This is a genomic window from Chitinophaga filiformis (assembly GCF_023100805.1).
Lineage (GTDB): Bacteria > Bacteroidota > Bacteroidia > Chitinophagales > Chitinophagaceae > Chitinophaga > Chitinophaga filiformis_B.
Map to the genome: position 1 here is coordinate 5,463,647 of NZ_CP095855.1, position 115,343 is coordinate 5,578,989.

Sequence of the window (115,343 nt, forward strand, 5' to 3'; positions counted from 1 at the left end):
ATAGGTAAGACTGTCCATACCCAGTGGCTTATTCGCAAAAGTCTGATTACCATTACGGTTGTACTTAAGAATGTTACCATTAGGATCATAGCTGACAGACTCTTTGAAGTCTTCCAACGCTACAGGTGTCCAGGCATTTGTCGCCGTGTTCAGGCCCTTGTAAGCCTGCATTCCTTTTATACGGTTCAGAGCGTCATATCTGTAATTATACAGGAGTGGATCACCCAAACCTGCTATTGACTGACTAATAGCACCAATATTACCATTATACAGGGGTTTAAAGTCGCCTGCCGTGGCTGCAAAAGGCACTTTATTGCCATTAATTGGCTTATAATCAGTACTGTAATAATTCAATGCGAAACCAAATGCATCTCCGGGTACCACAGAACCCGCCTTTCCATCAGCTCCCTGGTCACTTTCTGAAGTCAGCGCAGTACTGTTTACACCCTTCAACCAACCCTGCAAAGTATACGCGTAATCAATGCCCTGGACCTGTTGCTGACCGATCACCGTACGGGCCAGCGGACCATGCTTATAATACTGGTAGAAGGCATCTTTCTCCCAATACACCCTATCCTGGCTGGTTTCCACACTTGTCAGCCTGTTCTCCGCATCATAATTATACCGGTGATAAAACGCATCAGGTGCGCCCGGCTGATAAGCTACCTCATTTACCTTACCGCTAATTAAATCATAGTTATATGCCGTCCGCTTGAAACGGTGACCAGCGATCTCCATTTTCCCTTCTTTATAGTCCTGCAGGAGGGTATCGACATTTCCGAGAACGTCATATGTATAGAAGGTAGCAGTGCTATGATCACCACCATTTACTGCAGCCGCATCTTTATATAACGCCGACCAGGATACCCGGTTACGAAGGTTACGCGCCGCAAAATCATTCGCAGTAAAGAACGGATACGCGAGGTCATAAGTCGTCTTTGTGATCTCGCTGCGGCTGTTCGACACGCTATTGAACCAGTTGGCGAAGTTCGCCTGGTCACGGCTGATGACATCCGTCATTACAGTACCGGAAGACAATTCCCCGACTTCTGTTATTCTTCCGAGATCATCATAACTGGTATAACTGTAGTTATTGAATGGTTGCTGTTTTGAGTTCTGTGATACTACCAATCTGCCCAGCCTGTCATACCAGAACGCCGACTTGCCTGCGTCCGGTGTCTTTTGGGCTACAACGCCATTCAAAGTGTTATACCGGTACTCCGTTGCCATTGTATGAGCAGGAACCAGTCTCACACCTGCAGCCTTCGCCACTTCCACACTGTCTACCCAGGACTGTCTGCGGTTCTTCACTACCCCCGCCGGCGGAATGGTCTTCACAAGATTTCCGGCCTGATCATAATAATACAAGGTGTAATGATATTCGCTAAGCGAGTATCTCACGGCAAACTTCTCCAGTGATGCCGCTCTAAGCATTGTACGCATGTAGTCGGCATCAAAATCAGTTTTTATGGAGTCCGCATAGGTATTATATATTACCCTTGCAGCACTTTCCGCAAAGAAGGTGCTGTCTGAACAAGCGGTAGTCTCGTCGATCTTCACCGTCGGGAATACCCCCAGGTTGCCACACAATAAGGGCAGCCCATTTACCACATAACAGCTGTCAAGCCCCGGACATCCAGCCTGGCTTCTCACGGGTGTGCATGACTTTTCTGCCAGCGCAACAGCACTGATCCAGCTTTCGTTAAGATCAGTCATATTCGGCGTGCTGATTGCCTTACGAACAACAGATGCATAGATATCGTTGGTCCTGATATCCTCAATAGTGTCTTTACAACCTGTCTTACCTCCGGCAGTAGCAATCATTAACAAAGCCCGGTTATTCAGGATTCCGGCTCCGGCAATAGTGCCGTCGGGGTTCTCCGTAATGTTGCGGATGTAATCAGCTCCATCCATCCGTACATGGCTTGACCACAGGATACCATTATTCGCATTGATCTTGTGCAGGTATACATCCCTGGATGAACCGGCAGGGACAGTTTGTGCCGCCAGGAAGCCTCCGTCTGCAGCGGCGATGCCACTAAACACATCAACTTCTCCGCTCCCGGGAAGATCGATCTTCCGTGCAGACAGCACTGACCCGTCCCCTGTAATGTCTAAGAGCACACCTGAACGATCTCCCAATAGTTTATAACCTGAAGATGTCTTAACGATGCCACCCGCAACATTGTCGCTACCATTGATACCGTAGCCGCTTATATTCAATATTTCACCGGCAGACTTACCTTGTTTCATAACAACCGCATCATAATTAGCCCCTGCTGCACTCATTGAGGTCGCTATGACTAATGTATCTCCGTTCTCCAGCAGTGTGATCGCTTCTTTTTTCTCCGGAGAGGCAATGATCTTTGACCATTTCAGTGTACCATCATTGCTCAGCACCCCGGTCACCCATTCAAGCGGATTACCCTGTGATACACTCAATCCGGCAAATGCATAATCTCCTTCACTCGTCTGGATGATATCATAACCTTTACCTTCATAATTACTACGGCCCATTGTCATGGCCTTGTTCCACTCCACACCCCCCAGGCTGTCCAGTTTAGCCACCATCAAGGCACCTGCATCATAGCAATATGAATTGGTAGACCCTATAGCTATATATCCGCCATCTGCGGTCTGTCTTATACGTCTAAACTCCTCATGATTTTCTGCGCCGTAAGTCTTAGCCCACAGGAAAGTACCTGTTGCATCTGTTTTGATCAGATAAGCATCTTCCTGGCCGGCGCTACATCCTTTGGTCGATCCCGCCAGCAGGTACCCACCATCTCTACTGCGGACAATGTCCTTAATGTCATCATCACCACCATTAGAATACGTACTGGCCTGAGCATTTGTACCTGCCCTGGCAGGTTTGCATACAGTATAGCTATCGCCCGTCCCTTTTGTACAACTGTCCTGCAGGAAAGACAGGTATTCCCATGCCTGCTTATCAAATCCAAGACGGTTATTCATATAGGCGGCAAAGAATTCATTCTTCCTGTCCTGCAGGCTATCGTCTGTTACTATCTCAGGCTGAATGCCATATGTTGCTACAAACGAGGTGAATAAACGATTCACGTCCTCACAGGTAGCACAGGCCGGGGCCACATTACATTGCAGCAACGCCGGAATACTAATCTGCTCAGGCAACCAGCTGCAACTACTGTTGGCAGGACTGCTGCAGGCCGATTCCAGCATATCCAGGTCTGCCTGGCTGATGGTTACACCTCGCTTGCGGCTCAGGTAAGCCGAAAAGGTTTCGGAAGGCTGTTTCAGTGATGTATATTCCCGCCGCAGTTCTGCTAACTTGTCACATTGACAATCAGTAGGTCGGGAATAAGCTGGCTGATCGCCATAACTTACCTGACGATCATATGGTTTGGGCATCGTAATGACATCCGCATTACAGCTCATGTTCTTTGCAATACCATGCTGAAGGTTATATTCGTTTATTACTTCTTCAAAACTGTGATACTGATAGATACTGCCTGGCCTTATAGTACTGGAACCATTAGGGTGATCGCGGTCTGCCCCCTCCTTACAAACCTCCAGCAATTTCGGGACGATCTCGTTGTCGATCGCAGACTGGCTGTAACAGCCTGACAACTGCTCTGCCCAATAGGAAACATAGGCACGGCAGTTTTCATCGTAGGTACGGCTCTCCATTGCAGTAGCAGAATCTCTCATCGCTTTCTCCTCCGGAGCCCCCACCATATTACCGAAACCGGCATTTGCAAGCTGTTCACTGCTGGATGTAAAACGGAGCTGTTTTCCGGCACTCAAAAGATCATTTACCTTTGCACCGCAATTGATCGAGTTCAGGTAATCGTCCAACACGGTACGTTTAGCGGCCAGGTACATACTGCGGAAACTACGCCATGCCATATTCAGGTCCCCCTCGCACATTTTACTTTCGTCAAAGGCCAGGACTGGTGAATTGTATTGATTTACACAGTTCTTATCGATCGTTGTGCATTTGATAGAGGTGGCCGCGACGCTCCACATCGTGTAACCCGAACCATTACAGTTCTTCAAACGGGATTCCAGCGCTGATTTGAATTTAGCGGACAAGGGATCTGTATTGGTTCCAGGAAACGGGATCCCGTCCATATTCGTCGGATTCAGATAACCTTTGCTCCTGGCCTCTGCATAAGAATCAACAGACTCAAAATCACTGCTCCATTCCTCGCTGCTACGGTATTTACTCTTTTCCAACAGCTTACAATACTCCGGATGCAGATGCAGCAAAGCCGGCGCCCAGGAGGTTTTGAATGCTGCTGCAAAATCGGCGGGTCGCAGCTCCTGCGGATCTACAAACCGCCCACTGCCTTCATCGTATACTTTATCCGGTCTTCCGGCTTCATCAAGATAATGGATGGCAGTATCCATATAAGCATACGTCGTATCGCTGAGGTCCAGGTAGAATACTGAATATTTGTAGGCGGTATCGCTGGGAATCGCATACTGACCTGAAGGCGCTATCATATCCATCAGCATAGCATCTCTCATGGCGTCTGTTTCGGTACCGGAACCGCAAAGAATAGTACAGGCATTCAGGGCGTTGTTGTATGCAGCCAGTGCCTCGCTACGATAGGAAGCCGTGTCCGCTACAGGATAAGCATTTTCCGACATATACCTGTCGCGGTAAGGTTCCCAGTCGCCAAGGCTTGCCAGACATCCGGCACAATCCGGCACACACTGGACACTACGCATGCGGGTCAGTTGCTGCTGCAGGACGGTATCGTAACTCTTGCACACACTGCTCTTCAGTAAAACACTGTCCCTGTAGTAATCCATTGCCGCTTTGTTAATTGTCAGCGTTTTCGTGAAATCATAACTTCCTTTTTTCAGATAAACATCAAAGGTGACATCTATTGGTTTAGGTATCTGATTACAGTCCACACTGATACTATCCAACCTGGCCTTTACAATTTTTTCAAATGGCTTCTTATCATCAAAGCGCTGATTGAACGCATCGTCAGTGATGCGGATCTCCAGATCGTACAGTCCTGTGTAGCAGATATTATTGCCATTACAATCTTTCTTCTGCAATACAGGAGGAGTCAACTGATAGGTAAATGCGAAATAGCCACTTTCCGATACAAACTGGGAATGCCGGCTGCTGATCCTCATATCCGTAATCGTATTCTGTCCAGGGCCGGAAAGTGAATCAGTAACAGACAGGCTGTCCCTGGATGGCAGGTCTTCCAGTCCCCTGTTTTCAGGAGCTCCAGCCAGGGCTGTGGCGATAGTACGACCATGCATATCAACATATGATACAGAGGTCTGTCCATTCCCGTCAGTCACTGTGTTTTTGAAGTAATGTGTATTGTCACCCACCTCTGTACCAAACAGCGCATAAAGGTCTTCTTTAGCAGCAGTATTATATGTGTACTTTGTCTCGTGGCCACTGCCCAATTTAAAAGCCTGTCCTACGCCGCCCTGACGCAGTATCCTTCCTGTATTATCGGCCGTATATTCAGTTTCAGTATAAGCATAACCTTCTCCGTCAGGGATGAACTGGTTGAAGCCAATATTTTTCTCAGGGTTAGCAGGCGAGTAATACTGGTTAGTACCAGAAGATGTGCTCATCGGCGCCGCGGCAGCTGTCAGGTAGTTTTCCGGAGCAGCCAGTGAGTCATAATAGCTTTTGTCGTATTCTGCCCCATTTATAGCAGCGTTCAGATTATGTGCGTATTGCAGCACCGTATTCAGCGTAGGAGCCGGCAACACCTGTATGGCAGGGCGTCCCTGATAATCATAGAATGTTTCAGCAGCTACCACTGTATTCGTGGTATTGTCTTTCGTTACCGTCTGACGCCCCCTCAGGCTTCCGTCGTAGTACTGCACCACTACTTTCCGCTTTCCATCTTCAGCAAAAGAAATAGTAGATTGCCAGTTCAGTGTTGGCTCATGTCCGCCAAACTGATAAGCGCCCAGACCTGTTGTGGTGTCAGAACTCCAGGCTGTTTCTATCCGCTGATAACCTACCTTCTCCTGTACACCTCTTACCCGGCAATAAAGCGTACCGGCGTCATCATACAAAAGCGGGATACTATAAGTATTACCACCGATAGTTACACGGGTGGTGTTATTTTCAAATATAAGGGCGGGGTCGGGGCTGGAAGGGTTACCGTAACGCCCCAAGGAAAGGGCACTCTGGTCAATATATGCCCACTCAAGGTCATAGACATCCGCCCCAGTCATCACAGGCCAGTTTACCTCCAGTTCATTGGTAGTATCTGCTTTAGCGGGATTGCCATAAATATATTTCACAGCATTTGCCTTACAGGATAATTTATATACCGGATAAACTTCCATCTCATTCAATACCAGCAATGCGGGAATAATATTCGCCTGTACCGTGGAGATTATACCCAATACTTTTACCTTCACCCTGTGAGATCCATTGAACACGAAACTACTGCGCATGGTATAAGTACCCGCGGTATCATAGTTAACAGAAAGCTGTTGATCAACAGAATCTATTGAAAGATCAGCAAGAGTATAATAAATACGCAGGGTCGCGGTTGCACGGAAAGAATCCGGCAAGGGCAATGTTGCGTATTCATTTATACTGAATGTAATAATGTTCTTTACCTGGTAAGGCGTATCAAGCCTGCCTGCCAGTGCAGTATTAAAATAAACTGAATCTGACACAGTAGTTGCCGAGTCAACTGTCAGCTGTCCTTTTGCGCCGTCCAATATGCGTTTAAGGGTAAGGTGGCCACCGGCCTGCGCACGGGCTAACTGTGGCAAAGCTGCCAGTAACAGGAACAATATTGCTTTCAGAATGGTTGTAATTCGCCTCTTATAATTCATAGTTCCGGGATACGCTAATTCTTTTTCTTCTGCAGTCAGATACGCGGTGAATGGGATACCAGAGAGCAGCTGCAACTGTTTCATTATTCGCCCCATACATCTGCTTCAAAGAAATTCGTCTGATTATTTTTGCTTGCCAGCAGCCTTTTCGTTTTTCAGTCGCTGCACTTCTTTTTCCAATGCCTCGACCCTCGCATTCATCTCCTGCAATGCCTTTACCAGCAGCGCTACCGTATTGGCTTCATCAACACCTTTATGTTCGGGTGCAGCCATCTCTTCCGGGAGTTCATCTGCAATAAAACCAATATGCCTGATGTTTGCCGTGTCTGCCTTGAAGATGAAAGTGCGTACCTGTGCATTATTGAGAATGCCGGTCGCATTGGTTGTGAAAGGCTGAATGTCTTTTTTAAGACTTCTCAGTGAGGACTGAACAAATCCTGTGGCTGTGACCTGACCGGTTACTATAGCATTACCGCTGGCATCTGTCTTCAGTCGCCAGTTGGTACCGGAACCGCCTGTAAATCCGATGGTGTTGTCGTTTGCAGCATATACACTACCCCGGCTTACAGCGTCTGAAGTTTTAAAATCGAGGTATGTGACGGTTGTTCCTGTTGTACTTTTGAGTACCCAGCAGGAAGGACCGTTATGATAAAGTGCTGTGCCATCAGGGGTAGTCAATCCGGTTAAATTTCCGACCCTGATCCAGGTTTCCAGGCCCAATCTGCCATCTGCTTCCGTTTTCAATGCCACCCCTGCTCCTTTGGTGCCGAAGGTAACATTGCCGGAATGCCAGAATTCTTTCCAACTGGTCCATGTCCCATTACTCTGATTACGGAAATATACCCTCCCGAGATAAGTACCGCTCATTCCGCTCGCAATCTGCATCCCGTATTTATTACCGTCTGTAAGGCCGTTTCTGTGCCTTGTGGATATCAGATTCCACCAGGCACCATCAGTCGTTGGCGCATTTGTCCCCATACTCACCGATCCAATGAAACTGCTGCCCACCAGTGTATTCCAATCCGGGGGAGTTTCGTACACACCTCCTGTTACGTAATAAGATGGATTACCTGTATGGAGCACATCAAATCCTTTATACTGCAAACGATCCCTTCCAAGGGACAAAATATCTGTTTTCACGCCGCCGGTATTAGTAGCGTCATGCCTGAAGATCCAGCCTTCATTGTCATTGTCCCTTGCTTCGAAAATCATATTACCCGGCGGAGTATCCTGTGCAGACTCCACGAAAATCCTCCATGCATCGCTGTTATATACCCACGTTAAACCATTTGATGGATTGCCTGACGTCTTGTTAAATGTAATGTCATTAACAGTGGTACTTCCTCTTGCAGTGACTGTTGCCAACGTCTCCGGCGTTAACTGCAGTGTATCCTGACCTGTTATCGCGATGGCATTGCTACCCACAGTCTTTAACTCAAGTTTACGGAACTCCGTACGGCCATTCCCCTTATTGTACAGAAACCCGAGGGTGTCTTTTGTCTTATTCTCTATGATCAGTTCAGCAGTATCACAACCGCTGTATATTCGTACGCTGTCAGCCCGTATCTGGTATACATGCTTCTGCGCCATCACCTGACTTGTCACAAATGAAATGCTTAAAAATAGTAGCAATCGTTTCATTCTTCTGTTCATAGGTTTATGTAAAAAAATTTCAATTATGAGTTTATAAATCCGGAGCTCATGAGTGTGATTACTCAGTTTACTCCTTAATTAAAGCGCTTCTTGTTTCCTTAATTGTTTTAACACCTCTTTCAGTTTCCTTCTTTACACGGGTCAATGTCGCGTCGTCATCATATTCAAAGAAAGTGGCGTAATTATTCTCGTCCAGCTCCGCCATCATACGCAGATTCCTCGCATCATATATAAATGATTTCATGTTGGCATTATAGGGATGAATCCGGATATCATCATAGAAGACAGTTGTTGACCCCGTTGCAAGTAACACAACAGAGAACTTTGAGCTACCTGCCGGTACATCGATCACCTGTTCATATCGCTGCCAGCCGTCAATAATTGCCCCGGCAGGCTTAATTTTAAGCACCACACTGTTTCCGTCGCCAAGTGTTACAGCAAGTGATACCTGGTTACTTTCATAGGAACTGCATTGACAATCCTGTACCTCTTTCACCCATGCGCTGAACAGTACCTTTTTGCCTGAGAGCAAGGCGAAAGAAGGCAACAATACTTCGCTATCTGCACGCACACTCTTCAGCACAGTGGTGGGAATATTATTACAGGTGAAAGTTGTCTCATTGAAAGAAGGTGTCCCAAGCGTATCGGCAGTATCCATAACAGTACTGATAACTCCAACGGTATCCCCTGGCGCGACTCTGATACTGTACCTGCCGGTATGTCTCTGTGTAGAGTCTATTCTGCTCATGTAGGGAGTGAAGTCAAAGCGACGACCGGCAGGACATGCGTCCTGACACCCCGCATCAGCAAAAAAGTAATCTTCAAACCCTTCAAAGGCGGCTTCCTGGTAGTGGCTATTTTGTACTACAGCCACCGGTATGGCATCACCGTATCCATATAATCCCGAATTGTAACGGCCAAGCGGGTCTTTATTCTCAAGTTCAAAACCTTTTGCATTAAAAATTGTGCTCTCAGCATTCCAGACCCATGCCTGCTGCTTTTGGGCAGCCCACTTCCCATCTTTCACCTGCCAGAATGCGTCGAAGCTGGCAAATGCGCCGTCATTCCTGATATCTGTCGGTTTATCCGGATCAGACTCCGCCCGCGATCCATAATAGGTGTAAGAACGCATCGGGCGCCAGCTGCCTAAGAGCCCATAAACATATGGGTTAACGCTTGTATCAGTTATTGCGCTGTAACATACAGCCAGGTATGGTGCAGCACCAATTGTAACAGTTCCTATAATAGAATCACTGCACATATCCGAAGTAATGGCTACCCTGTATACCCCTGCCATCTCAGCTTTAAAATCAGGGATCAGCAATTCATTTACAGCGCTCTGCGCATGGAAATTATCAGGCCCTGTCCAGTATGCCCGTTTGGCGGTGGTAGGAAGATTAATAGTGCGAAGGCGGACGGTTTCCCCAAGACAATACTGAGGCTTATCGCTGGACACAACCTGCGCTGTAGCAAAATCTGTTATTTTAAGTGATTGCACCGCTGATGCGCCACAATCATCCTCCACTCTGATGTCATAAAGCTGGTTGGCAATCAGGCTATAAGCATTACCAGATGCAGCTGAACTGAAATAACCAGTGTTATTTACTGCCAGATAGGGTCCCGTGGCTCCTTTACCCGCCTCAGCCAGTTTAAATGTATAAGCACCCGATTGGGCAGTGCTACCGTTCCGGGCAAATGCCTTGATCGTCCCGGAATTATCCGGCTGCCTGGGGCAAACCCATCCAAGAGAATTCTCGACATCCACAGCCAGTGGCGGATTATCAAAACGTACATCCTTCCCATTCGGGCCAAAGTCTACGGCCGCACCCTCGTAAGCCGAAACGGCAACCCTGTATGCACCAGGAATAGACAACAACAAATTACTCCCCGCCGGTACAATCGGGTTACCTGATCCTGCAGGACCACCTACAATCTGATAATAGGTCGGCAGGTCCTGCCCTTTATAATAAGCATGTCCCGTCGGTATAACTGACAGTCCGGTACATGTCTGCATACTTGTATAGCTCCACGAATACCTGAATACGTCATTTTCCTCAATTGTTATAGGAATTTCATACGCACCGCAGTTATCTGTTACCCTTATCAGATAATTGCCCACACCAAATGTCTCTAACTCACCATTTTTCAGGGGATATGCTATGGGACTATTATTGTAATCTACTATGTACGTGAATGCCTTGTCAGCAGGACTAATCACCTCAATCCTGGTCCCTGCTGAAAAAAGCGAGGTTTTATGTACTGCGATCAAGGCGATACCTTCTTTTCCCAGGCTTGCAGAAGGCCCTTCTTCTGCCGTAAGAAAGTATGGCGACTCCCCCGCCGGCGCATTGGCCGAAAAATAATACTGGGAAACGAGCTTTCCATCCGCACCGGTAATTATAACCTCATAATCTCCAAATACAAGATGATTAATGGTATCACTTAAAGTTGATTCCTTATTGAAGGCGACGGTATCGTAACGGTATGAACTATTATTACTGTTCTTCAGACTAAGGTAAAGCGGATAACACACCATATTTGCGCCATTGAGGCTATACCTCAGATTAAAATCAGTGCTGCAATTATTTTCAATCTCCGGGGTTATACGGGTGGACGGCAGCGGTAGCGTGGCAGTTATTATTTCGTTGCACGGCGACTTGAAATTAATCTGCAACGGCGCCCCACGGAAGTCACTTATTGTGGTCCCCGCAGGCAAAGTCAGGTATCCGGGATCTGACATCAACGGTAAATATTCAGTAGACACTCCTCCTACAGTACAGCTCATCTGCAAAGGTGTACCTTCATAAAAGTACTTATGAAAGGCGGGGAGGTAGGTCCCTATATCTTTTATGCGCAGTTTCCGGCAATCCGACGGAACAGGCTCGATGGTCAATCCAACATCTGTTGTGGCTAAAGATGTAATCGCACTAACTGTAAGTGACTGTGTCGGAGCGGTAGCGGCACACGCGTCGGATACTGTCAAAGTATACGCTCCTGGCTTCAGGCTGTCCAGTACGAAAGTAGCAGCTGATGTTACAAAGGCCGTACGGCCGGTATACTCCGCAGGCTTTCTGGTTATCGTTATTGTATAAGGCGCATTTCCGCCAGAAAAAGTAATGCGTCCCTGCCCGGTATTACAAGTACCAAATGCCATCCTTTCCTCCTCAGTTGAAACATTCATCGGAACATACGTAGAGGAAACAGTAATCTCTGTACTGGCAGATACCGACACGCCGTTACATACCGCCTGCACTACTACCCGATATGATCCGCCCGGCACATTTCCGAATACCGGCGATAAACTTTGCGGCACACCATATCCACCTGTTGCCAACGGTTCAAGGCTGTATAGAATGTTGGTCAGGGAAGCCGCCCCATTACCGGTCAATGTTGCAGTTATCCCACCGTTTGCCGCACACGTAGACGTTTGTGCAGTTGCACTTACTCCCCACTGACTGCATTGGGCATCTGCACTTTCGTTGCGCAGTAATAAAAAACAGAATATCATCCAACACAAGATGACCTTCCACGTATACCGATCTTTAAATATCATCGAATCCCAAGTAATGTATTATTCAATAATTCCGGCACCTGTTCAGGGTGCGCTAATCTCTCCTGTACCCACATTGGTATATCACTTTCACCGCTTTGCCCCTTGTGGCATCCTGGTAATAAACTGAGGGCGGTGTCAATGTGAGCGATCCGGGGGCAACTGTATATTGATATGTTTTCATAATTGCCGGAAGCCCCGGGTTGATCATCTGCCTGATCCTAAGCAATCCGCCCCGGACAATATCATAGCTGCCGGAAAAAGCTTCCCGCCCACGCAGAAAACAGGAGTCTTTGGTAATGCGGATACCGTCAGGAATGCCCATCTTTAACTGGCCGACTTCCGCCCTTGGATCAACAGACATTTTCTCAATTAATACGCCATCCTTTTGTGAGTAGATCTCTGCCTCTATACTATATATATTCCAATCACCAAGTATTGCGACGGAATCAGATGCTGACTGCTGAGCAATTGCTATACCTGTAATACCAGTCATTGCTATCAGTAACGCTAATATTCTTTTCATCAACATATTTTTACTTCAGCCGGGTGTTTTAATATGCACAGTTTATCTTCTGTTTCTTCCTGTCCTGCACCTGCCAGTTCTGTTTGTATTCAACTGCACTGGCATTTATGATCTTCTTGCTTTTATCAATATTCAGAGAGTATTTCCCATTAATAAAGTCCAGGGGTGTTCTCATCATGGTGACCGTTCCTACGCTGGCATTTATGTTCCTCCTGCCGGAACGGAGCACTTTCATACTCACATCATTACCGGTATAAGGCATGCCCTTCTCATCCATGAAGTAAATATTCTTAGCACCTCCGTTCAGGTTGTTAACATCAACTGCCCATATCTTATCGGAATTACCGAAGGTAGCAACCAGCGGATCACAGTCATCGTCATTCACCTTGTTCTTGCCTGAAATGAGGATCTCATCGCCGGAGAAAAAGCAGTCATTGATTGTTTGCGGAGTTGCTCCCCCAATGATCTTTCCTTCCCTGATGAATATATGATCCAATGTGGCATTTACATTCTTGTATGCACCCGCCATACCTTCATACATCCATCCGGCGGGGTAATTAAACTGATATATCGAATCTCCGAACTCGTTCTGTGTTGCAGTCAGGAGCACATCACCGGTTTCACCATCATAAAGCAGGTTGCTGGTAACAACTTTACTTCCCTTATCCATCGCTTCAACCCTCTCAAGAATACCATGCCTGTTGATCACCTTCATAGCCGCTGCAGAACGGAACAGGTTATGTTCACTCTCAGGGATGGCCATGACTGTGGGGATACCTGCCACCGGCGGCAGAACGATCACATCAACGTTCCCCTGAACAGTAACACTATAAGTCTTCATCTCTACCTGTCTCATATCCATCATTAGTTCCACGTCCTTACCAATGGTCAGATCGGTACTGATGTTTCCTTTAGCATCCATAGAAAGAACAGTGCTATTCAACTTCTTAATATCCGAAGAATCATTCTCGACATGATAGTAATAGCGGGTATAGGAAGCCGGGCGACCAGCCGAATCCGTAGCTGCATAGATATTTTCAGCTTTCGGCTTTCCATGCATGTCGTTAAGTTCCACTTTAAAGCCCTGACTCATTACAAGGTGATGCTGCGCATCTATTTTCAGGAGATTTTTCAAAGCCGGTTTAAATGTTTTCTTGGTATCAGGATTCAACAGCGAATAGTCAGAAAACGTCGGAAAATCATACGCAGTATAAAACAGGTTCTCTTTATATCCGGTCTGTGATTTTATTCTGGAACTGCTATTATGAATAGATCTCGATATCACAGCACTATAACCTACCATCGGACCGGGATAAAAAGATTCGCACATGGGCGTTTCCACATATCCCATATTGGTGGGCGCCCACAATGCAGCCCGTTGTCCGTATTCTATAGGCACACGCAGCGGGTTTTCTTCCGCCCCCAGCATTGGCTCATAAGTGGCTACGCCACTGCTGATCTTCCGGTCCTTTCCATCTATATTCCTGATAATAGTATATTCATATTCAGTACCATACCGGGACTCCTTACGACCAGTCATAGCATTCCAGTTGTCATATATTACTATGCGCTTAACACGGTGCCCGCCACCATACTTCTTATAATCGGGTACGTTCAAACGCACCCAGGAACGGCTTAGGTCAATATCTCTTACCCATCCCTTGCTCCTTACCATATTGTCAAATGACCTTAGCGTATTAATAACATTACCGGCCATAGAAGTCAACATTCTCACACCATCTGTAAAGTCGAGGTTATCTCCCACATCTGATCCCGGATATGCCTTTGATGGAAGATTAAGGCGAAGGAACTGCGCGGCAGTTTTGGCAACGGTAGTATAGTCGCCACCATCTTCTCCTTTCTTATTAACAGTTTTGATCTTAAACCAGATTGTATTACCATTATTCAGGAAACCGTACTCCCCTGATACCAGATCTGCATAGGCAGGTACGAATTCATATCCTTTACCCCATTTATCAGATGGCATTTTTACACTAACCCTGAAAGCAATATTCTCATCCAGGCCGGACAGATATTTCCGATATACCTCTTCTTTTGAACCTACCGTCTCAGGAACATCTACTACCACATATGAATAATCTCCTTCCGGACCGTATAACTGCGGCATTACACGGCTCATATCAACAGGTATGATGGGAGAAAAGCCGGCTATATTGAACATCTTTGCTGCTCTTTTATGCTGTACAAATCCGTAGTCATCGCTTTCATAAGTAATTTTCATACGTCCCCCCGAAGGAAGTATGATCGAGTCCAGGGCCCATGCGGCTGCATTCGCTGCAGCTTTCACGCTATCCTGCACAGCATAGGGGCGGTCGGCATTAGTGACTTTATTATTCTCAGTATAACCGGGATTATCTGTAATGCTTTTGTAATTACCCCAACGATCGAATGATTTGTGGTCATAATCCGGGTTCTTTCCTGTATAATGGAATACATAGGCATTCTTACGGCCTTTTTTGTTGCCATTGTAAGTAAACCATACACGCTTTAATGTCAGCTTACCGGTGGAATCTGTTGTAGTCACATCTCCTCCCACACTACTGTATCCTTTGCACAATTCATACGTGTACTCGAAATGTACCGTCTTAACAGGTGTTGCCGCTGTATTATATTTCATGAAGTCTGCCTTGGTATACAGGTTGATCTCCTCCAACCGCTTAACCATTTTACTATCAGGGATCTTTTGTCCGTTTTCCTGAATTGGCTGCAGATCTTTCCTGTCTCCCAACACAAAGGTGGCGACCATATTTTTCGACTCAATGGAATTCAGGTACCACAGTTCTTTCTCACCGTATACGTAACTACCTTTATCATCCCTGTTGTCGGTTTTCATGGATTCATTATAAGTTGCACCCGTGGAATAAGGCGTTCGCCATTTATAGGGATTATCGGCACCTGCGGTACGGGTGTAATTGAATTTCACCGCGTTACCCGGATCATCATCAGAGATACCATTTCCGGTCAGGTCCACATAATCGGGTGAAACAATGCCGGTCAACAGGAATGAATGCGGATAAGCGGGTGTTTCTTCACTTGTAAAATACCAGTCAACACCATTTGTGTTGTCAGTTGTATTGTCCGTTCCATCTGTGTAACCAACTATACCTTCAACCGGATTGCCTTTATCATGATCTACTGCGAAGGTTACTTCCTTTTGCCTGATGTTATAAACAGGTAGCCCATAGATATTCCTCTTCCCGTCAGGGCTAAGCACTTCTACCTGTGAAATATGATTCCCTTTACGCAGGTCCGTTACCCGCTTTTCGTTAATCAGTGTATCAGGTATGGCTACAAATGACTCATGTACGGCGGCAGGAGCAAACAGGTCTTTCCCCTTTATGGTATCTTTACCGTTGTGGATATAGAGTTGTATGTACGCGTAACTTTCATAATTGACATATTCCACCCGTAGGTCATAGAAAACACCCGCTTCGAAGTTAACAGAGTCCTGGCCGATGCCGTAATGGTTCCACTTATCTATAAAGATCTTATCATTAATGAATACCCGTACACCATCATCGCAGACCGTCTCTATCTTATATTTTCCTGATACCGGCGCCTTTATCCGTCCTGTCCACTTCGCGCTGAAGGCTTTTCCCCCCTTTTCAGCATTCGGGGCCCCTGTGAGATCATTATATTTAAAAGCGTTAATATCCGGGAAATAAATGTTGGTATCTCTCCTTTCATACATTTTCACTTTCGTTTTCCAGTTCGATCCCCTGTAATACTCTCCGCGAAGTCCCAGGGTATCCAGATCGCCTTCACTGCCATTATGTGAAACCACATCACAATCGCTCTGCAGCTTATATTTATTCAGAAGGTGATTTTCTATATAAGTTGACTGTCCTGCGAAGCTGGCTTCCTTGGCCGTCAGGTAAGTGATCACCTGGGTTCGCTTATCACGCTCTTTTTTTACAACAGACTGATTATCTAATTGTACATCCCCCCGTTGTATGCCGCCGGCATATCGGGTAAGCGCGTTTGTAGTCCTGATGTCAGGTCCTGAACCGCCCTGCAGCAGTTTAGGGAAAACAACATCGTCGCCTCCCACTGCATTATAAAAAGAAGCCGTATTTACCGTCATCTCCCCAGGGTTACGGAAATAAGCAGGCTCAAACAATCCATTACCCTTTCTAAATGCAACCAACTGCGCAAGTCGATTTGACTTTGCGAGCCATTGACCAGCCTCAGTATAAGAACGCGTATATGTGATATCCATGCCTACATGCACTATCGAACCAAAACCAACATCCGTTCCCACATTAGCGGATCTGTCCTTTGTCTTTATCTTATGATCGTAAACATATCCTATATCGCTTCTATATCCACGGAAGCTACCTCCTACCCCTTCCCCTGAAATCGTAAAAATATCATAGGTATAACTTGGCACTCCGATGTTAGGCAATGTTGGCTTCTCCCGGTAAACAATATCTTTCTCCCTGTTGAAATCAAGAACAGCAAGGGGATTAGCCTCTGCATTCTGGTAGTTGAGGTAACCATACGCAGGCAGGCTTAGCCGCTGGTCTTCTTTTTCAATAGACTGCTTAGTTACATATCCTTTTAAAAAAAGGCTCGGGTGTACAACAGACGTTTCCCAACCTACTTTCATCGTAATGGTGGCCATCTTGTTCGTGTAGGGAACAGACATCGAGGGATTGTATGAAGGATAGGCGAAAGAAATGCTGCTGGATAAAAGCCCACCGTAACTGCCACGGGAAAACTGTAAAGGCCCAACCCTCAAGTTAGGAATTCTTGCCTGGATGGCATCTTTTCGCATCTTCGTAACCCCCGCGCTATACTGGATCGATTTCATGCCCTCCCTGCTGTTATAGGCGGAACCAATAGACAAGCTTCCCGCGTAGCCTCCTTTTGTATTTGCCTCCTTTTGCGAAATGTTGGCCGAAAGACTCGGAGAGATCGTCAACCCCTCCTGTGAATTACTGTTAAACCCCAGTCCGGCGGCAGCGTCATACGCACCACTTTTCGCCGCACGTATACTCACCCCCATACCTATTTCCGTTCCCCATCCACGGTAGGTGTTATGAAAAATGCCTATGCTCCCGGTAAGCTCCGGCGTTATTGACGTTGATTTCTTAAACGTTTCCTGGTCCACGCCTACAATCTCCAGGTTCAAACCGGCTGTTGCCCCGATCGTCTTATTTTCCTTTATATTCTGCGTTTTTGTGATCGAATCTGTGCCATTGAAATCGTCAGGTATCCCTCTCACATTACGCGTAATAGTACCGGGATTAAGATTCCAGCCCAGGCCTGTCCAGCTGGCTTCCTGATCCATTGTGATACCACTGTTATAACCAAGGGCAAGCGGGTAACCTCCTACATCCATTAAGGGAATAGAATAAGAAAAATCGCCTGTAAACAGATCGACCATATTGTCACTATTCACGGAATGGAATTCCTGCATCTCCGGCTGAGTGGGCCCTCCTTCAGTCTTTTCCGGCACCTTCGCGACTTCATCATCCCTTTCTGCAATGGCCGGAATGACAGCGGTGGCACTACCTTCAGGAGCCTTGCCTGCAATTGTCATCGCAGGAACCGGATTTGTATGTCTGCCATGGTGTAGTTTTACCACAGAAGCTCCTGACGCCATTGGAGGTATGATAACCTCCAGGTACAGCAGCAACAGCATGGCACGGGCAATCGTTTTCTTTCTCTTAGCGGCAAGAGCCAAAATCATCGTCGATCTCATTTATAAGTATAGCTCCGGTTATCCGGCTTATCTCGTATATGTAAATTCGTCTGGAAATATCATCGCGTAAATCACAGATGCATCAGGTAAGCGGCAGTAGTCCGGGAGGCGACTGACTATAAGCACCAGGCATCAAAATCAAGATGAGTAAGAAAAGGGATACAAAATATTTCATGGTATATAGCATCAAAACACGCCATAGTCATTATGTTCATAGAGACTATGATGTTAAAAAATTGTCATCGCAATTATTAATCAGGTCAGGCAAACAATATTGAACATCTCCGAACAATGTAATTCATTTAAAGGTATAGCTTTTAAAACGCAGTAAAGTTGAAAAGACATGTCTTACAGCTCAAACCATCACATAGTGTGATGACGTATTAATTGCCCCTGTTATTTGGACGCAAACATAATTATTTTTCCAAACATTCAACATAATAATTATGTTTTTTTCTTTTTCATAGACCGTTCCTTATAAAGCCGGTAGCAAATACCCCTGCCAACAGAAACGCTTGTATATTACCCGATACAATGCTTACTATGACACTAAAATGGCCGTCCATGTTGAATGATGGCCATCATGTTAAAAGCTTTGGTGAAACGCGTTGTAAGTGTATTGATATCAACACCTGTCAGCGTTTGCAAAAAAGACCACAGGTAGGTAAAAAACGTCGCGTGTCCCATGCAGTATGAAGCAGGCGTACATGCCATTCTACCCCATACAGCCCTTGCCACCGGTCTTAATCAATGAATAGTACTGGCAATATCTGTCAATAGTTGCCTTCCATTATAAGACATCCTCCTGCAACTGCAAATGAATGCCGGGCCTGTAAATCTCCATCAGGTAGGAAGGATTGCTCAGCTCCTTAAACCGGAACTGTCGATATAACCCATGAGCAGTACTGGTATTGAGCATCTGCCTCCTCAGACGTTTTGACCAGGGCTGCGCCAATATATGCGCCAGCATCTTCTTCGCCACTCCCTGACCCTGGTATGCCGGCAATACCAGGAAGTCTGCGAACCATCCGAAGGTGTAATAATCTGTTATTACCCGTCCGAAGCCTATCTGCTTTCCATCGATAAAAGCTCCGACACAAAAGGAGTTGGCAAGGGAATTGTCAACCAGCGCATAGGAAATACCCTTAGCCCAGTAGGAATCTTCGCTCAGGTACCGGTGTACCATTGTAACATCCATATTCTCCTTTCCTGTTTTGATAATTACATCCAGCATGTGTATCATGATTTATGGTGCAAAACTATGCCTGATACATCAATAAGCACAGTCTCAGTTTTGTGTATTTCGATGGGCACAGTTACCTTTATACTATGAAAGAGGACTTTCTTTACCTGGAGATATCAAACAACATTGCCGCGCTGATCAGGGATGGTGTTTTTAAAGCGGGAGATCGCCTGCCGTCTGTAAGAATGCTATGCCAGGAACATCACATCAGCATGAACACGGCGAAGAGGATATTCCTGGAACTGGAGGCACAGTCACTCATTCACTCAAAACCACAGTCCGGGTATTTTGTAAGCCAGCTACCCTACCGAAGACTGGCCCTTCCGGAAGTCAGCAAACCTTTAGTGGTCAGTGACAACAAAGAACCGGAAGCCCTGATCCGGAAAGTGTATGCTAATATGGGCAGGAAAGACCTTACGCCCTTCTCTATCGGAGCGCCTTCGGGTGAGATTCTGCCTTTAGCCAAACTAAACAAGGAAATAATGTATGCCACCAGGGAAATGGCCGCCAGTGGGACGGGATATGAACCACTACAGGGAAATGAAGAGCTGCTACGACTTATTGCCGCCCGCTCCCTGGCCTGGGGAGGAAGGCTGCGGGAAGATGAACTGATATCTACTGCCGGTGGTATGAACGCCTTATCGTTCTGTATGATGGCGCTGGCAAAGCCCGGTGATACTATTGCTATGGAAAGTCCCTGCTATCCCGGTAGTCTGCAGCTGGCGCGAAGCCTGGGCTTAAAAGTGCTTGAGCTGCCAACCCATCCCGTTACCGGTGTCGAAACAGATGCCTTAAAGAAGGTTATTCATAAGATCAATCTTTGTTTGCTGGTCCCTAACTTCAATACACCGTTGGGCAGCTGTATGCCGGAGGAAAATAAGAAAGAGGTGGTAGCGCTGCTCACAAAACACAACATTCCCCTGATAGAAGATGATATTTACGGCGATCTGTACTTTGGAACGCAACGCCCAAAATGTTGCAAGGCATTTGATACAGCGGGAACGGTATTATTGTGTAGTTCCTTTTCCAAGACCCTGGCGCCTGGCTACCGCGTAGGGTGGGTGGCCCCGGGTAAATACAAGGAGCAGATCCTTAAGTTAAAACTGGTTCATGCCATATCATCACCCGCTATTACGCACGCTGCGGTAGCCAGTTTTCTCAAAAGTGGCAGATATGAACATCACCTTCGGAAACTACGTTCCACCTTGCAACAAAACTACCTGCATTATATAGATGCAATAGCTGCGTATTTCCCGGAAGATACCAGGATAAGCAGACCACAAGGCGGACTTGCCCTATGGGTAGAACTCAATAAGCAGATCAATACCACGGAACTTTTTGATGCCGCCATGAAATATAAGATAAGCATCGCCCCGGGGAGGATGTTTACGCTACAGGATCAGTTTGAAAACTGTATGCGGTTTTCCATTGGCCTGCACTGGTCGGAGGATGTCCGGCTTAAACTAAAGCAGCTGGGGAAGCTGGTGACATCAATGCTATAAATCAGGGCAACCTTGCTACCAGGCGTTCGGGCATCCATTTCAACGCCGTATAAATCAGCTTCCACTTGAAACCTGGCACAATTACAAACCTGTTACCGGCATGCACCACTGCCTTTGCTATAAAATCCGGCTCCAGCATCAGGGATTCAGGCAGGTCCAGCCCGGCAGTCATCTTACTCCGGATGTAACCTGCCACGATCACATTCACAGTGATCCGCCTGCTGAACAGGTATTGCCGCAAACCAGCCAGGTATTGCGTAAAGGCCGACTTGGTGCTGCCATAAATGAAATTACTCCTCCTTCCCCTTACACCGGAAAGAGAAGACAAGCCGATGATCCTTTCCAGGCGGGCGTTCTCCTTATCCATAGCAATAATGTTAAGGATGGATACAGCGCCTGCGTAATGTACCTGCATCATCCGGAAACTGGCGGGAAAATCGAGTAAGGCTTCTTCATTGTTTTTGAGGTAACCGGCTGCATATACCACAATGTGAGGTTTCTCCGGCAACAATTCATAAAAGCCGGCATGACTGTCAAAGTCTGCAGCATCAAAATAAAGCACGGTTACCAGTTCTTTCAGGGATAACTGCTCGTCAACAAATGTATAAAGCGCATCAGTGTTCCGGGAAGCGGCCATCACGCGGAAACCTTTAGCTGCATACCGGAGGATGGCGGCTTTTGCTACATCCGAATTGGCGCCGAGCAACAGGACAGTTTTTCTTTGCATAGCCTAAATATAGGAACTCTTCACTGAATCCTCCCGGCAGGATATGGAATATCCTCACTTATCCTTTGCTTAAACGGGTACAACGGCATTCCCATCATATGATGCACACAGACAATATTATTAAAATCATCATACCGGGATCATTACTAATTGGTTAACAGTTCATTAACCAATTGGGCAAAAACTATAAAATAACTTTGTAAAGGAAGATACGGAGCATAATACCAGATACCAGGATCATTCCTATCGTGCTTTAGCTTGTCACAGTCAATATCCCCATATACAATTGCCGTATCTATTTGATGCTACAGACTGTAGTTCCACGCTCAAAAATAATTAAGATGCAAATCAAACAATTCCACCTCGTGAGACCAAAACAATACTTACTGCTTGCCACTATACTGCTATTTTCCTCAAGCCTTCGCGCACAACTCCCTAAGGTGTTGAAAGACGCCAATGAAGCGCTTAGAACCGGCACAGAAACAATGAGAAGCATTGGCGGATTTATAGACGCTACCAAGAGAACAACAGAACAGTTTAACAAGAATGTGAAGGTTGTTAAGAGTGGTACGCCACAACCCTCAGTACCTGCCGACCAGACAACCAAACCGAAATTTAAAAAGGGAGATTTCACCAATATTAAATGGGAGCCGATTGCATATTTCGACGGACAGATATTTCCGTCCATGGTAATAAGCATGGCAGATTACAGGGGCAATATCGATAACGCTTTTATGAACTCCGTTAAGAGCAGTGCCCTGGGATTCAGGTTCATCAGCAACAATTCCTACATTCCCCTAAAATGGGAAATAGAGAGCAGCGACAAATCGTACTTCGATAAGGTGAGCGGCGATTTCATGTTCCAGCAGGCAGGCCAGGAAGTTTATTTTATGCCGAACATTCCCTGGAATATGTCGACACTTGCAAAGCAGGTGTCCAGCTCTCCGATCAATATCATCTTCAGGCTATATGACGAAGACGGAAACAAAGTGGAAAGGTCTGTGCCATTATTTATGCGCAGCATCAATGATTGCATCTATCGTTATCATGAACAGAAATTTGACTTCCTGTTCACCGCCTTTATCCAGGAACAGCATCCGGAGATCGATAAGATATTAAAAGATGCATTGAAGACAAAGCTGATATCCGCTATCAGTGGCTACCAGGGTGATGATGTCAATACTATCCTGCAGGTGGCGGCTATCTGGAAGGTATTGCATGACAGGGGCTTTCAATATAGCAGTGTAACCACCACATCAACCAACAGCACCAACAATTTGGTGAGCCAGGCTGTGCGTACCTTCGATAACTCCATGAAAACAAACCAGGCAAACTGCGTTGATGGAACGGTGGTATTTGCGTCCCTCTTACGCGCCATTCATATATCGGCTGTGATGGTACTGACACATGACCATTGCTTCCTGGGATTTTATACCAGCAAAAAGAAAGACAAGATACTATACCTGGAAACAACGATGCTCTCCAGCTCTGACATCATCGATAAGGCGCCGCCGGCAAAGAAGAACCAGGCTTACGTAGACCAGTTCATGCAGGCGGTAAAATATGCATCTAATAAGGAATATCCGGAGTACAAGGCGGCGAATGACCTGGTAGAGATTGACGTTGATTATTACAGGAGTTTTGTAAGGCCACTCCCCTTCCAATAACAATTGCGTATATAAAAAAGCCGTCTCATTTGTTGCTGAGACGGCGCTATAGATACTGGTAATAAAACTAAAAGTTAAACAGGCAGTTAGCTCCGAAAACATGCGGCTTATAAGAGCTCATGCCCCGCATATAGGAACTCCTGATCTCTATGTTATGCTTCTTCTTGTGACCAACACCAATACGAAGGCCAATATTGGCAGCAAGGCCAGTGGCGCTTTCCGTTTCTGTGTGAGGGTAAACATTGCCAATTAAATTATCTTCCACAGTACCGATATGATAAGCATAGCCAGCGCCGACAAAAAATCCCATCCTGTCCTGGCAACCTTTGGCTGAACCGGCGCCAATGTTAAAATTGAGCATCAGCGGCACATTGATCATATAGCCGAGATCATTCTCCTCGTAATAACCATCACTGGTGTACCCTCCACTATATGTGCCGGAAAAACCAATGTTCAGGGGAATACCTATCGACAGCGAAGTATTTTCCGTCTCCGCGAAACTAAGACGGGGAGAGTACGTGAATGTAAAACTGCCTTTGGCATTCGTCCTCTTGGCATCTTCCACGAAGATACCAACGCCAAGGCCGTGAGTAAAATGTTGCGCTACCGACGATTTTACGCTCGCCAAACCAATGGCGGCTAACAAAAAAATTCTTTTCATGGTAAGGGTGTTGAATGAACAGTACATAATATAGTTGGGCAAATATATGTTTAGACGTTTAATTATGGAAATCGGGGATAATTTCCTCCGGCCTTTGGATACCCTGACCAATATCCTCCTATCCGGCCAACTTTGCAATATCAAATCTTCAAAACAATCAAAACGATCTATGGTACAGCCTAATTTGACTATCTTGGCGTAAATTTCCTGATCAGCAGGATCAGGACTATACATACCGTACATCATTTAACTAATCATATAAATTTCAGAAGGACCACATATGTCATATTGCAACGCGATCGAGTACATGTCGGAAGAAAAAAAGGCGATACATAAGACCTACCATGACCAGTACTACGGATTTCCTATACATGACGACAATGAATTATTCTGCCGCCTGGTGCTGGAGATCAACCAGGCAGGCCTTAGCTGGGAAACCATCCTGAAAAAAGAAGCCGGTTTCAGAAAAGCATACAGCAATTTCAATATCAAAAAGGTGGCCGCCTATACGGAGGCGGACAGGGAAAGGCTGATGGCAGATCCCGGCATCATCAGGAACCGTTTGAAGATCAATGCGGCCATAGAAAATGCCAAAACCATCCTGCAGCTGCAAAAGGAATACGGTTCTTTTGAAAAATGGCTGGAATTGCAGCATCCGAAAACAAAAGAGGAATGGGTGAAACTATTTAAGAAAACATTTAAGTTCACCGGCGGAGAAATTGTAAATGAATTCCTGATGAGTGCAGGCTATCTTCCCGGGGCCCATACTGCCGATTGCGCGGTGTATAAAAAAGTACAACGGGCAAAACCATTGTGGATGAAAGACTCGGCTAAGGCTGCGCCACAGGATCGTAAAAAATAAACCCGGGCTTTAGCCGGAACTTGCCGGACTTGTTCAGAGAGAAATATTACATAGAAAAAGACCCATTTTAAGCTTATTCCGGGCTCATTACCCAAGGTCCCTTCCCCAGGGGAGCAATGAGCCCGGAAACGGCATTATATAGCCGCTTCTTCCTTTTTATTCAGGAAAACCAGCTGACCCACATGATAGCTGATATGTGTAGTACGGCTAAGCAGTACGTTTAACTTGTTCCGGTGAGGCTCTTTCGCAAAGTCTTCTTCCGATACTTTCGTATGCCTCGACAACCAATCCTGCGGCTGCATTTTGCTGAAATGATCAGCCAGGGTATTGTTCACCTTCTCCCAGTATTCCCTTAATTCCGCTACGGATGGAATATCGTTAAAAGCCCTGTCAGGACTGGTGCTGAAAAGTTTCTCCAATTGAGGGTATAACCTTTCACTGATGCCAAACAATGGCAGCAGCCCATCACTGGACGATACCAGGTGCCCCAGCAGGTAAATGGCCCTGCTACGTCCCGGAGCTACTTCCTGTTGGTAAAATTCGTCCGGGTACTGTTTAAAAAACGCAGTTACCCGGCTACTACCCGACTTCCAGGTGGTCAGGATCTGTGAAATGATCTGTGCAGTCTGTGCTATGGCTGTGTTCTCTGTTTGCGTACTCATGATAATTTATTTTGAGCGGTGTACAAATGAAACAAATTGGTGGTACAGCAGCGACATTCCGTGCTGCCTGATATAATGTAACTACGGCGGCAAATATACAAGATTTATTGACCGAACTAAATATTTCGATAGATGGCCGGAAGTGATGGGGTACACAAAGGGTGCAAAAAGAGAATAAAGAGAGAATATGGAAAGGATAAGAAGAGAACCAGCAGAGAATACCGGGAGCTCGGGACAGCATGCGGAAGAAAATAAAATACGGCGGGAGCACCCGGGAAATGCAAAAAGCCTGTGCAAAAGAAAAAGGGGCTTAATGCCCCTTTTCAACTTTCTCTAAATCAATATTTTGTTTCTTCTTAAACTCGTAGTTCATAAAGGAGCCGTCGTCAGGCACCGTCATATGAAAGTCTTTCAATTCCGCTACTTCCACCTTCAGATCGTTGCCTGAAAAGCTCAGCATATGGCCTCCACGGGTACGGTCGTCCGACAGGAAATGAAAGTGATAGCCTTCAATGCTAAGTCCGTTGATATAAGTGGGCAACTTGTACCCTACCAGCACCCCTTTGGTATTTTTTATATCGAAGAATTGCTGGGTATTCAGCAGCGTGGCCAGCGGCGCATAAGGTTGCTGCGGAGGCGGGAATGCCCTTGTTTTAAGTTGATTAAAACTACCGGAGATCCTGATGGCGTACATACCATTCTTTTTCTTCAGGTAAGTGTCTATCTGTTTAAAGGCAGCCGCCTGATCCTGCGTACCATTGATGATGAAAGCTGTATCTGCTTTAAAGAAGGTAACGAAAGCGAGGGAGGTCCTGAAACTGTCTGCTACCTGGATGGTCTTACCGGTAGATTGTGTCTGGTAGCCTTTCCCATCGCAGATGGTCAGTTCACCGTCCAGCTGGTCTGGAGCACCCAGCCCGAAATCGCCCTGTTCCTTTAATTGGCTCCAGGTGTAATTGCCATCAAATACGCCCCCAATGAAAGCGTCGGCAACACCGTATTGAAACAGCGTGTTGTACTTTACAACACCGCCAGTCTGTATTGTTTTACCTTCTTTTTTGTGCCCTGGAAATTTCCTGGGGCCAGCTGTCTGTTGTTGCGCCTGGAGGGAAGAGAGTGAGCCTAATAGTATCAGCATCAGTAATGATCCGGTCCTGCAGTAATTAAATGCTTGTGTCATATAATTTATAGTTGGATAATGGTAATTCAATAAAAAATCGTCCCGCGTGAACCGGGACGACCATTAAGCGGAAAGATCCCCCATCAGATCTTCTACTTAAGCGTAGACATTTAACATGACTGCTTATATGCAAATGTCTGTCAACTAATACGATATTAAAATCCCCAAAGATGGGGAGTATGTTAATACAAGCAGCGGATGAGGCACAAAGGTAATTAACCAGCCTAATCTTTTCATGATAAATAGCCGGTAAAATGAGCCGTATTGAAGGATGATTTTAGCAAAAACTTTATATACATTTAAAATACAGGGGTTGCCCCTTAGTATTGCTATTTTTATCTTCGCCGGTCTCCGGAACGGGAGCGAAAACGATCATCAGGATAAGATCAGGTACAGCCAGGAACCCGCTGTTCATGTAAATAGATAACATTATTAAGTAAAGCATATGGATACCCGCAGAGATTTTCTAAAAAAGGCAGCACTGTTATCAGGAAGTGCGGTCCTTGCCGGCGCAATGCCACCGGCCATACAGCGAGCATTAGCGATTAACCCGGAGCCGGGCAGTACTTTTTATGATGCTGAGCATATTGTATTCCTCATGCAGGAAAACCGTTCTTTCGATCACCTGTTCGGTACTTTACAGGGGGTAAGAGGATTTAACGATCCCCGGGCTATCCGCTTAAGCAATAACAACAAGGTATGGCTGCAATCCAACAAGGAAGGTAAGACCTATGCTCCTTTCCGGCTCAACACGATGGATACAAAAGTACCCTGGATGGGATCCACACCGCATGGCTGGACAGATCAGACGGATGCACGTAATAACGGTAAATATGACCGCTGGCTGGATGTAAAAAGGACTTCCAGGAAGGAATATGCTGATGTGCCGCTGACGATGGGATATTGTGACCGTGCGGATTTTCCGTTCTATTACTCATTGGCTGACGCCTTTACCATCTGTGATCAAAACTTCTGTTCCAGCATCACCGGTACACATCCTAACCGTTATTACTGGATGACGGGTACTGTACGTGAAAAGAATGAACCGGAGGGAATAGCGCACCTGTGGAACATTACCAATTATGCCCGTCCGGAACTAGGATGGAAAACGTATCCTGAACGACTGGAAGAGCAGGGCATTTCCTGGAAAGTGTACCAGAATGAGGTGACCATCGGATTTGGCCTGAACGGAGAAGAAAACGACTGGCTGAGTAATTTCGGCTGTAATGTACTGGAGTATTACAAACAATTCAACATAAGACTGCATCCGGGTGGTATAGCCAATCTTGAAGTCAAGAAGGCAACGCTCCTCAAAGAGATCGAACGCCTGGAAAAAGAACCGGCGGAAGACCCTGATAAACTCAAACTGGCTGCGGCAAGGAAGGTGCTGGCTAAATTAGAAGAAGAGACGCAACTGTATACCATGGAAGCGTATAATAATCTTCCGGAAGCAGCCAGGAAACTGAATGCCAAAGCATTTACGGTGAACAGTAATGATCCGCATTACCATGAGCTGACCACTATAAAATATGAGGACGATGGCGCCAGCAGGGAACTGAAAGTACCTAAAGGAGACATCCTCCATCAGTTCAGGGAAGATGTGAAGAATGGTACACTGCCTACGGTGTCCTGGCTGACGTCGCCCGCTAATTTCTCCGACCACCCGGGAGAACCATGGTATGGTCCCTGGTATGTAAATGAGGTGATGGAGATCCTCTTGCAGAATCCGGAAGTGTGGAAGAAAACCATCTTCATCCTGACCTACGATGAGAATGATGGTTTCTTTGACCATGTGGTACCCTATGCAGTGCCTGATCCTTATAAAGCGCATACAGGCAAAGTATCGCAGGGTATAGACCCTAAAATGGACTTTGCCACGAAACATCAGCAAACGAATCCTTCTGCTATGCCCGACAGGATCAGGGAGAGCTCCATCGGGCTGGGTTACCGGGTGCCCATGATCATTGCCTCTCCATGGACCAGGGGCGGATATGTTTGTTCTGAGCTGTTTGATCATACTTCGTCTTTACAATTCCTTGAGAACTTTATTGCAAAGAAGTTCAATAAACAGGTGAAGGAAGAGAATATCACGCAGTGGAGAAGAACCATCTGTGGCGATCTTACTGCGGCATTCAGGCCTTATAACGGAGAGCAGGTCGATAGTCCGCAGTTCCTGCAGAAACAGGCATTCATGGAAAAGATCTATAGCGCAAAATTCAAGCAGACGCCAGATAATTTCAAGGCATTGAGCGAGTCGGAGATCGAGCAGATCAACAAAGATCATTTGCGGTCTCCTTATTTTCCTAAACAGGAAAAAGGTACCCGGCAGGCATGCGCTGTACCCTATGAATTACTTGTGAACGGCCGGTTCGATAAAGAGAAGAACAGTTACAGCATCCATTTTACTGCAGCTAATACTGCCTTTGGCGAACGCGCTTCGGGCGCTCCTTTTATGGTATATGCCATGCAGCCTTACCGGCAGGAAACCTTACGTACATGGCAGTATGCTGCAGCGCCGGGAGATACGTTGGTTGATGAATGGGGCCTGAATAATTTTGATAAAGGCCGCTATCACCTGAAAGTATATGCGCCCAATGGCTTCTATCGCGAATTTGCAGGCAACAGGAACAATCCGCCGTTAAAGATAGCAAGCAGCTATGAGAAGAGTAAAAAGAACGCGGCAGAGCCGACTGGCAATATCATTGTCAGTGTCACCAACTATGATACGCAGGCGCATACTGTTGAGATAAAGGACAACAGTTATAAGAACGGTATGGTGAAGCGCACTGTGGCGCCACAGGAGACAGTGGACGTTGTGCTGAACTTAGCCAGAAGCTATCAGTGGTACGACTATACTGTCAGCGTGCCGGGAACGGACATGTCTGAGACCTTCGCCGGCCATGTGGAGACAGGAAAGGTTAGTCAGACAGATCCGTTGATGGGCGGTGTTGTCTGACTGTGCTGCTGTAACTGACTTGTACTGTTTGAGCATGCCATGACGGAGAGGCATTGCCTATTCATGTGCTCTCCATACTGTTGCTGAGTATGGGCTATCTGTTGCTGCGCATTACATCGGGAACCTGATAGTCTGCGTTAGCATGTTTAGGAATGAATCGTTTAGACTTATCCATATTCTACATGTATAACATGCACAGAATTTGAATGTCTGTAGCGGACACTTATTCTTTTGTATATGGAAAACACGATGAAGGCTGCGGTTAAGAATGCAGCGGGAACATTTGATGTAACAGATGTAGATCTTCCGGAATTGCCTCATGACGATTGGGTACTTGCCCGGGTACGCGTAGCGGGTATTTGCGGAACCGACCTGCGGCATTGGAAGAAACATGAACCGTCGCTGGAACATAAAGTAATGGGGCATGAGCTGGCCGGCGAGGTGGTGAAGATCGGCAAGGCAGTCAAAGATGTAAAACCGGGCGACCGGGTAGTGATAGAAACACTACTGGGAGATGAGACCTGCGACTGGTGCAATGTGCAGCAGTACAACATTTGCCCGAACCTCTACCCGGTAAGAATGGAAACCATATCGCGCGCATTTGCGCAATACGTGATTGGTCCGGCTAAAAAGTTTTACAAGCTACCTGAGCATGTCAGCTTTGAGGAAGCCACCCTGCTGGATACTTTCTCCGTTTGCCTGCATGCTATACATCTCAGCAATATCGGTCTGAATGATAAAGTGGTGGTGATAGGCGCCGGGCCGATAGGGCTCGGGCAATTACAGCTGGCGAAGATCAGCGGTGCGGATGTATTGATAACAGATGTGGTAGATTCCTCCCTTGACATTGCCAGGGAACTCGGCGCTGATGTTGTTGTGAATACCAGTAAGGAGGATGCTACTGCAAAATTGAAGGAGTTTACCGCCAACCGGGGCGCCGATATTACATTTGAATGTGCAGGAGGGCCATCTATGCCGGAAACGCTGAAACAGGCGGTTAATTTTACCCGCATTGGTGGAAAGGTGGTAATAGTAGGCGGCTTTGAAGCGGGAGAGCAGGCTATTCCCTTAGACTGGCAGCACATACAAAAGGCGGAGATACAGTTGATACCCAGCGCCAGCTATGCTTTCAAGGGCATATATCCGGAGATGAAGATGTGCCTTGATCTGCTGGCGAAAGGGAAATTAAACGCCAGCAAGCTCATTACACACCGTTTTAAAATTGATGATATCAATAAGGCTTTTGAAACAGCACAAAACAAGCAGCAGACCCATGCTGTTTTTGTGGCGCTTAACATCTGAAAGATGTTAAGCCCGCCCTCAGTGATCATTCAATGGGAGGCCCCTGCGCTGGAATTCCTTCCAGTTGAGATACTCCTCTCCTTTCCGGTGCTCTTCCATGGTGATACAATTATCTACAGGGCATACCAGTTTACATAAGTTACAGCCTACACATTCTTCTTCTTTGACAGTATATGTGTTGTAAGGATTACCGTATGACAGATTGATGGCCTGATGCGAACCGTCTTCACAACTGATATAACAGAGGCCGCAATGAATGCATTTATCCTGGTTAATTTTTGCGATGATATGATAGTTGATATCCAGCTCCTCCCAGTTGGTCAGTGTAGGCACTGAGCGGCCGATAAAGTCGTCTGTTGTTTTGAAGCCCTTCTCATCCATCCAGTTATTCAGTCCATCGCACATATCTTCGATGATGCGGAAGCCATAACGCATAGCGGCTGTACATACCTGTACAGTAGTAGCGCCAAGCAACATGAACTCAGCCGCATCCTTCCAGGTGCCGATACCGCCAATACCGGATATCGGCACTTTAGCAGTAACAGGGTCCTGGCTGATGGTAGTGAGCATCTTCAGCGCAATAGGTTTCACCGCAGGGCCACAATAGCCGCCGAAGGTGGATTGCCCGCCGACATTGGGATTGGGCACAAAGGTATCCAGGTCCACACCGGTAACAGACTGGATGGTGTTGATGAGCGACAAGGCATTGGTACCGGCATTCACTGCCGCACGACCTGTTGGTACTACAGAATGAACATTAGGCGTCAGTTTCGTGATAACCGGGATGGTCGCGGCCTCCATTACCCATTCCACAACGCGGGCGGCAATTTCGGGGTCTTGCCCAACGGCTGCACCCATGCCCCGTTCCGTCATACCATGCGGGCAGCCGAAGTTCAGTTCAAGTCCGTGAGCGCCGGTATCTTCCACTTGTTTGATCAGTTCATGCCAGCTATTCCGGTTGTTGTCGGCCATGAGAGAAACGATCATGGCGCGGTCGGGAAAGAGCCGGACACATTCTGCTATTTCCTTCAGGTTGATGTCCAGCGGGCGATCGCTGATCAGTTCAATATTGTTGAAGCCCATTACCCGGCTACCATTGTAATCTACGGAGGAATAACGGGAGGAAACATTCTTTATCTGGCTGCCCAGTGTCTTCCATACCACTCCGCCCCAGCCGGCTTCAAAAGCACGCAGCACGTTCAGTTTCTTATCAGTAGGGGGCGCACTCGCCAACCAGAAAGGATTGGGAGATGTAATACCAAGAAAATTTGCCGAGATGTTTGCCATGATCAGAGTATTTATGAGCTGTAAACAGCATGAATTTATTGTGAATTATTTTCTGTGACCTGGTTGTAAGTCTTGTTCAGCAGGTATCAATTACCTGGCGTCAGTTTTTGCAGCACTTGTTTGTAATACCAAATCCTGTTTATATCCATTGCCTGAGACCCAAGCTTGCAGTATGCATTAGACGCCATTGCGCAAGTGCATTTGTAATTGCCAATCTATCATCAGATATCACTCTCCGTTCGGATTAACCCTTGAGCTCAGCACATTCTGCAGATATTCCAATATTGCCCTGGCGCCGTCTTTTCCTGCCTGGACAGCATCCACCACTTCTTTGCCGCCATTTACACAATCGCCGCCCGCGAAGACACCGGCAATACTGGTGACGCCAGTATCGGTAGTGGTCACCTTTCCATGATCGTTGTTTAACTGGTGACTATGCACTAATTGTTCAAAGGGCATTTGTCCGGCGGCCTTGATCACCATATCTACGGGCAGTGTGAGCTGCTCATCCGTAATGACCGGCTGACGGCGGCCACCAGCGGCGTCTTCGAGCTTTACCATATTGCAGACGAGGTGTGTCACCTTTCCATCTTCGCCCAATATTTCCGTAGGCGCTGCCAGCCAGATGATCTTACAACCATCTAATAGTGCAAGGTTCATCTCTGCTTCTGTACAAGGCATTTCCTGCCGGGTTCTGCGATATACCAGGGTCACCTCTTTCGCTCCCAGCCGCTTTGCCTGGGTAGCGGCGTCGATGGCCGTCATACCCATACCGATCACCGCCACCTGGTCGCCCACGGGAACGGTTGGAAAACCACTGTTGCGGATATCGTAAATGAAACTGATAGCATCTACCACTCCATCCAGTTGCTCGCCGGGAATATATAACTGACGGGCAAGACCAACGCCGAAAGCAAGATATACCGCATCGTACTGTTGTTGTAACGCTTCGAGCGTGATGTCTTTACCGAAGGTCTTGTTGTATTGAATATCTATTCCACCAATGGAGGTGATATAATCTACTTCTTCCTGGCAGAACTGCGGAGTAACCTTATAAGCCGCGATACCGTAAGTCATGAGGCCACCGCCCTTGCTTTCCTTTTCATAGATGGTCACGTCAACACCTTCTCTCGACAAGGCATGCGCACAACTCAGCCCTGCAGGTCCGGCGCCGATCACAGCTACTTTTTTACCGGTAGATGCTTTTCTTTCAAACAAAGGCCATTTCTCCTGTATTGCCCTTTCTGTAGCATACCGTTGCAGGCGGGCAATAGGGATCGGTTCTTCCTCCATAAGATTGTATACGCAGGCGCCTTCACAGAGTTTTTCTACGGGGCAGACCTTGGCGCAGCCACCGCCCATGATGTTGGAAGAGAATATTGTGTAAGCGGAGCCCTTGAGATTGTCTGTAGTGATCTGCTTAATGAATTTAGGAACATTGATGCTGGTGGGGCAGCTTTTGGTACAGGGCGCATCATAACAGAAGAGGCAGCGGTTTGCTTCTACCAGTGCCGCATCGCGCGTCTCAAAAGGCGGATGAATGTCACTGAAGTGCTGCTGGTATTCCTCAGCAGATAATCGGTTATTACGTACTGCCATATAGTTGATTTTATTGTTTCCCCCGGTTGCCGGATTTCCCGACGCCGGATTTCCGGGTGTCGGATTTCCCGGTTGTCGGATTGCCGGTTGTCGGATTGCCGGTTGTCGGATTGCCGGTTGTCCCCGGGTTTGCAACCCGGGGCTACAAACACCTGGACTCCTGACGGAGTCTGAATGCAGCAGATACAGACGTCCTGCATTCAATTAATTATGATTACTTACAGCTCGGTAAGCTTGCCATAAGTTTCTGGTCGTCTGTCACGGAAGAACTGCCATACACTTCTTACTTCATCTATCATATCGAGATCGAAAGTGGCGATGAGCAGTTCGTCTTTATCTTCCGAGGCGCTGGCAAAGATCTGGCCGCGGGGATCTACGAAATAAGATGATCCGTAGAACTTACCCAGGTTCCAGGGTTTCTCTTCTCCCACCCTGTTGATACATCCCATAAAATATCCATTGGCAGCAGCGTGTGCGGGCTGTTCCAGTTTCCAGAGGTATTGCGACAGACCAGCCACGGTTGCAGAAGGATTATAAACGATCTCTGCTCCGTTCAAACCAAGTACCCTGGCGCCATCGGGGAAGTGACGGTCGTAGCAGATGTAGATCCCGATCTTTGCATACCTGGTTTGAAATACAGGATAGCCAAGGTTGCCGGGCTTGAAGAAGAATTTCTCCCAGAAACCGGAGGTATGCGGAATATGGTTCTTCCGGTATTTACCAAGGTATGTACCATCTGCGTCAATAACAGCGGCGGTGTTGTAAAGTACCCCTGCCTGTTCTTTTTCATAAATGGGCACGATGATCACCATGCTGTACTTTTTCGCATAGGTAGCGATCCTCTCCGTAGTAGGTCCGGGAACGGTTTCAGCGGAGGCGTACCATTTAGTATCCTGCCCGGGACAGAAATAAGGGGTATTGAATATCTCCTGCAGGCAGAGGATCTGTACACCTTTTTCTCCTGCTTCTTCGATGAGCGGGAGATGTTTTTGAAACATGGCCTCTTTGATCTCGTCGATGCTTCCTTCGCCTTCTGTTTTGGGCAAGCTCATTTGAATAAGTCCTGATTTGATAATACGCGACATGAGGATCTATTTTAGGGTAATGAATTGTTCAGATCTTTCCGCTTACCTTATTACGCTTGATGAACTGGCCGTAGCCTTTGGGTACCAGGCATTCGTTGTTGTCGATGGCTACTTTGCCTCTCAGCAACACGGTCTTTACTTTACCGGTCAGCTCCCATCCTTCATAGGCGGAGTAATCTACATGCATATGATGGGTAGCGGCACTGATAGTATGTTTCTGTTTCGGATCAAGGATAATGATATCGGCATCGCTGCCAATAGCAATGGTGCCTTTGCGGGGGAACATCCCGAAGATCTTTGCGGGATTGGTACAGGCCACTTCCACGTATTTGTTGAGGGTGATCCTGTTCTTGTTCACACCTTCGCTGAACAGCAGTTCCATCCTGTTCTCAATGGCAGGATGACCGTTCGGGATCTTTGAGAAATTGTTCTCACCCATCAGTTTTTGTTTCCACATAAAGGGACAATGATCGGTGGCAACAATATTAACGAGCCCCTGGTTGATACCTGCCCATAATGTTTCCTGGTCTTTTAATTCACGCAGAGGCGGGCTCATGACCCATTTGGCGCTTTCAAAGCCCATATCATATTTCGAGGCATCGAGCAGGAGATACTGGATACAGGTTTCTACATAGACCTTCTGATTGCGGCGGGTAGCGTTGCGCACCGCATTCAGGGCGCCTTCACAGGTAAGATGGACAATGTATCCCGGACAGCCGGTATAATTGGCCAGATCTGTAAAACGGGCGGAGGCCTCGGCCTCCGTCACTTCCGGTTGCGAGAGGTAATGGTATAGCGGAGATGTATTCCCATCAGCCAGATTTTTCGCAACGAGATAATCGATAACGTCGCCATTGGTAGCGTGTACCGTCACCATACCACCCTGCTGTTTCACTTCCTGCATCAATGCGGTCATCTGCCGGTCGTCGATCATCAGGGCGCCTTTATAGGCCATGAATGTCTTAAAGGAGGTGATACCTTCCTGTTCCACCATGGTCTTTATTTCGGCTTTCGTACCGGGGTTAAAATCGGTCACCGCCATGTGGAAACTATAGTCGCCGACAGCAGTACCGCGGGCCCTGCTGTTCCATTCGTCCAGCGCTTCGCGCAGGGAATGTCCCTGTTTCTGCAACACAAAATCGATCACAGTGGTGGTGCCGCCAAAGAGGGCCGCCCTGGTGCCTGTTTCGTGCGTATCGCTGGAGAAGGTGCCCATAAATGGCATATCGAGGTGTACATGCGGATCGATGCCTCCCGGCATGACCAGCATGCCAGCGGCATCAATGATCTCTTCGGCATCAGCTATCAGTTCTTTACCGATAGCGGCGACCTGCTCGCCTTCCACCAATATATCCGCCAGGTAGTCGTCCGTGGCGGTAATGATCCTTCCGTTTTTAATCAGCAGTGACATAATTGACTTCGTTGTTTTTTCCGGGGGTGGTAATGATACTATAAGAACGCATGATGAGATAGTAACTGATGCCGGATACAAAGAATCCTACAAACCATGCATAACTGTATAATTGATTGATCCAGCCGGGGACAGCATCCGGGGATATGAATTTAATAGTGGTCAGAAAACCGGGGATGTTGGGTATAATGCCCAGCAGCAGAGCGATCATCGCATAACGGTTGAAGCCATTGGAGAAACTGTAGGTGCCCTGCGGATCATACAATTCATCCACCAACAGTTGCTGCTTACGGATCAGGTAATAATCGGCGATCATAATGCCGCCTACGGGGCCCAATAAGCTCGAATAACCGACCAGCCAGGTGAAGATGTAGCCGGTAGGGTCAGCGACCAGTTTCCAGGGGAAAATGAGGATGCCGATGATACCCGTGATATAACCACCCCTGCGGAAGTTGATCTTCTCAGGCGCCAGGTTCGCAAAGTCATTGGCAGGGCTGATGATGTTCGCAGCGATGTTAGTGGCCAGTGTAGATATCGCTACTGCGATCATGGCGATGCTGACCAGGATCTTGTTATCAAATTTACCGGCCAGTACGACAGGATCCCATATCGTGGTACCGTATACGATATTGGTAGCAGAAGTTACCACTACGCCGATGAAAGAGAATAAGGTCATGGACGGGGGCAGTCCTAAGGCCTGTCCTTTGATCTGTGCCTTCTGGCTGACAGCGTAGCGGGTAAAGTCGGGGATATTGAGTGAGAGCGTGGCCCAGAAGCCCACCATACCCGTGAGCCCGGGAATAAAGAAAGCCCAGAAGGCAGCGCCGGAAGTAAATTTTGAGGGCTGTGTCAAAATTGGACCTAGTCCGCCCTTTACTGAGGTCACCGCCCAATACAGAAGCGCCAGTACCGCCACAGGGAGAAAGATGGCTTTGAAGACCAGCAGTTTCCGGATACTTTCTATCCCTAAATACACAATATACATGTTGAGCAGCCAGAATAACAGGAAGCAGATAGCAGGACCAGTGGCTAGTCCGAAGGAAGCGGGGAATACCGGCGCTAAAGTGGCCAGGCCAGGTATCCACAGCTGCAGCATCTGGTAGAGAGCAAATCCGCCGATCCAGGTCTGGATACCGAACCATCCGCAGGCAACGATAGCACGCAGCATAGCCGGGATATTAGCGCCTTTAGTGCCAAAGCTGGCGCGGGCGAATACCGGGAAGGGAATGCCGTATTTCGCACCGGCATGACCATTCAGGATCATGGGGATCAGTACGACGGTATTACCGGCAAAGATGGTCAGGATAGCCTGCCACCAGTTCATTCCTCCTTCTATCAGTGAACTGGCCAGCATGTAGGTCGGGATGCAAAGGCTCATGCTTATCCAGAGGCTCGCATAGTTCCATGTGTTCCAGGTTCGCCGCGACGCAGGTACGGGGGCGAGGTCCTCGCTGTAAAGCGCGGAACGGGGAATATTTTGGTTGATGTCGTGGTTGCGGGCGTCCATTTATGTTTATGTTGTTTTATGATTTGTTTTTGGGGGTATCACCGTCCCGGTTTTTTTCACCGCCCCGGGGGGATCACCGTCCGGGGGTTGTCACCGTCCCCCGTGTTATCACCGCGGGCAACGAATACGGCGGCGTCTGCAGGACCTATTGACGTTCTGTTATTCCATTGTTGTTCCGGATATCATCATGCTGTTGTTACCATATACACGGTTCAGAGTACATATTCATCTGCAATTGAGAGTGCGTCGCTGATCATTGCCAGTCCTTCGTCAACCTGGGGTTTTGTGATACTTAAAGGTGGTGCAATAAATACATAGTTCCAGCGGACAAAAGCATACATTCCCAATTGTTTCAACCGGGCAGCTACCCTGTTCATGACAGCCATTTCCTCCGGCTTCGCATTGAAAGGCACCATTGGTTCTTTTGTCTCGCGGTTCTTTACCAGCTCTATACATCCCAGCAGGCCGGTGTTCCGGAAATCGCCGATACAGGGATGATGCTGTTTCATGATCTCTACTTCCTGTTCTATGTAAGCCCCCATTGCGGCAGCGTTCTCAATGAGGTGTTCGTCTTCGTAAATATTCAGCACTTCCACACCCGCTGCGCAGGCTACTGGATGTGCGGAATAGGTCAGGCCCAGCCAGAGCGTTTTATCGTCAAAATGGGCCGCTATTTTATCACTTACGATCAAAGCTCCCAGGGGGATGTACCCGGCAGTAATTCCTTTCGCGGTAGCGATCATATCGGGTACCACCCCATGCAGGTCGCAGGCGAACCATCTTCCTGTTCTGCCGAAACCGCTCATGACCTCGTCGGCGATCAGGAGAATGCCGTATTTGTCGCAGAGGGCCCGCACCTTCTGCAGGTAATCCGGCGGATATTTGATACAACCCGAAGAGCCGCTTTCTCCTTCCATCAGGATGGCTGCTACGTTTTCCGGACCTTCAAACTGGATGACCCTTTCTATGTGGCTTACACATTCGCGGCTGCAGGTGGTTATTTCCTTTCCCCAGGGACAGCGATAGCAATAAGGATCTTCCACATGTACAATGTTGGGGACCTGCTGCGCATCGTGGGCCAGCTTACGGGGATCGCCACCGGCAGTCATGGCAGCATAGGAAGCCCCATGGAAGGCCCGGTAGCGGGCGATGATCTTATGCCTGCTGGTATAGAGCCGGGCCAGCTTGATGGCATTCTCTATCGCACTGGCACCACAGACGGTGAATAAGGTCTTTTTCAGGTTGCCGGGGCTGATCTCTGCCAGTTTATGTCCCAGTTTGCCGCGTGCCTCTGTTACACATCCCGGCGTGACATAACTGACTTCCTGCATCTGCTTCACCACAGCGGCGGTGACGCGGGGATGGCCATGGCCGATGTTTACATTGATCAGTCCTGATGAAAAATCAAGGTAACGCTTGTCGTCATAGTCATAGAGATACACGCCGGCAGCGTACTTTACGGCAATGGGGGCAATGCCCTTTTGTTTACTCCATGAGAATAAGGTATAGTCCAGGTTTTCCTGGATAATTTCCTGTGCATGGGAGATAGTCCCTGTTTCTGACATAGCGGTCAATTTGGGTGTACAATGTGCTAACTCATCCAGTTTATTCCCTCTTCGGGATTCCATTTGGTAGTACTCTTCTTTAGCTTGGTCCAGAACTCTATGGAGCTCTTGCCGGTGATATCGCCTACACCGAATTTACTTTCATTCCATCCTCCAAAAGAGAAAGGCTCACGGGGTACGGGCACCCCTACATTAACGCCGATCATTCCGGCGCTGGCCCTTTCGGCGATGTAACGCGCCATACCTCCGTTCTGTGTGAATACGGAAGCAGCGTTGCCATAAGGATTGGCGTTTTCGATGACCAGTGCTTCATCTACGGTATTGGTGCGCATGATGCTGATGACGGGGCCGAAGATCTCTTCTTTCGCAACGGCCATATCAGCGGTTACATAATCGATGACAGTAGGACCTACATATGTACCGTTTTCCTTGCCGGCTACTTTTGCGCCACGGCCATCGACAAGTATCCTGGCACCCTGGGCTTCGGCTTCGGTGATATATTTTTCTATTCTTTCTTTCGATTCTTTACTGATAACAGCGCCGAGGTTTTGTCCGGGTACGATCTTCTTCACCTCTTCACAGACGAGGTCTACGATATGATCTACCTGCCCTACGCCAATCATGGCCGATGCGGCCATACAACGTTGTCCGGCGCAACCGCTCATAGATGCGGCTACGTTCTGGGCAGTCATACCAGGTTTGGCATCGGGTAATACCACCAGGTGGTTCTTTGCACCTCCAAGCGCAAGACAGCGTTTCAGGTTTTGCGTAGCCCGCTGGTAGACGATCTTCGCCACTTTGGTAGAGCCTACGAATGATACAGCTTCTATATCGGGATGATCGCAGATGGCGTTGACCACTTCACTATCGCCGTTGACGATATTCAGCACGCCGTCGGGCAGTCCGGCTTCTTTTAGCAGTCGTGCGAGCACGCCAAGGCTGAGCGGCACCTTTTCAGATGGTTTTATGATCATGCAATTGCCCAGGGCAATGGCGTTGGGAATCGTCCAGTTAGGCACCATGGCCGGAAAATTGAATGGTACAATAGAGGCGACCACTCCCAATGGTACATGAGCGGTGCGGCATTCCACTCCGGCGCTGACTTCCAGCACCTCCCCTGTGATCAGCTGCGGCAATGAAGTAGCGAATTCGGTCAGTTCAATGCACTTTTCTACTTCGGCGACAGCCTCCGTCATGGTCTTCCCATTCTCTTCGCTAACCAGTGCGGCCAGTTCCTCCAGGTATTGTTCCAGCAGGTATTTATATCTGAAAAAAACCTGTACTCTTTCTTTAATAGGAGTTTTACTCCATTTTGGGAAAGCGGCTTTTGCGGCCTGCACCGCTTCTGCTACATCTGCGGCAGTGGAGCAGGGCATTTCTGTCAATATGCTGCCATCTGAAGGAGAAATAACAGGTAGTGTACGTGGAGATGATACTTCCTTGAAGTGACCGTTAATGAAATTCCTGACCCTTTCGTATTTCATTGCCTTGGGGAGTTTGGGTTATGAATGCATTTTTTATACGATACCCTTAATTTACTGAAAAAAATGTACATTTAGTATGTACTTTCTGACATTTCTGCACATTTCATTTAACTCCTATATTCGAACTGGAAATGGCAAAGACTAAGCTTCCCCTGGATGACCTTGATTTCTCTATCTTAACCTACCTTCAGCAGGATGGCAGGGTTTCATTTACTATCATTGCTGAAAAACTCAATGTTTCTATTGGCACTGTTCGGACGCGGTTTAACCGGCTGATTGAAGAAGGGACGATCAGTATTATCGGCCGCGTGGATCCGGAGAAAGTAGGGTTCCGGTCTTATGCGCATATTGCGGTGTATGTTCGACCCGCGACATTGAAAGAGACTGTAGCGAAGCGGATCGCAGTGCTACCGGAGGTGAGCTTTCTGGCGATGACGTCGGGGGCATATGATCTTGAGGTGAATGTTATGTGCAGGGATAATGATCACCTGCTGGCGTTCGTGGATAAGCTGTCGACATTTGAAGGGGTGTATCAAACGAATACTACGATATATTTCAAGGTGTATAAGTATGCGCAGCCGGATTTGATGTTGCTGAAAGGGTGAGAGATTGTATGCGAATGATCGTCGCGAATAGTTAGTGGACGGTGCTTTTTGAGTATCGCGCGGTTTGAGATGGGACTGCGGGCTGTATCCCTTTGAGGGCACTATCTATTGAACTTTTTCAAGCGTATGAGCTTGGGGATTGCTATTGAACCCCTGTCAATCGTATCAAGGCTCTACAAGGGATAAGGCCCTTCGTCTCCACCTCAAACCCGCTGCTACTCATTGGGGGATAATTGAGTGGTGGAGTTCCTGCTTTTACTGCCGTCTTTTGATTTTTTTGCTCTCCGATTTTTATGATTCCTTTATCAGGTATTAACACACTTGTTGTTCATCCTTCTTGTTATTGCTGCTTATTATTATTGTTCCTGTTTAATATTGACTGCTGTTTATAGTTATTACTCTTTGTTGTTGTTATCGTTTCTGATTGATAACACACTGCTGGTGTTCATCCTTGTTGCTATTTAACTTATTGGTGTTCCTGTTTGTGAGGACTTGAAGAGACGTCTTGAGTGGAGAAGTTAATGCTGATATTCAGGGCCTCCAGAACGTCGGAAATGTGGTTGGCAAGGGTGATCTGGGGTTTTGCATGACCGTTGCTGGCGAATAAGAGGCCGACGATATTGTTGTGGATGTCGATGATCACGGAGCCGGAATCTCCTTTGTCGGAGAATTGCATATCGGGTTGGAGGGGCTGAATGGCAATCTGACCGGTGAAGGTGCGGTTCACGCCTTCTATGGGAAAGGAGGTAACAGGATAGTTGATATCCACGATCCTGCCTTCTGTGCGTCCGGATACGACTCCTACTTTAAAGACTGTTTGTCCGGCGATAGCGGCGGTCTGTCCCAGGATCACGTTTTGTTCCGGCCTGCCGTTCAGACAAAGTCCATTGATCTCGTTGAGATACTGAGCATCGCCATTGATGCGGGGATAATCAACTACTGCGATCGCAGCATCTACTTTGTTGTTAATAACAGCTCTGACGATCTTACCTACTGCATTAACGTCATCTTTAGGATGGTATGGTAATAACGACAAATTGATATCGGGTACTGCGGGAGCCGGCTGGTATATTCTATCGCCTACTTTTGCATTATTGGCCATCATTACATGCCAGTTGCTTAACAGTACCGGTTTGCCGGTTTCCTTGTCTGTTGCCAGGCAGCCAAGGGTGCCATGGGCTATTTCATTACCGAAGTTCTCCGGGTCCTGTACTACAATACGGTTCGTGATCTGGATGCCTCCGCGTAAGGGACGGTAAATATTTTCATCCAAACAGGCTTTAAAGTCGGGAATGACATTGACATCTGTAGGAATACCGTTGATCTCTGAAGGCAGTACTTCATGCGCTGCCAACTGGTCGTTGTTCTTTTTCTCCTGCACATATATCCGGATACAGAGCGTGTCTGTAATTTGTCCCTTCACTTCTTTTAAGCCAATGCTGACATGGCGTACACCGGGAATTTTGAGCAATAGATCTTCTACCCCGCTTTTCAGCATTTGCTGGATCATTTCGTTTTCCCGTTTCAGTTGTTCTGTCGTTTTCATACTTTATTATTTTGTCTAAAGATCGGTATTCGGTAATTGTGTTGCAAGTGTGTGTGGTGATTGTGTTGTTAAATTGGTATTAAAATCGCTGATGATGACGCGTGGCTGTGTATCATGTGCGGTAAATACCGGACTAGCAACGTCGCTATTGGGGTATAAAACCGGGTGATACATCCGGATGTATAAACAGGTAACATTACCGGTAAAACCGGGACATAAACCGGATAATACGTGCAACTTCAGCGGATGTAATTGTGCATCTTTAACAATCGTTCTTTCGCCTCGTTATAACATATATAACACGGCATCAGTGGTGAAAAGGGAGCAACGTTCATGAAAGTATTTTTTGGGGTCCGTAACTTTTCAGGAGAGGATGGTTTGTTCTATCTGTTCGAAAATATTTGGGGCGTTCTCCCGTCCTCTCTTACAGCAAACTACAAAAATTTTTGCAGAAATCAAACGAGACTAATGCGGGGGAAAATGTCATTTATGCGTAAAACCTAATTGGCATTTCGGAAATCTCCGATATATTTGCTCCTGGAATTCTTTTATCCCCTATTGGGTCAACATATATAAATGTAAACAGAATGAGTAATCTGAGCTTATTTAAGCCTTTCAGCCTCAAGTCGCTGAATATAAAGAACAGGATTGTAATGGCCCCTATGACGAGGTCATTTTCGCCGAACGGCGTTCCGGGAGATAATGTAGCTGCCTATTATCGCCGTCGTGCGGAGGGTGAGGTAGGATTGATCTTATCCGAAGGTACGGTGATCAACCGACCGGCATCTTCTGCAGATCCGAACATCCCCCGTTTTCATGGGGAAAGTTCCCTGAAAGGCTGGCAGCGGGTGATCAACGAGGTACATGAAGCCGGTGGCAGCATGGGACCGCAGATATGGCACCAGGGTGTTGCAGACAATCACTATTCCGGTTGGTTGCCCCTCACTCCTTTTGAGGGCCCTTCGGGCATTAACAGACCTGATAATACGAACGGTGTCGCGATGTCGGAAAAGAATATTGAAGATACCATCAAGGCTTTCGGCGATGCTGCTGCGGATGCAAAAAGACTGGGATTTGACTGCGTTGAGATACATGGTGCACATAACTACCTGCTAGATCAGTTCTTTTCTGAAAAGACGAATCTGCGGACCGACCGTTACGGCGGCAAAACACTGGCAGAACGCACCAGGTTCGCCGTTGAGGTGATCAAAGAAGTACGGAGACGTGTGGGAGATGATTTTGCAGTCATCATCCGTTTGTCACAATGGAAGCCGTATGCCTACGATAGCAAAATGGCTTTAACTCCGCAGGAAATGGAAGCCTGGCTGCAACCACTGGCGGATGCAGGTGTGGATATTTTCCATTGCTCACAACGCCGTTTCTGGGAACCAGAGTTTGAAGGCTCAGACCTGAACTTTGCCGGATGGGCAAAGAAACTTACCGGTAAATCCACTATCACTGTCGGTTCAATAGGATTGAACGGAGAGTTCCTTGCTTCATTCAGAGGCGAGAGCTCACAGCCTAGCTCACTGGATGAACTGATACGTCGGTTTGACCGGGGAGATTTTGACCTCGTGGCTGTTGGAAGACCGATTCTGGCAGATCCTAACTGGGTAAAAAAGATAAAGGAAGGCAGGACCGAAGAGTTGAAAGGATTTTCAAAAGAGGCGTTAGCGGAATTGCTATAACCATATCCGTTGATATAACAAACAAGCGCCCCGGTAGACACCGGGGCGCTGTTATCTAATTAAACCCCCTAACATCAATCCCTCATAAAAATAAAATGCCCTGGCTCATCATAGCCGGAAGCAGTTTTCTTATTACGTTACGCGTAGCTACAAACTCAGGCAACTTATGCAGTGCATGAAGCTGTTTTTTGCCCCTGACGTTTTGTAGGTCATGTACTGAAAATTTGCCGATAGTTGTGGCGAAGTTTATTTCACCCAGAAGATTTAACAAAAGCAGGTTAACCGCATTTTGGAATGCTGCTGATTGCCAGTTAGGCTGAGTTATATCCATATATAACTGAAGATCCAATAATCCCAAACGCTTATTATTATGTCGCGCCGTAAAATAAATATCGTCAGGAAAGAACACCATATCATCATGCGTAAACGTTCCCTTCACTTCCGTTGGATATACCAAATTGATAAAGAGCCAATCGTCCAGGACAGGGGCAACGTTTATTAAAAATGTGACCTCCTCAAACAATCTGAAATCTCCTTCTGCTGATATGATCAATTCTGCATGCAACCCATGCTCAAGGTTCAATACATACCCAAGATCCTTATGATACTTATGCAATTGATTCAACAATTCATCTAACCATGCTTCCTTTTCCTTTTCATTTACCTTATCTAAGTGTAAGTACACCTTCTGGTGGCACATAAACCACATCCAAAATGATTGCGCTGTTTTTATTCTAGGCATTGTTATTATTTTTTTTGTAATCAATATATTTTAAAACTATTCCAGTTCCGGTAGCCGGGCTCTCAAAGGAACACTGCTACAAGGGTTCCTGCGATTCATTCGTCCGTAACAGGCCTTCGGAATTTTAAAGAGAGGCCCGGCAGGAATACCAGGCCTGTTCTATTCCTCATAACTCTACGGATAAAAAATCGCTGTCATTGGAAATACAATCATGTTAATGCATCGACTGTCTCTCCAACGGATTTATTGAGAACGTATCAATCAACTTATTCGCAATAGCTTTCCCTCCCGGGAATGAGCTCTTCATTCCCAGGCCGCTTTATGACCTGTTCAGGCAAAAGAATCCATACTCCCGGGCCGGGCTTTGGCCAGCGACAGGAAAAGCGCTCCGCGCCCCGTTCTGAGAACGCAGCTGTAATTATTTGCGCAGCTTTTTAAGTATGCATTGCCGTTTGTTGCTGGTTATTCCTGGTATACTATCGTTTAGTGTACACCGATGGATAGCGTTATATCGCAGACTATCTGCGGAGCTATTCCGGAACTTAGCTGTAGGTAAGAATTATTTATTGCGTGGGGACTGATATCGGTATATGTAGGAGGCTTGTTGTGATCTTTAGTGCGTATTTTGCTTTCGGCCGGGGATAAAATTGTAGTGAGACCTGGTATGTGAGAAAGCCTGGATGGCCGATGGGTATTGAGGTGTACGTGATTCAGTCGCAGGTAATTGCTCGCCTGCATAGCGTATGAATCACTCAGAGGGTAAATGTAATTTGCTTGTTGTTTCATTTGCTAATGCAGGTTTGGTGAGTTGTAAATTGGACTGTCCTTGCTGGTTCTTTAGACGTAGTAGTAGTAGCGGTAGTAGTCCTAGGTTTGATAGATTTTTCATTTGTTTGGGTTTTAAATTTTGGTTTTAAATATTTTCGTTGGGTTATTGGTGTTGCAAAGTTAAGTGATTGATTGATTCAGAGATGATTATTTTGATATTTTTTTTCTAAACCATGCGGATACTTTATTTCAAATCTTCATATTACAGATTAACAGAATTTATCTCTTACGAACATTCGCCCTTTAAATGAGCCGCATTATTCGTTTTCATTGAAACCACAGAATATACTCTCCTTATATAAATATTCCACTTTTATCTGTTAATATTACACCCTAATCATCTACATCATGTTTCAATCAGCAGCAGTTTTCTGTGGTTCCAAACCAGGAAGTGATCCTCTCTTTTCACAACACGCAGCAGCATTGGGCGCATTACTTGCACAGCATAAGATCACGCTCGTTTATGGTGGCGGTAATACCGGCCTTATGGGGACTGTCGCTAATGCGGCATTGGAAAATGAGGGCAATGTAATTGGTGTGATGCCTAAATCGCTCGTGGAAAGAGAGTTCAAACATGACAGACTAACACAGCTCCATATTGTGGAAGACATGCATACCAGGAAAAAGATGATGTACAGTCTTTGCGATGCAGCGATCATACTTCCGGGAGGTTATGGTACACTCGATGAAGTGATTGAAATGATGGCATGGAACAGCCTGAGTATCCATGATAAAAAAGTCATCCTGCTTAATTCAGCGGGGTTCTATGATCCATTCGTACAGCAGATCTCAATAATGAAGGAAAAAGGATTCCTGTACGGCGATCCCGCACATGCTTTTACCGTGGTTGATACTCCGGAGGCTATCTTTAATGGCTGGTTATCCTAATAGTGATCCGACCATCCTGAGAAGATAAAGCTTGTTATTATTTTTTTGTTTGTTTAAAACTATCATCGTAATATTGCGATATGGGAGCTAGTAAAACAGACCTTTTCACCAAACAGCAAAATGAACTCGCCAGTATGGCGAAAGCACTTGCACATCCTGCACGTATTGCCATTCTGCAGTACCTGGTGAAGACCAATGCCTGTGTATGCGGTGACCTGGTGGAAGAATTAGGGCTTGCCCAGGCAACTACATCCCAGCATCTGAAAGAATTAAAAAACGCGGGGATCATCCAGGGAACTATTGAAGGCGCCAGTGTTTGCTATTGTATCAATCCGGCAGTCTGGAAACAGTATAAACAATTGTTCAACAGTTTCTTTGGGGAGGTAAGCCTCGATAATAAGTGCTGTTGATTTTTTTTGCCTTTATTCATCGTAATATTACAATAATACTTTAAACTCCATTTTATGTCAAACGATCAGCAAATCAAAGACATGGTGAAAGAGAAATACAGTGAGATCGCTTTACAGGATAAGGCCGGCAACCAGGCTTCCTGCTGCGGTTCCAGCTGCTGCTCCACTGAAGTATACAACATCATGAGTGATGATTATAGTACATTGGAAGGCTATAACGCAGATGCGGACCTCGGTCTCGGATGCGGCCTGCCGACCCAGTTTGCACAGATCAAAAAAGGCGATACCGTGATAGACCTTGGCAGTGGTGCAGGGAATGATTGTTTTATAGCCAGGCATGAAACAGGTGAAACAGGGAAAGTGATCGGGATAGATTTTACACCGGCCATGATAGAAAGAGCACGCACTAATGCGGAAGTACGCGGGTTTAATAATGTCGAATTCAGACAGGGAGATATTGAGATGATGCCTGTTTCCGCTAATGTGGCCGATGTAGTGGTGAGCAATTGTGTGCTGAACCTCGTTCCTAACAAAGATGCCGTGATGAAAGAAATTTACCGGGTATTAAAGCCCGGAGGTCATTTCAGTATTTCCGATATTGTGCTGGAAGGAAACCTGCCACCGGCTATACAACAAGCCGCTGAGATGTATGCAGGTTGTGTGTCAGGTGCTATACAAAAACAGGTGTACCTGGATCTGATCCATAACAATGGCTTTACCAAGGTTACCGTGCAGAAAGAAAAAGCCATTATCGTACCGGATGATATCCTGTCAGGTTACCTGTCAGCCGATGAGATCAAAGCGTTTAAAAACAGCGGAACAGGCATATACAGCATCACCGTATATGCAGAGAAACCAGCGGCTACCAGCTGCTGCGGACCTGACTGCTGCTCAAAATAAAAAATTGCTTATGCAGATCATTTCCATGCAACCTGCACACTGGGAGCAGGTAAAAACTATCTATGAAAGTGGCATTGCAAGTGGTAATGCCACTTTCCAGACAAGCGCTCCTTCCTGGGAGGAATGGGACCAATCCCATACACAACACTGCCGGCTGGTAGCTGTTGAAAATGACACCTTGCTGGGATGGGCTGCGCTCACGCCCGTATCCGGCCGCTGTGTATACGCCGGTGTGGCGGAGGTCAGCGTATATGTCGGAGAAGCTGCCAGAGGCAAAGGCATCGGCAGTAAACTGCTGCAGGCACTGATCAGGGAAAGTGAAGCGCATGGCTTCTGGACTTTACAGGCCGGCATATTCCCTGAAAATGTTGCCAGCATCAGGCTGCACGAACAAAATGGTTTCAGGCAGGTAGGCTATCGTGAGAAGATAGGCCAGATGAACGGCATCTGGAGAAATACCATACTGATGGAAAGAAGAAGCACCGTTACCGGTGTTTAATAAAAACTGGTAAATATGTCTGCGAATAACTGTACACCTGCACATAACAGAAAACAACTGAGTTTCCTGGACAGGTATCTGACACTATGGATCTTTATAGCGATGGCCATTGGTGTGGCTACGGGCTATTTTCTGCCTGAATTTCCCTCTTACATCAATGAGATGTCCAGTGGAACAACCAATATCCCGCTGGCCGTCGGATTGATACTGATGATGTATCCTCCGCTTGCGAAAGTACGCTATGAACAAATGGGACAGGTGTTCAGACATACAAAGATCCTTGGGGCCTCCCTCCTGCTCAACTGGGTGATCGGCCCGATACTGATGTTCCTGCTGGCTATACTGTTTCTGAACGGATATCCTGAATATATGACAGGCCTGATCCTGATCGGCCTTGCCCGCTGTATTGCCATGGTCATTGTATGGAACGAACTGGCAGAAGGCAGCCGTGAATATGCGGCAGGGCTGGTAGCGCTGAACAGTATCTTCCAGGTAGCGCTTTACAGTGTATATGCCTATGTGTTCATCACCGTGTTGCCGCCCCTGTTTGGGTTAAAAGGGTTGAACATCCATATCAGCATGGGTGATATTGCCCGCAGTGTGATGATCTACCTGGGCATCCCCTTTGCAGCCGGTGTTGTCAGCAGGTACAGCCTGATAAGGCTCAAAGGAGAAGCGTGGTATACACGGAAATTCATCCCCCTGATCTCTCCCATTACGCTCATCGCATTACTGTTCACCATTATTGTGATGTTCAGTCTGAAGGGAGCACTGATCGTACGTATCCCGCTGGATGTAGTGCGCATTGCTATTCCATTGCTGATCTATTTTTCCATCATGTTCCTGCTGAGCTTTTTCATCGGCAAGACATTGGGAGCTGACTATTCAAGGAATACAGCCATTGCCTTTACTGCTACCGGTAACAATTTCGAACTGGCTATTGCAGTAGCGATCGGTGTGTTCGGGATCAATTCCGGACAGGCGTTTGCCGGTGTAATAGGACCACTGGTAGAAGTGCCGGCACTGATCGCCCTTGTAAACCTTGCATTCTGGCTGCGTAAGAAATGGTATGGGCCTGAAGTTCAAAACATAGTTGCTTAACTGATAATAACGATCTAAATACACTCTTCATGAAGAAAATACTCGTGCTCTGTACCGGCAACAGCTGCCGCAGCCAACTGGCCGAAGGATATTTAAGACATTTTGCAGGCGACAAAGCCGTTGTTTACAGTGCAGGTGTGGAAACACACGGCGTAAACCCTAAAGCAGTTGCCGTGATGGCCGAAGACGGGATTGACATTTCCGGTCATACTTCCAATAATGTCAGCGAGTACAGGGATATCAATTTTGACTATGTCATTACCGTATGCGATAATGCAAAAGAACGCTGTCCTGTTTTTCCATCATCCGCAATACAATTTCACGAAAACTTTCCCGACCCTGCAAAAGCAACAGGAACACCGGAGCAGATCATGGATGCATTCCGTAATGTGCGCGAGCAGATCAAGACTTATTCCAGGCAATTTGTAGCAAATAATCTGTAAGGAATATATAGTACAAGCAATAATTTAGCAGCTAAGCATTTGAAATAATGAGTCAGGACAATGTATACGATGTAATTGTTATCGGCGGCGGTCAAAGTGCGCTGGCAGTAGCTTATTATTTAAGAAGGACAACGCTTCGCTATGTATTGCTTGATAAGGAAAAAGAAGCGGGAGGATCCTGGCAGCATGTATGGGATTCTCTCACCTTATTTTCGCCCGCGCAATGGAGCTCATTGCCGGGCATTATTATGACCGGCGGAAGCGACAAATATCCTACAAAAAACGAGACACTGCAATACCTGCGGGACTATGAAAGCAAGTACCAGTTTCCGGTGATACGACCGGTGGAGGTATTGGATGTCAGCAAAGAAAATGACCTGTTCCTGTTATCCACCAACCAGGGAACCTATGTTGCGAAAGCCGTTATCAGCGCTACAGGCAGCTACTCCCACCCTGTTATTCCTGATATTACTGGTAAAGCACTTTTTAAAGGGACGATCATACATTCTGCCGATTATCGCGGTCCGGCGGCATTTGCCGGTAAACGGGTCGTCGTGGCCGGTGAAGGGAATTCCGGCGCCCAGATACTGGCAGAGGTGTCTAAAGTCGCAGATGTATTATGGACGACCAGGAACACGCCTTCATTCCTTCCTGATCATGTAGATGGACGTTATCTCTTTGATGCGGCTACCGCACTCTATAAAGCCAGGCAGGAAGGTAAAAACTATCAGCCGCCCTCTCTTGGCCATATTGTACAGGTACCGCTTGTCAGAGCCGCCATTGAAAGAGATGTATATCATGCGCTACCTGCCTTTGATCATTTCTATGAGAACGGCATTGGCTGGAATGATGGCCGGCGGGAAGCCGTTGACGCGGTTATCTTCTGTACCGGTTTTCTTCCTGCATTACAGCATCTGGCATCACTGCACATCTGTCAGCCGGATGGAAAGATCCGCACACACGAAACGAGCGCCACCGATATTGCAGGGCTCTGGCTAGTCGGCTATGGTTCCTGGACAGGCTTCGCCTCTGCGACATTGATCGGCGTAGGACGTACCGCTAAAAAGACGGTTGATGAGGTGCAGCTCTTTTTAAAGGCCCCGCTTCATTGATTTTACCGGAACATGCAATAAATAGCACTATCATCAAAGAACAGAAAGCCGTATATTAGGTACGCTGTCTACGGGCGCATTGTACGCTACCCATCAGTAGCGAAGATGAAAAACTATACGGATATATTATTTATTTCACCAGTAAATGTTCATGATGTACCGCTTCGTGCTCACAATTTGCCTTTTCTTATTATCCACAGTTTCTTTTGGACAGGACAAATGGAAGATCAATGCCGCGAATATTGACGCGGCCAATTACTATGGCATTACTGCCGCCAATGGCATGATCGGGATCGTATCTTCACCGGAACCCTTTAAGGTAAAAGATGTGGTGCTTGCAGGCGCTTATGACCTGTATGGCCGTGGCAGGGTGAGTAATTTCCTGAAGAGCTTCAACCTGCTGAATATGTATCTTGAGGTGGATGGTAAAAGAGTGGACGCGAAGTCGGTCAGTAACTTTCAGCAGTCGCTCGATATGCAGCACGGCGGTTTCAGCACCTCCTTCGATTATACAGATAAAGCCTCTGCCAGAACAACCTATTACGCCCTGCGTCATCTGCCTTTTACGGTGTTGATGGATGTGGAAATAACTGCTAAGAAAGACATCACCATTACCGGCGCCAGCGTGATGGAAGCGCCGGATGCACTGCGCGATGTGCAGAATTACTACAATGAAATAGACAGGCCGCATGTAACGATATCCCTGCTTACTTCTTCCGCCAAAAGCCCTACGGGCAAACTGCTCATGTGTGCCTCCAATACCTTTTTATTTGCAGAGCCCCATGGTAAGGAGCCTAAGGTCATTCATGAAATGTGGGACAATAACATGCACCTGATGAAGTTTACACGCAGCATCAGGGCTGGTGAAACTTACCGTTATTCCATCGTTGGTTCTTCTATTACGTCGGCGCAGCATGATGATCCTTTGAATGAAGCCGAACGTATGACCCTCTATGCCAAACTGGAAGGAAGAGAACGGCTGATCAGCTTTCACAACAAAGCCTGGGAGGACCTATGGAAGAGCGATATAATTATTGAGGGCGATGCGCAGGTGCAACAGGACGTGCATAGCATGTTATATCATTTGTATGCGTTCAGCCGGGAAGGTACAGGATATTCTTTATCGCCCATGGGACTCTCGGGACTGGGTTATAACGGCCACGTTTTCTGGGATGCCGATCTGTGGATGTACCCCGCATTGTTAATGCTGCATCCTGAGCTGGCGAAGAACATGGTAGAGTATCGTTACAAAAGACTTGATGCGGCAAAACGCAATGCATTTTCGCACGGCTTTAAAGGAGCGATGTACCCATGGGAAAGTGCAGAAAGCGGTGTAGAAGAAACACCGGTCTGGGCGCTCAGTGGTCCGTTTGAACACCATATCACTGCGGATGTGGCCCTGGCGGCATGGCAATATTATAACGTAACGCAGGACAAAGCATGGCTGAAAGAAAAGGGCTGGCCGATACTATCCGCAACGGCAGATTTCTGGGCAAGCCGTGTAGAGCGGAATGGCCCCGGCAGATATGACATTAAAAACGTAGTGGCGGCAGATGAATGGGCAGAGAATGTTGACAATAACGCATTCACCAACGCTGCTGCAAAAGCGAATCTTTATGCTGCCACCGAAGCTGCGAAACTCCTGGGTATTGTACCTGATGCTGACTGGAAAAACGTTGCAGACAATATTCCTGTTTTAAAGCTTGACAATGGTGTAACGAAAGAGCATGCAGCCTATAACGGAGAAGGTATAAAACAGGCGGATGTAAACCTGCTGGCATATCCGCTAAAGGAAATTACAGCGAACTCACAGATAAAGCAGGACCTGGATTATTACGCCACGCGTGTGCCTAACGAAGGTACTCCTGCCATGACACAGGCTATTTTTGCTTTACTGTATGCAAGGCTTGGTGATGCAAACAAAGCAGCTCACTTTTTTAAAGATGCTTATGAGCCTAACCTGAATCCGCCCTTCAGGGTGATTGCAGAAACCAAGGGCGGCACCAATCCATATTTTGCTACCGGCGCCGGCGGCATCCTGCAAAGCTTAATGATGGGCTTTGGCGGACTTGACATTACTTCCCAGGGCATCAGGCAAGTGAGATCCGTTTTACCTGCTGGCTGGAAAAGCCTGACTATAACGGGCGTGGGGCCGGATAAGAAGACTTATACTATAAAACAATAAGGCTTCTTTTAAAGAACGCGCCAAATATTTGCACCTGAACTTTATAACAAAGCAAATTGAACTTTGCAACAAACCTGCGGCGGGCAGGAGTCTGTAATTTTGAGTAACGTTAAAACTTAAGATTATGGCTAAAGTTTGGTTTATTACAGGCAGTGCAAGAGGATTAGGCAGGAGTTTAACTGCAGCAGTGCTGGCAAAAGGAGATGTAGTGGCAGCGACTGCAAGGAATCCTTCACAACTCGATGATTTTGTACAGCAATACGGCGATCATATCTTTCCCGTTCAGCTGGACGTAACAGATTATAAGCAGGTACATCAGGCGGTAGCGGCTACTATCGCACATTTCGGCCGTATTGATGTGCTGGTGAACAATGCAGGATTCGGCATCGTGGGCGCTGCTGAAGCATTTACAGATGAACAGGTACGCAGCCAGTTTGAAACAAACCTCTATGCACCGGTAGAAATTACAAGAGCTGTACTTCCGTATATGAGAAAACAGCGTTCCGGCAGGATATTGCAGGTTAGTTCTGTAGGCGGACGAATTACAAGTATAGGGTTAAGTATCTACCAGAGTGCCAAATGGGGATTATCCGGCTTCAGTGAAGCACTGGCAAAGGAAGTGGCGCCATTGGGCATAAAAGTGACATCCGTAGAACCGGGGGGATTTCGTACAGACTGGGCAGGAGCATCCATGAGTGCAGCGCCGCATGTAGAAGGTTATGAATCTACTGTTGACAGCAGGGCTGCTATTTTTAAGAACAATCAATTCATTCCAAAAGGCAATCCTGACAAGGCAGCTAAAGTGCTTGTAGAATTGGCAGATCATCCGGAGCCACCCGTACATCTCGTTCTAGGCAGTGACGCAACCAACCTGCTGAAACAGGCAGATGCCGCAAGACGGGAAGAACTGGATAAATGGCTTTCTATAAGTGAATCTACAGACGAGGATAATACCAAATAAATTCTAGTTTTGTTATACCTGGCTGTCTCCCGGCAGCCAGGTCATTTATTCAGAAGATATGAATGAGCAAACACCATTGAAACAGATCACCTATTCCTGTTATTACAACCAGACGAGAGAAGGTGAGCAATTTGTACCGGAGCATGTGTTCAGTTACCAGCTATCTGGCAAACTGACGATGACTGACGGAGAAAAACAATATACTTTCCAGGAGGGTGATTTCAGGTTAAGCAAGAGGAACAGCCTGATAAAATTCACCAAACAACCTCCGGTAAATGGTGAATATAAAAACATCTCTGTTTTCCTCGATCAGCAAACGCTCAGGAATTTTGCTGCCGAGTATGGGTATAGTTCAGCCCAACACCTGCAAACCCCACCGGTCATGCTGCTACATTCCCATCCCCTGCTTAAAAGTTATATAGACTCTTTACAGCCTTATGATGCACTGATGCATGGTAACAACCAGGTGCTGCTGTCGCTGAAGGTAAAAGAAGCGATCGCCGTGCTGCTGCAAACAAATCCGGCCTTAAAAGACATCCTGTTTGATCTTACAGAACCCGGGAAGATCGATCTGGAAGCGTTTATGAACAAGAATTTTCTGTTTAATGTGTCGCTCGACAGATTTGCTTATTTAACTGGTAGAAGTCTTTCGACATTTAAGCGGGATTTTGAAAAAGCATTCGGTGTTACTCCCGGCAAATGGTTACAACAAAAGAGATTGCAGGAAGCGTATTACCGGATCAAGGAAAAAGGTGTAGCCCCTTCTGATGTGTATATAGATGTCGGATTTGAAGATCTCTCCCACTTCTCCTTTGCGTTCAAGAAAATGTACGGAATGGCCCCCAGCCGGATCTAAGGATCTACCTGCCAAGAGCAATACTTAATTGACTGATAATCTTCCTGCTAAGCACCTGCACTGCTAAAAGTGTAAAAAACACTCTTTCTGAATACTAATTTAATTAGTAATATTGCTAAATAAATTAGTTGTTCGTATTCAATCAGCAGTCAGGTATGCCAGGAGTAAAAGCAGATATTATTTCACAATTGCAGAAGGATATCCTTCAGATGCAAGGATTCAGGTCAAAGCTGACTGACACTATACCTGATATAGACCTGGGCCCTGTCAACACGGCTTTCCCGAATGGTATTTTTCCAACAGGCGCTGTACATGAATTTCTCTGTGCAGCAAAAGAACATGCAGCTGCAACAAGCGGTTTCGTAAGCGTCCTTGCCGGCAACCTGATGCAACGCGGAGGCGCCTGCATCTGGATAAGTGTGGCCAGGACGCTTTTCCCTCCTTCCCTGATGGCCTTTGGCATAGCGCCGGACAGGGTCATTTTCATCGATCTGCAACGGATAAAAGATGCGCTCTGGACATTGGAAGAAGCGCTTAAATGCCCCGGTATTGCCGCGGTGATCGCTGAAGTACCGGAGCTCAGCTTTACACAGTCCCGCCGGCTGCAACTGGTAGTGGAACAAAGTAAGGTGACGGGTTTCATTCTCCGCACTTCTCCCAGAAGTATCAATACAACGGCATGCGTAACCCGCTGGAAGATCACGCCTTTGCCCAGCGAGCTGGAAGGAGGTATGCCGGGTCTTGGCTTTCCCCGCTGGCAGGTAGACCTGCTGAAGGTGCGCAACGGGCGTCCCGGCAGCTGGAAGATGGAATGGGCGGAAGGGAAATGTGTGGTTATTTCAGACGATGTTGCTACCGTTATTGTGCAGGAGCAGCAATTAAAAGCAGGCTGATATGTCCAGGCGCTTTATGTCCATATGGTTCCGTCACCTGCTGACTGACTGGCATGTACGCCGCCAGCCGGAGCTACAGCATAAACCCTTTGTGCTGGCAGCGCCCGTGCATGGGCGAATGGTGATCACGGCTGCCAGTCCCACGGCAGAAGCACAAGGTATCAGTGCCGGCATGCCGCTGGCAGATGCCAAGGCGCTCGTATCCTCCCTGCAGGCATTTGATGATGAACCTGAACGGAGCGCACAATTACTGAAAGCATTGGGTGAATGGTGCATCCGTTACACACCGGTTGTGGGAACAGACCTGCCGGATGGCCTTTTGCTGGAAGTAAGCGGCTGTACGCATCTATGGGGAGGTGAACGGCCCTATCTGAAAGAGATCATTACCAAACTACGCGCCATTGGCTATGATGTACGTGGGGCGATGGCAGACACCATAGGAGCAGCCTGGGCTATTTCCCGTTATGGAAAAATAACGCCCATTATAGACAGCGGAGGGCAGCGTGAAGCCCTGATGTCTCTGCCTCCTGCGGCTTTACGCCTGGAGGCAGAGACGCTTGCCCGTTTACAGAAACTCGGACTACATAAGATCGGTAGTTTCATACAGATGCCGGGGCCTGTATTGCGCAGGCGTTTCGGGCAGCAATTGCTGATCCGGCTTGGGCAGGCTTTGGGATATGAAATGGAGGTCATTGAACCGCTTTACCCGCTGCCGCCCTATGAAGAACGTCTACCTTGCCTGGAACCGATCCGTACGGCCCCCGGTATTGAAATAGCCATGAAAGTATTGCTGGAACAGCTTTGTCTGCGCCTGCAGAAAGAAGGGAAAGGGCTCCGTACCGCTATCCTGAAAGGCTATCGCGTAGATAACAGGATGGTGCAGGCGGAGATCGGGACCAGTCATGCTTCACACAATCCGCAGCACCTTTTTCGGTTATTTGAGCTGAAGATCCCCACTATAGAACCCGCATTGGGTATTGAACTATTTACACTGGAAGCCACAAAGGTGGAAGAGGTATCGTCCCTGCAGGAAGCCTTATGGATAGGCAATCCCGGCATAAAAGCGCCTGCAGTGGCGGAATTCCTGGACCGGGTGTCGGGCAAACTGGGGGAAGACTGCATCCGCCGTTATCTGCCGGCCGAACATTACTGGCCGGAGCGGTCGTTCGAAATGGCGACTTCTCTTGATGAAAAGCCCGCTACTACCTGGCGGACAGATAAACCACGACCGGTGCAATTGTTGTCCAAGCCGGAGCCAATTGAAGTAACGGCGCCGATACCGGATTATCCTCCCATGTTGTTCCGCTATAAAGGTAAACTGCATGAGATCAAAAAAGCGGACGGACCTGAGCGGATAGAACGTGAATGGTGGCTGGATGGCGGAGAGCACAGGGATTATTATAACGTGGAAGATGCAGACGGGCAACGTTATTGGCTGTTCCGATCGGGGCATTATTCCGGCGATCAGTCCCAATGGTTTATTCATGGTTTTTTTGCATAGTTAAAGTGATGTTGTATGAATTACATTGATCTGCAGGTTACCAGCAATTTCAGCTTTCTGCGAGGCGCTTCCCATCCGGAGGAACTGGTGGAGCAGGCGGCGGCCTATGGTTATAAGGAGATTGCCATCACTGACCGTAATACACTGGCTGGCATTGTGCGCGCACATGTTGCCGCCAAAAAGAATAATATGCGGATCATTGTCGGGTGCAGGCTCGATCTGATGGATGGCCCCAGCCTCCTGGCATATCCGACGGATAAAGCAGCCTATAGCCTGCTTTGCAGACTGCTGACGAAAGGAAACCTGCGTGCAGAAAAAGGCGATTGTCACCTGTATAAAAAAGACGTGTATGAGCATGCGGAAGGCATGAAATTCATTGCTGTTCCACCAGACCGGCTGACGAGCTCCTTTGATTTTGAGACACCGTTCAAAGAGGCCCTGAAGGAGTATGGCAAACACCTGGGCCCACAGCTGTACCTGGCAGCTACACGCTCCTATCTCGGGGATGACCAGAAGAGAATATACCAGCTTTCACAATTATCTTCCAGCCTGCACATCCCGCTGATCGCTACCAACGATGTACATTATCATCATTCGGAGCGGCGGCAGCTGCAGGATATACTGACCTGCACCCGTGAAAAATGTACGATCTACAATGCAGGCTTCCGGCTGCATCAGAATGCGGAAAGGTATCTGAAGCCTATCACTGAAATGCACCGCCTGTTCAGGCAATATCCTGATGCTATTAAACGCACACATGAATTAGCCCGGGCATGCCAGTTCTCACTGGACAGTTTAAAATATGTTTATCCGCATGAGCTGACCACAGCAGGACGCACACCACAGGAAGAGCTCACACATCTTGCCTGGGAAGGCGCAAGGGAGCGTTTCGGGGAAGAGATCCCCGAAAAGATCTCGGCTAATATCCTTCATGAGTTATCGTTTATCAAGGAGATGAATTATGCTTCTTATTTCCTGACAGTGTATGATATTGTGCGTTTTGCCAGAAGTCAGCACATTCTTTGCCAGGGACGCGGTTCTGCGGCTAATTCCACTGTTTGTTATTGTCTTGGTATCACATCAGTAGATCCGACACAGATAGACCTCCTGTTTGAAAGGTTCATTTCCTCTGCCCGCAATGAACCTCCTGATATTGATGTTGACTTTGAACATGAACGCAGGGAGGAAGTCATGCAATACATCTATAACAAATACGGCCGGGACCGCGCAGCAATTGTGGCCACGGTCACGCAACAGCACCATAAGGGCGCTATCAGGGACGTGGGAAAAGCGATGGGATTATCCGTAGATACCATCAACCGTTTATCATCCTCTATCTGGCATCATTCAGACGAAGAGTTCAGTGAGCAGCGTGTTGCGGAACAGGGATTAGATACAAGGGATCCTCATCTTAAGAAGGTAATGGAACTGACAGAACAGATGGTTGGTTTTCCCCGGCAACTGGGGCAGCATACCGGCGGTTTTGTTATTACGGAAGATAAATTGTCCGACCTCTGTCCTATCCTGAATGCCCGCATGGAAGGACGGACCTGTATTGAATGGAATAAGGATGATATCGATGCACTGGGCTTTCTGAAGATAGATGTACTTGCGCTGGGTATGCTGACCTGTATCAGGAAAGCATTCGATCTTGCGAAAGCGCATCATCAAAAAGATTATACGCTGGCGAATATACCAGCAGAGGACCCCGAAGTATATAAGATGATCAGCCGTGCAGATACTATTGGCGTGTTTCAGATCGAAAGCCGTGCGCAACAGTCTATGCTGCCACGTTTGAGACCTGAACGATTTTATGACCTGGTGATTGAAGTAGCTATTGTAAGACCAGGGCCTATACAGGGAGGCATGGTACATCCTTACCTGCGCAGGCGTAATAATGAAGAAGCGCCGGATTATCCTTCAGAGGAATTGAAGGGAATACTGGCGAAAACACTAGGCGTTCCTCTCTTCCAGGAACAGGCCATGCAGATCGCCATGGTAGCTGCAGGTTTCTCAGCGGCGGAAGCGGACGAATTGCGTCGCAGTATGGCTACGTTCAAGGCAAAGGGTATTGTCAGCAAGTTTGAAAAGAAACTGATCGAGGGCATGACAAACAAGGGATATACGGAAGAATTTGCACGCCGTATTTTCAAGCAGCTGGAGGGCTTTGGTAGTTATGGATTCCCGGAAAGCCATGCCGCCAGTTTCGCCTTGCTGGTATATGTGTCTTCTTATCTTAAATGTTTCTTGCCTGATGTATTTGCCTGTGCTTTACTGAATAGTATGCCGATGGGATTTTATCAGCCTGCACAGATCGTGATCGACGCCCGCAAACATGGTGTGGAAGTCAGGCCGGTAGATGTCAATCACTCGAACTGGGATAATACTTTAGAGGAATTGGTGAATAATAAATATTGTGCCTTACGACTGGGATTCCGCCAGATAAGAAGTTTACAACAGGAGGAGATCGAAGTGCTCGTATCTGCCAGGAAAACACCTTATACAACGGTACTCGCGCTGAGGGAGGCAGGCGTATCGCAAACGACCCTTGAAAGGCTGGCCGATGCCGATGCGTTCAGGTCATTGGGATTGGACCGGCGGCAGGCATTGTGGGAAATATCTGCCCTGGGCGATCGTCCTATCGGGATGTTTAGCGGCGGGCCCTCAGAAAGCGCTATTGAAAAGCCGGTAGCACTTCCGAAGATGACAGATGCCGAACATGTGGTGCATGATTACAGCGCGTTGTCCTTATCCTTAAAGGCCCATCCGGTGAGCTTTGTCAGGGAGAAACTAAGCATGCTGCATATCCGGGCTATCAATGAACTGGAAAGCATGACTGACGGTATGCCCGTAATGGTAGCGGGCCTTGTGCTGGTGCGGCAACGACCGGGAACAGCCAGCGGTATCTGTTTCATTACTATTGAAGATGAGACAGGACATGCTAATCTTGTGGTGTTTCAAAAACTCTACCAGCAATTCAGGAAAGAGATCCTGCAATCCAGGTTACTGATGGTACAAGGTAAAGTACAGCGTGAAGGAGAAGTGATACATGTTGTTGTACAAAGTTGTCACAACCTGACAAGACTATTGCATCACCTCACGGCAGTGCAGGAGGAAGAGGTAAGCGCATCACAGCCATCCGCAGAAAATGTACTTTTTGACATGGATGAACAAGCTGCTCAAAACCAGGAAAATACACAGCAGATCAGGCTTCCTGAAGCAAGGAATTTCAGGTAAGGCTACTGGTGTTTGCCGGCCTGGCAGGATATATGCAGGGATAATAGTAAATTTATCAAAATACGATCTATGAAAAGGCCTTTCTTCCTGCTGCTTGCTTCATTATTTTCTACCGTCGTACAAGGTTTTGGCCAAAATAAGGATACTTCTTTTACAGCTATGATCTCGAAAGAGTGGAGCCTGGCCTTTTATGGAGAGAGTGGCAAAAAGCAGTCCCCCTCTGCCAGACAACAGGAAGACAGAATGATCTTTTATAAAGACAACCGGGTATTATCCATTGAAAACGGGAAAAAGGAGCATGGCAGCTGGCAGTATGATCCTGCTAAAAAACTGTTAATGATCACTGATAACCAGACCAGGGAACAGACCCTGTACCAGGTAATAAAACTGGAGCAGGATCAGTTCGTGCTTGGCTATAAGGACCCGGGGGGCATGCTGCTGGAAATACATATGTTGCCGGCTAAGCAATAGCTTATTTCCCTGTTACTTCGATCCATACAGGCGCATGATCGCTCGACTTTTCCCAGCCGCGTACATGGCGGTCCACCCCTGCCGCTTTAAGGCGTTTATTGAAGTGTGGGCTCAGGAGGAAGTGATCGATCCGTAAACCGGCGTCGCGGCCATAGGCATTCCTGAAATAATCCCAGAAAGTATAGATCTTCTCTTCGGGGTACAGTTTGCGGATAGCATCTGTCCAGCCCTGCGCCAGCAATTCCTGGAAAGCAGCCCGCGTTTCAGGCCTGAACAAGGCATCGTCCACCCAGCGTTCCGGTTTATAAACGTCTTTTTCTGTGGGAATGACGTTATAATCGCCTGTGAGTATTACAGGAAGATCTTTCGACAGCAATTCTTTCGAGTGTGCTGTCAGGCGTTTGAACCAATTGAGCTTATAATCGAATTTAAGTCCCGGTGCAGGATTACCATTCGGCAGATACAGACAGCCCAGCAGGAAGTCGCCATTAATTACAGCTTCGATATAGCGGCTATGAGTATCTTCCGGGTCTCCGGGCAGTGCACGCCTCACCTCTTCCACCTGTAGGCTGCGGCTTAAGATAGCTACACCATTCCAGCTTTTCTGACCATGCCAAATGGCATCGTAGCCGGCATCTTTTATAGCCGCTTCGGGGAATTTCTCCTGCGGAGCTTTCAGCTCCTGTAAACAGACAACATCCGGCGCCGTTTCTTCCAGCCAGCGGAGTAAGACGGGTAAGCGTCCGTTGACGCCATTGACATTATAAGTTGCTATCTTCATAATAATCGGCTTGGTTCAATTGCGTATTTACTTCCATAGCGAAGATAAGGCTTATGTAAGATCATACCACCAAGCTGGGCTTTGTTAATGACAGAGATTGAAAAAGGCCATAACTTTGCAGCATGGAACATTTGCTGAAACATTTCTTTTCCAAGACTATAGGATGCCTGGATTTTGATGCAACTAATGCCGGCGATATCAGGTATGAAGATTATAATTCCTTCATTAAGATCCTTTTCATTGAAGCGGGCGCCGAGGTAATGGTTGACTTCCGGGAATATACGCTGGAGCAGGATGCACTGTTCTTTATAAAGGATGGACAATGGTATAAATTCAACGGTAAGGGGACTTTATTATATTACAACCGCGACTTTTACTGTATACAGATCCATGACAAGGAAGTAGCCTGCGATGGTCTGTTATATAATAACGTGTATGAAATACCCGTGGTATTCCTGGATGCGGAAGCTTCCCGGCAAACGAGGCACCTGATACAGGAAATAAAGCAGGAAGCGATCAATGAGGAAAGCAGTATGGAAGAAATGATCCGCATTTACCTGAAGCAACTCATTATACGCTCCACCCGTATGTGGAAGAAAGCACATGACCTGGCCGACAGCGGTATAGCGCAGGAGGTAGAGTTCATCAGGAAATTCAGTCAGCTGGTAGAAGCGCATTATACGACGCATCATAACGTGGCTGATTATGCCAACCTATTAAATATCACACCCAAAGCGCTGAGTAAAAGGATTTCGCGGCATGGTTCGAAAACTCCAAATGATATTATTAAGGAGCGCATTATACTGGAGGCAAAACGGCTGCTGATCCATACAGATCTCAGTGTAAAGGAGATCGGTTATAAGCTGGGATATGAAGACCCGGCCTATTTTGTGCGTCTTTTTACCAACCAGGTGGACGCCTCTCCCCTTCTTTTCCGGAAAAAATACGCCGAGGGGGAAAAAGTACAATAAGTGTCGTCATTCGTGCATTGTTCCCCTTTGCCTGCTGTACTAGTTTTGTGTTATCAAATTAAAACAATCACAATCAACAACACACAAAATGAAAAAGCAAATACTTTCACTCGCAGCATCAGCTTTATTAAGTGTAGGCGCAATGGCACAGAGTGTTAATCCAGACAATGATCCAAACATCGACAGCCACACCAAGGCCTTTCTTCATGCCTTAAATAACAGTGGTGGCGCACCCCTGGAAACATTATCTCCCAAGGATGCCCGTGCCGTACTGGTTGGCGCACAATCGAGCGTGAAAGTGGATATTTCCGGCATTACAGTAAGCGAAAAGACGATCACACAGGATGGCCAGACAGTAAAACTGCATATCGTTCGCCCCGAAGGCGCTAAAGGTATATTACCTGTCTTTATGTTCTTCCATGGCGGCGGATGGGTATTGGGTGATTTTCCTACGCACCAGCGACTGGTACGCGACCTGGTTGTAACATCAGGAGCAGCAGCAGTATTCGTTGATTATACACCATCTCCGGAAGCGCATTACCCGGTAGCTATCAACCAGGCTTACGCAGCCACCAAATGGGTAGCCGCCAACGGTAAAGAAATCAACGTGGACGGAAAGCGCCTGGCAGTAGCCGGTAACAGTGTTGGTGGTAATATGGCAGCTGTAGTAGCGCTGATGGCGAAAGACAAAAATGGTCCTGCTATTAAGGTGCAGATACTCTTATGGCCTGTGACAGACGCTAACTTCGAGACCGGTTCCTATAACCAGTTTGCAGAACAGCGCTTCCTGACCAAAAATATGATGAAATGGTTCTGGGATAATTATACCACAGACCAGGCAGCAAGAAAAGAAATTTATGCTTCACCGTTACAGGCAACAACCGAGCAGCTGAAAGGCTTACCACCTGCACTGGTGCAGACAGCTGAAAACGATGTACTGCGTGACGAAGGAGAAGCATATGCCCGCAAGATGGACGCTGCAGGTGTGAAGGTTACAATGGTAAGATACAACGGCGCCATTCATGATTATGGTTTGCTGAATCCTATCGCAAACACTCCTACCACACGTTCTGCCATGTTGCAGGCAGGAAATGAACTGAAAGCTTACCTGAAGTAAAACGAAGGTTTGTTGGAAAAATATATCCTCTGACGGTATCGGATACCGTCAGAGGATTTTCAATTTTATATAGCCGTTAAAGTGGGAGAAGATAATTTTGATTTTTTAACTTTGAGTTAACGAAATATCCGGGGGCAGGATGTATATTTGTTGTGTGTTTATGTATAAGACAGATCCATTGTAATACACAGCACGGCTTCTCCATATTAGATTTATTGTTGTTGTTTCACGTTCCACACCACATCTTAGACCCACTAATGCAGCACATTATTGCCATTGCATTACCAGTAGTTTTAAATTTTATTGATAACTCGTAAACACAACAACAACATGATGCCTTTAAAACCTGTACAGCCTACTTCCGGATTTGCGGAAGAAAGAATACTGAATCCTTATCAGTATGTCAGGCTCGTAAAAACAAATATCAACGCTATTGAAACTGCTAAGTTTATACCACCTCCACTGGGTAGCAACCAGATCCTGGGGCATGTACGGGTTAAATTTAAACCAGGGTACCGATATACCACCGTTTAAACCAGCCTTGATATGTCCGATCCTACTATCCCTATACATCAGCAGGACCCAAACAACCGCAATACGCCACTGAATGTTGAACTGTTGCGGGAGATGGCTGCTGCTCAAAAAGAAGAGATCAAATGCAGACAACAGGAATTAGCCATCCGGATCAAAGAGATCAGTTTGGCACACGAGCTTTCCATGAGAAACATTGACATACATGCAGAACATGTGAGGGATACTCCTAAACATAGGTTCAGGAACCAGTTATTGTTCTTTTCGTTGGTGGTTACCGTATTACTTATTTTGATACTCTTCTTCATCTATTGTCTTTATAGCGGTAATAAAGAAATAGTCATGAGGGTGATCGAAATAGTTGTCACAGCGCTGCTGAGCGGAGGCAGCGGTTATGTGATGGGTAAAACCAAAAAAGAAAAGACAGCGGCAGCGGCAGAACATACATAGCCTGCTGCCGCCGGGTTCCTCAATGCACATTCCACATTCTCTACTTCAGTAAGATCAAACACGAATAAGTATTATATTTGGCTACACCAAAACCCGGATATGTTACACATTGGTCTTATTAGAGAAGAGAAACAGCCACATGATAACAGGGTAGCATTTACGCCGCAGCAATGTCAGTGGATCATCAGACACAACCCCCAGGTAAGTATTACGGTGCAGCCATCTGCCTGGCGATGTTTTACAGATGATGAATATAAGGCCGCCGGTATTCCACTTTCTGAGGACCTCTCCCATTGTGAGGTATTGTTGGGAATAAAGGAAGTACCCGCCGAGAAACTGATAGCCGGAAAAAAATACCTGTTCTTTTCCCATACCCGTAAAAAGCAGCCGCACAACAGGCATATGCTGCAAACCATTCTGCAGCGGAACATCACCCTGATCGATTATGAATGCCTGGTGCATGAAGACGGTCAGCGGATACTTGGCTTCGGATTCTTTGCCGGTGTGGTAGGCGCGCACAACGGCCTGTTAGCCTATGGAAAGAAGACAGGCCTTTATAACCTCGTACCAGTAAATAAATGTCACGATTTTAAAGAACTGATCAATCATTATTTCGGGGCAAAACTACCGCCGTTGAAGATCGTTATTACCGGCTCCGGCCGTGTAGCAGCCGGTACACTGGAGGTAATGGGATTGCTGGGTGTTAAGTACATACCGCCAGAGGAATTCCTGATCAATACCTACGCCTACCCGGTATATACACAGCTGAAAGCAGGGGAACTATACCTCCGGAAAACGGATAAAACATATAGCAGGGAAGATTTCCATCTCCATCCCGAGCAGTACGATTGCCGCTTCCTGCCATTTGTAACCGCTACGGATATTCTCATGAATGGCATTTACTGGGACCAGCGCATTCCACCGTTATTCACCTGGAATGACCTGGCAAAAGATAATTTCCGTATTAAGGTCATTGCAGATATAACGGACGATACCAACGGCTCTATCCCATCCAACCTGGGAGATTCTACCATTGAAGATCCTGTATATGGTGTAGACAGGCATACCAGGCTGCGGACAGCCCCTTACCTGTCGGATACGCTGGATATGATGTGTGTCAGCAATCTGCCTAATGAACTGCCAAGGGATGCCTCACAGTACTTTGGCGACCAGCTGATGAAATATGTGTTTGACGAATTGCAGCAGTCTGACAGCGCAGTTGTTCATAACGCTACTATTGCAGATAAGGGTGCCCTGACTGAGCGCTTTGAATATCTGAGGGATTATGTAGAAGAATAAGGCATTTTAATAATGCGCCGATCCATCGGGTTAAATCCTCGTAAACCTGCAAAGAATAAGAAACGAGGGCTTTCCCCAGCTAAAGCATGCCGCGTTAAAGGCGCGGAGCAGGCGGATAATCCCAATCATCCGAAGCAATTACATTCTCAGTGGAAAACATAGGGTGTACAAAAACAAACAACCGAAAACTAGAGGTATAGATAATAGGGCTGCAACAGCGAAATAAATGCGGGGGTATATGCCTGATGGTCTGCCTCCCTGATAGCCATTGACGCCACTTTGGGTTCGTGATGTTCCCTGCAGAAAATGCCTATGCTTCGAAAATAATCGTGACGTTCGCTTTGTTTCACCTGCAATACTTCCTTCAGGTAAAATCCGGCTGTACCGGCCATCGCTACAAAGTCGGCAAAAGGACGATGAGGCAACAGAACAGAAAACTCCCCTCCTGCCTTCAGGTGGCTGTCAATTACCTGCAGGAGCTCATTATAGTCCAGCGTAGTGGCATGCATTGCCTGGTTACGCAGGTGATTGTTGCTTTTCAGATCTGATTCGTAAAAAGGAGGATTTGTAATGATGAAATCATATTGTTCGTCAGCCACCAGGGCCCTGGCATCTGTTTCAAGCACCTGCAGTCGTTCGGCCCAGGGAGACGCTGTGAAGTTCGCCTTTGCCTGACCAGCAGCGGCCGTATCCAGTTCTATACCGGTAATAGCAGCGGCAGGCAATTGTTGCGCCAGCATAAGGGATAGTAATCCGGTACCCGTGCCGATGTCGAGAACTCCTGTTATACCAGGCCTGTTTGCATGAAGATATGCAGCTGTATATGCGCCTTGCAGACAGGCATCTGTACAGACCTTCATAGCGCAGGCCTCCTGGTGGACGGTGAATTGCTTGAAACGGAAATAGTGGTTCGCCATTGTACTTACTAATGATCAAAAACCGGCTCTTGCTCCGGGTACAGCATCCAGTCCTACAAATTCTCCTGCCTGGTATTTGTACCAGGCTGTTATTGCGATCATGGCGGCATTGTCGGTACAGTACTCGAATTTTGGAATGTAGGTCTGCCAGCCATGTTTTTCACCATACTGCTGCAGGGCCGTCCGGAGGCCGGAATTAGCACTTACTCCCCCGGCTATACCGATCTGCTTAATACCGGTTTCTTTGGATGCTTTCACCAGTTTGTTCATCAGGATACTGACTATACGGTGCTGAATAGAAGCGCAGATATCCGTCATATTGTTCTCTGCGAACTGAGGATCTTTCTGCTGTTGTTCCTGCAGGAAATAGAGGATGGAAGTCTTTAAACCACTGAAGCTAAAATCCAGGCCAGGGATCTGGGGTTCCGGAAATTTGAACCTGGTGGGATCTCCCTGGCGGGCATATTTATCGATGAGAGGGCCTCCGGGATAAGGTAAGCCCAGTAGTTTGGCACTTTTGTCAAAGGCCTCTCCTGCTGCGTCATCCAGTGTTTCACCGATGACCTTCATGCTGAGAGGACCATCGCAACGCACTATCTGGGTATGGCCACCGGAAACGGTCAGGCAAAGAAAGGGAAAAGAAGGTTTTTCCTTTCCGATGAAATTAGCCAGTACATGCGCCTGCATATGGTGTACGGCAATCAGCGGAACATCCAGCGCCAGCGCCATGGACTTGGCAAAACAACTACCTACCAGCAGGGAGCCTATCAGACCGGGCGCCTGCGTGAAGGCAATAGCATTCAGTTCCTCCTTGCGGACACCGGCCGCTTTGAGGGCCTGATCCACCACGGGAACAATATTTTCCTGGTGGGCGCGGGATGCCAGTTCAGGCACTACGCCACCATATTGCTCATGAATAGTTTGATTGGCAATAAAATTAGACAGGATCTCCCCATCGGCCAGCACGGAAGCGCTCGTTTCATCGCACGAAGACTCTATGGCCAGTATTTTTACAGACATGCCCGCAAAGGTAGGAAATTATCACCTTTATCAGTTGCTTCTGATGGCTACAACCGGATCCAGCCTGGATGCCAGGTAAGCCGGGATAAATCCTGCGATCACCCCGACAATTGACGAGATGGATAGCCCTAAGATAACATTGCTTAAAGTGAGTGTGAATTCGAAGAAATCGAAGCTGTTAACAATAGCGGTAATGACATATACGAAGAACAGGCCCAGTAATCCTCCCATGAGGCAAAGGATGATGGATTCCAGCAGGAACTCCATGAGGATCACTTTCTTACGGGCGCCAATAGCTTTTTTCAGTCCGATGATATTGGTCCGCTCCTTTACAGTTACGAACATGATATTGGCAATACCAAAACCACCCACTACCAGTGCGAAAAAGGCGATAAATCCTCCGCCCAGGTTCACCATACCGAACATCTTGTTCAGGTCTCCGCTTACGGCGGTGATCTCATTCAGGGAGAAATCGTCTTCCTCTTTAGGCCGCAGGCGGTGCATGCTCCTCATCACTCCTCTCAGCTCGTCTTTCAGTTGCAGCAGCGTGGCGCCGGGAGCAGCCTTTATAATAAGGAAAGGATCCGCAAAGCGGCGCTCGTCCACGATGGTACGGCCGTACAGGTAAGGTACAACAACGCTGTTATCGTAATTGATACCGTCCACCAGGCTGGCGCCCTTCTTTTTCAGGGTGCCGATAACACGGCAGGGACGGCCGGCGATAGCGATCGTTTTTCCGAGGGCTTTTTCCGGAGTACCAAACAGTCCTTCCCATATATTGGCGCCCAGGATAGCCACATTCGAGCCATTTTCATTTTCCTTGCCGGCAAAGAAACGGCCGCTGACAAACTTCATGGCCTGGATCTTTTCATAGTCACCACTTACGGCAAATAACTCGGTACCTTCCATGTAATCGTCCTTATATTCCACCCGCTTGCCACTGGCGGAAAATGCAAAGGCAGATAGTCCGGCACTGTGAACCTTTTCCTTAATAGGCTCCAATTCCTGGAATTTGGGCAGCGGACGGTTCACAAACTTCCACCAGGGAAAATCAGGACCACCATCCCAGGGCCATTTCTGGATGTAGATCACGTCGCTTCCCAGGGATTCCACCTCGTTGCGGACGTTCTTTTCCAGGCTGTTGGTAGCGGTCAACACTGCGATAATACAGAATATACCAATGGTGATACCCAGGAGGGATAAGAAGGTGCGGAGTTTATTGACCCGCAGCTCGAGGATAGCCATTCTGAGGCTATTCCACAAAATTTTGATCGTGGCAATCATAGATACATGTAAATTAAAGATTAAACGTGACAATTCCGTACCTTTGCACACATTTTTGGTTATAAAGTAATATGAAGTACGCAAGCGAGATCAATAAAAGGAAGACATTTGCCATTATCGCCCACCCGGATGCGGGTAAGACGACCCTTACGGAAAAGTTCCTGCTCTTTGGCGGTGCTATCCAGACGGCCGGTGCGGTAAAGTCCAATAAGATCAAGAAACATACTACCTCCGACTTTATGGAGATAGAGCGGCAGCGTGGTATCTCCGTTGCGACTTCCGTAATGACCTTTGAGTACCGCGATATGCTGGTCAACCTCCTGGATACGCCCGGTCACAAGGACTTTGCTGAAGACACCTACCGTACACTGACGGCGGTGGACAGCGTAGTACTGGTGATAGACTGCGTAAAAGGGGTGGAAGAACAGACCGGTAAACTGATGGATGTATGCCGCATGCGTGATACCCCGGTGATCATATTCGTGAACAAACTGGACCGTGACGGTAAAAATCCCTTCGACCTCCTCGACGAGCTGGAAGAAAAACTGAATATACGTGTACGTCCGCTGAGCTGGCCCATCAACATGGGTAAAGACTTCAAGGGTGTATATAACCTGTACAATAAGAGCTTCGTATCATTCGCACCCAATAAAAAGGCCACTGACGACGATATCGTTGAACTGAGTGACCTTAGCAGCAGTTATATTGACGAGCATTTCAGTCCGCAGGACGCTGCCCAGCTGCGCAATGATGTCGAACTCATTGAAGGCGTATACGATCCCTTCGACAATAAAGAATACCTGGAAGGTAAAATGGCTCCTGTATTCTTTGGTAGTGCGGTCAACAACTTTGGCGTAAAAGACCTGCTCGATACCTTCGTTGAAATTGCCCCTACTCCCCGCGACCGTGAATCGAGCACCCGCGAGGTAAAGGTAAGCGATGACAAATTCAGCGGCTTTATTTTCAAGATACACGCTAACCTGGATCCCCGTCACCGTGACCGTATCGCCTTCCTGCGCGTATGTTCCGGCCGTTTCGAACGTAATAAATTCTATAAACACGTACGCCTGGACAAAGATGTGCGTTTCAGCAACCCATATAGCTTCCTGGCCCGTGAAAAGAACGTCGTGGAAGATGCCTACCCCGGCGACGTGGTAGGTCTGTTCGATACCGGCAACTTCAAGATCGGCGATACGCTCACCGAAGGAGAGAAATTCTATTTCACCGGCATCCCGAGCTTCTCGCCGGAACTGTTTAAAGAGGTGGTGAACAAGGACCCGATGAAAACCAAACAGCTGGAAAAAGGATTGCGTCAGCTGACAGATGAAGGTGTGGCCCAGCTGTTCACACAACACGGGGGTAACCGTAAGATCATCGGTTGCGTGGGCGACCTCCAGTTTGAAGTGATACAATACCGCCTGCTACAGGAATATGGCGCTTCCTGCCAGTTCAATACGCTGCCCTTCTACAAAGCCTGCTGGATTACAGGAGAAAAGCAGAAAATAGAAGAGTTCATCCGTTTCAAACAGGCGAATATTGTGGAAGATAAAGACGGACATCTCGTATACCTGGCACAGTCAGAATGGTACCTGAATACAGAACGTACCAACAATCCGGCTATTGAATTCCATTTTACATCAGAAATTCATAAATAAAAAAGCCGCATCCTGGGATCAGGCGCGGCGTATTTAGCATTGTACGACCAACTCAAATCGAAGTACAATTGCAGACTGTCCTTATGTATGTAAAACAATAACGCAAAGCTATACCAGCTTTGCGTTATTCATTTATACAATCGGGAAATTGATTTACGCAATTGGGAATCAAATTGAATACCCGGGTCACACCCGCCCGGTTATACGTCGCATGATTATTCCCCCGCGGGATTAATTGTCGCACGATTATTCCCACCCGGGGTTGCACCCCGGGCTACAAACACGGGGACTCCTGACGGAGTCCTATTATGTTTTGTTATGGACGTTTGATTGATGGTTATTTTTCACACGGGACAGTTATCTTACCGCTTCGTGTATTGCAGGATGATCTCGCGGGTAGTTTTTTCTTCTTTGCCTTCAAAATGAGCATCCATATGGGTCTCATCTTTCCAGCGATATACTATTTTCTGCGGATAAGGGCTTTGCAGGTTCTCAGCTACAAATCCTATGGGCTTCAGTACACGTACCCTGAACCTAAGGGGTTCGCCTGTTTGTTTATCCTTCACAGCTGCTATTGTAAAGTAAATAGCGGTACTATCCCGGAACAGGAACATGTCATCCATTTTCGTACTGTCGTTTCCTTCAATACGCATTGTCCTGCCCTTCCAGGTATTCTCATCCACTCTTTTCCACTTCTCAGCATAAACACCCAGCCGTGTCTTCATTGTCCAGTAACCTTCCATCCGGTCCAGATAATGAAAATCGGTCAGTTGCACCTGTGCGCTTACCATATGGCAGGCGCACAGGCAACATATCAGTAAGAGGCTATTGCGGAACCACGGCTTCTTCTCCATACATCTGGGATTTATATTTATGGGATGGAGAAGCTATGAATGGGCCGATGTTCAGCGATTGCCATTTTTCATCAACTATTTTGATGGTAGCATCATCTGCAACAATAATGTTCGGCCAGTCACGTTCAAAATTGTCGAGCAGGCGTGTTTTCAATGTTCCATCCATACCGATGCCGGCGCCGGTTTTACCCGGATGTCCCGGCAATGGCGGACGCACCACAAAGCTGTCACGGCGCGGATCCAGGTTGTTACAGAAACGCCACAATGCGGAAGGCAGGTCATTGACGTTGACGGTATGTTCAACATACAACACCATTTTCACGGCGCTCATTTCCGGCAGGCAATATAACTGCTCATTCAGTTCCTTAATATGCAGGGGACGGGATTTCTGTACAGCAACAAGGATACAGGGAATATCCTCTTTCAGCAGGGAATCATTAATCTCTTTCACTTCCGGAAACCGTTTCAGTACTTCCTGTTTGTTGAAGGCATGATCGCCCCTGATCTGTTCCCCATTCCCTTCCAGCTCTTCTTCATATTTACGGGTACCATCGATACACATTTTTCCGCCGAAGCCCATTTTAGAACACGAATGGTCCAGCACATCCATGGGGCCCTGGCTGAAATAGATATCTGTAGCAGGATTGAGGTGTTTGAACATGTACCGGGCCAGTGCTTTATAGTCCTGTATGTTCGTACCCTCGTCTGCTACGGCCAATATTTTGTTAAACATCATTTGTCCGGCGCCCCACATCGCATTCATCACTTTCTGCGCCTGTCCGGGATAATCTTTTTTGATCTGGGCGATCACCAGGTTATGGAACACACCCTCCACCGGCATTTCCATGTCGATGATCTCCGGCACCATGGTCATCTTGATTGGCGCCAGGAAGATCCTTTCTGTCGCCTTTCCGATCCAGGCATCTTCCTGTGGAGGGATCCCTACTATCGTAGAAGGATAAACAGCATCTTTACGGTGAGTGATGGCAGTCACATGGAAGCGCGGATACCAGTCGGCCAGTGAGTAATAGCCGGTATGATCTCCGAAAGGCCCTTCCCAGATCAGCTCTTCTTCCGGATCCACATACCCTTCTATTACAAAGTCAGCATCAGCAGGAACTTCTATTTCAGGCTGTGTGATACATCTTACGAGTTCTACTTTCTGTTTCCGCAGGAAGCCGGCCAGCATGTATTCATCTACGTTTTCAGGCAGCGGGGCTGTAGCGGAATAGGTATATGCAGGATCGCCTCCCAGTATTACCGCTACCGGCATGCGTTTCTTCAGTTTTTTATATTCCATGAAATGCTTGGCAGAGACCTTATGTTTATGCCAGTGCATACCTGTCATGGTTTTATCGAATACCTGCATGCGGTACATGCCCACATTGCGGGTACCTGTGTTCGGGTCTTTGGTATGAATAACGGGCAGTGTAATGAACGGGCCGCCATCTTTAGGCCAGCATTGCATTACCGGCAGTTTGCCAAGATCCGGTTCCGCCATGATCACTTCCTGGCAGGCGCCCTTGCCGCTCACTACTTTCGGCATCCAGGAAGCGAACTGTCCCAGTTTTGGGAGCATTGCCAGTTTATCCAGCAGTCCTTCTTTAGGTTTTGACAATAATTTCACCAGTGCCTCTATCTCATTTGCCACGTCATCCAGTTCATTTACTCCCAGCGCCATGCACATGCGTTTATAGCTGCCCATGGAGTTGATCAGTACGGGAAAATCGTATCCTGTATTTTCAAACAGCAGGGCTTTCCCTCCGTTGGGCGATTTGCTCACCCTGTCGGTGATCTCTGCTATTTCCAGCCTGGGATCCACATAAGTTTTGATCCTTATCAGCTCTCCTGCCTTTTCTAATGTATCTATAAAGTGTTTCAGGTGTTTATATGCCATATTTCTAATTGCGATAAATGCGAATGACGAATTACAATCGGTGCAAAGATACACACAATCATAATTCGTCATTCGTAATTCCGCTGGCCGGCTCAGACCGGAGGCTTCATCCGGTGCCGGGAAATTTACGTTCCCGGGCCACTGTTTTGTTTATCACGCAGTTAGCTGCTTTCCTGCAGGAAACCGGCGCTGGCAAAAACATGTCCGATCACAGTTCCGGCATATGGAATATTATCTTACAATCCGATCACAATAGGACCAGTAGCGATTACCACTCTGGGAGAACGCTGATATACGACTCTTGGAGGCGGTGGTGGCGGCGGGGCTGGTACGTATACTACCGGCGCTGGTTCAACATAGACAACCGGGGCTGGTGCGGGACGGCAGCTGTAGTATGCGCCTCTGTAATAATCCCTGTTGCAATCATCCCAACGGCCATGGTGCACCCTGTAGTTCCTTCCGCGGCAATCATCATAACCACGGTAATGGCCATGACCTCTTTTTCCCTGAGCCTGTGCACCGAGTATACCTCCCCCTATCAGCAGTAATAATAATACTATCTGTTTCATACTGTTGTCGTTTTGTTGTTGGAAAAAATAAAGATTGGAATAGTTCTCTCTGTTAAGAAATAATAATTTGATGATAAAGATGATGGTGTTCGCTTTGCTTTATTAAACGGTATTTTTTAATGTATAGTATGTAAATTCGGTTTCGACAGTTGTTTTGTTCTGTCTGGCAAGTAAAATTCAAGAAGTATGCCAAAAAATGTTTTTATGTTTTGCGGTTTGTTTTTTGTTGGCTTTTTGCTGTGGGGCCGAATGACCTCTCCTGCGTTTTGCTGTGGGGCGAACAGACCTTTTCCTGATCTTGCTGTGAGAGCCGAATGACCTTTTCCTGCGTTTTGCTGTGGGGCGAACGGACCTTTTCCAGATGGGACCGCGGGCTGTATCCCTTTTCGAGCGCTTGCTATCTGGCTCTATCAAGCGTAGTCGCTTTTAGTTTTCTATTAAACCCCTTGTCAATCGTATCAGCGCTCTCCAAGGGATAAGGCCCGCAGTCTCCATCTGAAACGGTCCGTACCTCAAGACATCCAATTATGATATTTTCCTCAGTTCACCAGGCCGAACATGAATGGCCTTAGGCTCCAACACAAAAGCTGTCGATAAGCATAATTGCTAACCATCTCGAAATGAAAGCGATTCATGACATTTTAGAAACATCTATGACCGACGAAGATGTTTTTGGCGAGAGCGTTTATTAAAGAGATATTTCCTAAGAAGTACTCCTGAAAAGGCGTTTCCTCAAATACATTTCCCTGAGACATTCCGAAGGGACATTTATTGAAAAGTATTTATCAAAAATGCTTCCTAAAGAAGTGTTACAGCAATAATATCCAAAACAGCTATCTTCCAGGTAAACTCTTACTGATAGACATAACGCAAATACCTTGTGCTATTTATGCCTGGACGTCCTAAAGAAGTGTTACAGCAATAGTATCCAAAACAGCTATCTTCTAGGTAGACTCTTACTGATAGACATAACGCAAATACCTTGTAACTATTTATGCCTGGGACTTACTAAAGAAGTGTTACAGAGACATATTTAATACAGCAATCTTCCAGATAGACTTATTACTGATAGACGTAACGCAACTACCTTGTGCTATTTATGCCTGGGACTTCCTAAATAAATGTTACAGAGACATATTTAATACAACAATCTTCCAGATAGACTCATTACTGATAGACGTAATGCAAATACCTTGTGCTATTTATGCCTGGGGCTTCCTAAATAAATGTTACAGAGACATATTTAATACAGCAATCTTCCAGATAGACTTATTACTGATATACCTTGTGCTATTTATACCTGGGACTTATTAATGATACTTACTGAAGCTTCTTTATGATTAGTCCTATTAAATAAAACTATACTTATCTGCAGGTTTCAGTGATATGGGGCTCCAGATCTCCAAATATGGTTCATAGAGGCCATTCTATCACCGTTAGCCCTGAAGTAGAGACGGTTTGAGGTGGAGATAGCGGGCCTTAGTCCTTTGAGAGCGCTGATACGATTGACAAGGGGTTTAATAGCGTTCCTAAGCTGGTACGCTTGAAAAAGCTCCATAGCAAGGACTCGAAAAGGAGTACAGCCCGCTGTCCCACCTCAAACCGCGACAAGTGCCTGTCAAATGCAAGTATTATATTGTCCCCTGGCAGTAAGAGGGCCACTGCCGCTTTACTATCCCGGGCAAGCTATGAGGACAGCGTAACATCATCTCAAAAAAAAGGAGCGACAGATAACCCATCGCTCCTTCCCATTATATATAATAAGCTAAAACCTCGGACAATTAGACACCTTCTGCTTTCCCCAGCGATTGGATCCATACCCGCCACCGCCGCCAAAACGATAGGCCAGCGTAAAGCCGGTAAAGACATACCAGTCATTATATTTGTCAGAACCGCGTTTGGTACCATCAGCCGGATAAGTACCCGGCGTAACGTGCCCGCCGGTAACCTCGTCACCACGGTAGGCAAAGTTTACAGCTTTGGAACCACGGGATCTCAATAATGTATTTCTGTCAACATATGTAAGACTCACGTCATCCAGGTAATCGGTAAATGTTTTACGAAAACCGATCTCAAAACCGGCAACCAGGTTGTCAGTTAGCAATAACTTTACACCAGCGCCAAATGGAATAGAGATCTGACGGAGGTTATACTGCTTACGGGTAGGATATTGCGACAACCCCTGCCCTTCCGTACTGAGCGCACGCAGTTTGACGGTGTTGCCCTGGGCATCTTTCGTGGTAGGATAAAAACTAAACAACGCTACACTACCAAAAACATAAGGTGTGATACGCTTTTCATCCAGGTCCAGGAAGTTGAACTCAGCACCCAGTTGTGCCTCGAAGATCGGGGAACGGAAACTGAGATTACGTTTCAGCAGCATAGTATCTGTGTTGGTACTATCAGCCCCGGCTATTCTTCCATAGGTTAATCCTGCACGGATAGTGAGATAACGGTTTATATCCCGCTTTACAAAAGCGCCAATGGAATACCGGGTATACTTCAGGTCCACCCGTTGCTGTACCAGGTCACCGCTATAATTGGACGTACCAAGAAAACCGCCGGCCTGCCAGTATTGGCTAAAGCCTTTAAAAGGGGCACAGATCAATAAAACGACAACTACTCTCTTCCATACAGCACAAGGCAGGCTTTTTTTCAATAAATTTAGATTTGGCATCAATTAAGGGGATTGATTTAAAGATCATGTTTAGTCGCCGGAAGAACATTCCGGAGTATTTCAGCAGGCATAAGGGGTAAACAGGGAAAAGATTGCAATAATTATACTAATTATAACTCTAACGCCGGAAATAGATAAAAATTGTTAAATATTCTCTAAAACGACGGCCGCAAATCTACGCATTTTCCCTTCTTCTACGCAAAATGTACTCAATTAAACATTAGTTGTTAAAACGTTTTTTATTATATACTGCCAAAAGCTTAAATTCGATAACCATCACTTAGTTAATTATTTAATATGTGATTTATTGATAAAGTAACACAGCGCAGAGAAACGTCAGAAAAACCTTCATAAACCATTTAACACCTCAAATTCGATTACTATGAACTACAACCCTGCCGCTCATGAAATGGAGCTAATGGCGATCAAAGCACTCTGTTTTGCAGACGATCATATATCTGAATCGTTCGAGATGAAGGATGTTTCAGAATGGCTTGGGATTTCTTACTCTTATTTCTATCACAGCTTTACGACAGTAACCGGAGAACCTTACTGGCAGTACGTTAAACGTCACCGACTGGAATTATCAGCCGGCCTGCTCAGGCACAGCGGCTATAACATCAGCGAGATCGGCGACCGTACCGGTTATGCTACCGTTGCTGCCTATACTAAGGCGTTTACCCAGTATTTCAACAAAAGCCCGCGTAGTTTCAGGAAGATCGATATTCTGCCAAATGAAAAGCGTACACTCGAAATGGTTGATATGATTGTACAGGCATTCGATAAAAAGGGACATTCTATTACTCCTTTGTTCAGCTTTGACATGACAGAGACTGATCAGCTGCCCGAAAGTACGCTGTACTATACCCTCTTGTCCCGCGGACAGGATCCCATTGCCCAGATGATCATGAAAATGACCAGGGAAGAGCAGCGTTTGCGCAATATCATTTCCGCCCTGAACCTGACAAATGCCAAAGTCATTACCAGCACACTGGACTCTGTGCCTGTCACCGACTACGAAAAAATGAGCATGTACGCGGGTATCCTCATCCCCAATAAGGACATCACACCCCTGTTCACGCAAACGGTGAATGCGGAAAGACTCATGTTCAAACGCATTCCGGGAGGACATTATATTACATTGCCCGTACCAACGGATTTCGCAACTGCAGGTATTCCAATGTATGAGTTCATAGACAGGTACGTAAAAGAAGGTGTGTTTAAAATGAGCGGCACCCACTTCTTTATATCACTTGTAGCACCTAATTCCTGCGTGATCTATATTCCGCATCTCAGACAGTTGTTGTAATTCCCACTCTCCTTTTCCCTCATTAAATATATATTTGAGGGAAATATGACTGTCCATGAACGAAGTGAAGCTGCCATTTAACGCCAGGCTTGCATGTACCCTACTCTGTATTATACTGATCGTTTATATTGCCCGTGTGGGGCATGCATTGATCATCCCCCTTGCCTTTGCCATGCTGGTGGCCATTATGCTGCTGCCTATTGCCAGTGAGCTGGAGAAATGGCGCTTTTCCCGGGGAGCGGCCGCTTTGACCGTAGTATTGCTTTTTGTCTTGTTCCTGGTGGGTGTTCTGATGTTGCTTGGCACACAAATGGGCGCTTTTGTTGCTGATTTCCCCCAGCTGCAGCAGCAGTTGTTACATCAGCTGAATTCGTTACAATCATGGATAAACGTCAAGTTCCATCTTGACTCCACACAGCAGATGGATTACCTGGAACAGATGGCGATGGGCACACTTGGCTCAGCTACCTCCTTTATCAGCAGTACCCTGCTATCCCTCTCATCCCTCCTGGTTTTCATCATCTTTGTACTGCTATATTCCTTTTTTCTCCTGCTTTACCGTTCCCTGATCATCACTTTCCTGATAAAGCTGTTCAAAGGAAAACACCGGGACAAACTCCTCAATGTGGTCATGCAAACGCGATATATCATCAAAGGGTATGTAACCGGTCTGATGATAGAAACCATCGTCGTGGCTATTGTAAACTGCAGCATGTTCTGGATACTGGGCATTAAATACGCCACCCTGCTGGGCATCATGGCAGCATTGTTTAATCTCATTCCTTATCTGGGCATTTATATTGCCACTGTGCTCTGTATGCTGCTGACGCTGACTAACAGCTCGCTGGCTACTACCATACAGGTTGGCAGCGGGTTGCTGATCGTGCATTTCCTGGACAGCAACGTCCTCCTGCCCCGCATTATGGGCTCCAAAGTGAAGATCAATGCCCTGGTGACCATCCTGGGAGTAGTGTTGGGTAACCTCATCTGGGGTGTTCCCGGCATGTTCCTCGCTATTCCGTTCATTGCCATCCTGAAGATCATTTTCGAGCATATAGAATATATGGAGCCATGGGCTATCTTGCTGGGCGACGTAACAATGAAGGGCAAAAAGAAACCGGCGATCCCCAAGGGGCCGGATCCTGTCAGTGAATAAACCATAATGGATGGAAATACCCACGCTTACGACCGGTAACATCAGCCTGCGGGCCATCGATGAAAGAGATATCGCGGCCTTATTCAGCCTGTTCTCGCATGAGAAAGTGGTGCGTTTTATGGACATTGAACGTTTTATCAATGTTTCGGAAGCCGTACAGCTGATAGCTTTCTTCCGCGACAAACTGGCCAGTGGAGAAGGTATGCGCTGGGCCATCACCCTCAACGGACATAATGAACTGATCGGCACCTGTGGCTTTCATCACATGAACAGAACCCATTATAAAATGGAACTGGGATATGATCTCCTGCCATCCTACTGGGGCAAAGGTATTATGACCAACAGCATACACCGCCTTATGCAATACGGATTCGAGGACCTACAGATGAACAGGATCGAGGCCTTTGTAGATCCCGCCAATACCCATTCCCATCAACTGCTCGAAAGACTGGGATTTGAACGGGAAGGTAAAGTGAGGCAGGCGTTCTTTCAAAAGGGAAAGTTTGTAGATGCATTTATCTATAGCCTGCTGCAGAAGGATTATAAATATGATATGCTATTTTGAGGATACTGGTATTTTCATGATAAAAAGAAAACAAATTACCATATAAATCAACCATATAACAATATAATTTCTTATAATATCTGAACTGAGTATTATCTTCGCGCCTCCTTATACCTAAGTTATATTATGCAGATCCGTAACACGCTGATGACATTGCTATGCATGTCACTCCCATTATTTGTTCAGGCGCAAACTGATTCGTCAGCCATTAAGCGCAAGATCTCCAAATCCAAAAAACCGGTCAACGTTACCAGGCTGGAGCTGGTATATAAGTCAAGAACGATACAGACGTTCCACACAGCCTATGACCTCTCACGCACGGGATCAAATGGCGGAATAAGGTCATATGAGGCCCCAACCACTTCCACTATTGAAGTGCGTTATATCCGTATCAATGATCGTGAACTCAAGCGACTGGACAGACGTGGCAATATACTCCGGCCTTATTATGCAAAAGCGCCGCTGGCAAACGAACAATTAAGACTGATGAATCGGGAACGGAGGATTGGAGCGCTTGAGGGCTGGCCATTAGTGGGTGTTGGTACAGGCTTCACCTTTGCCGGTTTAGGCGCTGCTGCCAGCAAACTCAGTGAAAACGACAACTCAAATCCTTCGATAGCGAAAGCCTTTGTATATGGGATACCTGGTCTGGCCATGATAGCAGGAGGCATTTTGCTTAGGCGTTACCACAATAAAAAAGCCGATAACCATCTGGAGCGTTCCCTGGAGATCTATAATATGCAGTATTATAAACCAGTCAAGCCCGACACTACAGTAAACAGGGCCGGGAATACCGACAGCGCTGCAATTAAATCCCTGATACCTATAAACTAATCTTCGAATGAAAAGAATTTTACATCTCATTTTATTACTGCTGTCATTTCAACAGCTGGCATCCGCACAATTTAAAGTACTAGCCGAAAGCCCAGCCTTCAATGAACCCGAAGAAGGATTTGCCAGGCTATTACTGCTAAAGAACGGTAATACCGTACTGACGCACATTCACCGCGAGCAGAAAGAGGGTATTGAAGTACAGATCTACAACAAAGAACATGCACTGATAGCTGTAAAACATATCGTGGCACGACCGGGAGGAAACTATGATCACGAATCTGTCAATGGCATCTTTGAGATCAACGGAGATATAACCTTGCTCATTACAGCGGTGATAGAAAAGAAGCCTGCCCTTTTCCGCATGATCATTAATGCTACCACCGGCGAACTGACCAAAATGGAAAAGATCACTGAAGCAGGAAAGCAGAAAATCGATCGGAATCATCCGCTGAGTAATCCGTTCCTGGTTCGCAAAGACCCTCTGAGCGATTACTACGCTGTGGCAATTTCCCGCAATAAGGATGAAAGTGAAGATTATGAACAGATAGAAGTAATACTTTATAACAAGCAGCATGCTGAAAACAGCAGGGCGAGCTATAAAGCCGCCGGCAATAAATATTCACTACTGCAACTGCATGACATGGTCGTCTATAATGGAGGAACTGTCGGAATCATCGGCTATGGCGATTATCATAATGATGCAACAAATCGCAGGGAAGGTCATCTGGTGCTGATGAAACTCGAGAAAAATGAGCATACACTGATGCTCACAGAACCTGGTATTATGAAAGGCTACCAGATCGATGGAAGTATTATCCGCCATAATCCCGTTACGGGAAAATTAGTCCTGCTGGGCTGCGCCTTAACGGAAGATGAGGTGGAACCCAAAGCAAAAAAGAATGCCGGAGAAAAACAGGAAAATTTGACCTATCTGGGCTTTGGCGCATTTGCCAATGCTACTACGATGAACATTGAAAATACATTCGACGTCTATCCTCAGGAAGCCAGCGAAGCAAGCCAGAAACTATATAAAAGTCAGGATCATCCTTATTTGGGTATGCCGCAAAACCTATACCTCAATGCTGACGGAGGATTTTCAGTTGTATACGAAATCCTGGCCGCTGTCTCTGTTTCTTACAATACCCTGCCACAGCAAACCGAAATACATACGGTACTCCTGAGTGATGTTGCTGTATCGACTTTTAACAGGGATGGCGCTATGAAAACGTCTGCGCTGATTCCTAAAGAACAGGTATTAAGTCCTTCCTGGCTGAAGCCTTTTTATCACTCAAGGAGAGACAATACCGGGAATGAGCTATTAGGAGGCGATCAATTCAAATCATTCTGTTATCTCAATTCCGGCAATAAAAACTATATACTCCTGAACGATACCGAACGTAATATCCGTGAACTGAAGTATGGTAAAAAAATCACCATCATGGGAGTAGGCAAATGTGATGCCTTCTACTACCCGATAGATGAGAAGAATTCTCTCCCTGATCGCCAGTTTCTGTTTGAAAATGAAAAAAAGAGCGTTAAACTCGCTGCTTTCACAATTTCAGATTATGACCAGGTAAATAATATATATGTCACTATGCAGATCGAAAACGGAGGAGGAAAGAAAAATACCAGGATCATTTGGATGCAACCATAAGGTCACACCAGCAATTAGCAGGAGCTTGTTCCTTCGGGGAGCAGGCTCCTGTTTTTTTACCACACTCCATTACCACAGAAATAAATTCCCTCTCACGAAAGCCGGCTTTTCATTAGGTTTGTAATCTTATAATTATTCTCCATACAATGACCTACAGGAACGCAACACTGGAAGACCTGCCAGAAATCGTCGCTATTTACAACACTACTATCGCCGGCCGTATGGTAACAGCTGATACTGAGCCTGTTACCGTTGAAAGCCGTATTCACTGGTTCAATGTACATTCACCCGAAAAACGTCCGCTGTGGATGGTGGAAGACAATGGCGTCACCATAGGTTGGGCCAGTTTTCAATCCTTCTATGGCCGCCCCGCGTATGACGGTACATGCGAGATCAGCATTTACCTGCATGAAAATCAACGGGGAAAAGGGTATGGTAAGGCCATTCTCCAATATGCCATAGAACAGTGTTCATCCATCGGTGTACATACTTTACTCGGATTCATCTTCGCCCACAACACTCCCAGCCTGCGTTTATTCGAACAAATGGGATTTAAGGAATGGGCCCACCTGCCCAATATCGCTGTCCTGGACGGAGTGGAAAGAAGTCTGAATATTCTCGGCAAACGGGTTAACTAATACATTTTGTCTATGTGGTGGCTATATGCTTTACTCTCTGCTTTATTTGCATCCCTGACGGCAATCTTTGCCAAAATTGGGGTTTCGGGGGTGAATTCAGACCTGGCAACGGCAATCCGGACCATTATTATATTGATCATGGCCTGGGGCATTGTTTTTTTCCGGGGTGAAGGAAAAGGCCTCCAGCACCTGTCAAAATTCAGCCTGACCTTCCTGATCTTATCAGGGATGGCTACCGGCCTGTCCTGGATCTTTTACTTTAAGGCATTGCAGATGGGCAAGGTATCGCAGGTAGCTCCGGTGGACAAACTGAGTGTTGCCCTGACAATAATATTATCCGTCGTATTCCTGCATGAAGCACTGACCATCAAAACAGCCATTGGCGCAATATTGATCATTTCCGGGACCCTGGTGTTGATTTTATAACAGTTGACAGGGTCAATCACACCTGAAGAGCATTATTTTCTGTGCTACCAGGCAGAACACCAAGTTGTTGATTATTAGCGACTTGAAAATAGTTGACACAATCAAAAATTCAATACAGATCCGCGGTGGTCGTTTACCATGGCGGATTTTTTTTGCCTTGGGAAGATCTGGTTTTGTTACCCTTCTCCCGGCTGGCCACATACCTTCTTTTAGTGATTGTCGCCCCCCTACCTCCGGCATTCAACACTATTCCTGTCTTTTCAACGGCCATTCCTCCGAACGCCATGGAAGCTACTTCTTACTTTGTCAGTACTCAGTGTTCGCTACATCTTCGCTTTAATTCCTTTACTATTACGTTTCCAAATCATCATCAAAAGGTCATCTTAAGGTCACTTATATATCTCAGGGATATACAAGTGACCTTAAGATGACCTATAAATATCGGGATGGAGACCTTATAGTATCGGTAGACAAGCGGAGATGTAGCGGACAAGAGACGAGACTATAGTACAGGCGATAAGTGAAAGACGGTGACGATGTGCAAAGGCCAATAACGTAACATCGAACAGATGGCGAAGTAAATATAGAGGACCTTTGTTCTATATTACCAATAATTGAGCCGGTGGCATTCGGCCGTTCAGCGCTTCAGGGCCTTTCCCGGAGAAGGCCAGCGCTGCTCCATGCATGCGCGGCGGCATTAAAATAAGGTGTGAATGTCAACTCAAAAAGGACTTTGTATTCATTTGATTATCAAATATATAAGAAGATAAGCTCGAATTCTTCTTTTTCATAATGCATTGGTTTTCATCCGATAGAACGTACTGGTATGGTCCTACCAGATCCATACCAGGTGGTACATAACCAATGATGAAGGTATAGCAAACAAGCGCGCGCTGAAACTGAGCCTGCACATAGTCCTAAAACAAAAAAGAGATGCATCCCTGAAGATACATCTCTCTAAATATATTCATCAAGTAAGAATTACCTACTGGTAATCAACTCCTTAACCCTCGATATTTTATATACACAGCGACGGTCGCCGGCAATAATATGATCCACACGTTTCACTTCCGCTTCATCCCCCATAATCGCCTGAAAGGTATTCAGCTCGGAAGTACAAATGTTTGCACACTGTGTAGCCGCACAGCAGATAGGACAATGGTTCTCTATAAAGATGAAACCATCTTCCTCCTCACGCCATTCGGCCAGATACCCTTCCGAGGTGCGGATAGCAGCAAACTGTGCCAGTCTTTCTGCCAGGCCGGTCACCCCTTCAAGTTTACTCATATATTTCTCCTGCTGCTGGAACTCGCGTGCCGCCACTACTTTTTCAAGCGCAGCTTCCCCCAGTTCCTTGCGGATGGTCTCTATTATTTGCAGCGTCAGCTCCACATGCGTATCCGGAAAGTGAGCGTGGCCCAGCGGTGTAAGGTCCCAGATTTGAACAGGCCGGCCTACTCCTCTGGATGTTGTAGCCGACACCACAAGCCCTTCCTCTGCCAGCTTCAGCAGCTGCAGGCGGGCGCCCTCTCCTGTCATACGTAATGCGGCTGCCAGCATAGCGGCCGATTGAGGCCCCTTCGTCTTCAGTAACTGCAGGAACTTGTCGGCAGTTGCTTTTGTGATGGGTCTATAATTTTCCAAGTTATTACTTGTTTTATTCTCAAATGTCGTAATTTTGTAGGAGTTAAAAAAATTTGTTGCCAGAACAACAGCTTAAAACAGAGGAACATTAAATGAACGTATTGATCTTCAACGGCACAATGGACAGTAGCCCCTATACCACTGCGAACCAGTTAACGGGCTATTTCGCGGAACAGTTCCGTCAAAAGGGATTTTCTACGGAGGTGTTCAGTCCTGTTGATGGCCATATACCGTTCTTTGCATATCCTAAGGGTGACATGCCCGATTCCGTTAAACATATGTGTGAAGTATTCCTGAAAGCGGATGTGCACGTATGGCTGACCCCTCTTTATCACGGGAGCATGACTGGTGTCATGAAGAATACACTGGATTGGCTGGAGATGACCAGCAAGCTCAGTAATCCTTATTTAACGGGAAAGGTTGTAGCTTTGGTATGCTGGGGAGACGGTTCCCAGGCCATGCAGGGCATTAACGCAATGGATTCGGTAGCCAAAGCCCTCCGTGCATGGGTGCTGCCTTTTTCAGTGCCAATTATGAAAGAGCACTTATATGATGCTGAAACTAAAACATTTACAGCGTCTTATAAAAATAAATTCGACAGGATGATCTCCCTGCTGGGAGACTCCAGGATCGGGGACAAAAAACCGGTGACTACCGGGAATCCCTGAGCACCAGGACCGGAAGAGAACCGGTGACAGATACCGGGGTTCTACCGCCAACTGATCAGGAAGGAGAAAACAACTCCCTGGTCTGCACACAAGCCAGAGGAAAACCGGCAATTCACAAGCAAGGCTTCTCCGGTCATTAATAATCATACAAGGTGAAATCTGTATAAAAGGAAGCAATATGATAACAGTATCAGAAAAAGCGGGCGAATATATAAAGGCGCTTATGGTCAAGGAGAATCACGCTCCCGGCACCTTTGTACGCGTTGGCGTAAAAGGCGGCGGTTGCTCAGGACTGGAATATGTGTTGAAATTTGAAGCGGACAACCATCAGGATGGTGACCAGACCTTTGAAGATAAAGGCGTAAAGATCGTGGTGCAGATGAAAAGCCTCCTGTACCTATATGGCACTGAACTGGACTATTCAGATGGTCTCAATGGTAAAGGGCTTTACTTTAACAATCCTAACGCTACCCGTACCTGTAGCTGTGGGGAAAGCTTCGCGGTGTAATCCTTTATCACCTCGGGCTTCTGCATTACTTAATTAACTGGGAAAATGAGAAACAGCAACGAAATAATAGATGACATAGCCAACCGGGAATACGAGTTTGGCTTTACTACCGACATCGAGATGGATATGGCGCCGGTGGGTCTGAATGAAGACACCATCCGCTTTATCTCTGCTAAAAAGGAAGAACCGCAATGGATGCTGGAGTGGCGCCTGAAAGGCTTCCAGGCCTTTAAAAAGATGCAGTTCCCCAAATGGCAGCACTTTGAGATGCCTGAACTGGACCTTCAGAAGCTTTCCTACTATGCCGCACCTAAGAAAAAGAAACAACTCAACAGCCTGGACGAAGTAGATCCTGAGCTGCTGGCAACTTTCGAAAAACTGGGCATTCCTATCAATGAACAGAAAGCACTGGCCGGCGTTGCTGTAGACGTTGTTTTTGACAGCGTTTCCGTTGCCACTACTTTCAAGGAAAAATTAAACGAACTGGGCATCATCTTCTGCTCATTCGGTGAAGCAGTAAGGACCCATCCCGACCTGGTTAAGAAATACCTGGGTACTGTAGTACCTCATTCCGATAACATATTTGCCGCCCTGAATGCTGCGGTATTCTCCGACGGCTCTTTCGTATACATTCCGAAAGGCGTGCGCTGCCCGATGGAACTGAGCACCTACTTCCGTATCAATGCGGAAAATACCGGCCAGTTTGAGCGTACCCTGATCATTGCCGACGACAACTCTTACGTTAGCTACCTGGAAGGCTGTACCGCTCCAAAGCGTGATGAGAACCAGCTGCATGCTGCAGTGGTGGAACTGATCGCCCTGGATCATGCAGAGATCAAATACTCTACCGTACAGAACTGGTACCCGGGCGATAAAGATGGTAACGGCGGTATCTACAACTTCGTGACCAAACGTGGTATCTGTAAAGGGAACAGCAGTAAGATCTCCTGGACACAGGTAGAAACAGGTTCTGCCATCACCTGGAAATATCCGAGCGTGATCCTGCAGGGCGACGATGCTGAGGGTGAATTCTACTCAGTAGCCGTAACCCGCAACAAACAGATCGCTGACACCGGTACCAAGATCTATCACCTGGGCCGTAACACCCGCAGCCGTATCATTTCAAAAGGTATATCTGCCGGCCATAGCGATAATACTTACCGCGGTCTGGTACAGGTAGGGCCACGCGCTGCCAATGCACGTAACTTTACCCAGTGTGACTCCCTGCTGATCGGCGATCGCTGCGGTGCACACACTTTCCCTTACATCGAATCCAGGAACAGTACTGCTACCGTAGAACACGAAGCAACTACGTCCAAGATCGGTGAAGACCAGATCTTCTATCTGAATCAGCGTGGCATAGATACAGAAAAAGCAGTAGCACTGATCGTGAACGGTTATGCACAGGAAGTGCTGAACCAGCTCCCGATGGAGTTTGCGGTAGAAGCCCGGAAACTGCTTTCTATCACACTGGAAGGAAGCGTAGGATAATAAAACAATTTACAAAGCAAAAACAACAGAGAAACATACAATCATGCTGACGATTAAAAATCTGCACGCAGAAGTAGACGGTAAACAAATCCTGAAAGGCATCAACCTCGAAATCAGGAAGGGAGAAATGCATGCTATCATGGGCCCCAACGGTTCAGGAAAAAGCTCGCTGTCTTCTGTGCTGGCGGGTCGTGAAAATTATACTGTAACACAGGGCGAAGTGATCTTCGAAGGGAAAAACCTGCTGGACATGTCTCCCGAAGACCGTGCACGCGAAGGCCTCTTCCTGGCGTTCCAGTATCCCGTTGAAATTCCGGGTGTGTCCAACCTGCATTTCCTCAAGACTGCGTTGAATGAGATCAGGACTTACCATAATCTGCCTGCGCTGGAATCAAAAGAATTCCTGAAGCTGACAAAAGAAAAACAGCAGCTGGTGGATTTTAACGCGAACCTGATGAACCGTTCTCTGAACGAAGGCTTCTCCGGCGGTGAGAAAAAGAGGAATGAAGTGTTCCAGCTGGCAATGCTCGATCCGAAATTAGCCATCCTGGATGAGACTGATTCCGGCCTCGACATCGACGCCCTCCGCATCGTGGCTGCCGGCGTGAACAAGCTGCGCAGTGCAGATAAGGCTTTTATGGTTATTACCCACTACCAGCGCCTGCTGGAATACATCGTGCCTGATTTCGTGCACGTACTGTATAATGGTCAGATCGTTAAGACCGGTACCAAAGAACTGGCACTGGAACTGGAAGAAAAAGGCTACGACTGGCTGAAAGAAGAGGTACACCAGAAAGAATCTGTATAACGCAAAAAGAACATGACGAGCGATAAATCATTTTACGACTTTATATCCAATGGGGTACCTGGTCCCGAGCAGAAAGTAGATGCGGATAACGCCATCCTTCCTGCCCGCAAGCTGGCATTCAGCCGCTTCAAGGAACTGGGCCTGCCTACGATTAAAACTGAAGAGTGGCGCTATACCAACATCCAGCGTTATCTCAAAGACGCCTTTACCCTGGCACAGGAAGAACAAGGTACTGTAACGGCAGACCAACTGAAAGCTGCCGGCATCCCGCACCTGGACAGCTACCGCGCTGTACTGGTGAACGGACGCCTCCAGGCCGACCTCTCTACCCTGCCTTCCGGTGGTAAAGTGACCGTTTCCAAGCTGAGCGATGCTGCCGGCAATGCACAGCTGCAGGCATGGTTCGATAAACATCCGCACCTGCAGTCGCAACCCTTTGCTGCACTGAACGCCGCCCTCTTCTCCGATGGCCTGTTCATCGAAGCAGGCACGAACGCCAGCCTGGATAAACCTTTACATATCATTCATGTATATACCGCTTCCGCCAATGCTTTCATTCAGCCCCGCCACCTGGTGGTACTGCATAAGAGCGCTACACTGGAAGTAATTGAAAGCGCTGTTGGTATCAGTGAGAATGCGATCGCTTTCGTAAATGCTGTAACGGAAGTAGTGCTGGAAGAGAATGCAGAACTCTGGCACTATAACATCCAGAACACCATAAAGAACAGCCGTCATATCTACCATACTTCTGCTACCCAGAAGGCTGACAGCCGTTATCATCACTTTAACTTTACCCTGCCATCTGCAGAACTGACCCGTAATAACCTCAGCGTAGCGCTGACAGGCAGCAATACGGAAACCAATCTGCACGGGCTCTACCTGGCTACAGGTTCCCAGCATGTTGACAACCACACTTTTGTGGATCACCTCGTGCCTAACTGTAACAGTAATGAGCTCTACAAGGGCGTGCTGCTGGACGACGCCAACGGCGTATTCACCGGCAGGATCCATGTAAACCAGGATGCGCAGAAAACAAATGCTTTCCAGCAGAACAACAACCTGCTGATGAGCGAAAAGGCCAACATCAACTCACAACCTCAGCTTGAAATATTTGCAGATGATGTGAAATGCAGCCACGGTTTTACCGTAGGACGCTTCAGTGATGAAGCACTGTTCTACCTGCGCTCCCGTGGTATTGGTGCAGAAGCCGCTAAATCACTGCTGGTAAATGCTTTCGCATTCGATATTACCGACCAGGTACACATACCGGCTTTACAGGATTTCCTCGCAGAAAAGATCCGCCAGTATGTAGCCGGCGCTATCAATAATTAATTCGATCAGAAATTCCGATCTTTGCACGAGGTCATCCAGGTTCTTCCCGGATGACCTCTGATGCTTCAGAGAGGACCGATAAACTACAGCGTATTATGCAACACGTACCAGACATCACTGTTCCGGCAATAGATATAGAGAAGATAAGAAAGGATTTCCCGCTGTTACAGGAAAAAGTATATGGATTACCACTCGTATATCTCGATAATGCAGCTACTACCCAGAAGCCGCAGATCGTGCTGGATACGTTAATGCACTACTATCTCCATCTCAACAGCAACGTACACCGCGGTGTACACCACCTCAGCCAGGAAGCGACCGCCGCTTACGAGAATTCCCGTAAGACCATCGCCTCCTTCCTCAATGCCCGTAAACCGGAAGAGGTCATCTTTACCAAGGGAACTACTGACAGTATCAACCTGGTAGCCTACTCCTTCGGACGCGGCGAGATCAAACCAGGCGATGTGGTACTGGTATCGGCTATGGAACACCACTCCAACATCGTTCCCTGGCAGATGATGTGTGAAGACAGGGGTGCAGAACTGAAAGTCATCCCCATGGACGAAAACGGGGAACTGATCATGTCAGCGTTCTCTGCCCTGCTGAGCGACAAAGTGAAGATCATCGCCCTGACATACGTATCCAACTCCCTCGGTACTGTTAATCCCGTACGCGATATTATAGCCCAGGCACATGCCCGTAACATCCCCGTACTGCTCGACGCAGCACAGGCAGTACAGCATATGCCGGTGGATGTTCAGGAGCTGGATGTAGACTTCCTCGTATTCTCCGGTCATAAGATATACGGTCCTACCGGCACCGGCGTACTCTATGGTAAGGAAGAATGGCTGGACAGGCTGCCTCCTTACCAGGGCGGCGGCGATATGATCAAGACCGTTACCTTCGCCAAAACTATTTACAACGTACTGCCGTACAAGTTTGAAGCCGGTACGCCCGACATCAGCGGCGCCATTGCCCTGGAAGCCGCTATAAAATACGTACAACAGGTAGGTGTTGAAAATATCCAGGCATGGGAAGAACAACTGGTAGATTATGCTGCGCAACAGCTGCAACAGATCGAAGGCCTGCGCTTCATCGGCAAACCAGCGCATCGCTCCGGCGCCATCTCTTTCCTGGTGGACGACATTCACCCCTATGACCTCGGCGAACTGCTGGACAAACAGGGTATTGCTATCCGTACCGGCCATCATTGCGCTGAACCTGTAATGGGCTTCTTCTGCATCCCTGGCACCGTACGTGCATCCTTTGCCATGTATACCACTTTCGAAGATATAGACAGATTAGTAGCCGGCATTAAAAAGGCCGCCGCTATGTTAAGATAACAGGATTATGACTATCAAAGAAAAACAGGACGAACTGATATCAGACTTCTCCTTCATGGAGAACTGGATGGATAAATACGAGCATATTATTCAACTGGGTAAGGAACTTCCGCTGATAGACGAAAAATATAAAACGCCCGATCACCTCATCAAGGGCTGCCAGTCGCAGGTATGGCTGCATACCGAGATGCAGGACGGGAAACTGGTCTTCACCGCCGACAGTGACGCCGTGATCACCAAAGGCTTAGTGAGCCTGATGATCACCGTATTCTCCGGGCATACGCCTAAAGAGATCGCGGAATCTGAAATATACTTTATTGATGCGATCGGATTGAGCAGTCATCTCTCTCCTACCCGTTCCAACGGGTTACTGAGCATGCTCAAGCAGATCAAGTTATATGCAGTTGCCTATGAGGCAAAATCTCAATCACAAAAAAACGGCAAAGAGCTATGAGCGAAAATACATTGACACTACGCGACAGGATTGAAGAGGTGCTGCGCACAGTATATGATCCGGAGATACCGGTGAATATCTTTGAGCTGGGCCTTGTATATGAAATAAGGATAGGCGATAATAACCGCGTTGCCATCACCATGACATTGACAGCACCGGGTTGTCCCGTAGCCGGCGATATCATACGTGAAGTAGATGAGAAAGTGAGGGATATTGAAGGCGTATCTGATGTGGATGTGACCCTGACCTTCGACCCACCATGGACGAAGGAGATGATGAGTGAAGAAGCCAAACTGGAATTGGGCTTCATGTAAACTGACAAGAAATTACATAAAGGCTGTCTCAAAATTTTATTGAGCAGCCTTTTTTTATTGGAACTACTGATGCCGCCAGGTAGTTGTGAAGTCCGCCGGAACTGTTTGCCCCTGGGGGCATTTCAGTCGTTGATGTTTCCTCTCTGTTTTTCCCCGATGATTTCTTTCCTGTTGGTGCTCACCTGGTTATGGGAATATCTTCCACAGTAAACGATACCTGTCCTGTTACATCAGCATGCACATTCTCATACAAGTGTCTGTTTCCATTTTTCCTTTAAACATTCATAACAGTCGGTTTGTTATTAGGTTTCCTACCTTTGTCATCTTATTACCTTATAAAACTCGGTTATGTTTGAACAATTAACACAACTCATCCAGCAAAGCGGTCTGCAATCTGTCATTAACAATCCCGAAGTACCTAACGAGCATAATGACGCTGTGATCGCCGAAGCGCAGCACTCCATTCTGTCCACCTTCAGCCAACTGAATGCCAATGGCGAAACACAACAGGTAAATGAAGCGCTTGCATCTGCTGATCATCCTGTTACGCAGAACATTCAACAGAACTTCGCCGGCAACATCATGGAAAAGTTTGGCATCAATAGTGCTACAGCTACAAGCATTGCTGCCACCTTGATCCCAACCGTACTGAACGCCATTAAAGGTGGCGGTGGCTCCGGCCATGGTGTGGGCAATGGCTTCAACATCCAGGACATTTTATCGTCCCTGGGCGGCACTAACTCCGGTAGTGGCGGTTTTGGCAGCGGCAATATCCAGAGCTCTATCAATAGTATTGGCGGCAAACTGGGCTTAGATAAAGATGGAGACGGCGATGTTGATCTGAACGATATTACAAAGATGTTCAGGTAATTATCAGATGGAATTTTCTCACCATTCCAACCAATAATTATGAGCAAAAAACAATTGAGCACTGCTATCCTTTGTATGGTATTCGCTGCCATGGTAGCCTGTAAGGCGAAACCCAACGACACGCAGATCCAGGCTAAAGTTTCGGAACAACTCAGCAGCATGCCGGAAGTAACGGCTGATGTCAAAGACGGTGTCGTAACCCTGTCGGGCAATGTTGCTGACGACGCGACCAAAGCCTCTGCGGAAGCATCCGTGAAATCGACTGAAGGGGTGAAAAGCGTTGTCAACAACATCATGGTGACACCTGCTGCTCCGCCGCCGCCACCGGCTACTGACACTGCCGCCATCGCCAATCCTGCCGATGAAGCGCTCCGTACCGGTGTTACGAACATCTCAAAAGATTTCCCCGGCGCCGACATTAAAGTCGATGCAGGCGTTATCACGGTTACGGGTGAACTCTCTGCCACTAAATGGAAGACGCTGAAGCAGGCTTTGGATGCCTTGCATCCTAAGAAAGTAGATGCCTCAGGTCTGAAAGTAAAATAACCTTCTAAATCACTGTTTATGTCATTACAGGATAAATACAAGGAACTGATAGATACTGCGAGATCTGCCGGCACCGGTAATCTCCAGGTGAATGAACAGGAAGGCGTATTACACATCAGTGGCGAGGCGCCTAGTGGTGCTGTCAAGGACAATCTGTGGAATATCTACGGAAAGATTGATCCTAATTTCCTCAGCGGCGATGTTGTCATGGATATCAAAGTGGCGACGGCTGTTGAGGGGGCGAAACTGGAGGTAGTAACTCAATCGTCCAATCTCAATGTGCGGAAGGGCCCTGGTGTTGATCAACCGATTATAGGCAAGGCCGCGCATGCGGAGGTTGTTACATTGATCAGTAAGCATAGTGATCAGTGGTGGTTGATCCGTACTAAAGACGGTGAGGAGGGATATGCGCATGCGCAATATCTCCGGCCGGTTGAATGATAATTACTGTTTTATTTTTAGAAGACGAATGGCGTGAGCTGTTCGTCTTTTTTTTTCCTTCCGCTGCTCGTGGAGGGAAGATGGATTAAGCGTCGCTTTGTATCAGTTCCGCTTATTGTAAAACGGCATAAATTGTTTGCATTCTTTTTCTTTTGCGAATGATCGTAGCGGATAGAATGGTGTGGAGATGGATGATACGCGATTCGGTTTCAGTAAGGGACTACGGGCTGTATCCCTTTGCGAGCACTAGCTATTGAACTTTATCAAGCGTATGGGCTTTGGGATCTCTATTTAACTCCTATCAATCGTATCAAGGCTCTACAAGGGATAAGGCCCTTCGTCTCCTTCTGAAACCTTCCGCTGCTCATGGAGGGAAGATGGATTAAGCGTCGGCTTTGTATCAGTTCCGCTTATTGTAAAACGGCATAAATTGTTTGTCTTCTTTTGCGAATGATCGTAGCGGATAGGATGGTGTGGAGATGGATGATACGCGATTCGGTTTCAGTAAGGGACTGCGGGCTGTATCCCTTTGCGAGCACTAGCTATTGAACTTTATCAAGCGTATGGGCTTTGGGAGCTCTATTTAACTCCTATCAATCGTATCAAGGCTCTACAAGGGATAAGGCCCTTCGTCTCCTTCTGAAACCTGCTGCTGCTCATGGAGAGAAGATGGATTGAGCGTCGGCTTTGTATCAGTTCCGCTTATTGTAAAACGGCATAAATTGTTTGCATTCTTTTTCTTTTGCGAATGATCGTAGCGGATAGGATGGTGTGGAGATGGATGATACGCGATTCGGTTTCAGTAAGGGACTACGGGCTGTATCCCTTTGCGAGCACTAGCTATTGAACTTTATCAAGCGTAAGGGCTTGGGGATCTCTATTTAACCCCTATCAATCGTATCAAGGCTCTACAAGGGATAAGGCCCTTCGTCTCCTTCTGAAACCTGCTGCTGCTCATGGAGGGAAGATGGATTGAGCGTCGGCTTTGTATCAGTTCCGCTTATTGTAAAACGGCATAAATTGTTTGTCTTCTTTTGCGAATGATCGTAGCGGGTGAAGATGGTGTGACGGGGGATGATACGCGATTCGGTTTCAGTAAGGGACTACGGGCTGTATCCCTTTGCGAGCACTAGCTATTGAACTTTATCAAGCGTATGGGCTTTGGGATCTCTATATAACTCCTATCAATCGTATCAAGGCTCTACAAGGGATAAGGCCCTTCGTCTCCTTCTGAAACCTGCCGCTGCTCATGGAGGGAAGATGGATTAAGCGCCGGCTTTGTATCAGTTCCGCTTATTGTAAACAGCATAAATTGTTTGTCTTCTTTTGGGATTGACTAAGCATCGGCTTTGTATCAGTTGCACTTTATATAGGATGTTAATGGGCTAAATGAGAAGGGATTGCTGAGCTAATAGCATCTAGCCGATACTGAGGCCACAACAGTATGAGCCATAGCGAATAAAAGCAGGACATTAATAAAGTCGGTTTGAGGTGGAGACTGCGGGCATTAGCCCTTGGAGAGCGATGATGCGACCCCGTAGGGGTTTAATTGTAATTCCAATGCTAAACACGCCATACAACGCCTGATAGATAGTGCTCGAAAAGGGGTACAGCCCGCGGTCCCACCTCAAACCGCGATGGTCGCCAAAAAATTCGCGCTGATCTGCGACACAAAAATAAGCTGATCGAAAACAATCATAAACCCTATCGCCATATCAGCGAGACATCGCAGAAAAACGAGACATTAATTACTTCGCTGTCCTCAATATGAACCCGTTCGCCTGCTTTTGCAAAGTGTACCTGACGGTACGCTGCCCGCCGGAGGGCTTAGTATCAAGATCGCCATCCTTGTAAACAGGATACACACGCACAATCTGCCGCTGCTGGATATAGAAGGAATCGCGCCCGCGATACCCTTGTTTGTCAGGATCATCGAAATCGCCGGAGAAAATGCGGACAGGTTTGTTGTTGATGTAAGTCACCCCGTAGACGCTGCCAGTCGCATCGGTGCCGCCGGAGGCGGTGAAAAGGTATATTTCCGGGTTTCTGTCGTTATTGAGGTCTTCTACTACTGTTTTCTGTAGCGTTCCTTTCACATCCCTGATCACCGTACTATCGGCTTTTAAGGAGTCACCTTTAAGATTGGTAGCCGCTATAGTGATGGTGCGACCTGAACCGTCGCCTTTGGAAACGATCGCATATTTATGATCCTTGAACCGGAGCGTACTGGAGACAGGTTCGGTTCCTCCTTTTACGACATTGGCATCCTCTTCACCAGGCGCCACGGCACTGCCGGCATTGGCGGTACCCCCTGCCGCATTCTGGCTGGGATTATTGGCCGCACTCTGAGAAGCTTCCTCCTGCATATTGCCGGAAGAGTCTGCCGCCATATCCTGTTTATTTTTTATAGGCGAATTGCATGCGATGCCAAATATCAGCAGGAAACAAATGATGGGTCTCATACTTTCTCTTTTTTAATTTTCTGAAGACGTTTTTGGACGTTCTCAGGATGAATGTCAGATATCTCATATTGTTTATCTGGTAAAAAGCGGAACAAGGAACATGCCGAACAAAAAAACAAGTATATGTCGCTGATGTTGTAAAGGACAAATAATAATTTTTTACCGTTCGTCAAATCAGTATTTGATTTAGCCTTTATCGTTTTTATCTTTGCAATCCCAAATAGTGTATTAACCTAATTATGGTAAAAACAGAGCTTCATATATTCCGCAGGTTTTTACTGTACATCATGCTGATATCCGGCCTGATGACGGGCCAGTCCGCTATTGTACAGGCTAAATCACCACTGAAAGCGGGTAAGACTGTCTGCTTTGAACGCCTCTTTGATCATGAAAAGATCCAGATCCCCTATATCGATAACGGGGGCATCCAGCTGGATCAGGAGGAAGATATACAGCTCGTTGTCGGGGTCAAAAAAGTACCGCGCAGAAAGCGGTATTATATCAATAGTACATACCAATCGTCCAGTTATACCACACGTTTCCTGCAATTTCAATATAACCAGGAATTTTATATACCTGTCAGAGAAAACAAGACCGGCGTGTATATGCAGCAACATGCATTCCTGCCGGCCTACTACAGTTTCCTGTCCAGGTATACGCCCTTCTGAATAGCATGACCACATCAGCTATTTAAGCACTTACCGTTACCCGTTTTTTTACAATAAACATGCAGCTATAACCGCTGACGGCACTTCATTGTCCGTCGGCCGGTGTTGCATGTATTCAACAAAAAGGACCGTGCATAACGGCCCTCTAAAACTATTCACTCCTATCATGCGAACGTTTTTGAAGATTAATATACTGGCAATGAGCATTGCCCTGGGCGGCTGTATCACCAGGGGAGAAAAGATCAGTAATGAGAATGAATTACAAACATTTCCTGTGCTGCAGCTCTCCCTTTCCGACACTGTGCTGCACAGGAATTATGTAGCGGATATAGAAGCCGTACGCAACGTGGAAATTCGCGCCCGCGTGAATGGATTCCTGAATAAGATCTATGTAGACGAAGGGCAACACGTACAACAGGGACAATTACTTTTTACCCTCAATGATGAAGAATACCGCTCCGAACTGGCGAAAGCGAAAGCGACCCTTAGCAGTGCTATCGCCGAAGCCAAAGGCGCTCAGCTGGAGCTGACCCGTGTGCAACTGCTGGTGGAAAAGAAAGTGATCGCGAAAAGTGAGCTGGAAGTGGCCAAAGCCAGACTGGCAGCCGCAGAGGCCAGGATCGACGAGGCAAGGTCTGCCGAGAGCAACGCTGCTACCAGGTTGTCTTATACCGTTATCCGCGCTCCCTTTGAAGGCTATATCGACAGGATCCCCTCCAAGACGGGAAGCCTGATCGGAGAAGGCGCCCTGCTCACTTCTGTATCAGATATCAAAGAGGTATATGCCTATTTCAATGTGTCTGAAACCGAATACCTCCAACATAAAAAAGCACACGCTACCACACAATATCCGGAAGTACGGCTCGTACTCGCCGATGGAACGGATTATCCCTATGCCGGTAAAGTAGAAACCATTGAAAGCGAATTTGAGGAAACAACCGGCTCTATCGCCTTCAGGGCCAGGTTTCCCAATCCGAAAGGCCTGCTGAAACACGGGGCCAGCGGAAAAGTACAGTTGAGCAATGACCTGCCCGATGCAATGCTGCTTCCACAGAAAGCAGTGTTCGAAATGCAGGACAAAAATTATGTATTTGTTGTCGATGCCGCTAACCAGGTAAAGATGAAAAACTTTGTGCCAGGTGCACGCCTGGCCAACTGTTATGTGGTACAATCCGGTCTTCAGGCCGGCGACAGGGTTGTCTACGAAGGTGTACGCAACCTCCGCGATGGTATGAAGATCATTCCGGCGCCGATAACGCTGGATAGTATTAAAGGATTATAAGACGGTGATCCTGCTAGTGTTAGTACTTGCAGCTTGCAGTGTCTGCAGCTTTTGAGCACCAGGTTTCAACACATGGAGCTTGCAGTGTCTGCAGCTTTTAAGTACCAGGTTGCAATACTTGCTGCTTATAGTGCCTGCAGCTTTTAAGTACCAGGTTGCAATACTTGCTGCTTACAGTGCATGCAGCTTTTAAGTACCAGGTTGCAATACTTGCTGCTTACAGTGCCTGCAGCTTTTGAGCACCAGGTTTCAACACATGGAGCTTGCAGTGCCTGCAGCTTTTAAGTACCAGGTTGCAATACTTGCTGCTTACAGTGCCTGCAGCTTTTAAGTACCAGGTTGCAATACTTGCTGCTTACAGTGCCTGCAGCTTTTGAGTACCAGGTTGCAATACTTGCTGCTTACAGTGCCTGCAGCTTTTGAGCACCAGGTTGAAATACCTGGTGCTTGCGTGCCCGCAGCGTTTTGAGCACCAGGTTTCAACACTTGCAGCTTGCAGTATCTACGGCTTTTTAGTACAAACTTGCAGTGCATGCAGTTTTTGAATACCAGGTTTCATTAAAGGATCACGTTCTATTATACTTAGGGGCCTTGCTTACAGCTGGTTAGCAAACACCGGCATGCTGCATTTAATAATGCTGCAGTCAGTGCCCTGGCAGTAGAGCTGAAGCAGTCCGGCTCATCATCATGAGGGTTCAGGGTGGCATCATCAACAGCCATCTGGAAATGCGGCAGGATGATGTACCGGCCCGCAAACTTTTTTTCATCTTTTATTACATTTTTATGTTCGATACTTTCATAAAGCGCCCGGTGTTGTCGCTGGTCATTTCACTGATCATTGTGCTGCTAGGGTTGCTGGCTTTATTTACATTACCTGTTACACAATTCCCCGACATCGTTCCGCCTTCAGTAACGGTGACGGCCAAATATACCGGCGCCAATGCGGAGGTCTGTGCCAAAGCAGTGGCCACTCCGCTGGAACGCGCTATCAACGGCGTACCGGGCATGACCTACATGTCATCTGTATCCAGCAACAACGGTATGACACTGATACAGGTGTTCTTTAACGTGGGTACTGACCCCGACCAGGCGGCAGTGAATGTGCAGAACCGAGTGGCCACTATCATCGACGAGTTACCTGAAGAAGTGATCAAAGCCGGGGTGACTACGGAGAAAGAAGTGAACAGTATGTTGTTATACCTCAACATTATGAGTGAAGACAGCACACTGAATGAGCAGTTCATCTACAATTTCGCCGACATCAACGTATTGCAGGAGCTGAAGAGGATCGATGGCGTAGGTTTCGCCGAGATCATGGGCGCCAAGGAATATGCTATGCGCGTATGGCTGAAGCCCGACCGTATGCTGGCTTACCAGCTATCGGCAGACGAAGTAATAAACGGGATACGCAAACAGAATATTGAGGCGGCTCCGGGTAAAACAGGTGAAAGCGCAGATAATGATCCGCAGGTATTACAATATGTACTACGTTATACGGGTAAATTCTTCGAACCTTCCCAGTATGAAAATATTATCCTGAGGGCTAATCCCGACGGCTCTGTGCTGCGGCTGAAAGACGTGGCAGATGTGACCTTCGGGGCGCTGAGCTATGGCATGGTATCAAAAACGGACGGAAAACCTTCCGCTTCCATCATGCTGAAACAAAGGCCCGGTTCCAATGCGCAGGATGTGATCACAAACGTGAAAAAGCGGATGGCGGAATTAAAAGCTACCTCTTTTCCGCCGGGCATGAGCTACAACTTTAACTATGATGTGTCCCGCTTCCTGGATGCCTCTATCCATGAGGTGTTAAGGACATTGATAGAGGCATTTATACTGGTGTTCATCGTCGTGTTCCTCTTCCTGCAGGATTTCAGGTCCACGCTGATCCCCGCGCTGGCCGTGCCCGTTGCCCTGATAGGAACATTATGTTTCATGCAAATGATGGGCTTCTCTATTAACCTGCTGACATTGTTTGCACTGGTACTGGCCATCGGGATAGTGGTGGACAATGCCATTGTTGTCGTGGAGGCCGTCCATGTAAAAATGCAGGAAACGCACCTGCCGCCTTTGCAGGCTACGCTGGCGGCCATGAAAGAGATCAGCGGCGCTATTGTGGCTATTACGCTGGTAATGTCGGCCGTATTCGTGCCGGTGGCATTCCTTTCCGGCCCCGTGGGCGTATTCTACCGGCAGTTCTCGCTCACCCTGGCCATTGCGATCGTGATATCGGGTATCAACGCGGTAACGCTTACCCCTGCACTTTGCGCCATCATGCTACGCCATACACATGATGCCGGCAAGCCGCGGAATATGCTGCAGCGTTTCTTTGATAAGTTCAACTACAGGTATAACAAGACAGAGCGCGGTTATCAGCGCCTGATAGGATATATAGCCGGCAGACGGATGGTGACGATCGTTATGCTGATCGTATTCTTCGTGGCCACCTGGGGCGCCAGTGCGATACTGCCGGGAGGGTTTATTCCTTCCGAAGACCAGGGAATGATCTATGTCAACGTGACCACCCCTGCAGGCGCCACAGTAGCCCGTACAGAGGCTGTGCTGGATGAGGTGCAGCAGATCGCCGCACAGCTGGAAGAAGCGGAGTCCGTATCCACGCTGGCTGGTTTTAGCCTTGTAAACGACGTGGCCGGCGCCTCTTACGGCATGGGGATGATCAACCTGAAGCCCTGGGAGGAAAGAAAACGTTCCGTAAAAGAGATCATCGCGGCACTGGAAAAGGATAGTAAGATCATTGCAGATGCCAGTATCGAATTCTTCCCTCCTCCTACTGTACCGGGCTTCGGTAACTCGAGCGGATTCGAACTACGCGTGCTGGACAAAACGGGTAGCGGTGATCTGCAGCAGACCGCCGAAGTGACCAACCGGTTCATTAAGGCCCTGAAGGAACGCCGGGAAATAGGAAGCGCCTTTACCAGTTTCGATCCGGAGTTCCCTCAGTATATGATCCACGTAGATCAGGCTATGGCGGCCCAAAAAGGCGTCAGTATCGATAATGCGATGTCTACCCTTCAGACCCTGCTGGGCAGCTTCTATGCGTCTAATTTCATCCGTTTCGGGCAAATGTATAAGGTGATGGTCCAGGCCTCTCCCCGTTACCGTACCAAACCGGAAGATGTCATGCACCTGTATGTGAAGAATGATATGGGCGAAATGGTGCCTTTCTCCAATTTCATCAGGATGGAACGTGTATACGGGCCCGAACAGCTGACCCGTTATAACATGTACACAGCGGCCATGATCAATGGAGATGCGGCCCCCGGCTTCAGCAGCGGTGATGCTATCAAGGCGATCAATGAAGTGGCGAAACAGGCTTTACCACGTGGATATAGTTTTGAGTGGAGCGGTATGACGCGGGAACAGATACTCTCCGGCGATCAGGCCATTTATATTTTCGCACTCTGTCTCCTATTCGTATACCTGCTGCTGGCAGCACAGTATGAAAGCTTCCTGCTGCCACTGCCGGTGATCCTCTCCCTGCCCGCAGGGATATTCGGTGCATTCCTGACCCTCAAACTGGCGGGGCTGGAAAACAATATTTATGCACAGGTGGCGCTGGTGATGCTGATAGGATTGCTGGGCAAGAACGCCATCCTGATCGTAGAGTTTGCAATACAGCGTAATAAACAAGGACTGTCTATCCTGGAAGCCGCCAAGGAAGGCGCGGTGTCGCGTCTGCGACCTATCTTAATGACCTCTTTCGCGTTCATAGCCGGTCTGATACCTCTCTGCGTAGCCAGTGGCGCCGGCGCTATGGGTAACCGTTCCATCGGAACAGCTGCTGCCGGCGGTATGCTGATAGGTACTGTGTTCGGGGTACTGATCATCCCGGGACTATATGTGCTGTTTGCAAGCATCGGTAAGAAGAAGCTAAAGCCCAGGGCAAGCAAGCCGGCGGCAGGCGTACTAACGGTATTGATAGTGGGTGTACTGCTGACGGGGCTCCCCGCCTGTTACACGCCGTCGAAACTAGTCCTTCCCGAAGCGCCCAAGGCGCCCGCTACATTCGGTGACAGTTTACAGACAGCCGGAGCGGCTACTGCCGATAGTATTGCCAGGAACGCAGCAGACAGCAGCGGCATCGGGACATTGTCTTATAAACAATTCTTTACAGATACCCTGTTACTTCAATTGCTGGACAGCGCCCTGGCGCATAATACTGATATGCTGCTGGCCACCCAGCGGATGGAGACCGCCCGTGCGCAGTTAATGGCCGCCAGCCGGGCATGGCTGCCGGAAGTGAATATTGCCCTCAGCGCCGGTGTAGACCGCTGGGGAGATTACACCCTGAACGGCGTGGGTAATTTTGATACGAATAAATCGCCCAACATCAACGACAAACAACGCATACCCGGACCTACACCTGATTACTTTGCGGGACTGCGCAGTTCCTGGGAAATTGATCTCTGGGGAAAGATACGCAGCCGCAAAAGGGCTGCTCTCATGCGTTTCCTGTCAAGCGCCCAGGGACGCAGGCTGGTTACCACGCAGCTGGTATCGCAGGTGGCAGGCATGTACTATCAGCTGATGGTACTGGATTATGAACAGGAGGTGATACGACGCAATATCAGCCTGCAGGAAAGTGCCCTGGCTACTGTACAGATACAACAGGAAGCCGGCAGGGCCACACTGCTGGCCGTTCAGCAATTCTCCGCACAATTGCTGAATACACGGAGCATGGCATTGGGACTGAAGCAACAGTCGCTGGAACTGGAGAACCAGCTGAATGCATTGCTCGGGCGTTTTCCCCAACCCATCAGGCGTGACACATCCCTGCTTGAAGCCGCATTGCCTCCCTTTGCGCAAACTGGCGTGCCGGCGGCCATGCTTGCCCGCAGGCCGGATGTTCAACAGGCCTCGCTGGAGCTGGAAGCCGCAAAAGCAGACGTGAAAGCGGCCCGTGCGGCCTTCCTCCCTTCATTGAACATTACGCCATATGTGGGATTCAACGCCTTTAAAGCAGGCCTGCTGTTCAATACACCAGCTTCCCTTGCCTACGGCGTACTGGGAGGCATATCTGCACCCCTGCTCAATAAAAAGCAACTGCAGTCGCAATACAATGTTACAACCGCCGCCGGGATGTCGGCGTTCTATCAATACCGGCAGACTGTCATCAACGGATACCAGGAAGTGATCACTGCCCTCGGACAATTGAAGAACGGACAGGAGGCTTACGCATTAAAATCGGCCGAGGTACAGATGCTGAAAGACGGTGTTTCTACGGCCAATGACCTGTATGCTACAGGGTACGCCAATTACCTGGAGGTGATCACCGCCCAGAAAAGTGTACTGGAGGCAGAACTGGCGCTGGCCGCTAATAAAAAGGACCTTTTCCTGGGAACTATTACATTATATCGCGCGCTGGGCGGAGGGCAGCAGTAAACTCAGTTCCCCGACAACTTACCGATTGTGCGGATGCAGGGATATACGAATAAAGTGCAGCTATTCGTACATTTATGCATCCGCACTTTTATGTTAAAAAGTCCGGACGGAACGATTTTTGAGGTACCCTATAGCCAATTACATTAGAAAAGAATGATATTAATCGTAGATGATAAACCGGAAAACATCTTATCCCTTCGGAAGATCTTAGAACTGCACGATTTGGAAGTTGATACAGCATCTTCAGGTGAAGAAGCCCTAAAAAAGATCTTACGGAACAACTATGCGCTGATCATACTGGATGTACAGATGCCCAGCATGGATGGGTTTGAGGTTGCTGAGGCTATTTCGGGATATAGTAAGGCGAAGGATGTTCCAATCCTGTTTTTGTCGGCCGTCAATAAAGATAAAAAATTCATTGCGAAAGGATATGCGTCCGGAGGATTGGACTATATCACCAAACCCGTGGATCCGGATATCCTGCTGATGAAAGTGAAAACCTTTATCAGGCTTTATGAACAAAACAGGCAGCTGCAGGAGATGCATGCATCGCTGCAGAAAGAGGTGGAAGTACGTAAAAATGCACAGGCCGCATTAAATGCCAAAGTGCAGGAGCAGCATTCCATGCTGGAATCACTCCCCCAGGTAGCGTTTACCGCCAGTGGGGACGGCGTCGTGGAATATGCAAACCGTCACTGGTTCTACTACTCTCCTTCGCTGTCGGAATTCCCTCTCACTTACAATCACGAACAGGTACAGGTGCCCGTCTGGGAAAATGCTATCAGGACCGGTATACCACTGGAAAAGGAGGTTTACCTGCATCACCGCGTGCATAATCATTATCGCTGTCACCTGCTGAGGGCCATTCCTCTCGAAGAAGAAGGGCGTATTGTAAAATGGGTAGGTACGTTTACAGACATTGCCCTTCAGAAGCAGGCCAATGAAATACTGGAACAAAGAGTGACGGAACGCACCCGTGAACTGCAGGAAATGAACCAGGCGCTGGAAGCCAGCAACCATGAGTTGCAACAATTCGCATCTGTAGCATCGCACGACCTCAAAGAACCCCTGCGTAAGATCCAGTTGTTTGGTACCATCCTGCGTGACCGCCACCTGGGCGCCAACCCGGACGCATTGCAATATATGCAGCGCATCGTGAGCTCGTCAGAACGGATGACCCGCCTGATCAATGACCTGCTGCAGTATTCAAGACTTTCCGCAGATGTTCCTTTTGAAGCGGTGGATATCAATGTTATCGTCAAAGAGATACTGGCAGACCTGGAGCTCTCCGTCCGGGATGCCTGTGCAGAGATAACCACAAGCTCATTTCCTGTTGTGGAAGCTATTCCCGGTCAGATCAGGCAGGCATTGCAGAACATTATCAGTAATGCGCTCAAATTCACCCGTCCGGGGGTATCGCCCTGTATCCATATTCGTGCAGAACGGGTGCTGGAGAAAGAATTCCATAGCCCGGCCGCAGCAGAGGGACCTTATTGCCGGATCACTATCAACGATAATGGGATTGGGTTCAACGAGGCATATCTGCCGAAGATATTTACCCTCTTTCAACGGCTGCATAGCACGGAAGTATATGATGGAACAGGCATCGGACTGGCCATTGCAAAGAAAGTAGTAGAGCGGCACCAGGGTATTATCGGGGCCAGCAGCAAAGAGAATGAAGGGGCTACATTCATTATGGTATTGCCTATAGCGCAAACGAAAGCGACAGCCTGAGCCTGATTATACCACTCAGTCTTTCAGGTCTCTTACAAAATCAATGATCTCACCTATATTAAGCACCTTATCGACCTTTACCGCACCGATGGCGTACTTTGGCATAAAGGAAGCTTCGGCCGTACGCGGGTCCTGTACAGCGGTAACACCGCCGGAATCATGCACTGCCTGCAAGCCCTCCGCCCCATCCATATTAGCTCCTGACAGCAACAAACAATATAAATGACCGCCACACACTTCGGCAGCCGACATAAATGTCACGTCGATACTGGGGCGACTGTAATGTACCTTCTCGGACGCATCCAGCGTAAGCGAGCCATCGGGCTCTATTAACAGGTGATAGTCTGCCGGCGCCACATATATACGACCAGGCAACAGCATGTCCTTGTCTTCCGCTTCCTTCACAGGAAGACTGCTTCTGGAAGCCAGCAGGTCCGACAACAGTGTCTCACTGTCAGCCTTGCGGTGTAGCACGATAATCATCGCCAGCGGCCATGCGGGCTCCAGTTCAGGTAAGAGTTGCAACAGCACATCCAGGCTGCCTGCAGAACCGCCGATGACCAGCAATGTTGGAAGAGGGGTCATGTTGTTATTTTTCTCCAGATCTTTTCCTTTTGGGCAACCGGCTTGAACAAGGGGGCTACAGTGGTGAATCGTAGTGTTTCTTTCGCGCCCAGTGCCAGGAAACCTAATTGTTCGAGGCTGTCACTGAACAGGTGCAGCACCTTGTCCTGCAGGTCTTTGTTGAAGTAAATAAGTACATTCCGGCAAATGATCAGCTGAAACTCATTGAAGGAACGGTCTGTAACGAGGTTATGTGCAGCGAAGATAATCTTCTCTCTCAACATATCGGAGAACTTGGCATATTCATAATTCGCTGCGTAATAGCGGGAGAATTCCTGCTGCCCGCCCGATGCCAGGTAATTCTGCGAATACTGCTGCATATACTGTAAAGGGAAGATCCCCTTACGGGCTGTTTCCAGTACACTTTCATTGATGTCCGTTGCGTAGATGATGGATTTATGCAGGAGGTTCATTTCATGCAGCAGGATAGCCATTGAATAGGCTTCCTCGCCACTGGAACAACCGGCATGCCATATGCGGATCAGCGGATAGGTGGCTAACACCGGCAACACCTGTCTGCGAAGTTCCCGGAAAAACCCCGGGTCACGGAACATCTCTGTCACGTTCACGGTGATCTGCTCCATCAGGTGGACCAGGTAAGCGGGATCTGTCTTCACCCTGTACCTGAACTCTGCAAAACTCGGAAAACGGTCCGCGATATATACACGCTGCAACCTGCGCTTCACAGATGCGAATGAATAATCCGTAAAATCGTATCCATATTGCTCCAGTAAGTCATTTAACAATAGTAAAACATCCTCATCCTTCAAATGGCGCAGGTGATCCATCATTGAATATTCATGCTGTTTTTGCAGTTGTAAGTTCGCAAAGTTTTCCGGCATTTCCATGTTCACATATCAATCTCCCCTCATATTGCGCTATAACGTCAAACGTAATGCCAATCCTGGCTCAGCAATTAAAATCCAACGTAAATAGTACATGCATTTTCGTCATTGTTCCTATCTTTAACAGACCTTATCAGAAGATTCATTAGTATCGTAAATAATTATTCTATACCTAGCATAATGCCAGTTTATGCCACTCTTTAGGACTGAAAGCCGTCTTTGCGCGGCCTTATTGCTGGTATCGATCATTGCCAGTGCCTTTCGCCCGGTGAACAGCGATAAAGGCAAAATGCGTCTCCGGGGTATCAGTACTGCAGCCAGTAAAACAGTGATCTCTTACAATGCAGACAAAAGTATTGCAGCGCTGCTTACGATTGACCAGACTACTGAGAGCGGTTATACAGCCACGCGCATTCCTGTTTATAAAGATGGCAGGCTTATCAGGGTATTTGTGACAGATGAGGAGTCTTCACAGGCGCCTGTACTGTTCTCGTCTTTCGAGTATTCAGATAAGGGCAGGATCAGGAGGATCATCTATTACCTGGAAGGCGCGGTACATGGGTATGACTCATTGGCCTATAATGCCAATGGCCAGATAAGCGCACGTTATTTTTTTAACGATACGCAGGATGGAATTGCGTTTGAAAATAACAATTGCCAGTTATATACCTGGAACAATAAAGGCAACATTATTACGATTGAGAATATGGGGCGTGTGAACAGGAAATTGCCGTTCATGTTAAGTTCTACCACAACTTATACGTACGACGATCATCCCAACGCACAACACAGCATCCCCTCCTTGTGTTACCTGACAGATATTGCAGCAGAGAACATGTCTGCAAACAATATCATCACGGAAACCATCACGCCGGCTACCGGCGATAACAGTATCGTCAAGCATTATTCATATGAATATAATGCAGACCGGTATCCGGCAAGGATCACTGCCCGTTATGCGGTGGATGACGAAATGATGGTGACGGATCTGGAGTGGGATTAACAACAGCGGTCATTATATCGGACATATTGTGCTGAAAATACGTGACTCCTGCGGAGCCAGTTATGTGATAGATTGATATTGCTTGCCATCAATATGATCATATAGCTGTCCGCGGGAGTCACGTATTCTTTTTTCAACGTTAACTGTTCTCCGTTCCTTATTGTGGATAGAGGATCTGTGTAGCGAGTACATCACCAGCGGTAAAGCCGGCCCAGTTCAATACGAATGAATTCATCACGGAGTTGGCATCTACCGTCGGCGTACCGGTGATGAAGATGCCCTGGGTCTGGTTGGTGTGATAGAAACCGATGGTGTGGCCCAGTTCATGAGTGATCGCGAACAGTTTCTGACTAGCCGGCAGGCTGTTGTAGTTACTGTTGATCTCAACGCTTACACCGGGTCTGCCATTGGATGTGGGAAGGTAAGCGCGGGCGATCCAGTTGGCTGATTCAAAGCCCATAAATACCCTGGTATATACACCAGTTGCAGAGGTAGTGATGGACATGCCCAGTCTTGTACCGTTCACCGCATTCCAGTTGTTCACCGCACCCTGGATAGCTGTTCTCCATGCAGCAGGCACCGCAGGATCGATGTAGAGCCTTACATTTGTGTTGTAGGTATTGCTTACCAGGTAAGCGCCTCTCCAATGCTCACCTGAAGGGATACGATCAGGATTTGCATCGTTAGCAACACGTTTTTCCACTTCTGCTTTTGAAATGATCACATCGCCATCGAGGATGAAGTTGTCTCCTTTCAGGACGATCTTGTCCTTTTTAAATCCCTGTGTTTCCAGGTAGTTCACCAATTTCTCAGTGTTGTCTTCAGATTTGACATCCGCAGTTGCATTGTCTTTACTGCAGGCAAACAGGAACATTGACAGGGCGAAGAAAAGAAAATGAATTTGACGCACATAGATTGACTTGGTTTTCATACAAACGGGTTTTTATTTTGAGGGTAAAAAAAAGAGCTACAGTGTAAGTTGAATTTACAATAAAAAAATAATGCAAAAACAAAATATTACTATCACTGCTAAACGTAAATGCAGTTAAAAGCATCTCCCTGAAAACAAGACAGGACAAGCCTTTGTGGCTTGTCCTGCTGCAAATATATTGCGGCATCAGCAGCTGTTAATTAGCACCCTGCTGCTCTTTAATGAATGCATTTAATTTTTTGCCGCTACCGGCTACCCATACAATATCTCCTTCTTCCAGGTGCATATTTGACTCCGGATTTAAGATCCTTCTTCCTTTCCTTTCCACGCCCAGTACGATTCCGCGGGTGCGTTCCCGTATGCCCAATTCTCTTATGGTCTTGTTTGACAGGCGCGAATGCTTACCGATCAGGAACTGTTTCAAAGCAATCGGATCCGTATCCAACGCCTGTGGTTCAGCATCTGCGGTTACAGGTTCGAGAAAACGGTTGAACTTTTCCAGTTGTTCATCGGTCCCGATTCCCGTGATAACATCACCAGGAAACAGGCGTTCATTTTTATCAGGTGCATAGATCTTCTGTCCACTTCTGTTGATTAACGCAATGTTAATCCCGAAGTTTTCACGTAGTGCTAATTCCAACAAAGTTTTACCTGCAACCGGCGACAGCGGACGTACTTCAGCCACTGCCAGGTGCGCATCCCAGGGGGCCAGCACCGACTTATTGATCCCTCCCACCTTTGCATCGCGCGCATTAAAATTGGAGAAGAATCTTTCCTCTATGGTAGTATAAAAGCCCTGTACCCGATGGCGCAGTGCAAATATCAGTAACGCGATCGCCAATGTAACGATCAATGCGATGGAGGGAGAAAAGAAGCGGTCCATGAAAAAACCGACCAGGAACACCGCCAGCACTACTCTGGACAAACGTACCAGTAACAAGGGGCCACGGTACTTCTTTTGTTCCCATATATTGGAAGAAGCCTGGCTGCTGATATTCCTGAAAGCCAGTGCCCAGAGGAATGGCATCAGCAGTACCAGGGTGATCACCGCACTGGCTACACGCCCCCAGTTATAACCATTGATCCTGATAGTGACCAGTGGCAGGAGATAATAATACGACAGAAGTATAATAGCGAGGATGACCACTGCATAGATGGTCATATTTACAACATAAGACCTCAGTAACTGTTTCCAGTCGCTCACAACAGAGATAGTCTGCGCTGCTGCACTGTACCTGTTCAATGCCGTCTTCCAGCGATGAGGCAATACAGCTGCTATCTTTTCATAAAAAGGCGCTGATAAGCGGATCATATAAGGCGTTGTGAAGGTAGTGACTGCAGATACGGCAACGGCTACAGGATACAGAAAATCACTCGTCACTTTCAGCGAAAGTCCCAGCTGCGCTATAATAAAAGAGAACTCGCCTATCTGCGCAAGGCTCATCCCTGCCTGTACGGAAGTCTTTAACGGTTGCCCCGAGAGCAATGCACCGATACAGGTACTGATCGTTTTACCTGCCAGTGTGACCAATGTAATAATAGCCACAGGTCCCGCATATTTAACCAGCATGGCGGGATCGATGAGCATTCCTACAGAGATGAAGAATACGGCGCCAAACAGCTCTTTTACGGGCTTTATAAGATGTTCTATCTTCTCTGCCTGCGTAGTTTCTGCCAATATAGATCCCATAATGAAAGCACCCAGCGCTGGTGAGAATCCGGCCTGGGTGGCCAGTACTACCATCAGCAGGCAAAGGCCGATGGCGGTCACCAGCAGGGTCTCTTCATTCATCAGTTTCTTTGTTTTCCGCAGCAGTGTGGGAATAAAGAAGATACCTGTTACAAACCAGGCGATGAGAAAGAATACCAGTTTGATGACGGAGGAAAGCATTTCTCCGCCGGCGAACTGCTGACTGACAGCGAGCGTGGACAACAACACCAGCAGCACGATGGCTACCAGGTCTTCCACCACGAGGATACCGAACACCAGTCCGGCAAACTGCTGCCCTTTAATACCCAGTTCCTCAAAGGCCCGGATGATGATGGTAGTGGACGAAACAGACAATATGCCGCCCAGGAAGATGCTGTCCATGGAAGACCATCCCATCAGCTGCCCGATGAGATAACCCAGCAGCAGCATGAATACGACTTCCACGATAGCGGTAATGGAAGATGAACCTCCTACTTTGATCAGTTTTTTAAAACTGAATTCGAGTCCGAGACTAAACAAGAGGAATATGACCCCTATTTCGGACCATATCCTGATATTGGCCTCATCGGACACTGTCGGGAATAAGGACACATGTTGTCCCACCAGGAGGCCGGCCACAATATATCCCAGCACAAGTGGCTGCTTCAATTTCTTGAAGATCAGGGTTGTTATAGCCGCAGCAATTAGTATCAAAGCCAGGTCGGCGATCAAAGGTGGTAAATGCATCATCTGTATTTCCAGTTTGAATGAGTTAATAATTGTAATAACATAGCAGCCCTGCAGATGTCAATCTGCAGCGCCCGGGAACAAACAAGGCTAATGTTACATTAACTCACCAGAAAATATGCTGGGGATAGATAAGCGACCTGATGATAGCATGCAGATCGGACAACAGACGTACCGCCTGTACTTTACAGGATAATAAATCGTTTCCCGCAGGGAAATTTGTCCTGACAGCATCTGCTCCGTCACGGGTATCTGTTTTAACGGATGCGATGACTGATCGCTGTGGAGTAGTGATGATGGTTTGCGGGGAGGGAGGCATTCCACGATGCCTCAACTCCCTGTCGCATGACAATATCTTCAGGAACGGCCGGCTGGCGGGAGCCACTGCCCTGGCTTTATGACATCCTGTTATAACTGCATTGACACTCAGTCCGCAGCAAAATAACATGATCAGCAGGCACAGATAAGAAAGACTCCGCATACGGGCAAAGATATTTTTTTATCCCCGTATTTTGTCCAGCAGGTCGCTCAAAGTAGCGGCTTCTGCTTCTGTGATCCTGTCTGCCAGATCATCATAGAAGGTGTCCATCAGTATATCCACGTCCGACAAGAGCTTCAGCCCCTGTGGTGTGATACTGATATCCATTTTCCGCCTGTTATGCGGACAAAGCCGGCGCTGTACATATTCCAGCTTTTCCAGTTTGTCCAGCAAGCGGGTCACATCGCTTGCCTTGTCCAGCATGACATCTTTAATGTCGCCGGCAGATACAGGTTCGGGGTGACGTCCTTTTATGATCCGCAATGCATTATAGTGTTGCGGCAACAATCCATGTTCTTTCAGGTTCGCTCCAAGGGCGTCACGCAACCAGTTTCCCGTATATAACAGGTTCACTACGATCTTGTGATAATCGTCCTTGAACTTGCGCTGATTAATAGCTTGTTCAATTCTCATACATCAAAGATAAATAAATATGCGTGTTGCAACATATTTGCGTTAATGTATTCTTTTAACAGCCTGTGGATATTTAAAATATATGCTATAGTTATATTTGTTTTGTACCTCATCTGTCCTTTACCGGGGCCCGATAGCAGGCCTTTACCGGCTGCAGAAAGCCCCCATCCCTAACTGCCAGCAGAAATGACCAGATATTACTTCTGATAACGATTTTAGTTAAAAAGCCCTGGCACGCATGTATACATCAACAATACTACAAAAAAAGCACCATGGTAGCGCCAGAGCCCCCTTGTCACGCAGGCCCGCCGGGGGAACTACTTGATTGAACAGGTGTAAAAACGACGCATTACAATACAGGCAAGCGATAGCGGGATCAAACGATTACGAGGATGTTAATTTTTGGTTAACGGTAGGCGATTTCTTGCGTTAACCAGATAAAATATACCCTTTACCAAAATGAGAAAGCAGGGTCGAATGTCTCTATTATCTTTGGTACAGGTTTTTCATAGGATATGGTTAAAAAATTAGGGGCGGTATTCTTACCGCCCTTCCTCATTATAGCCCCTACATATCTCTTTTCCGTTTATATGTTTATATTTAAGGACTTATATTAAGAGTAAAAGATCACCTGAAGGATGACATATGCACTTATAACCGGGGCCAGTAAAGGAATTGGTCTCTCTATGGCACACGCACTCGCCTCGCGGAAATACAACCTCCTGCTGGTAGCCAGGTCTGAAGAAGAACTGGCAGGGATTTCAAAGGAACTATCATCCAGATGGCAGGTAAAAGCAGCATATCTGGCTATTGATCTGTCCCTGCCTGAAGCGGCAGCAAAGGTGTACGAATGGTGTAAAGCGGGCAACTATCCTGTATCAGTACTGATCAATAACGCAGGTTATGCAGTATGGGGCACTTTCGCCTCCCGCAGCCTGGAAGAGCACCAACAAATGATCCGGGTAAATGCAGAAACCCCGGTGGCCCTGTGTCATTATATGCTACCCCTGCTACAGCAACAGCCGCAATCTTATATACTCAATGTATCGAGTACCGCTGCCTACCAGGCGGTATCTACCCTGGCGCTTTATGCGGCCAGCAAATCGTTCATATTGCTGTTTTCCCGTGCCTTACGGCAGGAATTAAAGCATTCCAATGTCTCTGTAACCTGTCTTTGTCCCGGGCCTGTAAAGACCAATTTCATCAACAGGGCAAGCATGCAGGCAATACAGGCAACGGCAGACAAATACGGCATGATGCCCGATACTGTGGCTGCAATTGCCATCAGAGGAATGTTCAGGAAGAAATCCGAGATCATTCCAGGTGCCTTGAATGTCGTGTCTGCCTTCCTTACCCGGCTGGTTCCCAAGTCGTTAGTAGAGAAAATAGCAGCAGACCTGTATAAGACCAAAGAGAAATAAGCTTTATTTTTTTTGTGTGAATAATTTGTCTATCTTTAATCTACAAAATTGGTAGACTAATAATGATCCGCAAATTCTTACTCCCGTTCTCTCCCTCCTGCTTCCCTATGAGCAAGGAATGTCCTTATTGTTGTTACTGACATATTGAATCTCTATCTTGTAGAGAACAGATGCACTATCGCTTACGAAGCACAAGCAATTAACAACCTACAATTATTTAAACTTACTACATTATGTCAGCAGCTTATCACAAGTTTACGCTCGGCAACACGCTTACAGACGAGCAAAAAGCGTTTTTCGAAGAGCACGGCTACATTCACTTTTCCGGATTCCTTTCACCGGAAGAAGTACAGGAAATTGTCAGCGCTTCGGAAGAAGTGCAGCAGAACTGGATTGCCAACAAAGTAGAAAAAGTGAATGGCGTTCCTGTAAAGTACGGGAAAGACCTTGATGGCAAACCCATTGTACAACGTTTTGCATTTTTAAACCAGCATACAAAAGTGCTTGCAGACCTTCTCAAGGATAACCGGCTGCAGGCATTGCTTCAGTTAATAGGGCCGGGCGCCCGTATCGGTGCGGATGAAAAAGACGGGATGGTACTGAATCATTACGTGAATGGTCCTGAAAGTACCTTTACTAAAATGGGATGGCATACGGACGGTTTACGCGATATTTTCCTTGGCGGCAAACTGAATCCGATGTTGAATGTGGGC

87 protein-coding genes (2 of these 87 running past the window's edge) are annotated in these 115,343 nt (G+C 47.3%); 52 read left to right on the top strand and 35 right to left on the bottom strand.

Going from position 1 to position 115,343, the window contains the following annotated elements; translation table 11 throughout:
* The 6 genes from MYF79_RS21175 to MYF79_RS21200 all read right to left on the bottom strand — a co-directional run.
* Window positions 1-6,822 carry the 5' portion of an RHS repeat-associated core domain-containing protein gene (locus tag MYF79_RS21175; protein ID WP_247809838.1) on the bottom strand. The gene continues 1,638 nt to the left of window position 1, outside the view, so the window shows 6,822 of its 8,460 coding nt (coding positions 1-6,822); the start codon lies at window positions 6,820-6,822; its stop codon lies off the left edge, out of view.
* Window positions 6,823-6,945: 123 nt separating this feature from the next.
* Window positions 6,946-8,475, bottom strand: a complete 1,530-nt coding sequence (locus tag MYF79_RS21180) for a pyocin knob domain-containing S74 family peptidase (RefSeq protein WP_247809839.1) — start codon at window positions 8,473-8,475, stop codon at window positions 6,946-6,948.
* Window positions 8,476-8,542: 67 nt separating this feature from the next.
* Window positions 8,543-11,983 (bottom strand): hypothetical protein, encoded by a 3,441-nt coding sequence (locus MYF79_RS21185; protein WP_247809840.1) that lies wholly within the window; start codon window positions 11,981-11,983, stop codon window positions 8,543-8,545.
* A gap of 97 nt (window positions 11,984-12,080) precedes the next feature.
* Entirely contained in the window at window positions 12,081-12,551 is a 471-nt protein-coding gene (locus tag MYF79_RS21190) for a hypothetical protein (RefSeq protein ID WP_247809841.1), read from the bottom strand.
* 28 nt (window positions 12,552-12,579) lie between these two features.
* On the bottom strand, window positions 12,580-18,267 hold the full coding sequence (locus tag MYF79_RS21195) for a PA14 domain-containing protein (RefSeq protein ID WP_247809842.1): 5,688 nt from the start codon (window positions 18,265-18,267) through the stop codon (window positions 12,580-12,582).
* Window positions 18,268-19,069: 802 nt separating this feature from the next.
* Entirely contained in the window at window positions 19,070-19,513 is a 444-nt protein-coding gene (locus MYF79_RS21200) for a GNAT family N-acetyltransferase (protein WP_247809843.1), read from the bottom strand.
* A 95-nt stretch (window positions 19,514-19,608) separates the two neighbouring features.
* On the opposite strand from MYF79_RS21200, the gene MYF79_RS21205 reads away from it, so the two are divergent.
* The gene (locus tag MYF79_RS21205; protein WP_247809844.1) at window positions 19,609-21,024 is read left to right on the top strand and encodes a PLP-dependent aminotransferase family protein; all 1,416 of its coding nucleotides are present in this window, start codon (window positions 19,609-19,611) and stop codon (window positions 21,022-21,024) included.
* Window position 21,025: 1 nt separating this feature from the next.
* Here MYF79_RS21205 and MYF79_RS21210 read toward each other — a convergent pair whose 3' ends face one another.
* The gene (locus tag MYF79_RS21210; protein WP_247809845.1) at window positions 21,026-21,751 is read right to left on the bottom strand and encodes an SDR family NAD(P)-dependent oxidoreductase; all 726 of its coding nucleotides are present in this window, start codon (window positions 21,749-21,751) and stop codon (window positions 21,026-21,028) included.
* Window positions 21,752-22,092: 341 nt separating this feature from the next.
* Between MYF79_RS21210 and MYF79_RS21215 the strand changes: the two genes are divergently transcribed.
* Window positions 22,093-23,418, top strand: a complete 1,326-nt coding sequence (locus MYF79_RS21215; RefSeq protein WP_247809846.1) for a hypothetical protein — start codon at window positions 22,093-22,095, stop codon at window positions 23,416-23,418.
* Between the two features lie 67 nt (window positions 23,419-23,485).
* Here the strand turns inward: MYF79_RS21215 and MYF79_RS21220 are convergent, their stop codons facing one another.
* A complete protein-coding gene (locus MYF79_RS21220) occupies window positions 23,486-24,079 on the bottom strand; it encodes a hypothetical protein (RefSeq protein WP_247809847.1) in 594 nt (197 codons plus the stop codon).
* Between the two features lie 307 nt (window positions 24,080-24,386).
* Here MYF79_RS21220 and MYF79_RS21225 point away from each other — a divergent pair, with 307 nt between their 5' ends.
* On the top strand, window positions 24,387-24,941 hold the full coding sequence (locus MYF79_RS21225) for a DNA-3-methyladenine glycosylase I (protein WP_247809848.1): 555 nt from the start codon (window positions 24,387-24,389) through the stop codon (window positions 24,939-24,941).
* A 134-nt stretch (window positions 24,942-25,075) separates the two neighbouring features.
* Here the strand turns inward: MYF79_RS21225 and MYF79_RS21230 are convergent, their stop codons facing one another.
* Together MYF79_RS21230 and budA are read right to left on the bottom strand one after the other, a co-directional pair.
* A complete protein-coding gene (locus MYF79_RS21230; RefSeq protein ID WP_247809849.1) occupies window positions 25,076-25,603 on the bottom strand; it encodes a DinB family protein in 528 nt (175 codons plus the stop codon).
* A 310-nt stretch (window positions 25,604-25,913) separates the two neighbouring features.
* Window positions 25,914-26,783 carry an acetolactate decarboxylase gene (gene budA, locus MYF79_RS21235; RefSeq protein WP_247809850.1) on the bottom strand — a complete coding sequence of 290 codons (870 nt, stop codon included), beginning with the start codon at window positions 26,781-26,783 and terminating at the stop codon, window positions 25,914-25,916.
* A 445-nt stretch (window positions 26,784-27,228) separates the two neighbouring features.
* Here budA and MYF79_RS21240 point away from each other — a divergent pair, with 445 nt between their 5' ends.
* Window positions 27,229-29,739 carry a phosphocholine-specific phospholipase C gene (locus MYF79_RS21240; RefSeq protein ID WP_247809851.1) on the top strand — a complete coding sequence of 837 codons (2,511 nt, stop codon included), beginning with the start codon at window positions 27,229-27,231 and terminating at the stop codon, window positions 29,737-29,739.
* 237 nt (window positions 29,740-29,976) lie between these two features.
* Window positions 29,977-31,041, top strand: a complete 1,065-nt coding sequence (locus tag MYF79_RS21245) for a zinc-dependent alcohol dehydrogenase (RefSeq protein WP_247809852.1) — start codon at window positions 29,977-29,979, stop codon at window positions 31,039-31,041.
* 18 nt (window positions 31,042-31,059) lie between these two features.
* Here MYF79_RS21245 and preA read toward each other — a convergent pair whose 3' ends face one another.
* The 7 genes from preA to MYF79_RS21280 form a co-directional block, all read right to left on the bottom strand.
* Window positions 31,060-32,328 carry an NAD-dependent dihydropyrimidine dehydrogenase subunit PreA gene (preA, locus tag MYF79_RS21250; RefSeq protein WP_247809853.1) on the bottom strand — a complete coding sequence of 423 codons (1,269 nt, stop codon included), beginning with the start codon at window positions 32,326-32,328 and terminating at the stop codon, window positions 31,060-31,062.
* Between the two features lie 228 nt (window positions 32,329-32,556).
* Complete coding sequence (locus MYF79_RS21255) at window positions 32,557-33,927, bottom strand: NAD(P)-dependent oxidoreductase (RefSeq protein WP_247809854.1); 1,371 nt, start codon at window positions 33,925-33,927, stop codon at window positions 32,557-32,559.
* 218 nt (window positions 33,928-34,145) lie between these two features.
* Window positions 34,146-35,012, bottom strand: a complete 867-nt coding sequence (locus MYF79_RS21260) for a nitrilase-related carbon-nitrogen hydrolase (protein WP_247809855.1) — start codon at window positions 35,010-35,012, stop codon at window positions 34,146-34,148.
* 28 nt (window positions 35,013-35,040) lie between these two features.
* Window positions 35,041-36,423, bottom strand: a complete 1,383-nt coding sequence (hydA, locus tag MYF79_RS21265; RefSeq protein ID WP_247809856.1) for a dihydropyrimidinase — start codon at window positions 36,421-36,423, stop codon at window positions 35,041-35,043.
* Window positions 36,407-37,930 (bottom strand): NCS1 family nucleobase:cation symporter-1, encoded by a 1,524-nt coding sequence (locus tag MYF79_RS21270; RefSeq protein WP_247809857.1) that lies wholly within the window; start codon window positions 37,928-37,930, stop codon window positions 36,407-36,409. The genes hydA and MYF79_RS21270 overlap by 17 nt, the downstream gene beginning before the upstream one ends.
* Before the next feature lie 212 nt (window positions 37,931-38,142).
* A complete protein-coding gene (locus tag MYF79_RS21275; protein WP_247809858.1) occupies window positions 38,143-39,495 on the bottom strand; it encodes an aminotransferase class III-fold pyridoxal phosphate-dependent enzyme in 1,353 nt (450 codons plus the stop codon).
* 26 nt (window positions 39,496-39,521) lie between these two features.
* Window positions 39,522-40,979 carry a CoA-acylating methylmalonate-semialdehyde dehydrogenase gene (locus MYF79_RS21280; RefSeq protein ID WP_247809859.1) on the bottom strand — a complete coding sequence of 486 codons (1,458 nt, stop codon included), beginning with the start codon at window positions 40,977-40,979 and terminating at the stop codon, window positions 39,522-39,524.
* Window positions 40,980-41,110: 131 nt separating this feature from the next.
* On the opposite strand from MYF79_RS21280, the gene MYF79_RS21285 reads away from it, so the two are divergent.
* Window positions 41,111-41,584, top strand: coding sequence for an Lrp/AsnC family transcriptional regulator (locus MYF79_RS21285; RefSeq protein WP_199655176.1), 474 nt, complete (start codon window positions 41,111-41,113; stop codon window positions 41,582-41,584).
* Window positions 41,585-42,050: 466 nt separating this feature from the next.
* On the opposite strand, the gene MYF79_RS21290 is transcribed toward MYF79_RS21285, so the two are convergent.
* The gene (locus MYF79_RS21290; RefSeq protein ID WP_247809860.1) at window positions 42,051-43,130 is read right to left on the bottom strand and encodes a S1 family peptidase; all 1,080 of its coding nucleotides are present in this window, start codon (window positions 43,128-43,130) and stop codon (window positions 42,051-42,053) included.
* 587 nt (window positions 43,131-43,717) lie between these two features.
* Between MYF79_RS21290 and MYF79_RS21295 the strand changes: the two genes are divergently transcribed.
* Window positions 43,718-44,818, top strand: coding sequence for an NADH:flavin oxidoreductase (locus MYF79_RS21295; RefSeq protein WP_247809861.1), 1,101 nt, complete (start codon window positions 43,718-43,720; stop codon window positions 44,816-44,818).
* 82 nt (window positions 44,819-44,900) lie between these two features.
* On the opposite strand, the gene MYF79_RS21300 is transcribed toward MYF79_RS21295, so the two are convergent.
* Window positions 44,901-45,560: a hypothetical protein gene (locus MYF79_RS21300; protein WP_247809862.1), complete on the bottom strand. Its 660-nt coding sequence runs from the start codon at window positions 45,558-45,560 to the stop codon at window positions 44,901-44,903.
* A gap of 1,176 nt (window positions 45,561-46,736) precedes the next feature.
* Here MYF79_RS21300 and MYF79_RS21305 point away from each other — a divergent pair.
* The 14 genes from MYF79_RS21305 to MYF79_RS21370 all read left to right on the top strand — a co-directional run bounded on the left by MYF79_RS21305 (window position 46,737) and on the right by MYF79_RS21370 (window position 61,845).
* Entirely contained in the window at window positions 46,737-47,276 is a 540-nt protein-coding gene (locus tag MYF79_RS21305) for a TIGR00730 family Rossman fold protein (protein WP_247809863.1), read from the top strand.
* Window positions 47,277-47,356: 80 nt separating this feature from the next.
* Window positions 47,357-47,686, top strand: coding sequence for an ArsR/SmtB family transcription factor (locus tag MYF79_RS21310; protein WP_247809864.1), 330 nt, complete (start codon window positions 47,357-47,359; stop codon window positions 47,684-47,686).
* A gap of 54 nt (window positions 47,687-47,740) precedes the next feature.
* Complete coding sequence (locus tag MYF79_RS21315) at window positions 47,741-48,586, top strand: arsenite methyltransferase (RefSeq protein WP_247809865.1); 846 nt, start codon at window positions 47,741-47,743, stop codon at window positions 48,584-48,586.
* Between the two features lie 10 nt (window positions 48,587-48,596).
* Window positions 48,597-49,085, top strand: a complete 489-nt coding sequence (locus MYF79_RS21320) for a GNAT family N-acetyltransferase (RefSeq protein ID WP_247809866.1) — start codon at window positions 48,597-48,599, stop codon at window positions 49,083-49,085.
* Between the two features lie 15 nt (window positions 49,086-49,100).
* Window positions 49,101-50,186: an ACR3 family arsenite efflux transporter gene (arsB, locus tag MYF79_RS21325; RefSeq protein ID WP_247809867.1), complete on the top strand. Its 1,086-nt coding sequence runs from the start codon at window positions 49,101-49,103 to the stop codon at window positions 50,184-50,186.
* Window positions 50,187-50,215: 29 nt separating this feature from the next.
* On the top strand, window positions 50,216-50,629 hold the full coding sequence (locus MYF79_RS21330) for an arsenate reductase ArsC (protein ID WP_247809868.1): 414 nt from the start codon (window positions 50,216-50,218) through the stop codon (window positions 50,627-50,629).
* A gap of 47 nt (window positions 50,630-50,676) precedes the next feature.
* Complete coding sequence (locus MYF79_RS21335; RefSeq protein ID WP_247809869.1) at window positions 50,677-51,741, top strand: ArsO family NAD(P)H-dependent flavin-containing monooxygenase; 1,065 nt, start codon at window positions 50,677-50,679, stop codon at window positions 51,739-51,741.
* 145 nt (window positions 51,742-51,886) lie between these two features.
* The gene (locus MYF79_RS21340; RefSeq protein ID WP_247809870.1) at window positions 51,887-53,926 is read left to right on the top strand and encodes a glycoside hydrolase family 65 protein; all 2,040 of its coding nucleotides are present in this window, start codon (window positions 51,887-51,889) and stop codon (window positions 53,924-53,926) included.
* A gap of 124 nt (window positions 53,927-54,050) precedes the next feature.
* On the top strand, window positions 54,051-54,887 hold the full coding sequence (locus tag MYF79_RS21345) for an oxidoreductase (protein WP_247809871.1): 837 nt from the start codon (window positions 54,051-54,053) through the stop codon (window positions 54,885-54,887).
* Between the two features lie 58 nt (window positions 54,888-54,945).
* Window positions 54,946-55,743: a helix-turn-helix domain-containing protein gene (locus MYF79_RS21350; RefSeq protein WP_247809872.1), complete on the top strand. Its 798-nt coding sequence runs from the start codon at window positions 54,946-54,948 to the stop codon at window positions 55,741-55,743.
* Between the two features lie 155 nt (window positions 55,744-55,898).
* Window positions 55,899-56,636 (top strand): ImuA family protein, encoded by a 738-nt coding sequence (locus MYF79_RS21355; protein WP_247809873.1) that lies wholly within the window; start codon window positions 55,899-55,901, stop codon window positions 56,634-56,636.
* Window position 56,637: 1 nt separating this feature from the next.
* Window positions 56,638-58,137, top strand: a complete 1,500-nt coding sequence (locus MYF79_RS21360) for a Y-family DNA polymerase (protein ID WP_247809874.1) — start codon at window positions 56,638-56,640, stop codon at window positions 58,135-58,137.
* Between the two features lie 15 nt (window positions 58,138-58,152).
* The gene (locus MYF79_RS21365; protein WP_247809875.1) at window positions 58,153-61,374 is read left to right on the top strand and encodes an error-prone DNA polymerase; all 3,222 of its coding nucleotides are present in this window, start codon (window positions 58,153-58,155) and stop codon (window positions 61,372-61,374) included.
* Between the two features lie 69 nt (window positions 61,375-61,443).
* Window positions 61,444-61,845 (top strand): hypothetical protein, encoded by a 402-nt coding sequence (locus MYF79_RS21370; RefSeq protein WP_247809876.1) that lies wholly within the window; start codon window positions 61,444-61,446, stop codon window positions 61,843-61,845.
* Window position 61,846: 1 nt separating this feature from the next.
* On the opposite strand, the gene xth is transcribed toward MYF79_RS21370, so the two are convergent.
* Window positions 61,847-62,626 (bottom strand): exodeoxyribonuclease III, encoded by a 780-nt coding sequence (gene xth, locus MYF79_RS21375; protein ID WP_247809877.1) that lies wholly within the window; start codon window positions 62,624-62,626, stop codon window positions 61,847-61,849.
* Window positions 62,627-62,748: 122 nt separating this feature from the next.
* Here xth and MYF79_RS21380 point away from each other — a divergent pair, with 122 nt between their 5' ends.
* From MYF79_RS21380 to MYF79_RS21400, 5 genes are all read left to right on the top strand, one after another.
* A complete protein-coding gene (locus MYF79_RS21380) occupies window positions 62,749-63,597 on the top strand; it encodes an AraC family transcriptional regulator (RefSeq protein ID WP_247809878.1) in 849 nt (282 codons plus the stop codon).
* An 88-nt stretch (window positions 63,598-63,685) separates the two neighbouring features.
* Window positions 63,686-64,714, top strand: a complete 1,029-nt coding sequence (locus tag MYF79_RS21385) for an alpha/beta hydrolase (RefSeq protein WP_247809879.1) — start codon at window positions 63,686-63,688, stop codon at window positions 64,712-64,714.
* A gap of 330 nt (window positions 64,715-65,044) precedes the next feature.
* On the top strand, window positions 65,045-65,248 hold the full coding sequence (locus tag MYF79_RS21390; protein ID WP_247809880.1) for a hypothetical protein: 204 nt from the start codon (window positions 65,045-65,047) through the stop codon (window positions 65,246-65,248).
* Between the two features lie 12 nt (window positions 65,249-65,260).
* Entirely contained in the window at window positions 65,261-65,695 is a 435-nt protein-coding gene (locus MYF79_RS21395) for a hypothetical protein (RefSeq protein ID WP_247809881.1), read from the top strand.
* A 99-nt stretch (window positions 65,696-65,794) separates the two neighbouring features.
* Window positions 65,795-66,994, top strand: coding sequence for an NAD(P)-dependent oxidoreductase (locus MYF79_RS21400; RefSeq protein WP_247809882.1), 1,200 nt, complete (start codon window positions 65,795-65,797; stop codon window positions 66,992-66,994).
* A 188-nt stretch (window positions 66,995-67,182) separates the two neighbouring features.
* Here MYF79_RS21400 and MYF79_RS21405 read toward each other — a convergent pair whose 3' ends face one another.
* Genes MYF79_RS21405 through MYF79_RS21415 form a run of 3 tightly spaced genes read right to left on the bottom strand, consistent with a single transcriptional unit; the run spans window position 67,183 to window position 70,176 of the window.
* Window positions 67,183-67,911, bottom strand: coding sequence for a tRNA1(Val) (adenine(37)-N6)-methyltransferase (locus tag MYF79_RS21405; RefSeq protein ID WP_247809883.1), 729 nt, complete (start codon window positions 67,909-67,911; stop codon window positions 67,183-67,185).
* Window positions 67,912-67,926: 15 nt separating this feature from the next.
* Window positions 67,927-68,931: a tRNA (adenosine(37)-N6)-threonylcarbamoyltransferase complex transferase subunit TsaD gene (tsaD, locus tag MYF79_RS21410; RefSeq protein ID WP_247809884.1), complete on the bottom strand. Its 1,005-nt coding sequence runs from the start codon at window positions 68,929-68,931 to the stop codon at window positions 67,927-67,929.
* 30 nt (window positions 68,932-68,961) lie between these two features.
* On the bottom strand, window positions 68,962-70,176 hold the full coding sequence (locus MYF79_RS21415) for an ABC transporter permease (protein WP_247809885.1): 1,215 nt from the start codon (window positions 70,174-70,176) through the stop codon (window positions 68,962-68,964).
* A gap of 110 nt (window positions 70,177-70,286) precedes the next feature.
* On the opposite strand from MYF79_RS21415, the gene MYF79_RS21420 reads away from it, so the two are divergent.
* Window positions 70,287-71,870 (top strand): peptide chain release factor 3, encoded by a 1,584-nt coding sequence (locus MYF79_RS21420; protein WP_199655200.1) that lies wholly within the window; start codon window positions 70,287-70,289, stop codon window positions 71,868-71,870.
* A 362-nt stretch (window positions 71,871-72,232) separates the two neighbouring features.
* On the opposite strand, the gene MYF79_RS21425 is transcribed toward MYF79_RS21420, so the two are convergent.
* From MYF79_RS21425 to MYF79_RS21440, 4 genes are all read right to left on the bottom strand, one after another.
* Window positions 72,233-72,724, bottom strand: coding sequence for a hypothetical protein (locus tag MYF79_RS21425; protein ID WP_247809886.1), 492 nt, complete (start codon window positions 72,722-72,724; stop codon window positions 72,233-72,235).
* Entirely contained in the window at window positions 72,696-74,621 is a 1,926-nt protein-coding gene (locus MYF79_RS21430) for a menaquinone biosynthesis decarboxylase (RefSeq protein WP_247809887.1), read from the bottom strand. The genes MYF79_RS21425 and MYF79_RS21430 overlap by 29 nt, the downstream gene beginning before the upstream one ends.
* Before the next feature lie 236 nt (window positions 74,622-74,857).
* Window positions 74,858-75,190 carry a hypothetical protein gene (locus tag MYF79_RS21435; RefSeq protein WP_247809888.1) on the bottom strand — a complete coding sequence of 111 codons (333 nt, stop codon included), beginning with the start codon at window positions 75,188-75,190 and terminating at the stop codon, window positions 74,858-74,860.
* Window positions 75,191-76,955: 1,765 nt separating this feature from the next.
* Window positions 76,956-77,867, bottom strand: a complete 912-nt coding sequence (locus MYF79_RS21440) for a DUF6089 family protein (RefSeq protein ID WP_247809889.1) — start codon at window positions 77,865-77,867, stop codon at window positions 76,956-76,958.
* Between the two features lie 382 nt (window positions 77,868-78,249).
* Here MYF79_RS21440 and MYF79_RS21445 point away from each other — a divergent pair, with 382 nt between their 5' ends.
* The 7 genes from MYF79_RS21445 (at window position 78,250) to MYF79_RS21475 (ending at window position 84,449) form a co-directional block, all read left to right on the top strand.
* Window positions 78,250-79,176 (top strand): helix-turn-helix domain-containing protein, encoded by a 927-nt coding sequence (locus MYF79_RS21445; RefSeq protein WP_247809890.1) that lies wholly within the window; start codon window positions 78,250-78,252, stop codon window positions 79,174-79,176.
* Window positions 79,177-79,231: 55 nt separating this feature from the next.
* Window positions 79,232-80,332, top strand: coding sequence for an AI-2E family transporter (locus tag MYF79_RS21450; RefSeq protein WP_247809891.1), 1,101 nt, complete (start codon window positions 79,232-79,234; stop codon window positions 80,330-80,332).
* 10 nt (window positions 80,333-80,342) lie between these two features.
* Window positions 80,343-80,897 carry a GNAT family N-acetyltransferase gene (locus tag MYF79_RS21455; RefSeq protein WP_247809892.1) on the top strand — a complete coding sequence of 185 codons (555 nt, stop codon included), beginning with the start codon at window positions 80,343-80,345 and terminating at the stop codon, window positions 80,895-80,897.
* Between the two features lie 126 nt (window positions 80,898-81,023).
* Window positions 81,024-81,731, top strand: coding sequence for a hypothetical protein (locus tag MYF79_RS21460; RefSeq protein ID WP_247809893.1), 708 nt, complete (start codon window positions 81,024-81,026; stop codon window positions 81,729-81,731).
* Between the two features lie 7 nt (window positions 81,732-81,738).
* On the top strand, window positions 81,739-83,385 hold the full coding sequence (locus tag MYF79_RS21465) for a hypothetical protein (protein WP_247809894.1): 1,647 nt from the start codon (window positions 81,739-81,741) through the stop codon (window positions 83,383-83,385).
* 146 nt (window positions 83,386-83,531) lie between these two features.
* Entirely contained in the window at window positions 83,532-84,023 is a 492-nt protein-coding gene (locus MYF79_RS21470; RefSeq protein ID WP_247809895.1) for a GNAT family N-acetyltransferase, read from the top strand.
* A gap of 12 nt (window positions 84,024-84,035) precedes the next feature.
* The gene (locus tag MYF79_RS21475; protein ID WP_247809896.1) at window positions 84,036-84,449 is read left to right on the top strand and encodes an EamA family transporter; all 414 of its coding nucleotides are present in this window, start codon (window positions 84,036-84,038) and stop codon (window positions 84,447-84,449) included.
* 981 nt (window positions 84,450-85,430) lie between these two features.
* On the opposite strand, the gene MYF79_RS21480 is transcribed toward MYF79_RS21475, so the two are convergent.
* Entirely contained in the window at window positions 85,431-86,093 is a 663-nt protein-coding gene (locus MYF79_RS21480) for a helix-turn-helix transcriptional regulator (RefSeq protein WP_247809897.1), read from the bottom strand.
* Between the two features lie 92 nt (window positions 86,094-86,185).
* Here MYF79_RS21480 and MYF79_RS21485 point away from each other — a divergent pair, with 92 nt between their 5' ends.
* The 11 genes from MYF79_RS21485 (at window position 86,186) to MYF79_RS21535 (ending at window position 94,868) form a co-directional block, all read left to right on the top strand.
* On the top strand, window positions 86,186-86,761 hold the full coding sequence (locus MYF79_RS21485; RefSeq protein ID WP_199655211.1) for an NADPH-dependent FMN reductase: 576 nt from the start codon (window positions 86,186-86,188) through the stop codon (window positions 86,759-86,761).
* A gap of 178 nt (window positions 86,762-86,939) precedes the next feature.
* Window positions 86,940-87,269 (top strand): HesB/IscA family protein, encoded by a 330-nt coding sequence (locus MYF79_RS21490; protein ID WP_199655212.1) that lies wholly within the window; start codon window positions 86,940-86,942, stop codon window positions 87,267-87,269.
* Window positions 87,270-87,314: 45 nt separating this feature from the next.
* Window positions 87,315-88,760 carry a Fe-S cluster assembly protein SufB gene (sufB, locus tag MYF79_RS21495; RefSeq protein WP_247809898.1) on the top strand — a complete coding sequence of 482 codons (1,446 nt, stop codon included), beginning with the start codon at window positions 87,315-87,317 and terminating at the stop codon, window positions 88,758-88,760.
* A 43-nt stretch (window positions 88,761-88,803) separates the two neighbouring features.
* On the top strand, window positions 88,804-89,568 hold the full coding sequence (sufC, locus tag MYF79_RS21500; RefSeq protein WP_247809899.1) for a Fe-S cluster assembly ATPase SufC: 765 nt from the start codon (window positions 88,804-88,806) through the stop codon (window positions 89,566-89,568).
* 12 nt (window positions 89,569-89,580) lie between these two features.
* On the top strand, window positions 89,581-90,900 hold the full coding sequence (gene sufD, locus MYF79_RS21505; RefSeq protein ID WP_247809900.1) for a Fe-S cluster assembly protein SufD: 1,320 nt from the start codon (window positions 89,581-89,583) through the stop codon (window positions 90,898-90,900).
* A gap of 95 nt (window positions 90,901-90,995) precedes the next feature.
* Window positions 90,996-92,243, top strand: coding sequence for an aminotransferase class V-fold PLP-dependent enzyme (locus tag MYF79_RS21510; RefSeq protein WP_247809901.1), 1,248 nt, complete (start codon window positions 90,996-90,998; stop codon window positions 92,241-92,243).
* A gap of 7 nt (window positions 92,244-92,250) precedes the next feature.
* A complete protein-coding gene (locus MYF79_RS21515; RefSeq protein WP_199655217.1) occupies window positions 92,251-92,697 on the top strand; it encodes a SufE family protein in 447 nt (148 codons plus the stop codon).
* Entirely contained in the window at window positions 92,694-93,011 is a 318-nt protein-coding gene (locus tag MYF79_RS21520; RefSeq protein WP_199655218.1) for a DUF59 domain-containing protein, read from the top strand. Before MYF79_RS21515 ends, MYF79_RS21520 begins: the two co-directional genes overlap by 4 nt.
* Before the next feature lie 348 nt (window positions 93,012-93,359).
* Window positions 93,360-93,881, top strand: coding sequence for a hypothetical protein (locus tag MYF79_RS21525; protein ID WP_247809902.1), 522 nt, complete (start codon window positions 93,360-93,362; stop codon window positions 93,879-93,881).
* 39 nt (window positions 93,882-93,920) lie between these two features.
* Window positions 93,921-94,427: a BON domain-containing protein gene (locus MYF79_RS21530; RefSeq protein ID WP_247809903.1), complete on the top strand. Its 507-nt coding sequence runs from the start codon at window positions 93,921-93,923 to the stop codon at window positions 94,425-94,427.
* An 18-nt stretch (window positions 94,428-94,445) separates the two neighbouring features.
* Complete coding sequence (locus MYF79_RS21535; protein ID WP_247809904.1) at window positions 94,446-94,868, top strand: SH3 domain-containing protein; 423 nt, start codon at window positions 94,446-94,448, stop codon at window positions 94,866-94,868.
* Window positions 94,869-96,616: 1,748 nt separating this feature from the next.
* Here the strand turns inward: MYF79_RS21535 and MYF79_RS21540 are convergent.
* Window positions 96,617-97,330, bottom strand: coding sequence for a hypothetical protein (locus MYF79_RS21540; RefSeq protein WP_247809905.1), 714 nt, complete (start codon window positions 97,328-97,330; stop codon window positions 96,617-96,619).
* Between the two features lie 239 nt (window positions 97,331-97,569).
* Between MYF79_RS21540 and MYF79_RS21545 the strand changes: the two genes are divergently transcribed.
* The 4 genes from MYF79_RS21545 (at window position 97,570) to MYF79_RS21560 (ending at window position 106,417) form a co-directional block, all read left to right on the top strand.
* Window positions 97,570-97,998, top strand: a complete 429-nt coding sequence (locus MYF79_RS21545) for a hypothetical protein (protein WP_247809906.1) — start codon at window positions 97,570-97,572, stop codon at window positions 97,996-97,998.
* 166 nt (window positions 97,999-98,164) lie between these two features.
* Window positions 98,165-99,280, top strand: a complete 1,116-nt coding sequence (locus MYF79_RS21550; protein ID WP_247809907.1) for an efflux RND transporter periplasmic adaptor subunit — start codon at window positions 98,165-98,167, stop codon at window positions 99,278-99,280.
* A 783-nt stretch (window positions 99,281-100,063) separates the two neighbouring features.
* On the top strand, window positions 100,064-104,683 hold the full coding sequence (locus MYF79_RS21555; protein ID WP_247809908.1) for an efflux RND transporter permease subunit: 4,620 nt from the start codon (window positions 100,064-100,066) through the stop codon (window positions 104,681-104,683).
* Between the two features lie 153 nt (window positions 104,684-104,836).
* Window positions 104,837-106,417, top strand: a complete 1,581-nt coding sequence (locus tag MYF79_RS21560) for a sensor histidine kinase (RefSeq protein ID WP_247809909.1) — start codon at window positions 104,837-104,839, stop codon at window positions 106,415-106,417.
* Window positions 106,418-106,432: 15 nt separating this feature from the next.
* Here MYF79_RS21560 and MYF79_RS21565 read toward each other — a convergent pair whose 3' ends face one another.
* Window positions 106,433-107,002 carry a chemotaxis protein CheB gene (locus MYF79_RS21565; RefSeq protein ID WP_247809910.1) on the bottom strand — a complete coding sequence of 190 codons (570 nt, stop codon included), beginning with the start codon at window positions 107,000-107,002 and terminating at the stop codon, window positions 106,433-106,435.
* Entirely contained in the window at window positions 106,999-107,832 is an 834-nt protein-coding gene (locus tag MYF79_RS21570; protein ID WP_247809911.1) for a CheR family methyltransferase, read from the bottom strand. Before MYF79_RS21570 ends, MYF79_RS21565 begins: the two co-directional genes overlap by 4 nt.
* A 244-nt stretch (window positions 107,833-108,076) precedes the next feature.
* On the opposite strand from MYF79_RS21570, the gene MYF79_RS21575 reads away from it, so the two are divergent.
* Window positions 108,077-108,889, top strand: a complete 813-nt coding sequence (locus MYF79_RS21575) for a hypothetical protein (RefSeq protein WP_247809912.1) — start codon at window positions 108,077-108,079, stop codon at window positions 108,887-108,889.
* Window positions 108,890-109,046: 157 nt separating this feature from the next.
* Here MYF79_RS21575 and MYF79_RS21580 read toward each other — a convergent pair whose 3' ends face one another.
* From MYF79_RS21580 to MYF79_RS21595, 4 genes are all read right to left on the bottom strand, one after another.
* A complete protein-coding gene (locus MYF79_RS21580) occupies window positions 109,047-109,820 on the bottom strand; it encodes a M57 family metalloprotease (protein ID WP_247809913.1) in 774 nt (257 codons plus the stop codon).
* 196 nt (window positions 109,821-110,016) lie between these two features.
* On the bottom strand, window positions 110,017-112,260 hold the full coding sequence (locus MYF79_RS21585; RefSeq protein WP_247809914.1) for a cation:proton antiporter: 2,244 nt from the start codon (window positions 112,258-112,260) through the stop codon (window positions 110,017-110,019).
* A 103-nt stretch (window positions 112,261-112,363) separates the two neighbouring features.
* Window positions 112,364-112,738 carry a hypothetical protein gene (locus MYF79_RS21590; protein ID WP_247809915.1) on the bottom strand — a complete coding sequence of 125 codons (375 nt, stop codon included), beginning with the start codon at window positions 112,736-112,738 and terminating at the stop codon, window positions 112,364-112,366.
* 18 nt (window positions 112,739-112,756) lie between these two features.
* Window positions 112,757-113,209, bottom strand: coding sequence for a MarR family winged helix-turn-helix transcriptional regulator (locus MYF79_RS21595; RefSeq protein WP_199655234.1), 453 nt, complete (start codon window positions 113,207-113,209; stop codon window positions 112,757-112,759).
* 686 nt (window positions 113,210-113,895) lie between these two features.
* On the opposite strand from MYF79_RS21595, the gene MYF79_RS21600 reads away from it, so the two are divergent.
* Together MYF79_RS21600 and MYF79_RS21605 are read left to right on the top strand one after the other, a co-directional pair.
* Entirely contained in the window at window positions 113,896-114,630 is a 735-nt protein-coding gene (locus MYF79_RS21600) for an SDR family NAD(P)-dependent oxidoreductase (protein WP_247809916.1), read from the top strand.
* A gap of 233 nt (window positions 114,631-114,863) precedes the next feature.
* Window positions 114,864-115,343, top strand: the 5' portion of a protein-coding gene (locus tag MYF79_RS21605; RefSeq protein WP_247809917.1) for a phytanoyl-CoA dioxygenase family protein. Its footprint extends 330 nt past the window's final position; 480 of the gene's 810 nt are visible here — the first part of the coding sequence; it begins with the start codon at window positions 114,864-114,866; its stop codon lies beyond the right edge, outside the window.

What these genes read in the sequence shown, in the direction of transcription:
- MYF79_RS21180 (WP_247809839.1), bottom strand. Translation starts at nt 8,475, where the DNA reads ATGAACAGAAGAATGAAACGATTGCTACTATTTTTAAGCATTTCATTT.
- MYF79_RS21545 (WP_247809906.1), top strand. Translation starts at nt 97,570, where the DNA reads ATGGTAAAAACAGAGCTTCATATATTCCGCAGGTTTTTACTGTACATC.
- MYF79_RS21270 (WP_247809857.1), bottom strand. Translation starts at nt 37,930, where the DNA reads ATGGACGCCCGCAACCACGACATCAACCAAAATATTCCCCGTTCCGCG.
- tsaD (WP_247809884.1), bottom strand. Translation starts at nt 68,931, where the DNA reads ATGTCTGTAAAAATACTGGCCATAGAGTCTTCGTGCGATGAAACGAGC.
- MYF79_RS21600 (WP_247809916.1), top strand. Translation starts at nt 113,896, where the DNA reads ATGGCACACGCACTCGCCTCGCGGAAATACAACCTCCTGCTGGTAGCC.
- MYF79_RS21435 (WP_247809888.1), bottom strand. Translation starts at nt 75,190, where the DNA reads ATGAAACAGATAGTATTATTATTACTGCTGATAGGGGGAGGTATACTC.
- MYF79_RS21275 (WP_247809858.1), bottom strand. Translation starts at nt 39,495, where the DNA reads ATGTCAGAAACAGGGACTATCTCCCATGCACAGGAAATTATCCAGGAA.
- MYF79_RS21365 (WP_247809875.1), top strand. Translation starts at nt 58,153, where the DNA reads ATGAATTACATTGATCTGCAGGTTACCAGCAATTTCAGCTTTCTGCGA.
- MYF79_RS21390 (WP_247809880.1), top strand. Translation starts at nt 65,045, where the DNA reads ATGATGCCTTTAAAACCTGTACAGCCTACTTCCGGATTTGCGGAAGAA.
- MYF79_RS21355 (WP_247809873.1), top strand. Translation starts at nt 55,899, where the DNA reads ATGCCAGGAGTAAAAGCAGATATTATTTCACAATTGCAGAAGGATATC.
- MYF79_RS21345 (WP_247809871.1), top strand. Translation starts at nt 54,051, where the DNA reads ATGGCTAAAGTTTGGTTTATTACAGGCAGTGCAAGAGGATTAGGCAGG.
- MYF79_RS21240 (WP_247809851.1), top strand. Translation starts at nt 27,229, where the DNA reads ATGGATACCCGCAGAGATTTTCTAAAAAAGGCAGCACTGTTATCAGGA.
- MYF79_RS21300 (WP_247809862.1), bottom strand. Translation starts at nt 45,560, where the DNA reads ATGCCTAGAATAAAAACAGCGCAATCATTTTGGATGTGGTTTATGTGC.
- MYF79_RS21330 (WP_247809868.1), top strand. Translation starts at nt 50,216, where the DNA reads ATGAAGAAAATACTCGTGCTCTGTACCGGCAACAGCTGCCGCAGCCAA.
- MYF79_RS21195 (WP_247809842.1), bottom strand. Translation starts at nt 18,267, where the DNA reads ATGATTTTGGCTCTTGCCGCTAAGAGAAAGAAAACGATTGCCCGTGCC.
- MYF79_RS21520 (WP_199655218.1), top strand. Translation starts at nt 92,694, where the DNA reads ATGAGCGAAAATACATTGACACTACGCGACAGGATTGAAGAGGTGCTG.
- MYF79_RS21350 (WP_247809872.1), top strand. Translation starts at nt 54,946, where the DNA reads ATGAATGAGCAAACACCATTGAAACAGATCACCTATTCCTGTTATTAC.
- MYF79_RS21450 (WP_247809891.1), top strand. Translation starts at nt 79,232, where the DNA reads ATGAACGAAGTGAAGCTGCCATTTAACGCCAGGCTTGCATGTACCCTA.
- MYF79_RS21190 (WP_247809841.1), bottom strand. Translation starts at nt 12,551, where the DNA reads ATGAAAAGAATATTAGCGTTACTGATAGCAATGACTGGTATTACAGGT.
- MYF79_RS21530 (WP_247809903.1), top strand. Translation starts at nt 93,921, where the DNA reads ATGAGCAAAAAACAATTGAGCACTGCTATCCTTTGTATGGTATTCGCT.
- MYF79_RS21430 (WP_247809887.1), bottom strand. Translation starts at nt 74,621, where the DNA reads ATGGCATATAAACACCTGAAACACTTTATAGATACATTAGAAAAGGCA.
- sufC (WP_247809899.1), top strand. Translation starts at nt 88,804, where the DNA reads ATGCTGACGATTAAAAATCTGCACGCAGAAGTAGACGGTAAACAAATC.
- MYF79_RS21570 (WP_247809911.1), bottom strand. Translation starts at nt 107,832, where the DNA reads ATGATGGATCACCTGCGCCATTTGAAGGATGAGGATGTTTTACTATTG.
- MYF79_RS21395 (WP_247809881.1), top strand. Translation starts at nt 65,261, where the DNA reads ATGTCCGATCCTACTATCCCTATACATCAGCAGGACCCAAACAACCGC.
- MYF79_RS21285 (WP_199655176.1), top strand. Translation starts at nt 41,111, where the DNA reads ATGGCAAAGACTAAGCTTCCCCTGGATGACCTTGATTTCTCTATCTTA.
- MYF79_RS21215 (WP_247809846.1), top strand. Translation starts at nt 22,093, where the DNA reads ATGCAAATCAAACAATTCCACCTCGTGAGACCAAAACAATACTTACTG.
- MYF79_RS21445 (WP_247809890.1), top strand. Translation starts at nt 78,250, where the DNA reads ATGAACTACAACCCTGCCGCTCATGAAATGGAGCTAATGGCGATCAAA.
- MYF79_RS21455 (WP_247809892.1), top strand. Translation starts at nt 80,343, where the DNA reads ATGGAAATACCCACGCTTACGACCGGTAACATCAGCCTGCGGGCCATC.
- MYF79_RS21580 (WP_247809913.1), bottom strand. Translation starts at nt 109,820, where the DNA reads ATGAAAACCAAGTCAATCTATGTGCGTCAAATTCATTTTCTTTTCTTC.
- MYF79_RS21380 (WP_247809878.1), top strand. Translation starts at nt 62,749, where the DNA reads ATGGAACATTTGCTGAAACATTTCTTTTCCAAGACTATAGGATGCCTG.
- arsB (WP_247809867.1), top strand. Translation starts at nt 49,101, where the DNA reads ATGTCTGCGAATAACTGTACACCTGCACATAACAGAAAACAACTGAGT.
- MYF79_RS21245 (WP_247809852.1), top strand. Translation starts at nt 29,977, where the DNA reads ATGGAAAACACGATGAAGGCTGCGGTTAAGAATGCAGCGGGAACATTT.
- MYF79_RS21525 (WP_247809902.1), top strand. Translation starts at nt 93,360, where the DNA reads ATGTTTGAACAATTAACACAACTCATCCAGCAAAGCGGTCTGCAATCT.
- hydA (WP_247809856.1), bottom strand. Translation starts at nt 36,423, where the DNA reads ATGTCACTGCTGATTAAAAACGGAAGGATCATTACCGCCACGGACGAC.
- sufD (WP_247809900.1), top strand. Translation starts at nt 89,581, where the DNA reads ATGACGAGCGATAAATCATTTTACGACTTTATATCCAATGGGGTACCT.
- MYF79_RS21585 (WP_247809914.1), bottom strand. Translation starts at nt 112,260, where the DNA reads ATGATGCATTTACCACCTTTGATCGCCGACCTGGCTTTGATACTAATT.
- MYF79_RS21460 (WP_247809893.1), top strand. Translation starts at nt 81,024, where the DNA reads ATGCAGATCCGTAACACGCTGATGACATTGCTATGCATGTCACTCCCA.
- MYF79_RS21200 (WP_247809843.1), bottom strand. Translation starts at nt 19,513, where the DNA reads ATGCTGGATGTAATTATCAAAACAGGAAAGGAGAATATGGATGTTACA.
- sufB (WP_247809898.1), top strand. Translation starts at nt 87,315, where the DNA reads ATGAGAAACAGCAACGAAATAATAGATGACATAGCCAACCGGGAATAC.
- MYF79_RS21540 (WP_247809905.1), bottom strand. Translation starts at nt 97,330, where the DNA reads ATGAGACCCATCATTTGTTTCCTGCTGATATTTGGCATCGCATGCAAT.
- MYF79_RS21515 (WP_199655217.1), top strand. Translation starts at nt 92,251, where the DNA reads ATGACTATCAAAGAAAAACAGGACGAACTGATATCAGACTTCTCCTTC.
- MYF79_RS21535 (WP_247809904.1), top strand. Translation starts at nt 94,446, where the DNA reads ATGTCATTACAGGATAAATACAAGGAACTGATAGATACTGCGAGATCT.
- MYF79_RS21555 (WP_247809908.1), top strand. Translation starts at nt 100,064, where the DNA reads ATGTTCGATACTTTCATAAAGCGCCCGGTGTTGTCGCTGGTCATTTCA.
- MYF79_RS21425 (WP_247809886.1), bottom strand. Translation starts at nt 72,724, where the DNA reads ATGGAGAAGAAGCCGTGGTTCCGCAATAGCCTCTTACTGATATGTTGC.
- MYF79_RS21415 (WP_247809885.1), bottom strand. Translation starts at nt 70,176, where the DNA reads ATGGCTATCCTCGAGCTGCGGGTCAATAAACTCCGCACCTTCTTATCC.
- MYF79_RS21280 (WP_247809859.1), bottom strand. Translation starts at nt 40,979, where the DNA reads ATGAAATACGAAAGGGTCAGGAATTTCATTAACGGTCACTTCAAGGAA.
- preA (WP_247809853.1), bottom strand. Translation starts at nt 32,328, where the DNA reads ATGGCAAACATCTCGGCAAATTTTCTTGGTATTACATCTCCCAATCCT.
- MYF79_RS21405 (WP_247809883.1), bottom strand. Translation starts at nt 67,911, where the DNA reads ATGGCGAACCACTATTTCCGTTTCAAGCAATTCACCGTCCACCAGGAG.
- MYF79_RS21320 (WP_247809866.1), top strand. Translation starts at nt 48,597, where the DNA reads ATGCAGATCATTTCCATGCAACCTGCACACTGGGAGCAGGTAAAAACT.
- MYF79_RS21290 (WP_247809860.1), bottom strand. Translation starts at nt 43,130, where the DNA reads ATGAAAACGACAGAACAACTGAAACGGGAAAACGAAATGATCCAGCAA.
- MYF79_RS21385 (WP_247809879.1), top strand. Translation starts at nt 63,686, where the DNA reads ATGAAAAAGCAAATACTTTCACTCGCAGCATCAGCTTTATTAAGTGTA.
- MYF79_RS21550 (WP_247809907.1), top strand. Translation starts at nt 98,165, where the DNA reads ATGCGAACGTTTTTGAAGATTAATATACTGGCAATGAGCATTGCCCTG.
- MYF79_RS21260 (WP_247809855.1), bottom strand. Translation starts at nt 35,012, where the DNA reads ATGTCGCGTATTATCAAATCAGGACTTATTCAAATGAGCTTGCCCAAA.
- MYF79_RS21420 (WP_199655200.1), top strand. Translation starts at nt 70,287, where the DNA reads ATGAAGTACGCAAGCGAGATCAATAAAAGGAAGACATTTGCCATTATC.
- MYF79_RS21255 (WP_247809854.1), bottom strand. Translation starts at nt 33,927, where the DNA reads ATGGCAGTACGTAATAACCGATTATCTGCTGAGGAATACCAGCAGCAC.
- MYF79_RS21575 (WP_247809912.1), top strand. Translation starts at nt 108,077, where the DNA reads ATGCCACTCTTTAGGACTGAAAGCCGTCTTTGCGCGGCCTTATTGCTG.
- MYF79_RS21305 (WP_247809863.1), top strand. Translation starts at nt 46,737, where the DNA reads ATGTTTCAATCAGCAGCAGTTTTCTGTGGTTCCAAACCAGGAAGTGAT.
- xth (WP_247809877.1), bottom strand. Translation starts at nt 62,626, where the DNA reads ATGAAGATAGCAACTTATAATGTCAATGGCGTCAACGGACGCTTACCC.
- MYF79_RS21185 (WP_247809840.1), bottom strand. Translation starts at nt 11,983, where the DNA reads ATGATATTCTGTTTTTTATTACTGCGCAACGAAAGTGCAGATGCCCAA.
- MYF79_RS21440 (WP_247809889.1), bottom strand. Translation starts at nt 77,867, where the DNA reads ATGCCAAATCTAAATTTATTGAAAAAAAGCCTGCCTTGTGCTGTATGG.
- MYF79_RS21490 (WP_199655212.1), top strand. Translation starts at nt 86,940, where the DNA reads ATGATAACAGTATCAGAAAAAGCGGGCGAATATATAAAGGCGCTTATG.
- MYF79_RS21225 (WP_247809848.1), top strand. Translation starts at nt 24,387, where the DNA reads ATGTCGGAAGAAAAAAAGGCGATACATAAGACCTACCATGACCAGTAC.
- MYF79_RS21400 (WP_247809882.1), top strand. Translation starts at nt 65,795, where the DNA reads ATGTTACACATTGGTCTTATTAGAGAAGAGAAACAGCCACATGATAAC.
- MYF79_RS21295 (WP_247809861.1), top strand. Translation starts at nt 43,718, where the DNA reads ATGAGTAATCTGAGCTTATTTAAGCCTTTCAGCCTCAAGTCGCTGAAT.
- MYF79_RS21465 (WP_247809894.1), top strand. Translation starts at nt 81,739, where the DNA reads ATGAAAAGAATTTTACATCTCATTTTATTACTGCTGTCATTTCAACAG.
- budA (WP_247809850.1), bottom strand. Translation starts at nt 26,783, where the DNA reads ATGACACAAGCATTTAATTACTGCAGGACCGGATCATTACTGATGCTG.
- MYF79_RS21310 (WP_247809864.1), top strand. Translation starts at nt 47,357, where the DNA reads ATGGGAGCTAGTAAAACAGACCTTTTCACCAAACAGCAAAATGAACTC.
- MYF79_RS21315 (WP_247809865.1), top strand. Translation starts at nt 47,741, where the DNA reads ATGTCAAACGATCAGCAAATCAAAGACATGGTGAAAGAGAAATACAGT.
- MYF79_RS21220 (WP_247809847.1), bottom strand. Translation starts at nt 24,079, where the DNA reads ATGAAAAGAATTTTTTTGTTAGCCGCCATTGGTTTGGCGAGCGTAAAA.
- MYF79_RS21560 (WP_247809909.1), top strand. Translation starts at nt 104,837, where the DNA reads ATGATATTAATCGTAGATGATAAACCGGAAAACATCTTATCCCTTCGG.
- MYF79_RS21470 (WP_247809895.1), top strand. Translation starts at nt 83,532, where the DNA reads ATGACCTACAGGAACGCAACACTGGAAGACCTGCCAGAAATCGTCGCT.
- MYF79_RS21565 (WP_247809910.1), bottom strand. Translation starts at nt 107,002, where the DNA reads ATGACCCCTCTTCCAACATTGCTGGTCATCGGCGGTTCTGCAGGCAGC.
- MYF79_RS21210 (WP_247809845.1), bottom strand. Translation starts at nt 21,751, where the DNA reads ATGCAAAGAAAAACTGTCCTGTTGCTCGGCGCCAATTCGGATGTAGCA.
- MYF79_RS21510 (WP_247809901.1), top strand. Translation starts at nt 90,996, where the DNA reads ATGCAACACGTACCAGACATCACTGTTCCGGCAATAGATATAGAGAAG.
- MYF79_RS21595 (WP_199655234.1), bottom strand. Translation starts at nt 113,209, where the DNA reads ATGAGAATTGAACAAGCTATTAATCAGCGCAAGTTCAAGGACGATTAT.
- MYF79_RS21230 (WP_247809849.1), bottom strand. Translation starts at nt 25,603, where the DNA reads ATGAGTACGCAAACAGAGAACACAGCCATAGCACAGACTGCACAGATC.
- MYF79_RS21335 (WP_247809869.1), top strand. Translation starts at nt 50,677, where the DNA reads ATGAGTCAGGACAATGTATACGATGTAATTGTTATCGGCGGCGGTCAA.
- MYF79_RS21590 (WP_247809915.1), bottom strand. Translation starts at nt 112,738, where the DNA reads ATGCGGAGTCTTTCTTATCTGTGCCTGCTGATCATGTTATTTTGCTGC.
- MYF79_RS21485 (WP_199655211.1), top strand. Translation starts at nt 86,186, where the DNA reads ATGAACGTATTGATCTTCAACGGCACAATGGACAGTAGCCCCTATACC.
- MYF79_RS21475 (WP_247809896.1), top strand. Translation starts at nt 84,036, where the DNA reads ATGTGGTGGCTATATGCTTTACTCTCTGCTTTATTTGCATCCCTGACG.
- MYF79_RS21205 (WP_247809844.1), top strand. Translation starts at nt 19,609, where the DNA reads ATGAAAGAGGACTTTCTTTACCTGGAGATATCAAACAACATTGCCGCG.
- MYF79_RS21340 (WP_247809870.1), top strand. Translation starts at nt 51,887, where the DNA reads ATGTTCATGATGTACCGCTTCGTGCTCACAATTTGCCTTTTCTTATTA.
- MYF79_RS21360 (WP_247809874.1), top strand. Translation starts at nt 56,638, where the DNA reads ATGTCCAGGCGCTTTATGTCCATATGGTTCCGTCACCTGCTGACTGAC.
- MYF79_RS21370 (WP_247809876.1), top strand. Translation starts at nt 61,444, where the DNA reads ATGAAAAGGCCTTTCTTCCTGCTGCTTGCTTCATTATTTTCTACCGTC.